Origin of the sequence: Clostridium sp. 7_2_43FAA (assembly GCF_000158375.2) — a bacterium.
GTDB lineage: Bacteria > Bacillota > Clostridia > Clostridiales > Clostridiaceae > Clostridium > Clostridium tertium.
This window is the reverse complement of record NZ_JH815222.1, coordinates 1,605,945-1,715,633: the sequence shown is the minus strand read 5'-3', so window position 1 is coordinate 1,715,633 and position 109,689 is coordinate 1,605,945. Positions and strand designations below refer to the sequence as shown.

General features: G+C 25.9%; 128 protein-coding genes, 1 pseudogene and 1 riboswitch. Of the genes and pseudogenes, 110 read left to right on the top strand and 19 right to left on the bottom strand.

Going from position 1 to position 109,689, the window contains the following annotated elements; genetic code table 11:
• Positions 1–634 precede the first annotated feature (634 nt).
• From CSBG_RS17740 to CSBG_RS09630, 4 genes are all read left to right on the top strand, one after another.
• A complete protein-coding gene (locus CSBG_RS17740) occupies positions 635–1,216 on the top strand; it encodes a hypothetical protein (RefSeq protein ID WP_008679069.1) in 582 nt (193 codons plus the stop codon).
• Positions 1,217–1,256: 40 nt separating this feature from the next.
• Positions 1,257–1,439: a hypothetical protein gene (locus tag CSBG_RS09640; RefSeq protein WP_008679067.1), complete on the top strand. Its 183-nt coding sequence runs from the start codon at positions 1,257–1,259 to the stop codon at positions 1,437–1,439.
• Between the two features lie 15 nt (positions 1,440–1,454).
• Positions 1,455–1,988 (top strand): hypothetical protein, encoded by a 534-nt coding sequence (locus tag CSBG_RS09635; protein WP_008679065.1) that lies wholly within the window; start codon positions 1,455–1,457, stop codon positions 1,986–1,988.
• A 78-nt stretch (positions 1,989–2,066) separates the two neighbouring features.
• On the top strand, positions 2,067–2,264 hold the full coding sequence (locus tag CSBG_RS09630; protein WP_008679063.1) for a hypothetical protein: 198 nt from the start codon (positions 2,067–2,069) through the stop codon (positions 2,262–2,264).
• Positions 2,265–2,293: 29 nt separating this feature from the next.
• Here the strand turns inward: CSBG_RS09630 and CSBG_RS09625 are convergent, their stop codons facing one another.
• Entirely contained in the window at positions 2,294–2,773 is a 480-nt protein-coding gene (locus CSBG_RS09625; RefSeq protein WP_008679061.1) for a hypothetical protein, read from the bottom strand.
• Positions 2,774–3,115: 342 nt separating this feature from the next.
• A complete protein-coding gene (locus CSBG_RS09620; RefSeq protein WP_008679059.1) occupies positions 3,116–3,505 on the bottom strand; it encodes a PadR family transcriptional regulator in 390 nt (129 codons plus the stop codon).
• Positions 3,506–3,665: 160 nt separating this feature from the next.
• On the opposite strand from CSBG_RS09620, the gene CSBG_RS17975 reads away from it, so the two are divergent.
• The 9 genes from CSBG_RS17975 to CSBG_RS18295 all read left to right on the top strand — a co-directional run bounded on the left by CSBG_RS17975 (position 3,666) and on the right by CSBG_RS18295 (position 11,537).
• Positions 3,666–3,860: a hypothetical protein gene (locus tag CSBG_RS17975; protein ID WP_008679058.1), complete on the top strand. Its 195-nt coding sequence runs from the start codon at positions 3,666–3,668 to the stop codon at positions 3,858–3,860.
• A gap of 145 nt (positions 3,861–4,005) precedes the next feature.
• A complete protein-coding gene (locus CSBG_RS09615; RefSeq protein ID WP_008679056.1) occupies positions 4,006–4,902 on the top strand; it encodes an HD domain-containing protein in 897 nt (298 codons plus the stop codon).
• 128 nt (positions 4,903–5,030) lie between these two features.
• Positions 5,031–5,363 (top strand): hypothetical protein, encoded by a 333-nt coding sequence (locus CSBG_RS09610; RefSeq protein WP_008679054.1) that lies wholly within the window; start codon positions 5,031–5,033, stop codon positions 5,361–5,363.
• A gap of 76 nt (positions 5,364–5,439) precedes the next feature.
• The gene (locus CSBG_RS09605; RefSeq protein WP_008679053.1) at positions 5,440–6,372 is read left to right on the top strand and encodes a hypothetical protein; all 933 of its coding nucleotides are present in this window, start codon (positions 5,440–5,442) and stop codon (positions 6,370–6,372) included.
• A gap of 246 nt (positions 6,373–6,618) precedes the next feature.
• The gene (locus CSBG_RS09600; RefSeq protein WP_008679051.1) at positions 6,619–8,127 is read left to right on the top strand and encodes a DUF1846 domain-containing protein; all 1,509 of its coding nucleotides are present in this window, start codon (positions 6,619–6,621) and stop codon (positions 8,125–8,127) included.
• A 130-nt stretch (positions 8,128–8,257) separates the two neighbouring features.
• The gene (locus CSBG_RS09595) at positions 8,258–9,922 is read left to right on the top strand and encodes a ribonuclease J (RefSeq protein ID WP_008679050.1); all 1,665 of its coding nucleotides are present in this window, start codon (positions 8,258–8,260) and stop codon (positions 9,920–9,922) included.
• 47 nt (positions 9,923–9,969) lie between these two features.
• On the top strand, positions 9,970–10,698 hold the full coding sequence (locus CSBG_RS09590) for an HAD-IB family hydrolase (RefSeq protein ID WP_008679048.1): 729 nt from the start codon (positions 9,970–9,972) through the stop codon (positions 10,696–10,698).
• 104 nt (positions 10,699–10,802) lie between these two features.
• A complete protein-coding gene (locus CSBG_RS09585) occupies positions 10,803–11,315 on the top strand; it encodes a hypothetical protein (RefSeq protein WP_008679046.1) in 513 nt (170 codons plus the stop codon).
• 69 nt (positions 11,316–11,384) lie between these two features.
• Positions 11,385–11,537 carry a hypothetical protein gene (locus CSBG_RS18295; RefSeq protein ID WP_008679043.1) on the top strand — a complete coding sequence of 51 codons (153 nt, stop codon included), beginning with the start codon at positions 11,385–11,387 and terminating at the stop codon, positions 11,535–11,537.
• An 88-nt stretch (positions 11,538–11,625) separates the two neighbouring features.
• Here the strand turns inward: CSBG_RS18295 and ilvA are convergent, their stop codons facing one another.
• On the bottom strand, positions 11,626–12,825 hold the full coding sequence (gene ilvA / locus CSBG_RS09580; RefSeq protein WP_008679041.1) for a threonine ammonia-lyase: 1,200 nt from the start codon (positions 12,823–12,825) through the stop codon (positions 11,626–11,628).
• A 147-nt stretch (positions 12,826–12,972) separates the two neighbouring features.
• Between ilvA and CSBG_RS18555 the strand changes: the two genes are divergently transcribed.
• The 3 genes from CSBG_RS18555 to CSBG_RS17735 all read left to right on the top strand — a co-directional run bounded on the left by CSBG_RS18555 (position 12,973) and on the right by CSBG_RS17735 (position 16,625).
• Positions 12,973–13,137, top strand: coding sequence for a hypothetical protein (locus CSBG_RS18555; RefSeq protein WP_008679039.1), 165 nt, complete (start codon positions 12,973–12,975; stop codon positions 13,135–13,137).
• Positions 13,130–13,996, top strand: coding sequence for an SDR family oxidoreductase (locus tag CSBG_RS09575; protein WP_008679036.1), 867 nt, complete (start codon positions 13,130–13,132; stop codon positions 13,994–13,996). The genes CSBG_RS18555 and CSBG_RS09575 overlap by 8 nt, the downstream gene beginning before the upstream one ends.
• 601 nt (positions 13,997–14,597) lie before the next feature.
• On the top strand, positions 14,598–16,625 hold the full coding sequence (locus tag CSBG_RS17735; protein WP_167507305.1) for a PAS domain-containing sensor histidine kinase: 2,028 nt from the start codon (positions 14,598–14,600) through the stop codon (positions 16,623–16,625).
• A 29-nt stretch (positions 16,626–16,654) separates the two neighbouring features.
• Here CSBG_RS17735 and CSBG_RS09565 read toward each other — a convergent pair whose 3' ends face one another.
• Both CSBG_RS09565 and CSBG_RS09560 read right to left on the bottom strand, forming a co-directional pair.
• On the bottom strand, positions 16,655–17,428 hold the full coding sequence (locus CSBG_RS09565; RefSeq protein WP_008679031.1) for an acyl-CoA dehydratase activase: 774 nt from the start codon (positions 17,426–17,428) through the stop codon (positions 16,655–16,657).
• Positions 17,429–17,437: 9 nt separating this feature from the next.
• Entirely contained in the window at positions 17,438–18,589 is a 1,152-nt protein-coding gene (locus CSBG_RS09560) for a double-cubane-cluster-containing anaerobic reductase (RefSeq protein WP_008679029.1), read from the bottom strand.
• A 367-nt stretch (positions 18,590–18,956) separates the two neighbouring features.
• On the opposite strand from CSBG_RS09560, the gene ybaK reads away from it, so the two are divergent.
• A complete protein-coding gene (gene ybaK / locus CSBG_RS09555; RefSeq protein WP_008679027.1) occupies positions 18,957–19,424 on the top strand; it encodes a Cys-tRNA(Pro) deacylase in 468 nt (155 codons plus the stop codon).
• Positions 19,425–19,617: 193 nt separating this feature from the next.
• Here ybaK and CSBG_RS09550 read toward each other — a convergent pair whose 3' ends face one another.
• A complete protein-coding gene (locus CSBG_RS09550; protein WP_008679025.1) occupies positions 19,618–20,511 on the bottom strand; it encodes a DUF1002 domain-containing protein in 894 nt (297 codons plus the stop codon).
• 235 nt (positions 20,512–20,746) lie between these two features.
• Positions 20,747–22,429 carry a DUF2207 domain-containing protein gene (locus tag CSBG_RS09545; protein WP_008679024.1) on the bottom strand — a complete coding sequence of 561 codons (1,683 nt, stop codon included), beginning with the start codon at positions 22,427–22,429 and terminating at the stop codon, positions 20,747–20,749.
• 163 nt (positions 22,430–22,592) lie between these two features.
• On the opposite strand from CSBG_RS09545, the gene CSBG_RS09540 reads away from it, so the two are divergent.
• Both CSBG_RS09540 and hydA read left to right on the top strand, forming a co-directional pair.
• Positions 22,593–23,534: a hypothetical protein gene (locus CSBG_RS09540; protein ID WP_008679022.1), complete on the top strand. Its 942-nt coding sequence runs from the start codon at positions 22,593–22,595 to the stop codon at positions 23,532–23,534.
• 310 nt (positions 23,535–23,844) lie between these two features.
• Positions 23,845–25,230, top strand: a complete 1,386-nt coding sequence (gene hydA, locus CSBG_RS09535; RefSeq protein ID WP_008679019.1) for a dihydropyrimidinase — start codon at positions 23,845–23,847, stop codon at positions 25,228–25,230.
• A 65-nt stretch (positions 25,231–25,295) separates the two neighbouring features.
• On the opposite strand, the gene def is transcribed toward hydA, so the two are convergent.
• A complete protein-coding gene (gene def, locus CSBG_RS09530) occupies positions 25,296–25,748 on the bottom strand; it encodes a peptide deformylase (protein WP_008679018.1) in 453 nt (150 codons plus the stop codon).
• The gene (locus tag CSBG_RS09525) at positions 25,749–25,985 is read right to left on the bottom strand and encodes a helix-turn-helix transcriptional regulator (RefSeq protein ID WP_008679015.1); all 237 of its coding nucleotides are present in this window, start codon (positions 25,983–25,985) and stop codon (positions 25,749–25,751) included.
• A gap of 351 nt (positions 25,986–26,336) precedes the next feature.
• Here CSBG_RS09525 and CSBG_RS09520 point away from each other — a divergent pair, with 351 nt between their 5' ends.
• The 11 genes from CSBG_RS09520 (at position 26,337) to CSBG_RS09475 (ending at position 38,700) form a co-directional block, all read left to right on the top strand.
• Entirely contained in the window at positions 26,337–26,657 is a 321-nt protein-coding gene (locus CSBG_RS09520; protein ID WP_008679013.1) for a hypothetical protein, read from the top strand.
• Between the two features lie 288 nt (positions 26,658–26,945).
• Positions 26,946–27,233 carry a phosphoglycerate mutase family protein gene (locus CSBG_RS09515; protein WP_008679011.1) on the top strand — a complete coding sequence of 96 codons (288 nt, stop codon included), beginning with the start codon at positions 26,946–26,948 and terminating at the stop codon, positions 27,231–27,233.
• Positions 27,234–28,260: 1,027 nt separating this feature from the next.
• Positions 28,261–28,692 (top strand): MarR family transcriptional regulator, encoded by a 432-nt coding sequence (locus CSBG_RS09510; protein ID WP_008679007.1) that lies wholly within the window; start codon positions 28,261–28,263, stop codon positions 28,690–28,692.
• A gap of 174 nt (positions 28,693–28,866) precedes the next feature.
• Positions 28,867–30,606, top strand: coding sequence for an ABC transporter ATP-binding protein (locus tag CSBG_RS09505; RefSeq protein WP_008679005.1), 1,740 nt, complete (start codon positions 28,867–28,869; stop codon positions 30,604–30,606).
• Between the two features lie 43 nt (positions 30,607–30,649).
• Positions 30,650–32,527, top strand: coding sequence for an ABC transporter ATP-binding protein (locus tag CSBG_RS09500; RefSeq protein ID WP_242825290.1), 1,878 nt, complete (start codon positions 30,650–30,652; stop codon positions 32,525–32,527).
• A 641-nt stretch (positions 32,528–33,168) separates the two neighbouring features.
• Positions 33,169–36,126 carry an exo-beta-N-acetylmuramidase NamZ domain-containing protein gene (locus CSBG_RS17730; RefSeq protein WP_008679001.1) on the top strand — a complete coding sequence of 986 codons (2,958 nt, stop codon included), beginning with the start codon at positions 33,169–33,171 and terminating at the stop codon, positions 36,124–36,126.
• Positions 36,127–36,378: 252 nt separating this feature from the next.
• On the top strand, positions 36,379–36,693 hold the full coding sequence (mtnN, locus tag CSBG_RS18965) for a 5'-methylthioadenosine/S-adenosylhomocysteine nucleosidase (RefSeq protein ID WP_250454887.1): 315 nt from the start codon (positions 36,379–36,381) through the stop codon (positions 36,691–36,693).
• Between the two features lie 17 nt (positions 36,694–36,710).
• Positions 36,711–37,061 (top strand): 5'-methylthioadenosine/S-adenosylhomocysteine nucleosidase, encoded by a 351-nt coding sequence (locus CSBG_RS18960; protein ID WP_250454885.1) that lies wholly within the window; start codon positions 36,711–36,713, stop codon positions 37,059–37,061.
• Between the two features lie 504 nt (positions 37,062–37,565).
• Positions 37,566–37,736: a hypothetical protein gene (locus tag CSBG_RS18290; protein ID WP_008678999.1), complete on the top strand. Its 171-nt coding sequence runs from the start codon at positions 37,566–37,568 to the stop codon at positions 37,734–37,736.
• A gap of 25 nt (positions 37,737–37,761) precedes the next feature.
• Positions 37,762–38,355 carry a GNAT family N-acetyltransferase gene (locus CSBG_RS09480; RefSeq protein ID WP_008678997.1) on the top strand — a complete coding sequence of 198 codons (594 nt, stop codon included), beginning with the start codon at positions 37,762–37,764 and terminating at the stop codon, positions 38,353–38,355.
• Between the two features lie 117 nt (positions 38,356–38,472).
• Positions 38,473–38,700 carry an aminoglycoside 6-adenylyltransferase gene (locus CSBG_RS09475; protein WP_008678995.1) on the top strand — a complete coding sequence of 76 codons (228 nt, stop codon included), beginning with the start codon at positions 38,473–38,475 and terminating at the stop codon, positions 38,698–38,700.
• 139 nt (positions 38,701–38,839) lie between these two features.
• On the opposite strand, the gene CSBG_RS09470 is transcribed toward CSBG_RS09475, so the two are convergent.
• Positions 38,840–39,604, bottom strand: a complete 765-nt coding sequence (locus tag CSBG_RS09470; RefSeq protein ID WP_008678994.1) for a stage II sporulation protein P — start codon at positions 39,602–39,604, stop codon at positions 38,840–38,842.
• A 232-nt stretch (positions 39,605–39,836) separates the two neighbouring features.
• On the opposite strand from CSBG_RS09470, the gene CSBG_RS09465 reads away from it, so the two are divergent.
• The 4 genes from CSBG_RS09465 to CSBG_RS09450 all read left to right on the top strand — a co-directional run bounded on the left by CSBG_RS09465 (position 39,837) and on the right by CSBG_RS09450 (position 41,741).
• A complete protein-coding gene (locus CSBG_RS09465) occupies positions 39,837–40,022 on the top strand; it encodes a DUF6440 family protein (protein WP_008678993.1) in 186 nt (61 codons plus the stop codon).
• A 90-nt stretch (positions 40,023–40,112) separates the two neighbouring features.
• A complete protein-coding gene (locus CSBG_RS09460; protein ID WP_008678992.1) occupies positions 40,113–40,685 on the top strand; it encodes an NUDIX hydrolase in 573 nt (190 codons plus the stop codon).
• Positions 40,686–40,727: 42 nt separating this feature from the next.
• The gene (locus CSBG_RS09455) at positions 40,728–41,066 is read left to right on the top strand and encodes a pyridoxamine 5'-phosphate oxidase family protein (protein ID WP_008678991.1); all 339 of its coding nucleotides are present in this window, start codon (positions 40,728–40,730) and stop codon (positions 41,064–41,066) included.
• Positions 41,067–41,309: 243 nt separating this feature from the next.
• Entirely contained in the window at positions 41,310–41,741 is a 432-nt protein-coding gene (locus CSBG_RS09450; RefSeq protein ID WP_008678990.1) for a hypothetical protein, read from the top strand.
• Between the two features lie 133 nt (positions 41,742–41,874).
• On the opposite strand, the gene CSBG_RS09445 is transcribed toward CSBG_RS09450, so the two are convergent.
• Positions 41,875–42,171 carry a YciI family protein gene (locus CSBG_RS09445; protein ID WP_008678989.1) on the bottom strand — a complete coding sequence of 99 codons (297 nt, stop codon included), beginning with the start codon at positions 42,169–42,171 and terminating at the stop codon, positions 41,875–41,877.
• A gap of 165 nt (positions 42,172–42,336) precedes the next feature.
• On the opposite strand from CSBG_RS09445, the gene CSBG_RS17725 reads away from it, so the two are divergent.
• The 17 genes and pseudogenes from CSBG_RS17725 to CSBG_RS18285 all read left to right on the top strand — a co-directional run bounded on the left by CSBG_RS17725 (position 42,337) and on the right by CSBG_RS18285 (position 53,761).
• Positions 42,337–42,837, top strand: a complete 501-nt coding sequence (locus tag CSBG_RS17725; RefSeq protein WP_008678988.1) for a hypothetical protein — start codon at positions 42,337–42,339, stop codon at positions 42,835–42,837.
• A 524-nt stretch (positions 42,838–43,361) separates the two neighbouring features.
• Positions 43,362–44,123 carry a polysaccharide deacetylase family protein gene (locus CSBG_RS09435; RefSeq protein ID WP_083854760.1) on the top strand — a complete coding sequence of 254 codons (762 nt, stop codon included), beginning with the start codon at positions 43,362–43,364 and terminating at the stop codon, positions 44,121–44,123.
• A gap of 231 nt (positions 44,124–44,354) precedes the next feature.
• Positions 44,355–44,846, top strand: a pseudogene (locus CSBG_RS09430) (flavodoxin domain-containing protein); the annotation flags it as partial.
• Positions 44,847–45,004: 158 nt separating this feature from the next.
• The gene (locus CSBG_RS18765; RefSeq protein ID WP_035285267.1) at positions 45,005–45,196 is read left to right on the top strand and encodes a nucleotidyltransferase domain-containing protein; all 192 of its coding nucleotides are present in this window, start codon (positions 45,005–45,007) and stop codon (positions 45,194–45,196) included.
• The gene (locus CSBG_RS17970) at positions 45,162–45,497 is read left to right on the top strand and encodes a hypothetical protein (protein WP_242825278.1); all 336 of its coding nucleotides are present in this window, start codon (positions 45,162–45,164) and stop codon (positions 45,495–45,497) included. The genes CSBG_RS18765 and CSBG_RS17970 overlap by 35 nt, the downstream gene beginning before the upstream one ends.
• 293 nt (positions 45,498–45,790) lie before the next feature.
• Complete coding sequence (locus tag CSBG_RS09415; protein WP_008678980.1) at positions 45,791–46,702, top strand: hypothetical protein; 912 nt, start codon at positions 45,791–45,793, stop codon at positions 46,700–46,702.
• Positions 46,703–47,077: 375 nt separating this feature from the next.
• Entirely contained in the window at positions 47,078–47,329 is a 252-nt protein-coding gene (locus CSBG_RS18760) for a hypothetical protein (RefSeq protein ID WP_235840821.1), read from the top strand.
• A complete protein-coding gene (locus tag CSBG_RS18755; protein ID WP_235840820.1) occupies positions 47,307–47,711 on the top strand; it encodes an EcsC family protein in 405 nt (134 codons plus the stop codon). Before CSBG_RS18760 ends, CSBG_RS18755 begins: the two co-directional genes overlap by 23 nt.
• Positions 47,712–48,233: 522 nt before the next feature.
• Positions 48,234–49,160 (top strand): serine hydrolase, encoded by a 927-nt coding sequence (locus CSBG_RS09405; protein WP_008678977.1) that lies wholly within the window; start codon positions 48,234–48,236, stop codon positions 49,158–49,160.
• A 95-nt stretch (positions 49,161–49,255) separates the two neighbouring features.
• Positions 49,256–49,687 (top strand): VOC family protein, encoded by a 432-nt coding sequence (locus CSBG_RS09400; protein ID WP_008678974.1) that lies wholly within the window; start codon positions 49,256–49,258, stop codon positions 49,685–49,687.
• 29 nt (positions 49,688–49,716) lie between these two features.
• Positions 49,717–49,908 (top strand): hypothetical protein, encoded by a 192-nt coding sequence (locus tag CSBG_RS09395; protein ID WP_008678972.1) that lies wholly within the window; start codon positions 49,717–49,719, stop codon positions 49,906–49,908.
• A 304-nt stretch (positions 49,909–50,212) separates the two neighbouring features.
• Positions 50,213–50,683 carry a hypothetical protein gene (locus CSBG_RS09390; protein WP_008678971.1) on the top strand — a complete coding sequence of 157 codons (471 nt, stop codon included), beginning with the start codon at positions 50,213–50,215 and terminating at the stop codon, positions 50,681–50,683.
• Positions 50,684–51,225: 542 nt separating this feature from the next.
• The gene (locus tag CSBG_RS09380) at positions 51,226–51,477 is read left to right on the top strand and encodes a hypothetical protein (protein ID WP_008678969.1); all 252 of its coding nucleotides are present in this window, start codon (positions 51,226–51,228) and stop codon (positions 51,475–51,477) included.
• Positions 51,478–51,798: 321 nt separating this feature from the next.
• A complete protein-coding gene (locus CSBG_RS09375; RefSeq protein WP_008678968.1) occupies positions 51,799–52,338 on the top strand; it encodes a GNAT family N-acetyltransferase in 540 nt (179 codons plus the stop codon).
• Between the two features lie 49 nt (positions 52,339–52,387).
• Positions 52,388–52,561: a hypothetical protein gene (locus tag CSBG_RS18550; protein ID WP_008678967.1), complete on the top strand. Its 174-nt coding sequence runs from the start codon at positions 52,388–52,390 to the stop codon at positions 52,559–52,561.
• 112 nt (positions 52,562–52,673) lie between these two features.
• Positions 52,674–53,162: a GNAT family protein gene (locus tag CSBG_RS09370; protein WP_008678966.1), complete on the top strand. Its 489-nt coding sequence runs from the start codon at positions 52,674–52,676 to the stop codon at positions 53,160–53,162.
• Between the two features lie 365 nt (positions 53,163–53,527).
• Positions 53,528–53,761: a GNAT family N-acetyltransferase gene (locus CSBG_RS18285; RefSeq protein ID WP_051005284.1), complete on the top strand. Its 234-nt coding sequence runs from the start codon at positions 53,528–53,530 to the stop codon at positions 53,759–53,761.
• 63 nt (positions 53,762–53,824) lie between these two features.
• On the opposite strand, the gene CSBG_RS09360 is transcribed toward CSBG_RS18285, so the two are convergent.
• Positions 53,825–54,805, bottom strand: coding sequence for a biotin--[acetyl-CoA-carboxylase] ligase (locus CSBG_RS09360; RefSeq protein WP_008678964.1), 981 nt, complete (start codon positions 54,803–54,805; stop codon positions 53,825–53,827).
• 119 nt (positions 54,806–54,924) lie between these two features.
• Between CSBG_RS09360 and CSBG_RS18955 the strand changes: the two genes are divergently transcribed.
• From CSBG_RS18955 to CSBG_RS09340, 5 genes are all read left to right on the top strand, one after another.
• A complete protein-coding gene (locus CSBG_RS18955; protein WP_268875688.1) occupies positions 54,925–55,059 on the top strand; it encodes a hypothetical protein in 135 nt (44 codons plus the stop codon).
• On the top strand, positions 55,056–55,589 hold the full coding sequence (locus CSBG_RS09355; RefSeq protein WP_008678963.1) for a biotin transporter BioY: 534 nt from the start codon (positions 55,056–55,058) through the stop codon (positions 55,587–55,589). Before CSBG_RS18955 ends, CSBG_RS09355 begins: the two co-directional genes overlap by 4 nt.
• Before the next feature lie 308 nt (positions 55,590–55,897).
• On the top strand, positions 55,898–56,239 hold the full coding sequence (locus CSBG_RS09350) for a hypothetical protein (protein WP_008678962.1): 342 nt from the start codon (positions 55,898–55,900) through the stop codon (positions 56,237–56,239).
• A 242-nt stretch (positions 56,240–56,481) separates the two neighbouring features.
• Positions 56,482–56,955: a DUF4829 domain-containing protein gene (locus CSBG_RS09345; protein ID WP_008678961.1), complete on the top strand. Its 474-nt coding sequence runs from the start codon at positions 56,482–56,484 to the stop codon at positions 56,953–56,955.
• A 59-nt stretch (positions 56,956–57,014) separates the two neighbouring features.
• Complete coding sequence (locus CSBG_RS09340; RefSeq protein ID WP_008678959.1) at positions 57,015–57,488, top strand: hypothetical protein; 474 nt, start codon at positions 57,015–57,017, stop codon at positions 57,486–57,488.
• A gap of 129 nt (positions 57,489–57,617) precedes the next feature.
• Here the strand turns inward: CSBG_RS09340 and CSBG_RS09335 are convergent, their stop codons facing one another.
• Together CSBG_RS09335 and CSBG_RS09330 are read right to left on the bottom strand one after the other, a co-directional pair.
• The gene (locus CSBG_RS09335; protein ID WP_008678957.1) at positions 57,618–57,818 is read right to left on the bottom strand and encodes a PF20097 family protein; all 201 of its coding nucleotides are present in this window, start codon (positions 57,816–57,818) and stop codon (positions 57,618–57,620) included.
• Positions 57,819–58,351: 533 nt separating this feature from the next.
• A complete protein-coding gene (locus CSBG_RS09330; protein WP_008678955.1) occupies positions 58,352–59,113 on the bottom strand; it encodes a MurR/RpiR family transcriptional regulator in 762 nt (253 codons plus the stop codon).
• Positions 59,114–59,260: 147 nt separating this feature from the next.
• On the opposite strand from CSBG_RS09330, the gene CSBG_RS09325 reads away from it, so the two are divergent.
• From CSBG_RS09325 to CSBG_RS09275, 12 genes are all read left to right on the top strand, one after another.
• Positions 59,261–59,557, top strand: coding sequence for a PTS sugar transporter subunit IIB (locus tag CSBG_RS09325; RefSeq protein WP_008678953.1), 297 nt, complete (start codon positions 59,261–59,263; stop codon positions 59,555–59,557).
• Between the two features lie 62 nt (positions 59,558–59,619).
• Entirely contained in the window at positions 59,620–60,900 is a 1,281-nt protein-coding gene (locus CSBG_RS09320; protein ID WP_008678951.1) for a PTS transporter subunit EIIC, read from the top strand.
• Positions 60,887–61,828, top strand: a complete 942-nt coding sequence (locus CSBG_RS09315; protein ID WP_008678949.1) for a GNAT family N-acetyltransferase — start codon at positions 60,887–60,889, stop codon at positions 61,826–61,828. Before CSBG_RS09320 ends, CSBG_RS09315 begins: the two co-directional genes overlap by 14 nt.
• A gap of 111 nt (positions 61,829–61,939) precedes the next feature.
• Positions 61,940–62,614: a PIG-L family deacetylase gene (locus tag CSBG_RS09310; protein ID WP_008678947.1), complete on the top strand. Its 675-nt coding sequence runs from the start codon at positions 61,940–61,942 to the stop codon at positions 62,612–62,614.
• Positions 62,615–62,966: 352 nt separating this feature from the next.
• Entirely contained in the window at positions 62,967–63,323 is a 357-nt protein-coding gene (locus tag CSBG_RS09305; RefSeq protein WP_008678946.1) for a helix-turn-helix domain-containing protein, read from the top strand.
• Between the two features lie 116 nt (positions 63,324–63,439).
• The gene (locus CSBG_RS09300; protein ID WP_008678944.1) at positions 63,440–63,829 is read left to right on the top strand and encodes a hypothetical protein; all 390 of its coding nucleotides are present in this window, start codon (positions 63,440–63,442) and stop codon (positions 63,827–63,829) included.
• A 226-nt stretch (positions 63,830–64,055) separates the two neighbouring features.
• On the top strand, positions 64,056–64,361 hold the full coding sequence (locus CSBG_RS09295; RefSeq protein WP_008678943.1) for a hypothetical protein: 306 nt from the start codon (positions 64,056–64,058) through the stop codon (positions 64,359–64,361).
• A 75-nt stretch (positions 64,362–64,436) separates the two neighbouring features.
• Positions 64,437–65,186 carry an aminoglycoside adenylyltransferase domain-containing protein gene (locus tag CSBG_RS09290; RefSeq protein WP_008678941.1) on the top strand — a complete coding sequence of 250 codons (750 nt, stop codon included), beginning with the start codon at positions 64,437–64,439 and terminating at the stop codon, positions 65,184–65,186.
• Between the two features lie 138 nt (positions 65,187–65,324).
• Positions 65,325–66,146: a pentapeptide repeat-containing protein gene (locus CSBG_RS09285; protein WP_008678939.1), complete on the top strand. Its 822-nt coding sequence runs from the start codon at positions 65,325–65,327 to the stop codon at positions 66,144–66,146.
• Between the two features lie 446 nt (positions 66,147–66,592).
• Positions 66,593–67,498 carry a GNAT family N-acetyltransferase gene (locus CSBG_RS09280; RefSeq protein ID WP_008678937.1) on the top strand — a complete coding sequence of 302 codons (906 nt, stop codon included), beginning with the start codon at positions 66,593–66,595 and terminating at the stop codon, positions 67,496–67,498.
• A 70-nt stretch (positions 67,499–67,568) separates the two neighbouring features.
• Positions 67,569–67,706, top strand: a complete 138-nt coding sequence (locus tag CSBG_RS18280) for a hypothetical protein (protein ID WP_156804380.1) — start codon at positions 67,569–67,571, stop codon at positions 67,704–67,706.
• A 299-nt stretch (positions 67,707–68,005) separates the two neighbouring features.
• Entirely contained in the window at positions 68,006–68,494 is a 489-nt protein-coding gene (locus tag CSBG_RS09275; protein WP_008678935.1) for a CarD family transcriptional regulator, read from the top strand.
• A 286-nt stretch (positions 68,495–68,780) separates the two neighbouring features.
• On the opposite strand, the gene CSBG_RS18750 is transcribed toward CSBG_RS09275, so the two are convergent.
• From CSBG_RS18750 to CSBG_RS09265, 3 genes are all read right to left on the bottom strand, one after another.
• Positions 68,781–68,990: a hypothetical protein gene (locus CSBG_RS18750; protein ID WP_242825277.1), complete on the bottom strand. Its 210-nt coding sequence runs from the start codon at positions 68,988–68,990 to the stop codon at positions 68,781–68,783.
• A 162-nt stretch (positions 68,991–69,152) separates the two neighbouring features.
• Positions 69,153–69,473 carry an ATP-binding cassette domain-containing protein gene (locus tag CSBG_RS18745; RefSeq protein ID WP_242825276.1) on the bottom strand — a complete coding sequence of 107 codons (321 nt, stop codon included), beginning with the start codon at positions 69,471–69,473 and terminating at the stop codon, positions 69,153–69,155.
• Entirely contained in the window at positions 69,473–70,600 is a 1,128-nt protein-coding gene (locus CSBG_RS09265; RefSeq protein WP_008678934.1) for an ABC transporter permease, read from the bottom strand. The genes CSBG_RS18745 and CSBG_RS09265 overlap by 1 nt, the downstream gene beginning before the upstream one ends.
• 148 nt (positions 70,601–70,748) lie before the next feature.
• On the opposite strand from CSBG_RS09265, the gene CSBG_RS09260 reads away from it, so the two are divergent.
• The 25 genes from CSBG_RS09260 (at position 70,749) to CSBG_RS09145 (ending at position 95,217) form a co-directional block, all read left to right on the top strand.
• Complete coding sequence (locus CSBG_RS09260; protein ID WP_008678933.1) at positions 70,749–71,246, top strand: GNAT family N-acetyltransferase; 498 nt, start codon at positions 70,749–70,751, stop codon at positions 71,244–71,246.
• A gap of 129 nt (positions 71,247–71,375) precedes the next feature.
• Complete coding sequence (locus CSBG_RS09255; protein ID WP_008678932.1) at positions 71,376–72,287, top strand: ABC transporter ATP-binding protein; 912 nt, start codon at positions 71,376–71,378, stop codon at positions 72,285–72,287.
• Between the two features lie 2 nt (positions 72,288–72,289).
• Positions 72,290–73,036 carry an ABC transporter permease gene (locus CSBG_RS09250; RefSeq protein WP_008678931.1) on the top strand — a complete coding sequence of 249 codons (747 nt, stop codon included), beginning with the start codon at positions 72,290–72,292 and terminating at the stop codon, positions 73,034–73,036.
• A 14-nt stretch (positions 73,037–73,050) separates the two neighbouring features.
• Complete coding sequence (locus CSBG_RS09245; RefSeq protein ID WP_008678930.1) at positions 73,051–73,764, top strand: ABC transporter permease; 714 nt, start codon at positions 73,051–73,053, stop codon at positions 73,762–73,764.
• Positions 73,765–74,022: 258 nt separating this feature from the next.
• The gene (locus tag CSBG_RS09240; protein ID WP_008678929.1) at positions 74,023–74,727 is read left to right on the top strand and encodes a response regulator transcription factor; all 705 of its coding nucleotides are present in this window, start codon (positions 74,023–74,025) and stop codon (positions 74,725–74,727) included.
• Between the two features lies 1 nt (position 74,728).
• Complete coding sequence (locus tag CSBG_RS09235) at positions 74,729–76,129, top strand: HAMP domain-containing sensor histidine kinase (RefSeq protein ID WP_008678928.1); 1,401 nt, start codon at positions 74,729–74,731, stop codon at positions 76,127–76,129.
• Positions 76,130–76,433: 304 nt separating this feature from the next.
• Positions 76,434–76,937: a flavodoxin family protein gene (locus tag CSBG_RS09230; protein WP_035285258.1), complete on the top strand. Its 504-nt coding sequence runs from the start codon at positions 76,434–76,436 to the stop codon at positions 76,935–76,937.
• The gene (locus CSBG_RS09225) at positions 76,934–77,410 is read left to right on the top strand and encodes a hypothetical protein (protein ID WP_008678926.1); all 477 of its coding nucleotides are present in this window, start codon (positions 76,934–76,936) and stop codon (positions 77,408–77,410) included. Before CSBG_RS09230 ends, CSBG_RS09225 begins: the two co-directional genes overlap by 4 nt.
• Before the next feature lie 116 nt (positions 77,411–77,526).
• Positions 77,527–78,597, top strand: coding sequence for a hypothetical protein (locus tag CSBG_RS09220; protein WP_008678925.1), 1,071 nt, complete (start codon positions 77,527–77,529; stop codon positions 78,595–78,597).
• An 8-nt stretch (positions 78,598–78,605) separates the two neighbouring features.
• Positions 78,606–79,829 carry an amidohydrolase family protein gene (locus tag CSBG_RS09215; protein ID WP_008678923.1) on the top strand — a complete coding sequence of 408 codons (1,224 nt, stop codon included), beginning with the start codon at positions 78,606–78,608 and terminating at the stop codon, positions 79,827–79,829.
• Between the two features lie 146 nt (positions 79,830–79,975).
• Positions 79,976–80,146 carry a hypothetical protein gene (locus tag CSBG_RS18275; protein WP_156804379.1) on the top strand — a complete coding sequence of 57 codons (171 nt, stop codon included), beginning with the start codon at positions 79,976–79,978 and terminating at the stop codon, positions 80,144–80,146.
• 99 nt (positions 80,147–80,245) lie between these two features.
• Positions 80,246–80,461: a hypothetical protein gene (locus CSBG_RS09210; protein ID WP_008678921.1), complete on the top strand. Its 216-nt coding sequence runs from the start codon at positions 80,246–80,248 to the stop codon at positions 80,459–80,461.
• Between the two features lie 3 nt (positions 80,462–80,464).
• A complete protein-coding gene (locus CSBG_RS09205) occupies positions 80,465–80,767 on the top strand; it encodes a spore coat protein (protein ID WP_008678919.1) in 303 nt (100 codons plus the stop codon).
• Between the two features lie 203 nt (positions 80,768–80,970).
• Positions 80,971–81,180 (top strand): alpha/beta-type small acid-soluble spore protein, encoded by a 210-nt coding sequence (locus CSBG_RS09200; protein ID WP_008678918.1) that lies wholly within the window; start codon positions 80,971–80,973, stop codon positions 81,178–81,180.
• Positions 81,181–81,797: 617 nt separating this feature from the next.
• Positions 81,798–83,513 (top strand): methyl-accepting chemotaxis protein, encoded by a 1,716-nt coding sequence (locus tag CSBG_RS09195; protein WP_008678917.1) that lies wholly within the window; start codon positions 81,798–81,800, stop codon positions 83,511–83,513.
• Positions 83,514–83,664: 151 nt separating this feature from the next.
• Complete coding sequence (locus tag CSBG_RS09190; protein WP_008678916.1) at positions 83,665–84,282, top strand: nuclease-related domain-containing protein; 618 nt, start codon at positions 83,665–83,667, stop codon at positions 84,280–84,282.
• Positions 84,283–84,642: 360 nt separating this feature from the next.
• The gene (locus tag CSBG_RS09185; protein WP_008678915.1) at positions 84,643–86,580 is read left to right on the top strand and encodes a KUP/HAK/KT family potassium transporter; all 1,938 of its coding nucleotides are present in this window, start codon (positions 84,643–84,645) and stop codon (positions 86,578–86,580) included.
• 329 nt (positions 86,581–86,909) lie between these two features.
• Positions 86,910–87,464, top strand: coding sequence for a PadR family transcriptional regulator (locus CSBG_RS09180; RefSeq protein WP_198007866.1), 555 nt, complete (start codon positions 86,910–86,912; stop codon positions 87,462–87,464).
• Position 87,465: 1 nt separating this feature from the next.
• Complete coding sequence (locus CSBG_RS09175) at positions 87,466–87,834, top strand: DUF4180 domain-containing protein (protein WP_035285253.1); 369 nt, start codon at positions 87,466–87,468, stop codon at positions 87,832–87,834.
• 412 nt (positions 87,835–88,246) lie between these two features.
• Entirely contained in the window at positions 88,247–89,722 is a 1,476-nt protein-coding gene (locus CSBG_RS09170; protein WP_008678914.1) for a protein adenylyltransferase SelO, read from the top strand.
• Between the two features lie 72 nt (positions 89,723–89,794).
• Entirely contained in the window at positions 89,795–90,400 is a 606-nt protein-coding gene (locus CSBG_RS09165) for an L-dopachrome tautomerase-related protein (RefSeq protein ID WP_142418792.1), read from the top strand.
• Positions 90,401–90,534: 134 nt separating this feature from the next.
• A riboswitch (purine riboswitch) is annotated at positions 90,535–90,636 on the top strand.
• 36 nt (positions 90,637–90,672) lie between these two features.
• Positions 90,673–91,725, top strand: a complete 1,053-nt coding sequence (locus CSBG_RS09160) for a guanine permease (protein WP_008678912.1) — start codon at positions 90,673–90,675, stop codon at positions 91,723–91,725.
• A 14-nt stretch (positions 91,726–91,739) separates the two neighbouring features.
• Complete coding sequence (locus CSBG_RS09155; RefSeq protein ID WP_008678911.1) at positions 91,740–92,306, top strand: phosphoribosyltransferase family protein; 567 nt, start codon at positions 91,740–91,742, stop codon at positions 92,304–92,306.
• A 435-nt stretch (positions 92,307–92,741) separates the two neighbouring features.
• On the top strand, positions 92,742–93,929 hold the full coding sequence (locus tag CSBG_RS09150; RefSeq protein ID WP_008678910.1) for a M20 family metallopeptidase: 1,188 nt from the start codon (positions 92,742–92,744) through the stop codon (positions 93,927–93,929).
• A gap of 316 nt (positions 93,930–94,245) precedes the next feature.
• Positions 94,246–95,217 carry a Gfo/Idh/MocA family oxidoreductase gene (locus tag CSBG_RS09145; RefSeq protein WP_008678908.1) on the top strand — a complete coding sequence of 324 codons (972 nt, stop codon included), beginning with the start codon at positions 94,246–94,248 and terminating at the stop codon, positions 95,215–95,217.
• A gap of 201 nt (positions 95,218–95,418) precedes the next feature.
• On the opposite strand, the gene CSBG_RS09140 is transcribed toward CSBG_RS09145, so the two are convergent.
• Positions 95,419–95,652: a hypothetical protein gene (locus tag CSBG_RS09140; protein ID WP_008678906.1), complete on the bottom strand. Its 234-nt coding sequence runs from the start codon at positions 95,650–95,652 to the stop codon at positions 95,419–95,421.
• Positions 95,653–96,284: 632 nt separating this feature from the next.
• Between CSBG_RS09140 and CSBG_RS09135 the strand changes: the two genes are divergently transcribed.
• The 14 genes from CSBG_RS09135 (at position 96,285) to CSBG_RS18660 (ending at position 107,251) form a co-directional block, all read left to right on the top strand.
• Positions 96,285–96,620 carry a hypothetical protein gene (locus CSBG_RS09135; RefSeq protein ID WP_008678904.1) on the top strand — a complete coding sequence of 112 codons (336 nt, stop codon included), beginning with the start codon at positions 96,285–96,287 and terminating at the stop codon, positions 96,618–96,620.
• A 612-nt stretch (positions 96,621–97,232) separates the two neighbouring features.
• Complete coding sequence (locus CSBG_RS09130; protein WP_008678902.1) at positions 97,233–98,750, top strand: hypothetical protein; 1,518 nt, start codon at positions 97,233–97,235, stop codon at positions 98,748–98,750.
• 326 nt (positions 98,751–99,076) lie between these two features.
• Positions 99,077–100,432, top strand: coding sequence for a methyl-accepting chemotaxis protein (locus CSBG_RS09125; RefSeq protein ID WP_008678900.1), 1,356 nt, complete (start codon positions 99,077–99,079; stop codon positions 100,430–100,432).
• Between the two features lie 403 nt (positions 100,433–100,835).
• Positions 100,836–101,183 carry a PepSY domain-containing protein gene (locus CSBG_RS09120; RefSeq protein WP_008678899.1) on the top strand — a complete coding sequence of 116 codons (348 nt, stop codon included), beginning with the start codon at positions 100,836–100,838 and terminating at the stop codon, positions 101,181–101,183.
• Between the two features lie 125 nt (positions 101,184–101,308).
• The gene (locus CSBG_RS09115) at positions 101,309–101,890 is read left to right on the top strand and encodes a response regulator transcription factor (protein WP_338079935.1); all 582 of its coding nucleotides are present in this window, start codon (positions 101,309–101,311) and stop codon (positions 101,888–101,890) included.
• 2 nt (positions 101,891–101,892) lie between these two features.
• The gene (locus CSBG_RS17720; RefSeq protein ID WP_008678898.1) at positions 101,893–102,771 is read left to right on the top strand and encodes a histidine kinase dimerization/phospho-acceptor domain-containing protein; all 879 of its coding nucleotides are present in this window, start codon (positions 101,893–101,895) and stop codon (positions 102,769–102,771) included.
• Complete coding sequence (locus tag CSBG_RS17715) at positions 102,740–103,249, top strand: ATP-binding protein (protein WP_008678896.1); 510 nt, start codon at positions 102,740–102,742, stop codon at positions 103,247–103,249. The genes CSBG_RS17720 and CSBG_RS17715 overlap by 32 nt, the downstream gene beginning before the upstream one ends.
• Positions 103,250–103,283: 34 nt before the next feature.
• Positions 103,284–103,859: a PepSY domain-containing protein gene (locus tag CSBG_RS09105; RefSeq protein ID WP_008678894.1), complete on the top strand. Its 576-nt coding sequence runs from the start codon at positions 103,284–103,286 to the stop codon at positions 103,857–103,859.
• 291 nt (positions 103,860–104,150) lie between these two features.
• On the top strand, positions 104,151–104,333 hold the full coding sequence (locus tag CSBG_RS09100; RefSeq protein WP_008678892.1) for a hypothetical protein: 183 nt from the start codon (positions 104,151–104,153) through the stop codon (positions 104,331–104,333).
• 59 nt (positions 104,334–104,392) lie between these two features.
• On the top strand, positions 104,393–104,554 hold the full coding sequence (locus CSBG_RS18270) for a winged helix-turn-helix domain-containing protein (protein WP_008678890.1): 162 nt from the start codon (positions 104,393–104,395) through the stop codon (positions 104,552–104,554).
• 137 nt (positions 104,555–104,691) lie between these two features.
• The gene (locus CSBG_RS18545; RefSeq protein WP_008678888.1) at positions 104,692–104,883 is read left to right on the top strand and encodes a restriction endonuclease; all 192 of its coding nucleotides are present in this window, start codon (positions 104,692–104,694) and stop codon (positions 104,881–104,883) included.
• Positions 104,884–104,960: 77 nt separating this feature from the next.
• On the top strand, positions 104,961–105,440 hold the full coding sequence (locus CSBG_RS09090) for a hypothetical protein (protein WP_008678887.1): 480 nt from the start codon (positions 104,961–104,963) through the stop codon (positions 105,438–105,440).
• Between the two features lie 715 nt (positions 105,441–106,155).
• A complete protein-coding gene (locus CSBG_RS09085; protein WP_008678885.1) occupies positions 106,156–107,013 on the top strand; it encodes an AraC family transcriptional regulator in 858 nt (285 codons plus the stop codon).
• 76 nt (positions 107,014–107,089) lie between these two features.
• Complete coding sequence (locus CSBG_RS18660; RefSeq protein ID WP_207635934.1) at positions 107,090–107,251, top strand: hypothetical protein; 162 nt, start codon at positions 107,090–107,092, stop codon at positions 107,249–107,251.
• Positions 107,252–107,315: 64 nt separating this feature from the next.
• Here CSBG_RS18660 and CSBG_RS09080 read toward each other — a convergent pair whose 3' ends face one another.
• Positions 107,316–107,870, bottom strand: coding sequence for a class I SAM-dependent methyltransferase (locus CSBG_RS09080; RefSeq protein WP_008678883.1), 555 nt, complete (start codon positions 107,868–107,870; stop codon positions 107,316–107,318).
• 184 nt (positions 107,871–108,054) lie between these two features.
• Between CSBG_RS09080 and CSBG_RS18265 the strand changes: the two genes are divergently transcribed.
• The 3 genes from CSBG_RS18265 to CSBG_RS18540 form a co-directional block, all read left to right on the top strand.
• Positions 108,055–108,210: a DUF6132 family protein gene (locus CSBG_RS18265; RefSeq protein ID WP_008678881.1), complete on the top strand. Its 156-nt coding sequence runs from the start codon at positions 108,055–108,057 to the stop codon at positions 108,208–108,210.
• A 329-nt stretch (positions 108,211–108,539) separates the two neighbouring features.
• Complete coding sequence (locus CSBG_RS09075; RefSeq protein ID WP_008678880.1) at positions 108,540–109,274, top strand: glucose 1-dehydrogenase; 735 nt, start codon at positions 108,540–108,542, stop codon at positions 109,272–109,274.
• Between the two features lie 186 nt (positions 109,275–109,460).
• Positions 109,461–109,689: helix-turn-helix domain-containing protein (locus CSBG_RS18540; protein ID WP_008678879.1), on the top strand; the 229-nt coding region annotated here is incomplete at its 3' end.

Genomic DNA, 109,689 nt, shown 5'->3' with positions numbered 1-109,689 from the left:
AATTAGCTTAGAAGCTTGTACTTTTTATAAATTATATGCATACTATTTGATTTTTTTGAAATACTAAAAAAGGTAATAAGAAACATTATTAGTATTTCTTAAATATAAAAAAATATTACTGGAAATGAAAATTTCCAGTAATATTAAAACAATAAAAATAATAATTACACAGAATTATCTATTCTCTCTTTGTAATAAATTAGAGCATAGGATGGCTATTATCTTTTATAAGAAATAGCCTCTTTGCTTTTTATCATTTAGTGATTTTTTATATTATTCATTTATATGTTACCATAGAAGAGCTATTTCTTATATTGTAAAATCTATTTTCATTTTTTATATGTTTTAGCTTTGATTTTAGTTTGAGAATTTATTATTGTGTTTAGAGCATATTATAATTTAATAAGAAGGGCTAAATAAAGATAGCAATGTAGAAACTTATATAAAAATAAATAATATATTGCACCTTAGTTTCAATTTAGTTTATTGAATTCGTTATTCTATATTAATAGCAATATGGTAGATTATTGATTAGAACATATATATTAATAATGAACTTTAAATTTATATTAGGTGGTATAATCTGAATATAAATGATAGAATACTATATATAAATTTAGGGTAAGGAGTTAAGATGTTAGACTTTGATTTAATGAATATATTTAGTGGATTTATAAGAAATTATGTTAATTTCGGTTTAAATAAGAATAGTAGTAAATTTGAAGTAGTAAAAAAAGAAATTAAATATTTTATAATGCTTGGACAACTTTTAGGCTATTCAGTAATACACAAAGGACTTAATAATAATGAAGAAGCCTTTTTAAATAATATTGAAGTATCGTGGAAAGAGTATGATTTTAATACAGTATCCTCAAGTTCTATAAAATTACAGCTTTTTAGAGAAAATGATTTAGTTAATGATTTACAAGTAATACAAAACTTATTTTATAAATTAAAAGAAGATCCAAATAAAATATATATACAAATATTAGAAACTTCATCAAATACACGTATAGATTATCTTAACAATATAATTAATACGTCAAATTTAGAAATGAAAAAAGATGTGTTAGTAATTTATATAATTAGGGATATACTAAATGATAAGAGTTACTATAATGGATATTTATTTGAAAAAGGTAAAATTACTAAGCAAAAGATAGGTATTTGCTATAGTGATGCTGTTGGAGAGAAAAAAGCTGTTTTTAAGGTTTAATATTATCCTTTAATATTTATTATATAAAGGGAGAATTGTTATGGAAATAGAAAAAGGAAAAATACAAGAGGTTTGGAATTATGATCATAATAAGATAGTAAAATATAAACAGGTAATTAAAAATAATACTTTAAATGAAGTTACAGAAATTGAAACAGAGAATTTAAATGAATTAATAAGTGAAGTTAGAAAGCAACTTTATGAATGGAATAAAATTGTATAAGAATTAGGGGGAAATATGGGGATTAAAGCCATAAGTAAAGCAGATTTTGATAAAATAATAAAAATAAAGTTTGATAATATTTTAGAAGGATTTGATAAATTTAATTATGTTGAGCTTTATTCTAGAAAAGATAAAGAAAAGATAGAAATCGAAGAGGATTTTATTAAAACATTAGAAAGCTTTTTTTATTTAAATTATGATGAAAATAAAATAATAGTAGATTTTTATAAAAACAAGCTAGATAAAGATAGCATTGAATTTATTGAAAATAATCTTGATTTAGAAGAAATAAAAATATTTAATGAAATTTTAAATTCAGGAACTATAAATGATATGTTTTTTGAAATAAGTGATAAAAAGTATATAAAATTACTAACTAAGTTATGTACTAGAGAGTTATTTTTTATAACATTTTATTTTACTAAAGGACCAGTTACAATATGGGGAAATTATAATTTAAAGTTTCCATTATTTTATGATAAAGATAATATATATGAAGGTAATATAAAAAACTATTTTAATATTGCAAAATCTAATAATTTATTATGAATTTTTTTTAAAAGTACATAAATTATACTTAGTTATCATAATAATTAGTGTTAATTATTATATAAGTGGGTGTTATTTATGAACCAGTTAAGAAGTTTTATAGAAAAATTTAATAATGAGGATTTAGAAGAAGAAATAGCAAATGAATTAACTGTAGAATGTAAATATTGTAGTATAAATATTTACATTAAAGATGCATACATAGATAAAGAAGATTTGAATATTTATTGTTCTAAAAAGTGCTTTATAGAAAATTTAAATTGTAAGTATTTTTAAAGGGTATCCTTAAGCAGGTACCCTTATTTTTATGATGAAATATTTTCTTCAATATTATTGTAATTTGGAAATAAGGCAATTGCAGATAATCTAAACTCTCCATTTTCTAATAATCTTAAAAACCATTTAATATGTTTATTAGATGAATTACCAATTACTGAATAGTTTTGAGCTTTATTCTTATATTTAGGATAAATCATTGTTGATGAGTTATTAACTTCATTAATTATAATAATACTATACTCATAATCAGTACAAAAATATTTTAAATTACTTAAGTCAATATTTAAGTTATTATTGTTTATAAATGAAGAGCATTTAAATATTTCGCGTGTTTTAATATTTTTTAAAAATACTGATATCTTGTTTGAAAGTAAATAGTTGATATCATCAAAATTTAGGGATAATGTATCATCTTTCAATTCAAAAGAAATTATATCTTTTTCTAAAATATTAAAGTTATTAAGATGTAGTTTAAAAAAATTATCAATATTTTTAGTTTCCTTCATAATATTCCTCCTTAGAAATATTATATAAGCTGTATTAATATTGCTTAAGTGAATATAAATACAACTTATATAAAAATTAAAACTATTTTATTAGGTAATCAAATAAATAGAAATGTATTTATAATATATTTTTATAATATTATAAAAATGCTAAAGATTTCTATTTAAAATATATGTTTTAATATATGTTGCAATTAATCCTAATAGTATTAAATTTAGTATATTAATTTAGATAAAATAGAAGCTTGCAAGCATATATATTAACTATAATATTTCTAAGGTCAAGAAAAGTTACAAGTTATTTTATAAAATAAGTTATATTAATAAAATAAAAAATGCTGATTATTTCATCAGCATATCTATCATTATATCTAAGGTAGCTTTAGTTTTATTTAGGTTACTAATATAATCTGCAATATGATTTTTATAATATTCGACTCCACTGTCAGTTATAGAATATACTTTTTTACTTCTTTTATTTAAAAACTCATCACCAGTCCAGGAACTTTTAACATATCCTTTTAATTCTAAATCATAAAGAGTTTCATATATTGTACTAGATGAAACAGGAAATGGGAGAGAAGTTTCTGAAAATCTATTTCTAAATTCTTCAAGAACTCTATTTCCAAATATAACATTTCCTTTTGATAATTCTTTTAATATATAAAAGCTATAAAGCATTTTTGTATTTACAACATTTCTAGGTGCAACTAATCTATTTCTTTTTTCCATAGTCCATACCTCCTTTTTTTATAGTTTAGCATATAAATTAATAAAAGTACATTTAAATAATATACTCGTAAATGATAATAAAAATAAAAGAAATATTACTGAACACAAACAATATGTAATGAATACAATGTACTATACAAAAGAATAGGAGTTGATTAACATGTCAAGAAGATCAAGATGTAACAGGTGCTGTTGTAGAAATAACTGTTGTTGTGGCGGAGGAGGCTGTAATAACTGTTGTGGCGGTGGATTCGGAGGCTGCGGCGGTTTCGGCGGCGGTTTTGGTAATTGCGGATTCGGTTGTGGAGGATTCTTCCCAATATTATGGTTATTATTACTAGGCGGCTGTTGGTAGTAAAATAATAAAAGGGTGCATTAGCATCCTTTTATTATTAAAATCCCAATTTAAAAGCTAATGTCAAATATAGATTTATGTAAGAATTTTTTTTCTATATAGGCTAATAATAATTTATAAGAATAAGATAAATAAGGTGGTACATATGAAAAAGTTATATTTAAAAGAAGCAAAAATGAATGAAATTATTGAAAGTACCTTTATGGTGATAAAAATATTATCTTATGATAAAAATGACTTTATTGCAGTTATTGGAGATAATTCAGGAGAAATAAAGGCTTATATAAAAAATATAAATACAGTTATAAATATAGGAGATGTTATATTAGTTAAAGGAAAGTTAGCATCAAAATTTAAAGTTAATTTTATAAAGAAGATTTCAGAAATAGATATATTAGATTATTTACCTTCAGTTAAAAAATCAATAAATGAAATTATGATTGGATTAAATGATATAAGTAAATCTGAATTTAAAAGTTTAGAGGCTAAATCAATAGATGATTATTTTTTTAATAATGAAGAGTTCTTAAATAAATTTAAAAAGGCAATAGGAGGAGTATTTAATCACCATAATTATATTGGGGGCTTAGCTGAGCATACTTTAGCAGTAACAAGTTTAGCTCGTGATTTAGCTTATAGATATGATTGCAAACATAAAGAAATAGCTATATTAGGAGCAAAATTGCATGATATAGGAAAAATAAGAGAAATGGTTTATGATGGACCATTTTCTTATACTTTAGAAGGAGAACTTCAAGGACATATTATTATTGGATTAAATATGTTAGAAGAAGCGTTTAATAGTAATAGGGAAATTTACTCTAGTAATTTTATAAACAGATTAAAGGCTGTAATTATTCAGCATCATGGTAAACCTGAATTTGGATCTCCAAAAGAACCAAATTCAATGGAAGCTTATATAGTTCATTATGCTGATTATGTGGATGCAACATTAAACAAGATAAGTATAATATCAAATGGTTTAGAAAGCGGTGAGTGGACAAATTTTGATAAAAGAATAAATGGAAGAATATATATATAGCAAGAAATATAAATAGTTAATAATTTTTAAGTGAAGATAATATTTTATTATTATAGTACAAATATTATCATAAAAAATGGTAAAGTGTATGATACAATATATTAGTAAAATATATTAGAGGTGAAGTTATGCAACAAAGTAGATGTTTTTGTGAAAAATGTAATAAGATTCAAGATATAGAAGTTAATAGTTGCAAAGAAAGTAAAGAGTTTAATATAGGGAAAATTACTTATGATAAGCTATATGGAAAATGCTTAGTTTGTGGCAATGAAGTATACTCCTTTGAATTATCTAAAAAAAATAAAAGTGAAATAAATAAAAAGATAAAAGAGCTAGAAGATGAAGTAACAATATTAAGAATAATAGAAGGGAGCAAGAAGGGGAATCTTATTTTAGAAAATGGAGATGAAGAACTTTTAAATGAAATTGAAAGTATCTTATTAAATAAAAATAAAAAATAGTTTCTAAAGTTATTAAATAAGATTTAGTCTAATATAATATGGTGTAAAAGTATATTATTGCTTTAGGAGGACACTAATGTTGGACTTATTAATATATTTAGATGAAGTATTAATTAAAAATTTAAATTCAGTAGCATTAAATGGCTATATTGATATAAGAACATATAGGAGAATCAAGGACAGAACTTTTGGAGGAAATGTAAAAATAGGTGATAGAGAATCTAATGGATCAGATTTCAGAGATCATAGAGATAAAATAGAAGGCTATAAAACTAAACATAAAACGTGTGAAGACCATTATCAAAATGGAAGAGATAGAAGTTTAGGGTTTGAAGGAAGAGATTTTGATAGAAATGAGCAAGAAATTAAAAAGATTAGTACTATATTTACTCTTCATAATGATTTATTAAATAAGATGTATACTAGTAAAAATGTTAAGAAAGTAGATGGTAATTCTATTGAAAATGGAGATATAAAAGAAGGAGATTACATTCAAATAACTGGATGTGTACAAGAAACCTCACTTCCACTTTATATAGATACATTAATTGATACTATTAATTGTTATGGAGTAGATTTTTTAAATACCTTATTAGAAAAGAAAGATTTAAAAACATTAAATTTTACCATAATTTGCAAACTTTTAGAAGGTTTAAGGAAATCTATAACTGCAAATGGAACTCATGACTTACTTATACAAAATGATAAGGCATCATTAGTTCTTACAATAAGTGAAAATAACTTTTTAAATAATCATTCTCATATGTTTGACTTAGTTCATTGCTCTTGTAAGATTTTTGGTAAGGTTATGATGATAAAGGAAGACACTGATAAGTGTATAAGTTTATTAAGGAAATCATCTCAAGAGGAATATTACCAACAAGTAATTGATTCTATAGATCCATATTTAGAAGTTTTGAAAGAAAACAATATAATTCTTCCTAAAAAACCAGAATGTAATGTAAAAGGGAAGATGATAATGATTTTACCTATAAGTATATGCTTATAAATTATAATAAGCATATACTTTTTTAGTAAAAGAAAATATGAGATTTAGATTTTAAAAATTGTTATTATATAAAATTTTATTATATAAATACCTAAAAAATAGAACTAATTTATATTTATTTCTTCAAGTTATTAAATAAATTTTATATACATACTCTTATAAGTTAGTGTGGAAAGAAGAAATTTTTTGATGTATAATTAATATTTAATGAGTAACATAAAGAATAAAAGGAAAAGAGGCATTAAGATGAAAGTAGGATTTGATCATAAAAAATATTTAGAAGAACAGTCTAAATATATATTAGAGAGAGTAAATGATTACGATAAATTATATTTAGAATTTGGTGGAAAACTTATGTTTGATTTACATGCAAAAAGAGTTTTACCAGGATTCGACGAAAATGCTAAAATAAAGCTTTTACAAAAACTAAAAGAAAAAGTTGAAGTTGTTATTTGTGTTTATGCAGGAGATATAGAAAGAAATAAAATAAGAGGCGATTTTGGTATTACATATGATTTAGAAGTCTTAAGATTAATAGATGATTTAAGAGCCTATGAACTTGATGTAAATAGTGTTGTTATAACAAGATATAATGGACAACCAGCTACAACTGTCTTTATAAATAAGTTAGAGCGTAGAGGAATAAAGGTTTATAAGCATGAAGCTACAAAGGGCTATCCAACAGATGTTGATACTATAGTAAGCGATGAAGGGTATGGAAAAAATCCTTATATAGAAACTACTAAGCCTATAGTAGTAGTTACTGCACCAGGTCCAGGAAGTGGTAAACTTGCAACATGTTTAAGTCAACTATATCATGAAAATAAAAGGGGAAATGTCGCAGGATATTCTAAATTTGAAACTTTCCCAGTTTGGAATGTTCCATTAAAGCATCCTTTAAATATAGCATATGAAGCAGCAACTGTAGATTTAAAAGATGTGAATATGATAGATTCATTTCACTTTGATGCTTATAATAAGGTAGCTGTAAATTATAACAGAGACATAGAAAGTTTCCCAGTATTAAAAAGAATTATAGAAAAGATTACTGGGGAAGAATCAGTTTATAAATCGCCAACAGATATGGGTGTAAATAGAGTTGGTTATGGAATAGTTGATGATGAAGTAGTTAAAGAGGCCTCAAAGCAAGAAGTAATAAGAAGATATTTTAAAACTATTTGTGAATATAAAAAGGGTTATGTAGATAAAGAAACAGCTGATAGAGCTAAGTTAATCATGGAAGAACTAAGCTTAAAGGAAACTGATAGAAATGTTGTTATTCCATCAAGAGAATATTTATTAAAACAAAGAAGTTTAGCAAATAAAAATGATATATGCTCAGCAGTGGCATTAGAACTTGAAGATGGATGCATAATAACAGGTAAAAGATCAGAAATTATGGATGCATCAGCAGCTGTTATATTAAATTCTATTAAGCATCTTGCTAATATATCAGATGATATACATCTTTTATCACCTGTAATATTAGAACCAATTAAAAGCTTAAAGCTAAAGACATTAGGAATAAATAATACAGTTTTAAATTGTGAAGAAATATTAATAGCATTAAGTATATGTGCTGCTACTAATCCAACAGCACAAGTAGCTTTAGATAAATTAAAAATGCTAAAAGGATGTCAAGCTCATTCAACAACTATTATAACTACAAATGACGAGCAAACATTTAGAAGGCTTGGAATAGATATAACTTGTGATCCAGAATATCAAAGTGAAAGCTTATATTATAATAACTAGTAAATTAAAACTATCTTTAGAGAGTTCTAAAGATTAGTTTTTTTATAAAGAAATAAAATTTCTATTTATACTATAATTTTAAATCAATATTTAGGAAATACTATTCTTAATAGAATAGGAGGTTTTTTCAATGAATAGTGATTTATCAGTTAAAATTATTCCTTTAGGTGGAGTAGGAGAAATAGGAAAGAATATTACAGCTATAGAAGTTAGCGATGAAATAATAGTAGTAGATTGTGGAATTGCTTTTCCAGATGAAGAAATGTATGGAGTAGATTTAATAATTCCAGATATAACATATTTAATACAAAACAAAGATAAAGTAAAAGGTTTTTTTATTACACATGGTCATGAAGATCATATTGGAGCCATTCCATATATATTGAAACAATTAGATGTACCGATATATGGAACAAAATTAGCATTAGCTATTATTGAAAATAAATTAAGAGAACATGATTTAATAGAAACTAGCAATTTAATTAGTGTGGATCCAGGATCAAAGATTGATTTAGAAAATATAAGTGTAGAATTTATACAAAGTACACACAGTATAGCAGAATCATGCTGTTTAGCTATAAAAACTCCTCTTGGGGTTATATTCCATACAGGCGATTTTAAAATAGATTTAACACCTATAGACGATAAAGTTATAGATATAGATAGAATATCAACTATAGGAAAAGAAGGAGTCATTTTATTAATGGCTGATAGTACCAATGTTGAAAGATCTGGTTACACAATGTCTGAAAAATCAATAGGTAATACATTTAATAGGATATTTAGAGGGGCAAAGGGGAGGATAATCATAGCAACCTTTGCATCAAATATACATAGAATGCAGCAAATAATAAATGCTTCTATAGAAAATAAGAGAAGGGTAGCTTTTTCAGGAAGAAGCATGGAAAGCATATCAAAGGTAGCTTTTGAGCTTAGCTATCTTCACATACCAGAAGGAATGCTAATAGAAATTGATGATATAAATAATTATTCAAATGAAAATGTAACTATTATAACAACAGGCAGCCAAGGTGAGCCAATGGCTGCACTAGCAAGAATAGCCTTTGGAAATCATAGAAAAATAAAAATTGAAAGAGATGACTTATTTATAATTTCTGCATCACCAATACCAGGAAATGATAAATTAATTTCAAAAGTTATAAATCAATTATTTAAAAAAGGTGCAGATGTTATTTATGAAGATTTAGAAGAGGTACACGTATCAGGTCATGCATATAGAGAAGAATTAAAATTAATGCATAGATTAATAAAACCTAAATATTTTATGCCTGTTCATGGTGAATATAGACATTTAAAACATCATAAAGATTTAGCAATTAGTCTAGGAATGGATTCTAAGGATGTATTTATTGCAGAACGTGGAGAAGTATTAGAAATAAGTGATAAAGGGGCTAGAATATCTGGAAAAGTAACTACAGGAACAGTTTTAGTTGATGGATTAGGTGTAGGAGATGTAGGAACATTAGTATTAAGAGATAGGAAGCACTTGGCACAAGATGGATTAGTTAATATAGTAGTTACAATAGAAAAAGAAAGCTATAGTATAATAGCAGGTCCAGATATAATTACAAGAGGTTTTGTATATGTAAAAGAATCTGAAGATTTAATAAAGGAATTAAAGCAAATTGCAACTGATGAGCTTCAAAATTGTTTGGATGATAAAATTTTAGAATGGTATTTAATAAAAACGAATGTAAAGAAAGCTTTAGAGAGATATATTTACGATAAAACAAAAAGAAGACCTACAATTATACCAATAATTATGGAAATTTAAAAAATTTCATATATAATATATAGTAAAAAGTAAATAGGAGGGGTTTTATGAAAAACGTAGCAGCATTTTTTGATATTGATGGGACTATATACAGAGAAGGATTAATTACAGAAGTATTTAAAAAAATAATAAAATATGAACTAGTTAGTGAAAATAAATGGTATAAAGACGTAAGACCTTCATATATCAAATGGGATAAAAGACAAGGAGACTATGATACTTATTTATTAAAGATGGTAGATATTTATGTTGAAGCAATAAAAGGAATAGATAAATATCACATAGATTATATAGCTAAAAAAGTTATAGAACAAAAGGGTGATAGAGTATATACATTCAGTAGAGAAAGAATAAAGTGGCATAAGGAGCAAGGTCATATAGTTATTGCAATATCTGGATCTCCAAGTGAATTAGTAAAAGAAATGTCTAAGAAATATAACATGGATGATTATAGAGGAACAATTTATAAATTAGATGGTGATAATAAGTATAGTGGTGAAGTAATTCCTATGTGGGATCATGAAAGTAAATTAAATGCTATTAATGAGCTTCAAAAGAAATATAATATTGATTTAAGCAAAAGCTATGCATATGGAGATACATCGGGAGATATAACTATGTTTAAGTCTGTAGGAATACCGTATGCAATAAATCCTACAAAAGAACTTCTGGATAAAGTTATGAAAGATAAAGAAATAAGAGAAAAGATAAAAGTTATTGTAGAGCGTAAAGATGTAACTTATAACTTAGATATAAATTGTATAAATGTTTTATAAAAGTTAATATAATGAAGTTAATAATACAATAGACAATAAACTCCTTAGGTTATATAATAATTAATGGATTACAAAGGAAAAGTCATTTATTTAAGGAGAATGCTATGTTAACTATTAATAATAAAATGTTAGAAGAAAAAATAAAACAGCTTAGAAAAGCTATTGAAATAGTGGGAGGAAAAGAATTTTTAGAAACTATAAAAAGTGATAATGAATTAGCACTTCTTATATTACAAAGTTCTTTTCAAAATGAATATGCATATATAGAAGTTTTAGAAAGAAAATATTCTATTTCAGAGTTGCTTAAATTAAAGTTAGAATATGAAAAAAATTATATAAAAACTAAAAAGAAATATGTTCAAAAAATAATTTACAAGATAAAGGAATATAATACTTATTTAGATTCTTTAATTAGAAAATATAGAAAAGATGGTGGAATTGAAGAATTTAGAAGTATTAAAAATGAAATAGAAATTAGATACTCTATGGACATAAATAATTTTATATTATCTAGTATAATTGAGATCAATGCTGATTTAAACAATGATTATTATGGTGAGTATTTAAATTCCAAAAAGGAAGATTTTATAAATACTATAATAACTACTATAGTTTAATTTCTATAATAAAATTTACTCTTAAGGGGAAACTATAAATGTAAAGTACAACCTTAGGAGGGATTAAACATGAGTAAACTAATGAGAAAAGTTAAGAGAAACTTTAAAAGAAAGAAGATGAAAAGTAACTTATTATTCGAAATGGCTGATGACTTTATGGATATAGTTCATAACGCCAAATTATATAAAAAAATAAATAAAGCCAAAAGAAAAATGAAATAAAGATAAAAAAATAATATCTAATATTATATTAGATATTATTTTTTTATTTAAAACTGATATATATTTTAAATAAAAGCATTAATTATTTTTAATACATTTGATTTATTTTGAAGCCCATGTTTATAAAAGTATCTTTGATTAAATTTATATGTTCAATACCATTAGTTTCGATAGTTACTTCTAATAAAACATTTTTTAACCTATTAGAAGCTTTAAATTGATTATGTTCAAGTTGAACAATATTTGCATTTAATTCTGAAAGTATTCTAGAGATTTCTTGAAGCTGTCCAGGTATATCTGGAAGTTCAAGAGTAAAGCAAAATAATCTACCTCTTTCAACTAAACCATCATTTATTAAAGATGAAATAGTAATCATATCTATATTACCACCACTAATTACACATGCTATCTTTTTATCTGTATAATTTAATTTTTTTAATGCAGCAAGAGATGCAGCACCTGAAGCTTCAGCAAGTAATTTATGCTTTTCACATAATATTAAAAATGCTTCAGCTATTTCTTGATCAGAAACTGTAACAATATCATCAACATATTCTTTGATTATCTTGTATGTTAAATCACCAGGAGATTTAACAGCAATACCATCAGCAATAGTATTAACAGAATTTAAAGATATTAAATTACCATTTTTAAAGCTTTGCTCCATGGCATTTGCACCTTCAGCTTGTACACCTATAATCTTTATAGAAGGATTAATTTCTTTTGCAGCTAAAGAGATTCCACTGATTAAACCGCCACCACCAATTGGGCAAAGGATTATATCAATGTCACTTATTTCTTCTAGTATTTCTAAAGCAATAGTTCCTTGTCCATAAATTACATTAATATCATTAAAAGGATGTATGAATACTGAATTATTATTTTCTTCAATACTTTTAGCTTTTAAAAATGCATCATCATAGCAGTTTCCATGAAGAACTACATTACCACCAAAGTCTTTAGTAGATTGTATTTTTAGATAAGGGGTAGTTTTAGGCATAACTATTGTAGATTCAACTCTTAAAAGACTTGAGGCATAAGCAACACCTTGTGCATGATTACCTGCAGAGGAACAAACAACCCCTTTACTTTTTTCCTCATCACTTAAAGAACGAATCTTATTAAGTGCACCTCTTATTTTATAAGCCCCTGTAAGTTGGAGATTCTCACACTTCATATATACAGAACAATTTGTCATTTTTGAAAAAATAGGACTATACAAAATTGGAGTTTTGTTAATAACATCTTTAATTTTTTCTCGGGTTTTCTTAATTTCATTTAAATGCATAAACTTCCACCTCTAGCAAATTTTATGTGATAAAAATATTATATCACTGCTGTGTAAATATATGAAGAATATAAATTTAAGAAAAGTATATTTTTTTGATAAATTATAAAAAATATAAATATTAAGATAAAGAAAGGAGAAGTTATTATGAGTGAAGAATATAGTGATCTAATAAATATAGGGAATTTCACTAGAAATGCTGTAAAAAGCTTCGAAAAGAATATAGTAAATAAGACTAATTACTTAGAAAGTGTAGAAGCTAATACAAATTTTAAAAATAATTATAGTATTAAGGAGAAATCAAATGAATAATAATTATCCTACTCAGTTTCCAGCACAACATCAAAATGTACAGCCTGGAATAGAAGAAAATATGAATCCAAAGCCAATTTTTAAGTCAGAGACATGTAAAGAAGGAAGTAATAAGTTAAAAGATAAAGTAGCAATTATTACAGGTGGAGATAGTGGAATTGGTAGAGCTGTAGCTTTAGCATATGCTAAAGAAGGAGCAAAAATAGCAATAATTTATTTAAATGAACATCAAGATGCCGAAATAACTAAAAAGCTTATAGAAGATATGAATGGAGAATGTATTTTAATAAGTGGAGATATCGGCGATGAAAACTTCTGTATATCTGCAGTTAATTCAGTAATAAGTAAGTTTAATAAAATTAATATATTAGTTAATAATTCCGCTGAACAACATGTATGCAACACATTAACAGATATAACTAAAGAACAGTTTGAGAGAACATTTAAAACTAATGTATTTGGAGCATTTTTTATAACAAAAGAAGTTTTAAAACACTTAAATATAGGAGATTGTATTATTAATACTACTTCAATTACTGCTTATCATGGACATAAAACTTTAATAGATTATTCAATGACTAAAGGTGCATTAACTTCATTTACAAGATCTTTAGCATTAAATTTAGCTGACAAAGGAATCAGGGTTAATGCTGTGGCCCCAGGACCAGTATGGACACCATTAATTCCAGCATCATTTGCTGAAAGTGACGTAGCTAGCTTTGGTACAACTAGTCCAATGAAGAGAGCAGCTCAACCAGTTGAACTTGGAGAAAGTTATGTTTTCTTAGCAAGTGAGGGCGCATCATACATAACAGGAGAAACTATTCATGTTAATGGAGGAGAAATTGTAAACTCATAGAATTAAATATAGAGGAGTTATATTACTAAATACAAAACTAAAAATTAATTTAAAAGTATACTTATTTATGAACTTCTCCCATTATAAAACAGTTTTATTATTTTAACGGCCTATTATAATGGGAGCATATCATTATCTAAGTGTACTTTTATTAATTTATTACTAAAAATAAAGGGAATTTACATAATAAAATAGTTAAAATATATATGATTTATTAGAGTTATATTTTTCTTTAATATAATTTTAATACTGGAGAAAAAATGGCTTACTGCTACTCAAAATATACTAAAATTATAGATAGAACAGAAGAAAAAACAGAATTATAATGTTCTAATATTAAAAAATCTGAAAGTATAATTAAATATATAAATAAGAAAAAAATAGGTTAAAAAACGATTATAAAGATTATTTTTGAAGATTATTTTCGAATCGTGTCGAAGTATAAAGCTGTAATATAGAGATAACTTACATTTATTAGGTGAAATGTGGTAATAATTTATAAAATATGGTATTATATATATTGTTTATTAAATAATAGATTTTATTTTATATTTTATGTGGGATTAGGGTGAAAAGAATGGGTAATTTAGTTAATTTTTGTATGAAAGATTCTAAATTAGAACGAGATTGTTTAGACGAGGTAGTTCCATTAGATGACTTATTGAACAAAGATAAGTCAGGGATGGGGGTTTATAGTTTCCCTAATTTAGAGCTAATTAAATCAAATAAATTTTATAAAGATATATTAGAAAATATAAGTATTAAAAGAGCAGGATACTTAAAGATGTCACTTCAAGAAATTATGAATGTAAAGGAAGAAGATATTATATTAACTCTAATAAAAGGTGCTATAAAAAGCGGAAAAACACAGATATCTGAAGAGTTTATTTATAAAAATAAGAATGGTTATACAGATTATTTAAAGTGTGTAGTTACTCCTGTAAAGGAAGAAAACTCACTAATTTTTTTGATAATAACACTTTTCAATGTAACAGAAAGTGCTGTTGAAAAAGAGAATTTAAAAAAAGAAATTTTAAAATTAAAGGAGGAGAATTCAAAATTAAAGGAAGAAAATATAAAACTAAGTGAAGAGTTTTTTAAATATAAAAACGTAGTTGAAAATATGACTGATGGTTTAATTTTTCTTGATAAAGAAGGGAAAGTTGAATTTTTAAATGGAGCTGCTGAAGAATTTTTCTATGAACCAGATAAGTTAGACGTCTTAGGGCAAACCCTTGATAACACTAGGTATTACGATTTAAATGGAAATACATTAGAAATCAATGAACTACCATCTTCAAGGGCTTTAAAGGGAGAAAATATAACTAGCATGAGGGTTGTATCTGAAAGACCAGATAAAACTATCAAAACAGATATAAGTTGTAATCCTTTGTATGATCAGAATAATGAGATAGTTGGAGCAATAACAAGTATTAGATGTTTAAATGATTCATTGAGAGTTGAAAATTGCTTGAAAAAGCAAAGAGACAATTTTTATAATATTATAAATAACTTAGATTTACTTATATGTAGATTTTCATATCCAGATTTTAAAGTAATACATTATAATAAAAAAGTAAAAGAAGAAATAATATATTCAAATGAAAATACTTACTCAAAGTTTTTACAAATTCCATGTAATGATAGAGAAACATTAGATAAAGAGCAAAAAAATAATGCTATGATTAGTGGAAGTAATATTAAAGTGGTACTAAGTGGAAAAGAGAGATATATAGAAACTTTTTATCAATATATTTTTGATGTTGACGGAGAAATTAAGGAAGTTATAAAAGTTGGAATAGATATAACTGATAAGGTAAGCCATCAACAAGAGTTAGAAGAAATATTAAAAACACAAGAGGAATTTTTTTCATTTATTGCTCATGAGTTTAGAACTCCATTAACAGTTATGAGTTCAACAACTCAATTGTTAAATTTAGTTTATAGAAAAGATTTACCTGAAAAAGTTGTAGGTTATATTGATAAAATAAATTTAAGTACACTACAACAGTTAAGACTTGTAAATAATCTTTTAGATATAACAAGAGCTGATGCTGGTTATTTAAATGTAAATTTACGTAATTATGATATTGTAAGTATGTCTAAAGCAATTACTGAATCTGTTAGAAGTTTTGCTGTGCGAAAGGATATTAATCTTGAGTTTACTTGTAATATTGATAAAAAAATCATAGCTGTTGATGATGAAAAATATGAAAGAATATTGCTTAATTTATTATCAAATGCAATTAAATTCACTAAAAATGGTAAGACTGTAAAGGTAGAATTAGATTCTAATGATAGATTTACTAATATTAATGTTAAAGATGAGGGCGTAGGTATTCCAAAAGAAAAGCAGGATGTTATTTTTAACAGGTTTGGACAAGTAAATAATGATTTAACAAGAAAGTCAGAAGGAACAGGAATAGGATTATGCCTAGTTCGGCTTCTTATAAATTCTATGGGTGGAAGAATAGAACTAACAAGTCAATTAGGAAAAGGCAGTACTTTTACTATCATACTTCCTAATAAAGTTATTTCAACTGATACTAAAGTAGTAGATATGAATCTTATGGACAATAGATTAGTTCAAACTATGGATATGGAATTTTCTAACATATATCTCGAATAAATAAAAATAGCCAAAATTTTTGGCTATTTTCATTTAGTACATAATTTTTTATATTTTTTGTAACCTATAACAGATGCACCGATTGCTCCTGCATATTGACTTAATTCATCAGTTATAACTTTAAAATCTAAATACTCACTTAATATTTCTTTAAATGAATTTGAATTAGCAAGACCACCTGTAAAAAACACATCATTTTCTAATTTTAATCTTCTAGCAAAATTTGAAGTTCTTTTAGCAATTGAATGAATAACTCCTAAGGCTATATCACCTCTATCAACATCTTGAGATAAAAGACTGATGATTTCACTTTCAGCAAAAACTGTACACATACTGGAAATGTTTACTTTATTCTTATTCTTAACAAATTCATCTATGTTTTTGATATCTTCTTCAAGAATACGCATCATTACTTCTATAAATCGTCCAGTACCTGCAGCACACTTATCATTCATAATAAAATCTATAACGTTTAATGAATTATCAAGCTTTATTACTTTACAATCTTGTCCACCTAAATCTATAATGATTCTAGTTTTTTCATTTAAAAAAGCTGCTCCTTGTGCATGACAAGTTATTTCTGTGACCTTTTTATCAGCTTCTTTTAATAAATCTCTTCCATAGCCAGTAGTAATAGTATATTTAACATTTTCATTAAAAAGATTATTATAGACTAAATAAATACTTTCCTTTGGCTTAGCAGAAGTTCTTATTTTATAGGTTTTAATTATTTTTTCACCATCAAATAAAGCTCCTTTTGTATATGTTGAACCGGAGTCAATTCCTAAAGTGTAAATACTCATAAATGTTACCTATAACATTTCAATAAATGCTGCCATTCTTGTATTTAATTGTCCAATATCGCTATTAGAAAAATCAGTTTCTACGCCCATATAAGGAATGTCTTTTTTTGTGTTTACAAATCTCTTAATTGATAATGTTTCAACATTATAAGTATGGCAGGCAGTTAAAATTACATCAACTACAGCATCCACTTTATATTCATCTATCATTTTATCAAGAAGTTTAATACGATTTGGGTTAGGAGTCATACAAGAACAACCAATAGATAAATATTTCTTTGCTAATGCATCGTATATATTTGGATTATCTTCATCAACTAAATCTTCAACAGCTTTTGCACCGCTACAATTTTCAAAAGCAACTACATAAGCGCCATTATCTTCTATGGCTTTAATAACTTTTTCTGTTGCTGTTCCAAGAGGGCAACCAGTTATTAAAATTCTAGGTTTAGATTCATATTTTTTTGTATTTTTATATTCAGTTTTAATTTTATCAACTAATTCATTTAATTGTTTTGGGATTGCTTCTTTATCAAAAGCAAAGGTTGTCCCATTTAAAACCTTAAAAATATCTGTTCCAGTTACAGGTACAGGATCTAGCTTTCCTAGTTCATAAAATTCTTTAAGAGCTTTTCTTTCATTATTCTTTATTCTTATAGCTTTTTTTATATTTTCTTCAGATATACTAACGTTAAATTGTTTTTCTAAAGTATTTTTTAGCTTTATAATTTCATTTTTCCAAAGCTTAAATCCATCCTCACTTTGAGAATTTGGAAGCTCCATAACATGAACAGGTTTAAATTCAGAAAGATATTCATACATCTTTTTCTTACCATCACAAGTTGTTTCTCCAACTACTAAATCAGAGAAATAGAAGAAAGGACATTTATCTGTTTTACCAAATCCATAACTAGATTTTATTAATGGACATAAATTACGTGGTAAGTCTTGCTCAGCGTCTGGTATAGTTTCATCTGAAGATGCACATAAAGATACTGTTGAAGCACCCATTGCTAAAGCTATTTCTTGTGGAAAATAGGTACAAAATACTCCTATAAGAGGTATATCCTTTTCTTTTTGTTCCTTTGCCGTAATAAATGAATTCCTTCTAATTTCCCCAAAGGTTTCAAAAATTTCTGGCAGTTCTTTTTGTAGTTTCATAAATCTCAATCTCCTTTTATAAGGTTAATAAATATTAAGTAAACAAGTAAAATGTGTTTACAATATATTTTTTATAGAATTTAAAAATGAGAAATTATATCTTTAATATATTGTATATTAATATTTTAACACGGAAGTATATTACAGAAAACGATTTAATAAAGTTTTATTTATTGCAACATGAATTTTGAATAATTTACATGAAAGGGTTTTGATATAAGAATCTAATGTTAAGTAATGTGAGATTCTATAGGTGTACTATATTAATAGAATAGTTTTATGATAACAGATAGATTAAATTATGATATGTTATAAATGGAAATATTTTTATAAAATGATATAATTGTATTGTTTGGAGGGATACTAAATGGATGAAAAAACAAATGTAATGCGAATTTTAGATAAGAAGAAAATTAAATATAATAGTTATTCTTATGTAGATACTGATGCCATAAGTGGAGTAGAGGTTGCAAAAGTATTAGGGCAAGATCCAAAACAGGTTTTTAAAACCCTAGTAACAGTAGGGAAATCAAAAAACTATTATGTATTTGTAATACCTGTAGAAAAAGAATTGAATTTAAAAAAAGCAGCAAAAAGTGTTGGAGAAAAATCTATTGAAATGATAAAGTCAAAAGAATTATTACCATTAACAGGTTATATTCATGGGGGATGCTCACCTATCGGAATGAAAAAATCTTTTGTTACTACAATTGATATATCAGTTGAAAAACTTGAAACTTTTATTTTTAGTGCTGGTAAAATAGGATACCAAGTAGAGTTAAGTTTAGATGAACTTAAAAAAGTTATTAGGTTTCAGTTAGCTGATGTAGTGTAAATAGTTTTACTATCAGACTTAACATAAATTAATTATATTATCTTTGATAATATATAGAAAACTATATATTAGATAAATACAATATAAGAAATATTATAAAACTCCAACCAAATTTTAATTAATTGGATGGAGTTTTAGATATTATACTATAAAATTTTAATTTCTTGTAATATCAGAATAAAATAGAAAGTTTTTAATTATTACCTAATCCTTTGATCCAATCAAAAAATTGAGAAAAAAAGTTTCCTATTGCATCAAAAAGGCCTTGGAAGAATCCGCTATCTTGAATATCTTTACCAGAGTTTTTAAGGGCTTCTGAAATTTGATTACTTATGTTTTTTAAAGTTTCCTTAACATTATCATAATCAATATCTAAATTATTTATATTAACCATTAAAGCTTTTATTTGTTCTTTTTGTTCATCTGATATTTCAACTGTATAATTATTTGTAACATTTTCAACTATTTTTGAAATCTCCTCACTATTTTTGGGAGCTTCTTTTATAACTTTTGTTTTAACATCATTAATAACTTTAGCAGCTTCATCATATCCAATTTCTTCACCTAGATCTGAAGTAGTTTCTATTTCCTCTTGAGCTGTCTTTTTATTTTTTAATGACAATTCTTCACCTTTAGCACTTTCAAAACCTTTTAATATTCCTGACAATGCAGAAGTTCCTGTAACGTGAAAAGGTGAGCTTGCTTTTACCTCAGCATTAGTTACTCCAGATGTAACTAGAGCATTTGAAAGCATAAGTGGAGTAACTTCTGTTAAATTTTTAGCTGTTACTTGTATTCCACCAGAATTAGTAAGCTTAACATATGAAGAAGAATAACAGCCACCTTGATAATTAGATTGATCATTAGGATCAAGACCTAATTGCTTTATGATATCATCATTAGTTATTCTATCTACGCTGACTTCATTTTCTTTTACTCCAAATTCTTTTAACATTTGAGCTTCTTGTGCATCTGTTAAGTCGATACCTAAAGTTACTCTTTCATTATTTTGTGCTTGTACAGTAAAGCTAAATAATGAAAATGTAACAGTGCATGCTGTAATTAGCTTTAGTATATTTTTTTTCATAATAAAACTCCTTTATTTATATATAATTCCTTTACATTAATATTATTAAAGAAAGCAAAAAAATAGAAGGCTTTTAAGATTTATTTAAGAATTTACTAACGAAAAATTAAAATATAAGAAAGATATTAAATTAGTGATTATAGTACATATAGATCACAGCTATAATATTATATTTAAATAAAATTGTCGTATTAATATAAAAAAGAAGCCTAATTTAATTAGACTTCCTTTAACTTTAAAAGGCACCAGAATCTCCGCCACCACCACCGGAAAAGCCTCCTCCAGATGAAAAATCATTAAAACTATTGTTTCCAAAATCCATATTATTATTGAAATTTGAATCACTATTATGATTATTATTTGTTAAGTTGTGTATTTCATTAAATAAAAATACATTAGCCATATAAGAATTATAAAAAGTATGATTAAAATCATTATAATTAAGTGAATTTCCATTAAGGCTCGCTGGATTAATCTCCAAATCATAGTGGCTTATTCTAAGTGCAGGAGCGTATATTATAGATTCTTTTATATTATCTATACTTTTACTTTGTATAAGTGATAATAAATATTTTTTATATGCAGACCATTTAAGATATTCATTATAAGCATCATTATTTAATACTTCTTTATCTTTAATATTTATATAGTAATTATGAGCTCTTCCGTTAAGTCTAATTTCATTTATAAAATCTAAGTAGGAATTATTAAATTTTTTAGTTGCTTTTTGGCTATTTTCAATTTTATTTTTTATGGATTCAAAAGTAAATTCATTATTACTATCTTCGTATTCCTTGAACCAATCCATTAATATTTTCAAATGTGAATATTCACACTCTGAGCTATCTTTTATTCTTTTAAACTTAACATTAATAAGTTCATCTTCATCAGATATATTACTATCTAGCATATAAAAACTTCTATTTGCAAGATACATTAATGTAGAGGGAACTATAGCCCAATCAATGTTATTTTTATCATATAAATATGCAACTAAAGTAGGACTTATATTAGAAGGTGGATATGGAAGTATATCTTCATGAACAAAAACAAAGTTTGATCTATATTCATTTAAAGCTTCATTGAAAATTCTTTTTGAACGTTTGTGTGAAAGATAAAATATTATAGCAATTAATAAAATCAATGAAGATGGAATTAAAATAGGTAATACCATATCAGAAGAATCTTTTTTGACATATCCATTTATATTATTATCTATAATATTCGAATTGTTATTATTTTCAATTGGTGAACTTGTAATTGGAGTTGTAAGAAAATCAGATTGAAATTTTAAATCAATACCTAAATCAGAAGTTAAGTTTTCACCAGTAATTTTAATTATATCTGCTGAAGTTTCCGTATCAAAAGTCCCATCACCATAAACAGTGTAATATAAATTATTTGCATTGAAATTTGTTGAATTTAATTTTAGGTTTAGTTCAACATTATTAACTGGATTTTCTATTGAAGCTGTATAAAAGCTCCAATTTAAAGAACTAAAATCCTCATATTTTTTTGCAGCAGAGCTTACTAAATAACTAACTTTAAATTTCTTTTCTTCATTTATACTTTTAGAATAAATTTTTACTTGAACCTTATCATTAGTATTTATAATTTCATAACTGTTATTTGATTTATCACTCTTGTTTTCTAAATTATGTGATCCAGTAGAATCTTCAATAGCTACATTATTAATAGAATATCCATTAGATCCATTTAAATTTAGATTTAAGTAAATACCATTAAAATCTCCATTAAAACTATAAGTAAATTCATCATTTACTAAAACATCTCCATTATTTTGTATTTCGGCATTTATAAGTAGTTTATCAATTGAATAATACTTATTATCTGCAGAAACAGAAATTGGAATTGTTAATGAAAATAATAAGCTTAAAAAGAAAATTAGTTTTTTCATTATTTATACCTCCTTGTAAATATTAGAATAGCATATTATATGTATTTTCTCCATATTACTAAATAGTATTAAGATAAAATTAAAGTTCATATTGATTAACGTTTTCAATTGAATAAAAATATTATATAATGTATACATAATAACTATAAAGGAGAATATGTTTATGAAAAGAATATTTGAATTAACAACAAGTGATATTGAAGGTTTAAATAAAAATACTCTTAAGGAGATAATTAAGACTTCAGAAGGTAGAACTGTTATGTCAGAGACTATCGTTAGCTATACTCCATTTATAAGAGAAGTATCTAATTTAGAGCTTGCTGCAAGCTTTGGAGCAGATATGATAACTTTAAATACATTTAATTTTGAAAAACCTTTTATTTTTGGTATAGATGGTGGAACTAACTTACTTTCAATAGATAACTTGGATAAAATAGGAGATCAAATTAAAGATAACTTAAATAATAAAGATTATATAAAGAATATTAAGAAGTTAGTTGGAAGAATGATAGGAGTAAACTTAGAGCCTGTACCAGAAGGAAGTACTTATGAAAGAGGATATACATTAAATAAAGAAAATCTTGAGAAGGTTAAAGAATATGGCTTTGATTATATAGTATTAACAGGAAATCCTAATACAGGTGTTACTGAAAAAACTATTTGTGAAGGAATAAAGCTAGCTAAGGAAATATTAGGGGATAGCACTTTGATAATAGCAGGAAAAATGCATGGAGCAGGTAGTGGAAATATATATGATGAAAATGCTATAAAAAGCTTTATAGATTGTGGGGCAGATGTTGTGTTAATACCAGCTCCAGGAACAGTTCCAGGATATGATTTAGAATTAGCAAAGAAAATAATTACTCTTATTCATGAAAATGATGCACTTGCAATGACTACTATTGGTACATCACAAGAGGGTGCAAGCAAAAGTATAATAGAACAAATAGCTTTAAATTCTAAAATGGCAGGAGCAGATATTCAACATATTGGAGATTGTGGAACTTTTGGGATAGCATTACCTGAAAATATAATGGCACTTTCAGTTACAATAAGAGGAATTAGACATACTTATAGAAGAATGTCTCAATCAATATTAAGATAATATAAATATTAAATAAATAAGACATCTCATAATATTAAAATGATGAGATGTCTTATTTTTTATAAGATGATGTTGCAGAATAACTCTAATGTTAAATATAGATATATAATTTAAAAGTGCGTGAAGGTTTTTTGTTAACATAGTATAAATAGTTATCAAAATGATAACAAGTTCTCAAATTGATATTAAATTATACCGAAAAAACTGTTATTACTATTAAATATAATTTGGCATATACATTGCTTATATATAATAATTAATGTAAAGAAAAGTTATATTATTTTAAATATAAGAAAGTGAAGTGAAGCTAATGTCATTACTAATAAAGAATGGAACAATTGTAACAGCAAGTGAAACATATATAGGTGATATATATATTGAAAATGGCATTATAAAAGAAATTAGTACTTGTATAAATAAAGAAGCAAATGAAGTAATTGATGTTAAGGGAAAATATGTAATACCAGGTGGGGTAGATGTTCATACTCATTTAAATTTAGATGTTGGAATTGCTGTAGCTAATGATGATTTTTATACAGGGACTGTTGCAGCTGCGTGTGGAGGAACAACTACAATAGTTGACCATATGGGCTTTGGTCCTAAAGGATGTAATTTAAAGCATCAAGTAGATGTATATCATGGATATGCAGATAATAATGCAGTAATAGATTATAGTTTTCATGGAGTAATTCAACATGTAAATGAAGAAATACTTAATGAAATGGAAAGCATAGTAAGGAATGAAGGGATACCAAGCTTTAAAGTTTATTTAACATATGATTATATGGTAAATGATGAGGAAGTATTAAAAGTACTAAATAGATTAAAAGAACTTAATGGAGTTACAACTGTTCATTGTGAAAATCATGGTAGTATAAAGGTATTGAAAGATTATTATGTGAAAAATGGGTTAAAAGCTCCTAAATATCATCCTTTAAGTAGGCCTGTAGAAGCAGAAGGTGAGGCTGTAAACAGAATGATAAATTTATCATCAATGGCAGGTGATGCACCTTTATATATAGTTCATTTATCTTCAAATTTAGGATTAAGCTATATAAAAATGGCAAGAGATAGAGGACAAAACATATATGCAGAAACATGTCCTCAATATTTAGTTTTGGAAGATAGTAAATATGACTTGAATAATAATGAAGGATTAAAATATATTATGAGTCCTCCTTTAAGAAAAGAAGAGGATATAAATGCTTTATGGAAGGGAATTAAGGATGGATATATACAAACTGTAGCAACAGATCATTGTCCTTTTGCTTTTAATAAAGATAAACAACTTGGAAAAGATGATTTTACAAAATGTCCAAATGGAGCACCAGGAATTGAAGAAAGAATACCTTTGATTTTTTCAGAAGGAGTAATGAAAGGAAAAATCAACATTAACAAGTTTGTTGAAGTATGTTGTACAAATCCAGCTAAAATTTTTGGATTGTATCCTAAAAAAGGTTCAATACAAGTTGGTGCAGATGGCGACATAGTTATAATTGATCCAACCATAGAAAAAGAATTAACTATTAAAGATTTACATTCAAATGTTGATTATACTGCTTATGAGGGAATAAAAGTAAAGGGGTATCCTATTTATACTATCTTGAGGGGAAATATTATAGTTAAGGATAATAACTTTATTGGAGAAAAAGGTAATGGTAGATTTATAAAAAGAGAAATTAAAGAGAAGTTATAATAAAAAATAGGAGATGTATTTAAAGCGTAGTATATAAAAATTATACTTTAAATATAACTCCTTTTTTATTTTATATATTCAGTAACAAAATCAGTAAAAAGAATACCATCTAAATGATCTATTTCATGGCAAAAACATTTAGCTAAATCTCCTGTACCTGTTAAAATAATTTTTTTGCCATATTCATTTAATGCTTGAATTGTTACCTTTGCAGGTCTTTTAAGCTTTCCCCATCTATTTGGATAATTTAAGCAACCTTCAATAACTTCTTGAATTCCTTCTTTTTTAATTATTCTTGGATTTACAAGCTTTATAAGGCCTTGACCCATATCTATTACAACTAATCTTTTTAATATGCCAACTTGTGGAGCAGCTAACCCTCCACCATTTTCTGTATTATACATAGTATCAGCCATATCATTTAATATTTGTCTTATTTTATCATCGACAACTAGAACTTCTTTACTTCTTTTTCTTAATATTTCACCACCAAACAATCTGATTTGCCTTAATGCCATTTAAATAACACCTCTACTTTGTTCAGATCTTGATTTTCTCTCACTTTCTTCAAAAAGGAAAACTTCTTCTATATTACTACGAAATACTTTAGCAATCTCATAAGCTAACCAAATATAGGGCTCAAATTTTTCAGTTTCAATAGCATTAATTGCTTGCCTTGAAACGCCTACAAGTTTTCCTAATTGCTCTTGTGTTAATCCTAAAATTTCACGAAATTGTTGTAATTTATTTTTCATTAAATATCACTCCTGTAATGTTTACATTACATTTATAATTAAACATTTCTTTGGTTGTGTATCAAGCTAACCTTACATAAAATGTGTAAAAAGTAATTAGGATTTCTATTAAAAGTAGATTATTTTTCTATTATATAATTTCAAGAAGCGGAAAATTAAAATATGATTTATTAATATAAAGAAAATATCTTATAAATAAACTATTATGAAGGAATTTAGAAATAGAATATCAGTAGCTATGTAATATTTTTTATTTTATGGAATTATAGTCCATAATCAATATATAATAAAAATATACATTATTGAACAATTGTATTATATTGTTCCTAATATAAAAAGGGGAGAAGTTTTATGGATTTATTATTTATTACGGGTTGTACTGTCGCAACAATATTCATTATTTACAATGTAATATGTTACAAAAATAAAAAAACTATCTACATGATAAATGATAAATATATTATTTTAAATACTAAATACTATATTATACAATTTATTTTTGGATTAAGCAACTCATTTTCATTACTTATTTTTTACTTAGCGTGGAATAAAATTAGTAAAAATCCATCAATTTTTATTGTACTAACATCAACGATTTTTTGGGGATTAAACTATATATTAACATTTTATGCTAGAAAGAAAGGTTATATAGGTACTAAAGAGCAATCTTAATATATTACTATTTAGCAGTAAAAATGGACAAATTGACTTAGCTACTTTAACACATTTTCTTATCAATATTAGTTAAAACAGAATCCTAGAATTATATAAAATCATCAAATGGAGGAACAACTTATGAAGGTTATATTCATCAGTATAGAGATAGTTCTTAATTTTATTATTTGAAGTATATGGACTAAATTTCTATATATTTAAACAGATTTTCATAAAATATAAATCAAGGAATTTTTCTATAAATAATTTATAAGTTACTTATAAAATTTTAAAGGATAAATTATAATGATTACTAATATATTCTTGGTAAAACATGCACATTCTATATATGGTTCTGATGAATTAAATAGACCTTTATCTGAAGAAGGAATTAATGAATCAAAGAAAGTATTAGATTTATTAATAGATGAAAATATTACTAATATAATATCAAGCCCATATAAAAGAGCTATTCAAACAGTTGAGAAAGTAGGAGATTATTTCAAAATAAATATAATAATAAATGATAAATTTAGAGAAAGAAGTATTTCTAATGGATATGTAGGTGACTTCAATAAAGTTATTTCAAAATGATGGGAAGATTTCGAGTTTGCTTTAGATGGTGGAGAACTATGACAAAAAATATAATTATATTTTTAGAAAAATTTAAGTATGCCAGATATTTATAAATTGACTTTTCAATATGAAAAGCTCTCGAGTGTTGATCATATTTGGCATTAAATTATAAAATACAATGGAAGTACTTGCTTGATTAATGATGATAAAATATAAATTTAATTTTTCTAATAAATAGATTTATCTTAATATTATAAAGGGGGTCGCGTCACGCGACGTCCTTTATTTTATGGGAATTATAAAAAATATATTAAAAATTTTTACCAAGCTATTATTTTATAAAGTATTTAGAAAATAAGTTATATTGCCAGTTTAGGCTATAAATTATATAAAGCTTTTTTTATTTAAGTAAAGCTGGTAAAAAGTTTGAAGAGTGAGATGTTTACAAAGGTTTTATAGGCATGTATAATTTAAGAAAGGCTTAAAATCAATGGATTAACATTAACATGAGATGTATTTAAATACCGAAAAGTTTATAATATCTTTTGCTGACAAATATGATTAACATTAACATGAGATGTATTTAAATAAATCTTTAAGAACTACATCAAAAACAACATAGCCGATTAACATTAACATGAGATGTATTTAAATAATACACATCAAACATTAGAAGAAGCAATTAGTCGATTAACATTAACATGAGATGTATTTAAATAAATACATCTGTATTAACAAGGATAGTTGGTAATAAGATCAACATTAATTAAATTTGTAGTTACTATACAGAATATCAATAGCAACTATAATTAAATTAGGGCTATATATTTGAATTGATAAATATAAAAATACAAGTGTATAACGAAACGAGATACCATTAAAATTATAAATAAATTACATTATTTTCCAGGTAATATTTTTATAATTATTTAGAAAAATATTTAAAATAATTAAAAATTTATTGTAATCGAACCCAATAGATTGACAAGAATGCTAAATAGTTTTATAATTAGTTAGAAGTCTAACAAAAGCGTGGGTGTAATTAATGAGTGAAATAAAACACATTGGAAGAAAAATTAATATTCTGTCTCATAAAATTAAGAGAAGAATAGGTAAAGTATCATTAGAATATGGGATAAGCAGTATGCAAGCAAAAATTCTAGGGTATATATTTCATCAAGCACCTAAGAGAGACATATTTCAAAAAACAATTGAAGAAGAATTTGACATTAGACGTTCTTCTGTTACAAGCGTTCTTTCTTTAATGGAAAAGAATGGCTTAATTGAAAGGGTTAGTGTCTGTGAAGATGCTAGACTTAAAAAGATTATCTTAACTGATAAGGGAATTGAAGTTCATAAATCTGTATATAAAGAAATCGAAATTGTAGAATCTATAATTTATGATTCTTTAAGTAAAGAAGAACTTGAATTGTTTAGTGAAATATTAGAAAGATTAAGTAAGAAGATTGCAGATTAATGCAATTTTTTTTAATTAATTAGTTAGAAGCCTAACAAATTAAGTGTTTAAACAAAATTGTTTATGAATGTTTAAGAAATACATATTATATTTTGTTGTTATGGTTGTAAAACTAATAAAAATAGAGTGATTTTTTAATTCTAAAGTTAGAAGTCTAACAAAAGGAGGAATAGTATGATTAAAAAATTAGCTAGTTATATTAGGGAGTATAAAAAAGATTCAATTTTAACTCCTGTTTTTATTGCTTTTGAAGTAATACTTGAAGTAATTATACCTGTATTAATGGCTATGATTATTGATAATGGGGTAGAAAAAGGGAATATGAAGTATGTAACTATACTTGGAGTAATCATGTTAGTTATGGCATTTATATCTCTAAACTTTGGGGCTTTAGCTGGTAAAACTGGTGCTAAGGCATCTACAGGATTTGCTAAAAATTTAAGAAAAGGAATGTTTTATAAAATACAAGATTATTCTTTTTCAAATATAGATAAGTACTCAACAGCAGGACTTGTAACAAGATTAACTACAGATGTAACAAATGTTCAAAATGCATATTTAATGATTATTAGAACATTAGTAAGAGCACCATTTATGCTTATAGCGGCTATGGTAATGAGTTTTTATATTAATTCTAAGATGTCTTTAATATTCTTAGGTGCAATTATATTTCTTGGTGTTTCTTTATATTTTGTAATTTCAAATGCTCATCCTATTTTTAAGAAGGTATTTAGAAAATATGATGATTTAAATGCTAGTGTACAAGAAAATTTAACAGGTGTTCGTGTAGTAAAAGCTTATGTAAGAGAAAATCATGAAATTAGTAAGTTCCATAAGGCTTCTCAAAACTTATATAACATGTTTATGAAGGCAGAAAAAATAATAATTTTAAATGCACCTATAATGCAATTTACTATGTACACAATTATCTTATTATTCTCTTGGTTTGGTGCAAAGATGATAGTATCAAATAGCATGACAACTGGAGAACTTATGAGTTTATTCACATATGCTGGTAATATTTTAATGAGTCTTATGATGATGTCAATGGTATTTGTTATGGTAACAATGGCAAAATCATCAGCAGAAAGAATTGTTGAAGTATTAGAAGAAGAAAGTGATTTGAAAAATCCTGAAAATCCTATATACGAAGTTAAAGATGGTTCTATAGATTTTAATAATGTTAACTTTAGTTATAGTAAAAAAGAAGATAATTTAAATTTAGAAAATATAAACTTAAATATAAACTCAGGAGAAACTGTTGGAATTATAGGTGGAACAGGAAGTGCAAAATCAACATTTGTACAACTTATTCCAAGACTTTATGATGTAACAAGTGGTTCATTAAAGATTGGTGGAGTAGATGTTAGAGATTATGATATTGAAACATTAAGAAATGAAGTTTCTATGGTTCTTCAAAAGAATGTACTTTTCTCAGGAACTATAAAAGAAAACCTAAGATGGGGTAATAAAAATGCTACTGATGAAGAAATTATAGAAGCATGTAATGCAGCACAAGCTAGTGAGTTTATAGAAAATTTCCCTGATAAATATGATACTTATATAGAACAAGGTGGTACAAATGTATCAGGAGGACAAAAGCAAAGATTATGTATTGCAAGAGCATTGCTTAAAAAACCCAAAATATTAATTTTAGATGATTCAACAAGTGCAGTAGATACAAAAACAGATGCATTAATTAGAAAATCATTTAAAGAATCAATTCCAGATACTACAAAGATAATTATTGCTCAACGTATTTCTTCAGTTGAGGATGCAGATAAGATAATAGTATTAAATGATGGTAAAATTGATGGAATTGGAACTCATGAAGAATTATTAAAAACAAATGAAATATACAAAGAAGTATATGAATGTCAAGTGAAAGGAGCTGGTGAAGATGAAGCCAAATAATGGACAAAGAGTAAAAGGCCATGGCCCAGGAGCACCAGGAAAAATGCTAGTTGGAAGAAAAAGCAAAAATCCAATGAAGACATTAAAAAGACTTTTAGGCTATGTATTTAAGGAATATAAATTTCAATTTTTATTTGTTGTAATTTGTATATTAATTAGTTCACTTGCAACAGTTGCAAGTACATTATTCCTTAAAACTTTAATAGATGATTATATAACACCATTTTTAGGTCAATCAAATCCTAACTTTGGACCTTTATTAAAAACAATTGGAATGATGGCTATAATATATTATATAGGAACATTTTCAACTTATTTATATAATAGAATTATGATAGTTGTTGCTCAAGGAAGTCTTAAAAAAATAAGAGATGATATGTTTGAGCATATGGAAGGTTTACCAATAAAGTATTTTGATACTCACTCTCATGGAGAAATAATGAGTTTATATACTAATGATACAGATACATTAAGACAAATGATAAGTCAAAGCTTACCGCAATTAGTATCATCTGTAATAACAGTAGTTAGCGTATTTATATCAATGATAGTTTTAAGTCTACCTCTTACTTTAGTAGCTGTAGTAATGATATTTGTAATGTTTAGAGTTATAAAAGTAATTGGTGGGAAAAGTTCTCTTTACTTTGGAAAGCAACAAAAAGATTTAGGAAAAGTTAATGGATTTATCGAAGAAATGATGGAAGGACAAAAGGTTGTTAAGGTCTTTTGTCATGAAGATGAGTCAAAAATTGATTTTGATAAATTAAATGATGATTTATGTGATAGTGCTTATAAAGCTAATACTTTTGCAAATATCTTAATGCCTATTATGGGTAACTTAGGTTATATAAATTATGTTCTTACAGCAATTGTTGGTGGTATTTTAGCTATAGGGAGTGTTGGTGGATTTACATTAGGTGCACTTGCATCATTCTTACAACTTACAAGAAACTTAAATCAACCAATATCACAAATGTCACAACAATTTAATGCAGTTATTATGGCATTAGCTGGAGCAGAAAGAATCTTTGAACTTTTAGATGAAAAACATGAAACTGATGATGGATATGTAACATTAGTTAATGCTAAAGTAAAAGAAAATGGAGAATTAGAAGAAGTAAAAGAACGTACTGGTATATGGGCATGGAAACATCCTCATAGTGATGGTACAATAACTTATACAAGAATGCTTGGAGATATGGTATTTGATGATGTAGACTTTGGATATGATGATAAGAAGATAATTCTTCATAATATAAAATTATTTGCAAAACCAGGCCAAAAAGTAGCCTTTGTTGGAGCAACAGGTGCAGGTAAAACTACAATAACTAATTTAATTAATAGATTCTATGATATTCAAGATGGTAAAATCAGATATGATGGAATTAATATTAATAAAATTAAAAAAGATGATTTAAGAAGATCACTAGGAATAGTACTTCAAGATACTCATCTATTTACAGGAACAATAGCAGATAACATTAGATATGGTAAGTTAGATGCAACTGATGAAGAAGTATTTGCAGCTGCAAAACTAGCAAATGCAGATACATTTATAAAGCATTTACCACAAGGATACGATACAATGATAACAGGTGATGGAGCTAATTTATCACAAGGACAAAGACAACTATTAGCAATTGCTAGAGCTGCCATTGCAGATCCTCCAGTATTAATACTAGATGAAGCAACATCAAGTATAGATACAAGAACTGAAGCAATAGTTCAAGAAGGTATGGATAAACTTATGCATGGTAGAACAGTATTTGTCATTGCTCATAGACTTTCTACAGTTAAGAACTCAGATGTAATTATGGTTCTAGAACAAGGTAGAATAATAGAACGTGGAAATCACGATGATTTAATTGAGCAAAAAGGAAAATACTATCAACTTTATACAGGAGCTTTCGAGCTACAATAAATTAAAAATCTCAAGTATTTATTTACTTGGGATTTTTTGTTATATCTTTTAATTGATTATAAAGATAAAAATGATACTGATGTATAAGTTATGGTATTAATTTTATTTTTAATATTAAAAACTATAGAAGTAGTTTAATAAACTAATATTAAAATTTATATGCTTATAAAATAAATTATTTAATCTATCAATCTATTAAATTAAAAATAAATATAATAAAAAGTGAAATAAAATAAAATAAAATTTGTAAAAACTTGAAATAATATTTCTATAATGATATAATAATAACAAATTGTAAACGAAATCAAAATTAATACAATACTAATATAAACTATATTTATTTCTTAATAAATACGAATTTTATAATATTTTAAAGCAAAAATATTATAAATTATAATAACCAATAAAGGGGGGAGTTATGTGAAATAAAGATTTATAGTGAATTAAAATAAACAGACAAGATGAAAATATTAAATAAAGATACCTATGATAAAGTGTTTTGGTAGTTTAGACTACCTTTTTATATTATTATGCACAAAAGTTTATATTATACTATATGACTTCTTAAGGCTTGACATGAAAGATTATTATACATTTTTTTTTAAATACTAAGAAATGATATTAAATAGGGGGATAATTTCATGAATTTAAAGTTAAAAAGAAAACTTGGAATAATTACATGTGGATTTTTAATTTCATCAATATTATTTCAAGCTAAAGAGATAAAAACTGTAAATGCAAGTAGTACTGGACAAGTAAAATTAGGTATCGATAATTTAGATAAGAATTTAAGCATTTTTGAGGGAAAAAGGGTAGGGTTAATAACAAATCCATCTGGTATGGATAGTAATTTTAAAAGTTCTATAGATGTATTATATGAAAAGACAAATCTAACAACCTTATTTGCTGCTGAGCATGGAATTAGAGGAAATGCACAAGCAGGGGATAATGTGGGAAATGAAGTTGATGAAGTTACTGGACTTCCAGTTCATAGTTTATATGGATCAACTAAAAAGCCAACTTCAGAAATGCTAGAAAATGTTGATATAGTAGCTTATGATATGCAAGATGTAGGAGCTAGATTTTACACATATATAAATACACTAGCCTATGCAATGGAGGCATGTGCAGAAAATAATAAAACATTTGTTGTATTTGATAGACCTAATCCAATTGGTGGAGAAGTACAAGGTAATTTACTTAATCCCGATTTTAGCTCCTTTGTTGGGATGTATCCTATAGTTCAAAGGTATGGAATGACAGTTGGAGAATATGCTAAGTTTATAAATGAAGAATTTAATATAAATTGTAAACTTGAAGTTGTTGAAATGGAAGGCTGGACTCGTGATATGTATTATGATGAAACAGGGCTAAATACATGGGTAATGCCATCTCCAAATATGCCTACGCTTACTACTTCAATAGTTTATACTGGAACTTGTGTTTTTGAAGGAACAAATGTTTCAGAAGGAAGAGGAACAACAAGACCTTTTGAATTAATTGGTGCACCTTGGATTGAACCAATGGATCTTAGTAATAAATTAAATTCTTTAGGTTTACCAGGAGTAAAATTTAGAGCTGCATCATTTACTCCAACATTTTCAAAATATTCAGCATCAGATACTGCAAATTATCCAACAGGAAAGAATCAAGTGTGTGGTGGAGTTCAAGTATATGTAACTGATAGAGATAATTTTAATGCTGTTAAAACTGGATATGCAATGTTATATACAATTAGAGATATGTATCCAGATAAGTTCCAATACTTAAGTACTAATTTTATAGATAAGTTAACAGGTAACAGCTATGTAAGAGAGGGGAAATATACGTTAGAAGAACTATTTGCAATAGTAGATAAGGAGTCTAATGAATTTAAAGCTAAAACAGAAAAATATTATATTTACCAAGAGTCAAATAGTGGTGGAGAAAATGTAAGTAATATTAAACTTGGTATAGATAATATAGAAGAAAGCTTAGATATATTTAAAGATAAGAAAGTAGGACTTATAACAAATCCATCTGGTATGGATAGTAATTTTAAAAGTTCTATAGATGTATTATACGAAAAAACTAATTTGACAACATTATTTGCTGCTGAACATGGAATTAGAGGATATGCACAAGCTGGAGATAGTGTTGGAAATGAAGTAGATAATATTACTGGACTTCCAGTTCATAGTTTGTATGGATCAACTAAAAAACCAACTCCAGAAATGCTTGAAAACGTTGATATAGTAGCTTATGATATGCAAGATGTAGGAGCTAGATTCTACACATATATAAATACACTAGCTTATGCAATGGAGGCATGTGCAGAAAATAATAAAACATTTGTTGTATTTGATAGACCTAATCCTATATCAAGTGAAGTACAAGGAAATATACTTGATCCTGAATTTAGTTCATTTGTTGGAATGTATCCTATAGTTCAAAGATATGGATTAACTGTTGGTGAATATGCTCAATATATTAATGACAAATTTAATATTAATTGTGATTTAAAAGTAGTTAAAATGAGTGGATGGTCACAAGAAATGTATTATGATGAAACAGGATTAGATACATGGGTAATGCCTTCACCAAATATGCCAACTTTAGATACAGCAATAGTATATACAGCAACTTGTGTTTTTGAAGGAACAAATTTATCAGAAGGAAGAGGAACAACAAGACCATTCGAACTAATAGGTGCTCCATGGATAAATCCAATAAATTTAGCTAATGAACTTAACTCTCTAGGGTTACCAGGAGTAAAATTTAGAGCAGCTTCATTTACGCCACAGATATCAAAGTATTCAGCATCAGATACTGCAAATTATCCAACTGGGAAAAATCAAGTTTGTGGTGGAGTTCAAGTATATGTAACAGATAGGGATAGCTTTAATTCAGTTAAGACAGGCTATGCTATGTTATATACAGTTAGAGATATGTATCCAGATAAGTTCCAATATTTAAGCACTAATTTCATTGATAAGCTAACAGGAAATAGTTATGTAAGGGAGGGAAAATATACATTAGAAGAATTATTTGCAATAGTAGATAAAGAATCTAGTGAATTTAAGTCTGATATAGAAAAATATAGAATATACGTACCAGCATCAACTATTAATAATGTTCCTGTTATAACTGCAAATGATAAAACATTAAAATTAAATGAAAACTTTGATCCATTAAAAGATGTAACAGCTTATGATGAAGAGGATGGAGATTTAACATCATATATAAAAGTTGTAGAGAATACTGTAGATACTAGTAAGGCTGGAGAATATGTAGTGAACTACAGTGTTTCTGATAGTAATGGTGCTAGTACTTCTAAAAAAATAAATGTTACAGTTAAAGAAGATAATAGTACACCTAAACCAGATGATAACAATAATAAGCCAGAAGAACCATCAAAACCAGATGATAATAATAAGCCTGGAGAATCTCCTAAACCAAATGATAATAATAGTAAACCAAATAATAACTCAGGAAGTTTGCCTCAAACTGGTAGTACTGTAAATAGTTCATTATTATTAATAGTTATATCTTTATTTATGATATATATGGGAAAAGGATTTTTAGGAGATAAGTCTAAGAAAGCAGTAGATAAGAAATAGAGACATTAGCTTTATAAATGATTAAAAAATCTATAAAATAAAATATTAGATAATTTATAATAAATAAAAAGCCATAAACGGCAAATGAAATTTAATTCATTTAAGTTTATGGCTTTTTTATTTATTTCTCTATAACTAAATAGATAACAAGATAATATTAAACATAAGGAATATATTTACAATAATTATAAGTAATTGTATAGTTATAGAATAATTAACTAATTAATTATCAATTGAATTGGAGATAGATTTATGAAAATAGGAATTATAGGCCCTTCAGAAGATGAAATAGTGCCTTTTCTTGATGAACTTTCAACCGAAAAATTAGAAGAACATGCAATGCTAAAGTTTTATATTGGTAAATATGAGAATAGAGATATTGTTGCATTATATTGTGGTGTTTGTAAAGTTAATGCAGCAATTGCAGCTCAAATTTTAATAGACAAGTTTCAAGTGACTCATATTATTGTAATTGGCGTAGCAGGAGCAATAGATAAAAACTTAAATATTGGAGATACAGTTATTTCAACAGAAGTAGCATACCATGATGTTGCAGAAGGATTTTAACAGAGTATCATCCATGGATGAAGAGTATATATTTTAAAAGTGATAATAAGTTATTATCGTTATGCAGGACAATAGTGAATGAAAATACTTTTAGTCAAAATATACTATTTGGGAAAATGGTAACTGGTGAAACATTTATAGATAATAAAGGACGAAGTGAAATAATATCAAAATTTAATCCACTTTGTGTAGATATGGAAACAGCAAGTATTGCTCATGTTTGTTATGTAAATAAAATTCCTTTTATATCAATAAGGTCAATAACAGATACTGAAGATGAAAGAGGGGTAGAAGTTTTTGAATCTAATTGTTTAATGGCAGCAAAGAAGTCTATAGATTTTGTAAAAAAATTTTTATTAAGAATATAATATGTGTGAAAGAGCTATAGAATTGAAGAAATACAAGAGCAATCATTAAAGTCAATAACTACATAATTTAGTTCAGATAAACGAGTCATTAGATGTATTTAAATAAATTCTAAAGGAGGTCGCGAAACGCGACTCCCTTATTAACATTAACATGAGATGTATTTAAATTCAAATCAGCTCACATCATTTCTCAATCAGCAAAATAATTTTCATTGAAGAGTACCTTTATATAGTTTCAAATATTTCATTAAACTACCTATAGGTATTTACATAAATTTATCATATTTCTTTTAAGAGATTACTATATGGATTATTTAGAATTTATTTTGTAATAGAAATACTCGTAAATGATAATAAGATAATAAATAGAATAAATGCTATACATATTAAATTCTAAATTATGGTATAATTAGCAAAAGAGGTATTATATTAATAAAATTGTTAAATATAGACAAATTATTAGTGGCTTAAAAAGTATTCATAAATTAATAAGGGGTAGTGAGTATGGAACCTTTATATATTTTAGTTCTTTTACTTCAATTTGTAATACCAATAGCTTTAATAATATTTATAGTTAGAGTATTGATAATTCAAAAAAGACTTAAAAATGAAGTAGAAAAACTAAATATGCAATTAAAAGAAATAATTGATAAAAAAAGTGAGGAGCAAAAATAGAATATTAGACTGGTAGGAGGACAGAATGGATATAAAAATAAGAATGGCTAGTGAAAATGACGCAGAAGAAATATTAAGAATATATGCACCATATGTAAAGAATACAATAATAACTTTTGAATATGAAGTACCAACAGTCGATGAATTTAAAAAGCGTATTAGAAAAATATCTAAAGATTATCCTTATTTAGTTTGTACTTTAGATGACAAAATAATTGGATATGCTTATTCTTATAGACATAAAGAAAGAGCTGCTTATCAATGGAATGTTGAATTATCTGTTTATATTGATAATGCATATCTACGCTATGGACTTGGAAAAGCTTTTTATACAGCTTTAATTGAAATATCTAAACTTCAAAATATAAAAAATATTTATGGTGTAGTTACTTCTAATAATATGAATATTGAAAAGTTACATGAGTATTTTGGATTTAAGAAGCTAGGAATTTATCATAATACAGGATATAAATTTGGCAAGTGGCATGATGTTACTTGGTTTGAAAAGAGCATTAATGAAGAGTATTGTGAACCAAAGCCTTTAAAATCAATTAAAGATGTTGACAATGGTTTAGTTAATGAGATTATAGATAAGTGCTACAATTTTATAAAGTTATAAAGACATCTTAAATATACTAAAAGAAAGTTTATTTACTAGTAGTTTAATATTATTTATTAATAATAAATAAGAGTATTTTCAAATTTTAATGTTAGTGTTGGAAAGTCAGGAAAATACATGTATAAGTGCTTAGATCAAGAGGAGTGGAATACATTTTTTAAAACATATCTTTCTGGAAAAGTAAAAGAAATTTGGGAATCAGTATTTACTATGTGTAATTTGTTTGATGATATTGCTAATGAGATAGCACCTAAAAAAATAAATGTTACATATAATCAGTTAGAAGAAAATAATAGTTTGGAAGTTTTTAAAAGATGTAAACTTATTACCAAGAGATGCAAATGAAATATATTAGCAAATTATAATATGTGGGGGTATGAGAGGGTTTATGGAGGATAAAGGATTTAAGTAGGTATATTTTAAATTACAAATTAGGGCTTACTACATATAAGAAAGCAGTAAGCCTATAATTATAATAATTAAATTAAGTGCTTTTAATATTTTTTAACGAGCTTACAAGAACATCCACACATTCTTGAATGTAATTGTCATCGGATTTATCAGTGCCTATTTCTACTTGTAATGAGTTGTTAGATAATTCTTGATTAAGCTTTAAATATTCAGAAGTAACATCATAATAATATATTGATGCTTTAACTTTATCAGATTTTAAAATTTCATTTATTAATTGTTCTGCAAATTTATTATTTTCTTCAAAATGTTGATTATCTTTTGCAAGGACAAAAGTAATCATTTCAGGATTAGATTCAAAAGAACCACTATTACTTCTATGAATATCTAAAAGGATTGCATTTTCATATCCAGAAACATTTTGTGTTATAGATTCATTTGAAATTTTATAAGAATTTAAATATTCTATATTTGATCGGGAGCTAATAAAACTACTGTTTAAGCCTTCAGTATTAAGTTTATGATTTATTAAAGCACCTAAATCAGTTACTTTAACGCCAAATTCATATTCTTCATCTGGATGACTATTATATATAACTATATCAGATGAAAGAGGAATAGTAGAATTTGAATTATCTATAGTTATATCTTTAATAGTATCTAATAGAGATATGTTTGATGAATCATTAATTGTATCAGTTGATTTAGTTGTTTCTGAGTTGTCTATTTTATTCGAATCTAATAACTTATTTTGTTTTCTTAAATATACATAGCCTAATGCTATAGATATAGTTAGAAATATAATTGATATAATAATATTTTTATGGAGTTTCTTCAAAAAAATACACCTCCTTTCTTTAAATGTATATTAAATAAATATTTATATTATGAAAGTAAATCGAAATCAATTAATTGTCTTACTAATTTTTATGATGTATTAACAAATAAGTTAAATAATGTCATGAAATATAAAATATAAGTTAGCAAATTTTAAACAAGTATAAAAAATGAAAAATAAAGACTATTTATATATTATAAAAATAAAAAATTATTTGATGGAGGGATTTTATATGTTTGGAAAAGATAAAAAAGAAAAGAGATTCGTTATTAAAGAAGAGCAATCATTAGGATTTGGAGCAATATATATTGTTGTCGATAATCATACAGGGGTTAATTATTTAATGACTGTTGGAACAGGGCAAAATGGAGTTACACCACTATTGGATTCTGATGGTAAGGTGATAGTTGATAGATAAATTCCAATTTATTAAAGAAAAATTGATAAAGAAGGTGAGGTTAAAAAATGGATAATAAGTTATTAGAATGGGATATCGAATTACAAAGTATTGCACAAGGCGGGTTTATACTATTGTAAAGATAAGTTTGATATAGAGCGCTTTGAAAGAATTAGAGAAATTTCAGCAGAAATGATAAGTTTACAATCAGATAGACCTTTAGAAAAAGTAAAGGACTTGTTTTGTAATGAAATTGGATATCAAACACCAAAGTTAGATACAAGAGCAGCAATATTTAAAAATAATAAAATTTTATTGGTACAAGAAAGCAATGGTACTTGGTCATTGCCAGGTGATTGGGTAGATGTAGACTTATCAATAAAAGAAAACACAATAAAAGAAGTAAAAGAAGAGGCAGGGTTAAATGTTACAGCAGATATGATAATTGCTGTTCAAGATAGAGAAAAGCATAATTGGCCTGTATATGCTTATAAAGTGTGTAAAGTTTTTGTTCTATGTTCTTTAATAGATGGAGAATTTCAAAAAAATATAGAAACAATAAAAAGTGATTATTTTTCATTAGATAATTTACCACTATTAGCAACAGAAAAAAATAATGAAGAGCAAATTAAAATGTGCTTTGAAGCATATAGAAGCTCAAATTGGAAAACATTATTTGACTAGATTTTATTTATGAAAATTAAATTTAGTTATGGAGGAATAAATATGTTTAAAGAAATAAGAAGAAAAGATAGAAAAGTTGAACCTTCAGAAGCAATAGACATATTAAAAAAATGCGACTATGGAATTTTATCTACAGTAAATGAAAATAGATATCCATATGGAATTCCTTTAAGTTATGTTTATTCAAATGATTCAATATATTTTCATAATGCAGTTGGAGGATATAAGTTAGAAAATATAAAGAACAATGATAAAGTATCATTTTGTGTAGTTGGACAAACTGATGTATTACCCGATAAGTTTAGCACCAAATATGAAAGTGTAATAATATTTGGAAGAGCAAAAGAAGTATTTGAAGATGAAAAGAAGAAAACTCATTAATAAAATGTGATTATAGACCAATGGATGAGGAGAATGAATTTGAGTTAACTCACTTGAAATTAAAGAGGAAACACATTGGTATATTACTTGGGCTATAAAATTTAAGAATGGGGATCTAGGATATTTGATTTCTAGAGAAAGTACTATTGGAACATTAGAATATATTTATAATAATAATATTTATCCTATTTTTAATGAGCAGTAATAAATTGATATAAATTTAATATTTAAGGGGTAAGTGATATGGGAAAGAATTTAAGAAGAGATTTTTATATAGTAGTAATATGTTGCTTAATATCATATTTGTTTATAAGCAATTTATCACAACCAAAGATAAAAGGAAGATGGTATTTATATACTGATAGTGATATAAATTCAGAACTAAATATAGTAGAAAAACTAAATTCAAAAGACTATATGGATATTTCAGAAACATCAATTAAGGAATATAGAAGTAATGGAAAAGATGGAGCTTCTTCTTATAAAATAAAAGGAGATAAAATATATTCTGGTGATGCAATTTTGACATTTAAAATATCTAATATTGGAGATGAAAGAGTCATGCATTTAACTTTGATAGGATATAATTTTGGACATGGCGAAGATGAATATATTGAAGATGGAGAGACATATACTTATGTATTTGATAAAAATATAGATATTTATGATGTATAATAACGATGAATATTTAATGAGTTAATTTAAAATATATGAAAATTATGAACATTTTTAAGGAAACTTATAAATTTCCTTAAAAATGTACTAATATTATAGTATTACTAGTTGCTTATTTAAATTTCTTTGTAAATTATCTATCAAACCATTCATTAGTTTGTGGATGAGTATAATGAGGTGTAAATTCCATAATACGATATTCTTGGGAACCAGCAATCTTGAGTGGATCAGAATTTAAATAAGCTTCTACGTCCTCAAATGAATTTGCTTTCATAATTAAAATACCACCACTCATATCTTCTTTAAGTCCTGATATTAGTGTAACACCTTTTTCTATTGCTTTTTGAGAATGAGCTATATGTTCGTTCATAATACTTTCATCTATTTCAACAGAACTGTTTAATTTACCTTCAATAATAAAATATTTCATTTTTATTATCCTCCTTCTTTATATAAAATATATTATGTATATTATATCATATTAATAATTAATAAAGAATTATTATTTATTAAAAAGTAAATTTTTGTCTTAGAATAAATATATAAAAAGACCATTTATAAATGATTCTTTAAAATTAAAAAAGAGGTGGTCATATTGAATTTAAAAAGTAGAAAGTTTTTAGTAAAATTATTTATTTGTACATTTGTAGTATGTATAATATCTAGCTATGCTTATTCAAAAATGACAAGTGATATTCCTATGAGAAAACCATCTGTAGCTATAAAATACAATGGAAAAATAGTTCCTACAATTATTGGAGAACATACCTGGTATGGAAGTTTACCAAAGGGACAAAAAGCAGGGAGTAGTTATTTAGTAGGACCATCATATGATGCCGGAATGGAAGTTTCAGGATTTTCTGCAAAACCTAATAGCGAAGTTGAAGTAACTTTTAATTCAGCTCCTCCAGAAATAATTCTAAGATTATGGTCAGTAGGTGATTCAGTTAATGACACAACTATAAAATTTGATTCTTCAAAAAAAGTAAATAATATAACATTACCAGATAAAAAAGGAGAATATATTTATGAAATGAATGGATATTGGAGCGAAGGGAATTATACTTCAACTATATTTAGGATAATAATAGAATAGGTTTATCATATTAATATAAAAGTATTATTTATATAGAAACTTTTTTGAAAAATAATCTATAATAAACAATATTTTTCGAAATAGTATTTATTAGTAGCAATAGTATTATAGACAATAAGATTATTATTTTTATTAGAAATTTGCCAAGAATAAAAGGTGAGTTAAGCAAAAGTAATTATCAATGATATAAAGAATAATCAAAACTACATAAAATAATTGCAGTAGTGAGTGATTATTTTATTATCATCCCTTTAATTTGGAAATATTAAACCTTTTAAAACGAAAATAGTTATACCGTATTATTCAAAAATGAATATACGGTATTTTTTATTTCACAATTTAATTATATTACGAGTGGATTATATAAGTGATGTACTCAGTATAAAAGTAATTCTTTGAAAATTTTCAAGGTTGAGTAACTACTGATATTACTTGAAATTACCATAAATAAAAAGACTAAAATAGTAAAGTATAAAAGGTAATGAGTTTTATAACAGATTAATGAATAAGTCTATAAGGAGAGCATGAAGATGAGACATAAAGTAGAAGTTTTTTTAGCTATCTTAGTAAGTGTAGTTATTTTTAATTTTATATTTAAAATAGATATGAGAAGTATCTCTGTAGATTCATTAATAGAAGAAAGTGAAGTTAATGAGAATGATGTTAGCGATAAAAAGAAGGTTATATATTTAACCTTTGATGATGGACCGAGCTATAAAGTTACAGGTAAAATTTTAGATATATTAGAAGAAAAGGAAGTAAAAGCAACATTTTTTGTGATTGGTAATCAAATTGAAGATAAGGAAGATGTATTAAAAAGAATGAATGAAGAGGGACATAGTATAGGATTGCATACATTTACTCATAAATATAAATGTATTTATTGTCACGAAGATTGCTTTATAAGAGAAATGATTGAATGTCGTGACGAGATAAATAGAGTAGTAGGAATTTCACCTAATATAATTAGATTTCCAGGAGGAAGTTATAAACATTTAAATAAAGAATTTTTAAATAGATTGCATGAAAATAATCTTAAGGTTTATGATTGGAATTTAGATAACTCTGATGGATTAAATCCAAAACAATCTAAAGATGTTCTATATAAGAATGCTATAAAAGGAAGTAAAGATTTGAAAACTATAAATTTACTTATGCATTGCACAGATATGAATAAAAATACTAGTGAAGCACTAACTAAAATAATAGATTATTATAAAAATCAAGGATATGAATTTAAGACTATTGAAGAAGATACACCAGAAATGTATTTTAGAATATCATGATATATAAACATATTAGTAAATCGACATAATACCGTATCATTCAAAAAAAAGAATATACGGTTTTTTTATTTTATAATTCAAAAAAATTTCATTGTTTAATTATTTTTCCTAGCAATTTATAACTATTAAGGGTTAAACAATAGAATTTGTTTTTTGAAAGGTTACTAATATACAATTAACAAAATATGGTATGATTAATTCGTAAAATGTATCAATTAAACTTTAGGGTATGCAGAATGGATTGCAGAAGAACTTAAATGTGATATTTTAGATTATAAAAATTTATCAAGGTTGTCTATTGCAGAATATGATTTTGTTATTTATGGAAGCCGTGTTCATGCAGGGAAAATCGATGGAATAAAAAAGATAAAAGCATTATTTTCAGATAATGAAATGTCTAAGCTAATCATATTTGCAACAGGGGTAACACCTTTAGAAGTAGAAGATGTTATTAATACAATTTGGAAATCAAATTTTTCAAATGAAGAATTAAAAATAATTTCTCATTTTTATATTCAAGGTGGATTTAATTATGAAAAAATGGGTATCTTAGATCGTATGATTATGAAAACACTTTCTAAAATTTTGAGTAGAAAAAAGGATAAAAGTTCAGATGAAGCTGGATTTGAGCAAGCTATTGGAAGTTCTTATGATATTTCGTCTAGAGAGTATATTGCACCACTGATTCAGTTTGTAAAAGTACAAGCAAAGGTAGTTGAATAAAATTAACAAAGTATGAAGCTAAGATGTATTTATGATGCTAATTATGAAATATTAAGAATGAATATTTTAAAGAAATCAATCTTTTATATAAGAAGGAAGAAGTATAGCTAACTCAGTGGTAATATTAAAAGTTTTAAAATAAGAGAGGGAAAGAGAATATGATTATTGAAAATATTTTAAATGATATAACCGTTGAACTTAAAAATATTCATGGTGTTATAGGAGTAGTTATAGGAGGTTCAAGAGCGAGGGGGACTAATCACCAAGATTCTGATATTGATATTGGCATATATTATGATGAATCAGAAGGCTTCAATGTTACTGATGTTGATAAGATGGTATATGTTTGAAGCATCTTTTTCTTTAATGTTTGCTAAATCAAGTATAGATAAAGATGATATTTCTTATGTTTGTGGACATTGTTTTAGAAGCATTTCATCCTTAAATCAAGTTTTATTTGCATTAAACAATGAGTATTGTATTAATGAGAAAAAAGCTGTAAAAATGATAGATACTTTTAAAATTAAACCACAAAATTATAAGAAAAGAATAGATGATGTTATTACTTCAATTTCTTCTAATGAAAGTGATACAAGAAGAGGAGTAGGAATACTTGAGGAACTTGTTAATGAAACTAAAGATTTATGTTAGATTAAGAGGATAAAAGAATAGTATTACTGTATTTACAAAAGTAGAAAACTGTAAAAATGCTAAATTATAAATATAAAATAACAACAACAAATGATGGAGTTTCTATATGAAGAATGTAGATATATATGGGCTAATTATAATTACATTATTTATAAGGAGGACTATTAACTTTTAAGAATCCTAGAATAGGGTTCTTTTTATTATAATTTTAATTATTATGATGGTAAGTAAAATCCATTTTGTAAAAAGTATAAATATTTAATATATAGATAGACTACTATGGAGGTGATTAGATGGAAGAAACTGATTTAAGTAAAATAATAGATTTAGCAGGTGGTAATATCCAGGAAAAGGTTGCTTCAGAAATTATATCACAGATATTCAAAGATAAAAATGACTTTGGTGAGATAGTTTCTGAAGCCGTAGAAGAAGTATGCAAAAGAATAATTAAGGCAATTGATAATGCATTTATGAAAGAATACATAGCAGGCACCAATAGCGTAGCTACTTTGCTTTGGGCATATAACGAAACTAAAGATAAAAATACACGTGAAGTTAATATCAATAAGTTAAGTGATTTACATAGTGAGTCTACCCATTTAATGGATAATCTAAAGCGATTTGATGAACTTGAAGGTATTTTTGCATGTTTTTATATAAGTAATTTAAATATTATTTGTATAAAAGCTCTTTCTGAGTATAATTCTGATTATAATAAAGTTCTTGTAAGGATAGGGAAGGAGTATGCGGAATGGGCCGAGAAAGCAAGTAAACGGATTATTGAATTAACTGAAGAAAGCGTTGGAGGTATTTATTCCTTTTCATTAAATAGCACGACGAATCCACCGGATATAGGTAATGTGTATTCTGGATATTTTATAAAGAAGATAGATATTTTAAATATAGTCATACTACAGTTTTATACCTGTTATGAGGATAAGTGGGAAGTTTCTAAGAATTTTGAGAAAAGACATAAGTTTATATTATCTGAGGAAATTAAATTAGATGTTCTACATTATTATGAAGACTTTAGAAATTTATATTTAACTAAAATTGGCGAAGATTCACTTAAAGAAAAGTACATCAATTTTTTTGAGCAAGCTAAAGATTATAGAAATGAATTTTTGCAGTCTAGATTATCATATATAAATTCACTGAATCTGACAATTTCAAAGTCCTGTTATTCATGGAGACTAATTAATTAAAAATTATATATTGAAAAAGAGTTTCAAGAGAGGCTCTTTTTTTATGAATTACATTACAATATAAAAGATTTAAAGAATATAGTGAAAGATAGATCTATACAACTAATTTTAAGTAAATATTAAAAATTATGGACAAGAAGTATGGGAATATGAGGTTATTATTGTCATCAGAAGTATAAATAAAATTCAAAAGATATTTGTAAAAACATAATATTATGCAACTTTTATAGGGTTATATGATACTATTGCGAACTAGTTAAGAAAATTTTATTTAAGAAAATTGAACAGCGAGGTATTTACAAAATATGTTATAATAAAATTATAATTGAAATATGCTATGAGATAGATAAATTAGAATTTATGGAGAAGTATTATATGGAGTTAATTAAATTACCGTCAAAAGAAGAATTGCAAAAAGGATTTGAAACTGTTATGGATTATTTATTATCTACAGATTATATTGCTATAGAAGCTTATGTAGATAAATTACGTGAACAAAATAATAATATTAGCTGTGATGAATTAGCTAAAAAAATATTACATCGAAAATCTATAAAAAAATGGACTTATTGGAGCGATTACAGGTGTAGGTGGATTAATTACGTTGCCTGTATCTATTCCGTCTGATTTAATTTGTTCATGGAGAATTCAGGCTTCAATGGCTTTTGCTATTGCGTATGTCTATGGACATACAAAAGATACAACTGATCTAAAAACAGATTTATATCTGATTTTAGCTGGAGATTCTGCTAAAGAGGCACTAAAAAGGATCGGCATTGAAATGTCAAAAAGTGTTACAAAAAAAGCAGTTCAAAAATATATTACTAGAGATGTTATGGTTAAAATATGGAAAGTGATTGGACAGAATATTATCACTAAAGCTGGGGAAAAATCTTTAACAAGCTTTATGAAAATGGTTCCATTAGTAGGCGCTCCTGTAGGGTTTACCTTTGATTGGGTTGCAACGCAAGCTGTAGGTAAGTTTGCGATATCATATTATAAAGGATAATTGAAAAATAATTTATAACTTTATATTAATAGTACAAATTCCAATTTAACGAATAGTTTTAAATTATTACGAAAATAAAAGTAAATATAAAAATAAAAATGCCGTATTATTCAAATAAATTACGGTATTTTTTAAACCGTAATTCAGAAAAAATACATAAATAAACTATACTTCTAAATAATTAATAAAATGTTGTTTGAAATATCAATGGAATAATTTTGGAAATATATGTTATAAGGATTTATAATAGAATTTATAAAAGGAGATATAGTTATTAGTATAAGAACTATTATGATTTTCCCAGAATTTAAAAATAGAAAATTCAAATACATGATCTAGAACAAGTGAGATATTTTTGTAGTATAACTTTCAAGATAGTATGAAGGAAAAAGACTATTTTCATAATTAAAGTAATATAAGTAAAAGAATATAGATAATTAATACCTTGCTAATGAAGCGCACGACTTATGTTAGATTGATATATAACCAATAAAAAATATATTATGAATGGAGAAACTTTAAATGGATAATGAAATATTAAAAGATTTAATATTATCAGTAAAAGATCAAAATCTTCATGTACTAAATGTTGTGGTTAGGCAAAATGGCAATATAATTGCAAAATATGATTTTGAACAAGAAAAACCGACGCTTTTATATTCTGTAAGTAAAACATTTACATCAATGGCAGTAGGGATTGCAATTAATGAAGGATATTTTAAACTTACTGATTATGTTATAGATTTTTTCCCTGATATAAAAGATATGGCTATGAATGAATATTTAAAAGAAATTACTATTCATGATTTGCTTTGTATGGGAAGTGGTCATGCAGAGTGTCCTGTAATGAAGGCTGATTGGAGTAGTGGCAAGGAATGGGATATCTCTCAACTATTTTTTGATGAACTTAGTATTTTTAAACCTGGTACTCATTTTACATATGATAATTCAGCAACTTATATGCTTTCAAAGATTATAAGTCTTACAACAGGAAGTAACTTAGATGAATACTTAAATGAAAAGGTATTTAAATATTTAGAAATACCAAGACCTAAATGGGATACATGCCCAAAGGGAATTCCACAAGGGTTTTCTGGGTTGCATTTAACAGCTGATGAGTTGTCCAGATTTGGGCAATTAATACTTGATAAAGGGGATTGGAATGGGAAGCAACTTATTCCTTCAAGTTATATAAAAAAGGCAACATCTGTTCAAATTGAGACAGATGATTTTAATGAAAAGTTTGCTACTGCAGATCATCATCAAGGATATGGCTATCAAATGTGGATGAATTCATATAATGGTTCATATCGTATGGATGGGTTATATGGTAATTATGTAGTGATTTTGCCAGATAAGAATGCAGTTGTAACTTATGTTTCAAATGAGACCAAGAATATGACAGGGATTCTAGAACTTACATGGAATACTTTAATAGATAAATTATAATTATTTTTAGATTTAAAAGTTGTTATGTAAGTTTAGTTTTAATAAACTTGTAATAAAGTAAAATTATAAATAAAATTGTATAAAGGAGATTGAGGATGAATAAAATTACATGTATTTGTTTAGGGGTAAGAAGTATGGAAAGAGCGATAAAGTTCTATAGAGATGGACTTGGATTTAAAACTGATGAAAAAGAAAACAATCCCAAAGTAGTGTTCTTTGATACAGCAGGAACAAAATTTGAGCTTTATCCTTTAGATTTATTAGTTGAGGATATAAATGAAGAAAATCCTCCTAAAATAAATAGTGGATTTGCAGGTGTTACATTAGCATATAATGTAGAATTTAAAGAAGATGTTGATAAAGTTATTGAGCTAGCTAGAAGTGCTGGAGCGACTATAGCTAAAGAACCTCAAGATGTATTCTGGGGTGGATATCATGCGTATTTTGCTGATCTTGATGGCTATTATTGGGAAGTTGCATGGGGACATAATTTTAAGTACGATGAAAATGGATTACTTATTTTATAGAATTTAAAATAAGTGTGATTGGAGAACATATGAAAATATTAATTTTTGGTATAGTTGCAAGTGGAAAAACAATACTTTCAAGGGGACTATCATTAAAATACAATATTCCATGTTATGAAGGAGATAGTATAGAATGGGGAGGAGAAGGTGAAGAGAGATATAGACGTTCAGATTATGAGCAATTAAATAGAATTTTAGAAATTGACAAAAAAGGTCATTGAATAATTGAAGGAACTTATAGAGAAAGCCAATAAAGAAAATAGATGTAAAGATAGATTGATTATTTTGTAATTAAGTGGGATTTTTAATGAATACTATTTTAAAAGGAATAGGAGATGGTGTATTATTCTATATATTTATCATGTTTATAATGCAAATATTACTTGATAAAAATAGCTATTATGATTAATACATTTAGACGTACTCATAAATAATTTTAGATACTAGCATAATAATATATGATAGCATTTCCAAAATATGTTATGATTAAATTGAATATATAAGTTGAATTTTGGAGGAAATTCTATGTTAGGACATTTAGGATTTTCATATATAGGATTAATTTATTTGTTGATGTTATTTATTCCTAATATTATATGGACAAAGCATCAGCCGGAATATTATGATTATAGCAATGAAAATAAACTATTGTTGTTATTTGAACGTATAGGACAAGTAGCTGTAACTTGTTGTGCTTTAATTTTTGCAGATTTCAATATTACTACTTTTTCTCTGAGGAGTATCTGGTTGATTGTATCATTTATTTTAATGATTCTATACGAGATATATTGGGTTAGGTATTTTACAGGAGAACATACTTTAAAAAATTTCTATCGTAGTTTTTGTGGCATCCCGGTTCCAGGAGCAACTCTTCCTGTTATGGCATTTTTGCTATTAGGAATATATGGGAAGGTAATTTGGATGGTTATATCTATAGTAATTCTTGGGATTGGTCATATAGGGATACATTTTCAGCACTTAAAGGAGATAGAATAAAATTATTAAATTTTAGTTCATTATTCGATTTAAGATTATACCTAGAATTAAATAATAAAGTTAGCTTTTTATTGAATATATCTGTGTTGGGAAAATATTTTACAATTCATATTCAATAGAATTGTAAAATTTAAATTAGGAGAGGTTTATGAGTAAATTATTTAATAAATTTAAAAAATATAAAATTACAATATTAGCCTTAGTACTTGCTATTTTTCTACTATATATAATTCATTTCTATATGGAGCATAGTATATTGAAATTTATAGTATGGGTATTAGTAATAATAATCGAAGTAACTCTAATCCAATATGAAAAAAAGATTAAATGAAAAATAAGTAGTATGATTTAAATTATTCAATGTAACTAGTTTATTCATTGAAATTATCTTTATAGGTTAATTAATAAATATAGTATTGATACTCTTTTAAGTGTATATATTTTGAAAAAATATGTTATAATTTATCCATAATATGATAAGGTGAAAATTTTTACCTATCTAATATATAAATTGAAATTGAAGTTTAAAAGGAGAATAAATTATGCTTGAATATAAATTTGATACCCAATTATTAATTGAAGGTCATGATCTTTCAGAAGATGCAATTAATGAGTATATAACTAAAAATATCGAAGGTGATTGCTTACTAGCAGTTGGTGATGAAGACTTGATAAAGGTTCATTTTCATACAAATACTCCATGGAAACTACTAGAATATTGTGATTCTTTAGGAGATATATATGATGTTGTTATTGAAAATATGGAACGTCAAGAAAATGGATTACAAGGTTAGAGGGTAAAAATACTAATTATATAATTAAAAATATACAGATTTATACAATTGATTGTATGAACTAAGAAGTAAATTAGAAAATTATTTTATTAAATGCCGTATTATTCAAACGTGAATATACGGTATTTTTTATTTGAAATAAAAATTTGAATATTATATAAAAAATCTATTGAATATAAGAAGAGTAATTTAAAGTTAGTTCTAGATAATTATTCAAATATTTTATTGAAAATTTAATATATAGATACTAGGAATTGTATGTAATTATATGGATAATTAGTTTATAATTGTATTAATTGATTTGTAAAAGGGGAATATTGAATGGAAGAATTGATAACCAATAGATTGATATTAAGACAATGGCAGGAAAGTGATAGTGCGGATTTATATGAATATGCTAAAAGTAATTTAGTAGGGCCAAGTGCTGGATGGCCACCGCATAAAGATGAAAATGAAAGTAAGGAAAAAATAAAAATCTTCATACGTAATAGTGATACTTATGCTATAGTTTTAAAATTTGAAAACAAAGTTATTGGTGGTATTGGGCTTCATAGGAGAAAACCTGATATAAATTTAGCTAATTTAGCTCAAAGGGAAATAGGATATGTTTTGAATCCTAAATACTGGGGAAACAGCTATGTTCCTGAAGCTGTGAATTGCTTGGTTGATTATGGCTTTAATAAATTAAATTTAGATATAATTTGGTGTGGTCACTATGATTTTAATAATAATTCCAAAAGGGTAAATGAAAAGTGTGGGTTTAAATATAGGTTTACCAGAAAAGAAAGATTGAAATTATTAGATAATAAAGAGATTAACATACTTTATTATAGTATTTTAAAATCAGAGTATTTTTCTTAAAGTTATTAAGTATAATTTTTATAGATATATAAATTTGAGAGATTGTATTATGAATAATATGAAAGAAATTATATTTAAATTACAAAATGAATTGTTAAAATCTGAAATTAGAAAAGATAAGCAGAAAATAAAGAAATTACTATCAGAAGACTTTTTCGAGTTTTGTAGTAATGGGTACTGGAAGATGGTTTTTCATCAAGGTACTCTAGTAGTTACTAAATAATTATTTAAAGTAACTACAGTTTTGATTGAATTGTGAGAAAAATAATGGAGCTATAGGACTTGTTTGACGAGCAAAGAAAACATTAAATAAAATTCTTAAGTGGGGATTATATATGAATATAATAATAAAGCAAGTTACTAATAATGAAGCAAAAATGATTTCTAAGTGGATTTATAAGGAGCCTTATTCTATTTATAGCTTAGATGGGAGTAATGGATGTATAAAGGAACTTCTTAATGGAGATTATTATTCAGCTTTAGATAGTAAAGGTAATATAGTTGGATTCTATTGCTTTGGTAGATCTGCTCAAGTTCCAATTGCACATAAATATGATGTTTACGATAATAAAAATATTATGGATATAGGATTAGGAATAAATCCAGATTTTTGTGGACAAGGACTTGGAGAAGAATTTTTAAAAAAAGGATTGGATTTTGCTAGAAAGGAATTTCACGCTAAAGAATTTCGTTTAACTGTAGCAAATTTTAATAAACGTGCAATAAAAGTATATCAAATAGTAGGATTTAGAAGAATCTATTCTTTTAAGAGAATTTCTCATACTAGTATGATAGAGTTTGATGTAATGATTTTAAATGAGTGATAAATATAGTGATTAAGTTTTAATTATTTTTATAGTAAAAGTGAAATTTATTTTTTATAAGTCCTTATAATAGAGCAATAACAAACGATAGCAAAGTAATATAAAAGATTAGTTAAGAAGATATTTTATAATATTGGCTTTAGTAATAGAAAATTTAACTAAAATTAGCTTTTTAGAATTTATCAAAGAAAATATTTTAGAAGTCCTCGATATGAAGGATTTGGGTTATTTTCCTCTTTATTTTACCTGGATACATAAATTGAAGTTACATGTTTATCAAATAAAGAATTTGGATCTTATGATATATCGATGTGTGTAGAATTAATTATTGATAAGGAACAAACAAAAAAGGTTATGATAATACATTGGAAGTTCAAAGAATTTATGTTCTGGGGAAAAATATAGGTAAAATATTAATGCAAAAATCCATAGAAATTGGAAGAAATAGTGGCCTAAATTATATTTGGTTAGGGGTATGGGAAAATAACATAAGTGCTATAAAATTTTATGAAAGGCAAGGATTTATAAAGTTTGATATACATGTTTTCAAATTGAGTGATGATGAACAAACAGATAATTTAATGAAACTAGCATTATAAATCTTATTAAGAAAATTAGATGTGTAATTGAGGAATTATAAAAAGCCTAGATATTCTAGGCTTTTACATTCTAATACTTACTTCACCAGAGGACAATAATCTAATAGATCCATCTTCCATTTGAACTTTAAGTCTGCAGTCATTATCAATTTCAAGAACTGTAGCTTTTTCCGAAGATTTGCTAGAAAGTATATTTACTTCTTTATTAATTAATATAGATCTACTTTTATAAGATTCTAAGAAAGATTTATCTTCAATATGTTTATAGTAGTGCCAAAATCGTCTTAAAATTTCAGCTATAAGTTTACTTCTAATATCAGTAGAAGTAGAAGTTTCATATTCAAAAATACCGGTTGCTACATCTTTAATTTCTTCTGCAAACCCTTCTTTAGGTATTCTTACATTAATACCAATACCTAAAACAGCATAATCAATTATACCGCTTTCAAAATCAAAAGACGCTTCTGTTAATATCCCACATACTTTTTTATTGTCACAATATATATCATTAACCCATTTTATTTTAGCTTCCTTATCAGAAACTGCTTCTATAGCTTCAGCAACAGCAACAGCAGTAGCAGCAGTAATAAGAAATGCCTTTGAAGCATGCATTTGAGGTCGTAAAAGAATGCTCATATAAATTCCTGTACCTTTAGGAGAATGAAATTTTCTACCAAATCTTCCTCGGCCTTCAGTTTGTTCCTCTGAAATAATTACTGTGCCTTCTTTTTCTTCATTAATTGCAAGTTCCTTTATTGCACTATTAGTTGAATTAATTGTTTTATAAAATTTAATATTAAAATTATTATCTTTTTTATTCAAGTATTTAGAAATACTTTGTGATGATAAAATATCTGTATCAGTAGAAAGGCAATAGCCTTTGTTAGTTACAGCATAAATATTATAACCTTCATTTTGTAATGATTTAATTGCTTTCCAAATGGCATTTCTACTAACTGAAAGCTCTTTAGCAAGATCAGCACCAGATATATAATTTCCTTTATTATTTTCAAGTACACTTAAAGTCTTATCTTTTACACTCATGTTTTCACCTATTTTATTTTCAGTATTGTTATTTTATAAGTATATTATAACATAATTATTGTCACCCTTAAATATAAAATGGGTTGACTATTATGAAAATAAAAAGTATTATATAGAATATGTTAGATTATCTTATAAAAGATTTTGCAAAATCATTAACTAAAATAAACTATGAAAGAAATAAAGATTTAAACAATATATTATGTTTCGAATGTGATTTTATGGAAGCAATAAAGATTGGGGGATTAAAATGAAAATAAAAGAATTAACAAAAATGTCAATTTGCATAGCAATAATTTGTATATCATCATATATTTCTTTTCCATTACCATTTACACCTACAATGATTACTGCACAAACAATTGCAATTAATTTAGTAGCATTAATACTTACACCTAAGCAATCATTTCTAGTTGTTTTATTATATATTTTTTTAGGAGTCTTTGGATTACCTGTTTTTTCAGGAGGAACAAGTGGATTTGGAAGATTATTTGGACCAACAGGTGGATTTATATTAGGATTTTTAGTTATAGCACCATTGATGAGCTGCTTAAAAGGTAAGAACAATAGCTTTAAAAGATATTTATTTGTAACAGTATTTATTGGAATGATTGTGCTATATTGTTTTGGAGCAATATATATGAGCATAATACAAAAAATAAGTATTATATCTGCATTATCATTAGCAGTATTTCCATTTGTAGTTGGAGATATATTTAAGTGTATTTTAAGTTCATATCTAGCAGTAAAATTAAAAAAAAGTCTTAAATTTGATATAAATTAATAAAGTGAATGAGATAATTACAAAGTTATCTCATTTACTTTTGTTATATAAAATCTTGGGCTAAATACTTGCAAAATATTATTATTCTTAGGTAGACATATTCCATATATTCTATTTATTATTCCTACTTATATTTATAGAACTATAAACATAAATTATATGTATTAAATTCGAAGTTTGATATTATTACGAAGTAATTAAGAAAATTTGGTCTTTGAAAATTGAATATTACGGTATTGGAAAAATGTGTTATAATTGATTCGTAATAGTATTATATTACGAAAATAATATTGAAAGGAAAATTTAAAATGCTTGAGAAATTAAATGAATTAAAAAAAGAATTTTTTCCAAAGTGTGAAATGATAATAGATTTTAATGGAATAGTTAGTACTTCAGATGATATTAAAAATATATTAATTGAATATTGTAATAAAGAGAAAAAGAATTTAGTTATATTAAAAGATGACATGACGCCTATTGTTAAAATTGATGGTGAAGTTTATATAATCAGAGCTGACAAATTCGTTGGTTTAATTGGTGGAGGACGTAAACTTAATAGTCCATATCCACTAACTTATCTGGGACGTGGTGCAACTCAAAGACTATATGTATATCCTTATGAATACAATGAAGATGAACTTAATTCATAATATTATTATATTACGAACATAAAATTAAATATTAATTAATGAAAATACCGTATTATTCAAAAGAATATGCGGTATTTTTTAGTACGCAATTCAGAAATAGTACGTAATTTTAATTTATTTCGGAACAATTAAGAAAATTTGTTCTTTGAAAATTGAATAGTATGGTATTTACAAAATATGTTATAATAAATCTATAGTTGTAAATGAGTATGAAATGGATAAGATTTGAGTGGAGGGCTATAATGAAAGAAAAACTTAAAATTATTATAATAGTTATTATAACTTTCATTACTATAGCTGGTTTTTCAAAAGAAAGTAATAGTACAATTGATATTGAAAATGATTCTGCTAAAACTGTATTAGAAAATCATTTTAAATATAAAAATGAGAAAAATAATGAAAATTTATTAACTACTTTAACAGAGCGTTTTAATGATCCAAATGTATTTTGGGGATTTGAAAATTTGGATAGTACAAAGATAATAAGAATTGAAGAGGAGAATAATGAAAAACTTAAGGAAGGTTATTTAATTAACGGAAGAGGTAAAATAAATGGAGCAACCCAAAATAACCTTAAGATTTATAAAGTTAAGTTTGAAGTAAACTACAAAAAAGATGGAGTAGGTCCTCGAGATAGTGGAATATATGATTATTGGTATTTTCTTATAAGAAAAGATGAAACCTCACCATGGCTTATAGACGACATGGGTGTGTAGTTTATTTACAATAGTAATGAAATGTGTAATAGAGTATCTATTTTGCGAGGAGATATAAAATGAATAAAAAGCTATTTTTGAAATTAGGATTATTGTTATTATCTCTGTCACTTGTCGCATGTGGACAGAAAAATAATTCAGTAGGAGAAAATAATTATTCTGAATTAAGTACAAGCCAATTTGTTACCAGCACTCAAAGCTCGGTAAAAGAAAGTGAAAAAACTACATCTCTCTCTGTTGAAAATGCAGTGGAAAGCAAAAAAGAGGATGAGGATGTACAAAAAAATATACAACAAGACACGAAACCAGATACACAACCAGAAGCAACTGAAAAAGAATACTATGACTTAATAAAAGAAGCTTGGCAGAAACAAAAGGATTACATTGATTCTATTGATGATCCTAAAGTAAAACAATCAGTACAAACTACGAACTCTGCAGCTATTTTAAAGTCAAATGAATTACTTTTGGCACATCCTGAAGATTCTGAGGCTATAAATGCAAGTCTACAGAAGGTTCTATCTGGCGAATAATTTTAAAGCTTTGATAAGGTAAAGTTGATTGATTAAATATGGGATTTTTTAGTCTGTAATTCAGAAATAACATAAAAAGATTATTTAATAGCCAATGAGATTTTCATTGGCTATTCTTATATATTAAATTTACTTAACATCAATTACAATTTTGTGGCAGGCATCACAGTAATAAGCTACTAAATCACTATCCAATACACGTTTTAAATTAATTCTTTCAGGGAAAAAATAAGATTGGTTTCTAGCTTCATCTGAAATAAAATCAAAGCTGTTTTTCGGAGAAGTAATAATACCCTTTTTCATTTCTTTATTACAATATGGACAATTCATTTATACCACCTCAATAAAATATCAATTCAATACATTAATTATATCATATAGAATATAGATAATGACTATTTAAAATAATAATCAAATAGATGAATGTACTAAACTTAGAAATATAGTAATTACAGCAGCTGGACCATTTATTTCTTTTATAGTTTGTTTATTATCAAGCATAGTTTTATATAAATTTTCTTATAGCCTAAATTATGCATATAAAATAATATTAAGAAGTCTTTCATTTTATAGTCTTATACAATTTCTAATAACAGCAATTCCAATTAAGTATAATTTTTATCCGTATAAAAATTTGACAAGTGATGGATATAAAATTGTAGAAACAATTTTTGGTAGAGTAGAATCTAAATCAGTAGATAATATAGAAGATAAAAGTAGATGACGTTAAATAAAATGAAAATATTAAGGCTACAGATATAGTTTTACTTTAAATTAATTATTTAAGTAATACTATTCTGTAGCTTTTTTATGTATATTTAGTTAGATTAGAATGAATTAAGATTTGAGTAAATATTTAAAAGCTATAGAAGTTTAGATAATTTATTGATTAATAATTCGATAAATACAAAATTTAGAGCTTGGCTATCAATAAAAAAACTATCCTTAGCTAATGAAAATGATGGTAAAAATATTATATTTGGTATTTGCTTAGAAAACTTTGTTTTATTGTTTTGAGTAATTAATGCAATATTGCTATTATTACTAATAGAATTTTTTATTGATTCAACAATTATAGAAGTTAAAGCAGATAGTGAAAAATATATATTTAAATCATTTTGTGATGAAAATAATGCTTTTTCTGCAATTAAGCTACTATCTGTAATGCTTTCTGAATCTATCCCAATTGTTGTTAATCTATATTGAAGATGTCTAGCAGCAAGTCCTGTTTCGTGAACCCCATAAATTTTAATTTTGTTTGATTTTAATATATCTTCTGATAAAGCTTCAAGTTGATTATCTAAGTTGCTTTCTTTTAATAATGTAAGCTTTTCTATAAAAAGATTAATAATTTCTTGAGATGAATCATTGATTATTTTTTCATTGGACAAATTCCCAGAGTGAAGATATCGTGATAATTCATATTTAAATTCTGAAAAGCCTTTATATCCGCACTTTTGACAAAATCTCAATAATGCAGATTTAGATACATTCATTTTATATGCAGCTGTTACCAATGGAAAACAAGCTATTATATCAGGATTTGTAAGAATTATATTTTTAATTTTAATTTCAGATTGAGTAAATTCATCATTATGTAAAAGTATATTATCTATTGGATTCATTAGTGTATCCTCCTTATATTTAATAGTTATATTATACCATATAAAATTGGTTTGGTAAATTTCTCAAAAATTTTGGGAAAAAGTATTTATTTTTAAATCAAAGCATGTTATGATTGGGTTGTAAATAAATTACAGGAGGGTTTTGAGATGAAAAAAATTGTATTACTTTGTGCAGCAGGTATGTCCACTAGTTTATTAGTTACTAAAATGGTATTAGCAGCTGAAAAGCATAATTTGGATTATGACATAAGTGCTTATTCTATAAGCAATGCAAAAGAAAGTATTGAAGGAGCTGATTTAGTGCTTCTTGGGCCACAAGTAAGGTATAAGCTAAAAGAAATGCAAAAAGTGGCAGGAGATATTCCAGTTCAAGTGATTGATATGGTGCATTATGGAATGATTGATGGTGAAGCAATTGTAAAACAAATTTCAACTTTGCTATAGAGATAAAATTTTATAGCTTAAGTAAACGTTTTAATAAATAAGAATTAAAGGAGAATGGATTAATGGAAAAGATAACTAGTTTTATAGAGGAGCGTCTTGCACCACCTCTTATTAAAATATCAGAGATGAGATACTTACAAGTTATACAAAAAACATTTATGACCACAATGCCAATTCTAATTTTTAGTTCGTTATTAATATTAATTGCTGCACTACCTATTCCAGGATGGAGTAATATAGTAGCTCCATTTTCAGGAAAGTTATGGGCTGGAGTTAATTCATCTTTAGGTCTTTTAGCTGTATGTATTGCAATTGTTTCAGGATACTTTTTGGGAGAATATTACAAAGATAGGGGTTCAAAAATAAAGCCTATAGTAACTGCATTAATAGGATTTTTAAGTTTTATGATGTTCTTTCCAATGTTTAATACAGAGGATGGAAAGTTAGTTATAGAAACTACCAATTTTGGAAGTTCAGGAATGTTTGCAGCAATATTTATATCAATTATAGCAGTTGAAATATATAAGTTTCTTATAAATAAAAACTTTACAATTAAGTTGCCGGCAGGAGTTCCACCAATGGTGTTAGATGCTTTTACAGCATTAATCCCATCAATGGTTGTGTTACTAATGTCATGGGTAATGTCACATGTATTAAAGTGGAATATACCAGAACTAACAAATGTTATTTTTGAGCCGCTAGTTGCTGCAGGAAAAGGTCCAATACCACAGTTTTTATCATTCTTTTTAGATAGAGTATTATGGTTTACTGGAATACATGGTTCAAACGTTGTAGGAAGTGTTATGTCTCCAATTTGGACAAGTATGATAACGGAAAATATGGAAGCTTATAAAGCAGGAGCAGAAGTTATACCTAATTTATTTACTACAGAGTGGTGTGGATATTTCGTTCGTATATCAGTATTACCAATAGCTGTGTTAGCAGCAATTTCTAAAGTAAAAAGATATAGTACTTTAGGAAAATTAGCATTACCAGCAACTATATTTAACATTGCAGAGCCTGTAATGTTTGGGTTACCTATTGTATTAAATCCATTATTATTTATACCTTGGGTATTTGGTTTTTCATTTTTATGGATTTGGTCATATATATTCACATCAATAATTCCAATGATACCTCCAATTATAACTCAAGTTACTTGGACAGTACCAGCACCTATAGCAGCATATTTAGGAACTGGAGGAAGCATTTTTGCATTCTTCTTTAGCTTAGCTAACTACTTTATTATAGGTTTAATATTTTATCCATTTTTTAAGGCTTTGGAAAGAAAAGAAATGGAAAGTCAAATAGAGGGGACTGAGGGAAAATATGAAAATAATTAATTACTCACAAGAGTATGAAAATTTAATAGTGAAACTATGGAATGAATGTCTTATAGCCGATACTATTTCATGTGAACAATTAAGAAAACAAGTTTTGTTTGATGAAAATTTTAATAGAAAACTTGCGCTCATTGCAATTGAGGATAAAGAAGTTGTTGGCTTTATATTAGCAACAAAAAGGCAAGTGCCATATTTAGATAGAGGCCTTGAACCAGAAAGAGGTTGGATAAATCTTTTATTTGTAAGAGAAGATTATAGAAAGAAAAATATTGGCAGTCAAATGATAAAAGAGGTAGAAGAAAGGTTAAAAGAATTTGGAGTTAAGAATATAACTGTGGCAGCGTATAGTCCTAATTATTTTTTCCCAGGAATAGATCAAGAAAATTATAAGGAAAGTATAGATTTCTTTGAAAAATTAAATTATGTAAGAACTGGCGAAGCTGTAAGTATGCAAAGGAATTTATGGAGTTACAATATACCTTTAAAAGTAAATGAAAGAAAAAGGCAACTAGAGGATCAAGGATATAGCTTTAGAAAATTTGATTATAAGTATTCAATGGATTTGTTAGAATTCTTAGGTGAAAACTTTGGCGGTGGATGGAAAAGAAATGCATTAATGGCTATGCAAAATAATGAAGCTGAAAAACTTATATGGATAAGTTTAGATACGAATGACAAAGTAGTAGGTTTTTGTATGAGGAAAATGGATGGGAATGAATGTAGGTTTGGTCCATTTGGAGTGAGGGAAGATTTAAGAAGTAGTGGTATAGGTGGAGTCTTATTTAATTTAATGATGGATGATATGAAGCAAAATAAACTTTACTATTTATATTTCTTATGGACTCATGGAGCAGGTATGAGGTTTTATCAAAAACATGGTGTAGAAGTATATAGAAGTTACTATTTGTATAGTAAAAAAATCGCTTAAAGTTAGATAAAGTTGAAAATGGATTTAATTCCAAATAACTTATTTAGAAGTAAAAAAAGTTTAGCCTTATAAATTATATAGAATATTAATTAAAGAGTGGAGGATAAATAGATGAATAACATTAAGAGAGTTATTAGTATAGGAGGACATCCATTAGATGCAGAATTAATGGGAGGTCCAATAATTATAAAATATGCAGCATTAGGGGCAAAATGTACTTTTGTCAATGTAGTACAAGGAAGATTAGAAGGGCCTAATGTTACAAAGGAAGAGAACGATAGATATGTTGAGAATTTAATTCAGGAAAATATAAATGTTGCAAAAGCAATGAATTCAGATTGCAAGTCATTTGGTTATAATTCTAAAGAGATTCCAACAGAAAATGAATTCATTGATATCTTAGTAAAATATTTTACTGATGAAAAAGTGGATTTAGTTATAACTCACTTTAGTGGAACATTGCATCCAAGGCATTATTATACACACTATACAGTTAAAGAGGCAGTTAAGATATGTAGAAATAATGGCATGGATATAAAACTTTTATATGGAGAAAACTGTGAAGATTTAGTTGGATTTGTGCCACAAGCATATTATGAGCTAAGTGAAAGTGAAGTTGATACATGGTTCAATGCATTAAGAAAATATGAAATCTTTAATGGAAAAGTAAATAGTGTTCCTTATTATGATTATTATAAAACTATGGGAAAAGTTAGAAGTATGGAATGTGGAAGCAGAAAGTTTACAAAAGCATATATGTATGCTTCATATATAGAAAACTTATAAAATTATTTTAATTAAATTAATTAGCTTTCTTATAGATTATATAACACAATAAAAAATTTATTAAAAAGGATTTATGTGATTGAATTTTACATAGATCCTTTTTATATGTTTATAAGTATATAGAATAAAAATAAATAGTAGTAAACTAAGTATTAAAACTTTAATAAGAATGAGAGAATGTATAGTTAATAACTATACAACAAATATCAAATGTGTTTTATGAAAATATACTATATAAATAAAATACTTATATGGTATTATTTACATATAAGATAAAGAATGGTATGAGTTACTTTTAGTAAAGTCTTTATTAAGAACTTGAAATGGGAATTTAATTTAAGGGGGAATAAAAGTGTTAAAAGAAAAATTATTACCAATTTCAATTTTTAGCTTAGCTATTTCACTTATTATTAGTGCTTCAATAATAGCTAATAGTATGGAAAATAATGGACGATTCATTGGAGATGGGATAAGTCAAGGAATATTTAATATTACTAATACAATTAATCAAGAAAATAATAATAACTTAGATTCAAAAGATATTTTATCATTGGATGAAGCAGCGCGATATTTGGGTATAAGTCAGGAAAGATTAACTCAAGTAATTATTAAAGATGATTCAATACCATGCGTACAAATATCTGGAGAATTTATATTTAGTAAAAATGCATTGGAAGAATGGGTAAAGACGTCAAAATTTAAGATGTAATATATTGATTTATTTAGTGTGTGCTAAAGATATTAGAATAAAATTCTTGCGTATGTAATAGTGTAATTTAAATATACAAAGAAGTATATTATAAGACTATTTTAAAGGAGTCAAAGATGAAAAATTTTACAATTACTTTTATGGTATTAATCTTTAGTATTTTTACAATGGGATGTGAAAGAAAATCTGTAGATCAATTATTATTTCAAGGATCTAGTCAAAATTGGGAAGCAACTATAAATTACGATAGAAATAACAAGTATAAAGTTAACATAAAATATATTGGACTAGAAAGACTTCCTATGGATGTAAAATTTACTATTGAAGATTTATCAGGCAATTCTAGTGGTGGATATATGGAATATGGAGAAGTATTAAATAAAGTATGTGGATTTTCTTTAGAAAAAGAATATGATTATAAGTTATTAAAGTATGAAGATAAAGATAAGTTGACTATTGTTATGGAATGGAATAAGCAAGAAGAGATTGTTGAATTAAATCTATAGAGGATAATTAGAATAAGATGATTACGTATAAAACAACAAGAATAGGTTTTATATATAGCCCTTTATTATGGCGGTGGTTAGTTTTTAAATAATAAATTATTATTGGGCTGAGTATTGTGAACACTAAAATAAGTCATTTCATTAGATTAAGTGGTGTGCTTTTAGCAATTTTATAACACTTGTTATCTTTTTTGCTTTAGCACCATTTGTATTTAATTTGGATGGGATGATATTTTTAAAAGTATGTATTGAGTTATTACCATATATATTTATGGTAAGGTTTATTATATTAATATGTTATATTCAAAAAAAGCCAATATTTCAAACAGTAGGATTTTCAAAAGATAGGATAGGAAAGCAATTTTTAAATTGTATTATCATTTTTATGATAACATCTGCTACATTAGTTTTAAATGAAACTTTTGGAATTGAAAAGGTTAAATTTGAAGGTGATATAGGAGATATCTTATATGGTATTGATACTAGTAATATAATTGAGTTAAATATGGATTTAATTAAAGAAAATAATTAAGTAGCAATATATTCTATTTAATATATTGCTAGATAAAATATCTATTTTACAAAGAATTATTAGAAGGTAAAAAGCATGAATTATGAAGAGGTTTTAAAAAGTGTTTCTATAGAGTATAAAAATATATTAGGAGATAATTTAGTTGGTATTTATGTACATGGATCAATTGCACTAGGTTGCTTTAACTTTGATAAAAGTGATATTGACTATATAGTTGTAGTTAATAAGCCATTAACAGAAGAGATAAAGCTAAAACTTATGAATGTTACAATTGAATTAAATAAAAAAGCTCCATCAAAAGGTTTAGAAATGAGTATAGTTTTAAAGAAATATTGTACTAATTTTATATATCCAACCCCATTTGAATTACATTTTTCTAATATGCATCTTGGTTGGTACAATAGTGATTCAAAAGATTATTGTAAAAATATGAATGGATTTGATAAAGATTTAGCTGCACATTTTACTATAATAAAGAATTCAGGAATAGTTTTATATGGATTGCCTATAAATGAAGTGTTTGCTGAAGTTTCAAAAGAAGATTATTTAGATAGTATTAAAAATGATATATCTGAAGCTAAATCAGAAATTTGTGAGAATCCTATGTATATCATTCTAAATTTATGTAGAGTATTAGCTTATGTTAGAAATAACTTAATCCTTTCAAAAGAGAAAGGTGGAGAATGGGGATTATATAATTTAGATAAATGCTATCATAAAATTATAAATGATGCTTTATATAGTTATAAGACAAATGAAATAATGAAAGTAGATGAAGAAGAAGCTAAAAGGTTTTGTGATTATATGCTGAAATATATAAATTAGCATGGTTCTTAATAAAAATAAATTAGTAAGATATAAGATGGATTTTGGGATTTAATTTGAAATATCGCCAAAATTGAATGATAATGTGCATATGATATAATTTATATAATATATTTTATGAATGTGAGATGGGTAAAAATGAATTATAAAGAACTACAGCCTGATTGTGAAAAATGCTTTGGATTATGTTGTGTTGCACTATATTTTTCATCTATTAATGGATTTCCCATTAACAAGGATGTAGGTAAAACTTGTATTAATTTAGCAGGTGATTTTAAATGCAAAGTTCACGAAAATCTTAATGAGAAGGGTCTAAAAGGTTACATAGTATATGATTGCATTGGTGCAGGGCAAAAGGTAGCTCAAGTTACTTATTCAGGACATGATTGGAAAGAAAAATCTGGGCATTCAAAAGAAATGTTTAATGTTTTTATTAATATGAAGCAACTCCACGAAATGCTTTGGTATCTTAATGAATCTATTAGGCTACAAGATAATAATATCAATAAAGACAAGCTGATTAAAAAAATAAATGAAATAGAAAGTTTAACATATTTAGAACCAAAATCAATCATAAATTTAGATTTAACATCAATTAGAACAGGAGTTAATACTTTGCTTTTACAAACTAGTGAATTCTTAAGGAGAAAAGTTAATAACGGAAAAAATTCTTTAAAAGGTAAAAAAGCATTAGGTGGAGCTCTAAATCTTATGGGTGCTAATCTTAGAAAGAAGGATTTAAGAGGAATAAATTTAAGTGGAGCTTTTCTAATTGCAGCAAATTTAAGAGGATTAGATTTAAGCTTTACAGATTTGATTGGCTCAGACTTAAGAGATGCAGATTTAAGCGAAGCTAATTTAAGCAATAGCATTTTCATAACTCAAGCTCAAATTAATAGTGCTAAAGGTGATGCAAATACAAGATTACCTAAATCTATTACTAGACAAAGGCATTGGTAAGTATTAAAGTTAAGAAATATAATTTATTAATAACTAAGAAAAAACTAATATAATACTCTTTTCTTACTTAAGTTTTCAAGACGTTGTCCAAAACAAGTAGATGCAGAAGAACTATTCAGATTAAGAATTAAAATAGATTGCGAAACAGAAAATCTTGATAGAGAACCAGGGGAAGGATTATTAAGTTCAGAAGATTTAAAAGAATAATTTATGAAGATTCAATATCTAGAACGAGTCTATTTTTAATAGCGGAAGTAAATGGTAAAATAGTAGGATTTACACGTTGCGAAGGAAATAAACTAAGTAGATTCAAGCATAATTCAGAATTTGGTTTATGTATATTAATGGTAATTATTATAATACGGTCATTATGGGGAAATTTTTAGATAGTTAAATAATTAATAAAATTGATTTTGTAATAAGAAAGATAGGGCGGTGAAAAATAAATGGTTAATACAAGTAATGAAATATTGGATAAATATATTATCTTAAAAAAATATATAAACGATAAAGAACATAAAAAGATAAAAGAGTTAGAGGATATTTGTATAAATGAAGATAAAGTAAATTTAAAACTAGAATTAGAATATAGAACACAAATTAATAAGGACTATAAAAAAGATTCAAATGACATAAATGAATTTTTATATTATATCAATGATAAGTTAGTTGGATATTTGGGAATTTCATGTTTTGGTGGAAATATTGCCGAAATTAATGGAATGGTTCATCCTGACTTTAGAAGAAGAAAGATCTTTACTAAGCTTGTAGAAATGGCTATTGAGGAATGTAAAAGAAGAAACTTTAATAAGGTTCTATTACTTGGTGATGACAAGTCAAATTCTGCAATAGAATTCATAAAGAACACAAAATCTAGCTATTCATTTTCAGAGTGTAGAATGGAATGCATTAATTGGATTGTATATGAAAACAATAAAGATATTTGTTTAAGTAATGCAAAAAATAAGGATATATATCAAATAGATAATTTAAATGAAGTTTTCTTTGGAGAAGGTTGTAATGAGATGATATTACCAGAAGATGACGAAAAGAATAACATTATTACTTATTTAATTCAAGTAGATGATAAAGTAATTGGTAAGATAAAAGTTAGTAAAGAGTTAAATTCAGCATTTATTAGTGGATTTGGAATAATCCCTGAATATAGGAATAAGGGATATGGAAGAGCGGCTTTGATGCAAGTCTTAAATTATTTAAGGAATGATGGAATAAATAAAACTGCCTTAGATGTTGAGATAAAAAATAAAAATGCATTGCATTTATATAAAGCTTGTGGATTTAAAGAAAAATCAACTATGAATTATTATGAGGTAAAAGGTGTAGTCCTATAAATTAATATAATAAAAGAATATTTTTGAAGAATGAATTTCTTTATTTTTACAGATTATTTATAACAATCATTTGGTTCAAATAAATGATTGGTCTGCTCTTATGGATACGACTGATGCATTAGTATTCGTATCAGCAGTTTTGATTGTAGTTACTATAATTTTAAATACAGTAACCACATTTATATATTACAAAAAATTAGAAAATTAATATATAGTCGATTTTAAGTTGCTATGAAAGTATTAGTAAGCTTACTGAAGATGAAGTTAAAGGTATAAAGTATAATTTAATATATTAAATATATTAAATTTATATAAATTTATATTTTAAGTAGATAATTAATTGAATTCTTATAAGAAAATACTTAAATATCCTTATTATTTAGAAAGATTTGAAGAAATATTAGTATATTTGTGGTATAATTAATATACAACAGGTAGTTCCTAAAAGTTTTTAGCTGTAGGAGCTACTTTTTTCATTACAAATAACACACATAAGGGGGTAATTTTATGTTTAAAATAAATGATTATGTTGTATATGGTTCAAATGGAGTTTGTAAGGTTACAGATATAGAGCAGGTAACTTTAAGAAATGAAGAGTTAGAATATTATATTTTATCTCCAGTTTATAATGAAAAGATGACTATTAAAACACCTGTAAATAATCAAAAAATATTAATGAGAGAGCTTATGACAAAAGCTGAAATAGTGAATTTATTGAAAGAAATTTCAAAAAATGAGACTGTTGAAATAGAAGACTCAAGAAGAAGAGTTGAAGAATATAAGGCTATAATAAGAAGAGGTAATGCTGAGGAACTTATAAAGGTTATAAATTCGATAAAATTAGAAAAAGATGAAAAAATTTCAATAGGGAAAAAGCTTAATAAAACAGATGAAGATATTATGATTAGTGCGAGTAAGCAATTATATCAAGAAATGGCAATAGTCTTAGACATTGATGTAGATGAAGTTCAAGATTATATTAAAAATAATATTTAAAATAGATATAAGGTTAATTTTAATATAATATGTATCTTTAAATTATTATTTATATTTATATAAATATAGGTCTAGAAAAAAGTATATTTTACGCTTAAATCTTTTATAAGAAATAAACCTATTTTATTTAATCTATATATGAGTTTGTATATTTAAGATTTAAATAGTGTTTATGAAATTTAATGTTTGTTAAATTATATTATAAATCATTTTATAAATTACATAAGTTAAAGTTCTAGACTTAAAATGACTGTTACACAATTGTTGTGGAACAGCCATTTTAAAGTTAAAAAATCTTTTCTATAGTTATATTACCATTTTCAATTCTATATATTGTATCTACTAAATCAAGAACACGCTCATCATGAGTTACCATTAAAGCAGCTTTATTATATTTTTTTATCTCATCTTTAATCATAGTAACAACTTCACGACCACGCTTGCCATCCAAACTTGCTGTTGGTTCATCTGCTAAAATTATATCTGGATGATTCATTAAAGCTCTTGCAATTGCAACTCTTTATTTTTCACCACCAGATAATTTGGAAGGATAGTGATTAAGTCTATGTTCAAGTCCAAAATCTTTTAAAAGCTTATTAGCATAGTCATTAACTTCTTTTTTATTTTTATTTTTAGAAAGCTGTGGTATTAATTTTAGTTAATCAATAACTTTTAAATAAGGTATTAGTTGATTTGATTGAAAAACAAATCCTATTTGATTTCTTCTTATATCAGCTAATTCCTTTTTATCTTTCTCACTTAAATTTGTATCTCCAATTATTATTTCACCGCTACTTGCTGAAAGTAATGCTCCAGCAATGGATAAAAATGTACTTTTACCAGAGCCAGAAGGACCAACAATAGCAACAAATTCACCTGGTTTAACATTAATTGAAATGTTATTTAACACTGTATTTTCACTATCTCCATCTTTGTATGTTTTACTTATATTCTTTAATTGAAGTGCGTATTTTCTCATTAATAATTACCTCCTATTGCAGAAATAGCATCTACCTTTCTTATTTTTCTGATAGAAAATAAACTACTTAATAGTACTATTGCTATAAATAATAGTGAAACTAAAGCTCCGTCTTTATAACTCAATACAAAAGGCATGCTTGCTGGTAATATACTGGCTAAAGAAAATGTTAATACATTTCCTATAAGCATACTTATTACAGAAAGCATAAATACTTGAGTAGTTATAGATATTGCTAAAGTTGACATTTTAGCTCCTAAAGCTTTTAAAACTCCAAATTCAGGTAACTTTTGCATAGTTGTTATATAGAAGAATACACCAACTATAAATGAAGATATTATTAATAAAAATACTAACATCATAAGAATAGTAGCTTGTTCTTGTGAATGTCCAGGAACATTTGAAATTATATCACTTTTAGTCAATAAATCTTTTTTATCTAAATTATCATTAACAAGGTTAGTAAGTAAATCTAGGTTTTCTGAAGACTTGTCCATATTAATTGCTAATGCTTGAAAATTATTACAATCCCTACCAGTAGCAGAAGTCATTATTTCCTTATATGTATCTAGAGATATTACCCCTACAGAAATATGTGCATACATTTGATTTTTAGTAAATCCTACTACAGTTAATTCTAAATTAGAAGATGTATCTTTGATTTTATCTCCAATTTCTATACCATTTTCTTTAAATGAGTTTTTTAAAACTATTTCTCTATTATTATTTAAGGTATTTCCTTCAATAACTTCAGGCATAAGAAAGGTTGATGGATCAATAGCTAAGTAAACTAAATTGATTTTCTTATCTAAGGAGTCCATAGTGAAATTACTTGTATGTAAATTAATAGGAGTAGTATTTTCATTTAAATCTATTAATCCATTAAGGTTATTTAATTCCTTTAGCTCATCATTCTCAATAACTGAACGAGTAATTAATTTATCTGCAGAATCATCTAGAATATAATAATTTGCTTTAGAATTTTCAATTAGAGATCCAGTAGCTGCAGATAACCCTTTTGCAATACCTGATAAAAATAGTACTAGAAATATAATAAGAGTTAAGATTCCGATTATTAAACCAAATCTAGCCTTATTGTGCTTTAGTTCTTTTAATGCTAAAAACATAATTTAATTCTCCTTCTTTTGATTAATACTTATTAAAGTGCATATTATAAGCATGCATTAATTATGAACTATATTCAATAAAAAATATATTAATAAATATGCTTTATGCTAGAATAAGGAAAATGATTTATATAGGGGGAATAATGTAATGAATATTCGTAAAATAAAGGTTGAAGATGCAGATAATTTATTAAAAATGTTATTAGAACTTGATAAAGAAACAAAATTTATGTTACTTGAGCCGGGGGAAAGGTCAAATGATATTAACAAGATTAATTTACTTATAAAGCAATGTATTGATGGCAGTAATTTGCTTTTAGTTGGAACTGATGATACTGAAAATATTGTAGGTTTTCTTTCGGCACAAAGGGGAATACCAAAAAGAATAAAACATACAGCTTATATTGTAGTTGGTATTCGTGAATCTTTTAGGAGCATTGGTATTGGTAAAAAATTATTTTCAGAATTAGATATATGGGCAAGAGAAAACAATATTACAAGATTAGAATTAACTGTAGTTTGCCATAATACTGTTGCAAAACATTTATATGAGCAAAATGGATTTGTCATAGAAGGAAATAAAAAGAATTCAATGATAATTGATGGAAAATATGTGGATGAGTATTATATGGCAAAGTTGTATTGATATGTGATTTTAGGGCTCCAGGGGGAAATTCTTCTGGGGCCAAAATTAAGGTGAAATTAAGGTCAGCTAAAAATAGCATTAAGATTGGAAATATATAATTGGTTCATAAAGTTTAAGAGGAGAGTAAAGATGAGCCAATATATTGTTAAAACAGAAAATTTAATTAAAAAATTTAATAATGTAAATAGTGTAGATAAAGTAAATTTAAAAGTTAGAGAAGGAGAAGTTTATGGATTCTTAGGTCCAAATGGAGCAGGAAAATCTACAACTATCAAAATGATATTAGGATTAATAAGACCTAATAGTGGAGAAATAAGTGTTTTTGGAAAATCAATTAAAGATAATAGAGAAGAAATACTAAAAGATATAGGTGCTTTAGTTGAAAGTCCTTCGTATTATGGACATTTAACAGCTTATGAAAATTTAGAGATTTTAAGAAGAGTATTAAAGGTAAGTAAAAATGAAATAGAAGAAAAATTGAAGTTAGTGAATTTATGGGATGCTAAAAATAAAAAGGTTAGAGAATTCTCATTAGGTATGAAGCAAAGACTAGGAATAGCACAAGCTCTTATGGGAAATCCAAAGCTTTTAATTTTAGATGAACCAACTAATGGATTAGATCCAGCAGGAATTATAGAAATAAGGAACTTAATAAAATATCTAGCTAAGGAAAAAAATATTACAATAATAATTTCAAGTCATATATTAAGTGAAATTGAGTTAGTTGCTACAGAAGTTGCTGTAATAAATAAAGGAAAGTTATTATATCAAGGATCACTAGATAATTTAAAGAAAAATTCAACTAACGAAGTATTAATAGGTTTAGAAAAGCAAGAAGATAAGGATTCAGTATTTAAGTTACTTACTTCTAGGAAATATAGAGTTCAAGAGGAAAATGGAAAACTAAAAGTTAAAGGAAATAATGCTTCTGCATCTACACTTTGTAGAGACCTTGTTATGTCAGGCTATGATATTAACTATTTATCACAAGAAAAAAGCTCCTTAGAGGAAATATTCTTAGGATTAACTAAGGAGGTTTAATTATGTTAATGACTTTAATAAAAAATGAATTTATAAAAGAAAAAAGAAATTTAGTAATTTTATTTATATTAGCTATTCCGCTAGGTGTGGCAGCACTTTTATGTGTAGATTTTTTAATAAGATATGAAAGTTGGCTCTTGCCTCAAGCTATGGAAAAAGGCTTAACATCATGGCAGGTTTTAATAAAAGAACAAAGGATATTATATTTCAATGATTTTATGCCTATGTTTGCAGCATTAATTTTAGCTACATTATTTGAAAGTGAATATAAAAATAATTCATGGACATTTTTATTAACACAGCCAATAAAAAGAAGTAGCATTTTAATATCAAAATATATAGTAGCAAGTTTTTATTGTATATTAATGCTACTATTAAATGTTATTTCTTTAATAATAGTAGGAATAATATTTAAGTTTAAAGAACCAATACCTTGGAAGTTTTTTATAGTTATGTTTGCAATACAATTAATATCATCATTAGTAATTATGGTTATACATTTATTTATAAACCTAAGAAATAAAAATTTGCTTATATCTTTAGGAACAGCAGCAGTATTAAGTATGATTTCTTCAAATATTTATTATAATGATTCGTTCATTAAAAATATTAATCCATATGGATTTTCTTTATTTTCAATAACTCAAGGTAAAAATGAAATAACCTTGGTTCTAGTTATATCTATATTTGTATTATTAATAGGTTCTTTATTAATTAAAGCTTATTTTAATAACAAGAAAATTTATTAGGTGGAGGGATAGAAATGGAATTATTAAAAATAGAATTATTAAAAGTTAAAAAGAGCTCTTTATTACTTTTAGCTTTAATTATCCCAATACCAGTAGTACTAATAGTTATGAAAAGAATACAAGTCATGGGAAGTATGAATGGGATAAGTCTTAATGAAGAAATATTTATATTTTCGGCAATTGCTTATTTATCATTACTTTTACCACTACAAAACATATATACAGCATGTGTAATAACAAAGGTAGAAAATGATAATTGTGGTTGGAAACAATTGATGCTTTTACCCATTAAGAAAAGTAGTATTTATTTTTCTAAGTATAAAGTAATGATTGTTACTTTAATTACTTCAATCCTATCATATTTTACTTGCATAGTTTTATCTGAATTTTATTTAAGTAAGAGTTTAAGCTTTAATTTTCAATTGTTATCATATGCTTTGCAAATTTTTATAACAACATTACCTATATTAATTTTACTATTTATAATTGGTAGAAATTTTTCAAGTATAATACCATTGATTTCAATTGGAGTTATTATGTTAATTACAAATATATTTATAGCACAAAGTAGATTTTGGGTGTATGCTCCTTGGACATATTCCATGATGATAGTTGGAGGAAATATAAGTAGCTTTGAAAGATATATAACACTTGTGGTATCTATATTGTTATCTATTGCAATGTTTTCTCTAGATTTTATAAGGTTTACCAAATCAGATATAAAGTAAAAGATAATTATGGTAAAATGTAACTAATGGGATGTAATGGAATAGATAACAATTACATCTGAGTTTTGAATACATTTCATATATGTAGTTTCTTAAAATATTTGAAACTAGAGGATATTATTATACTAGAGGATATTATTATAAAAGAATTTTTGATATGCAGTGTTTTAAGCTAAATGTATTGCAAGTATGATGTAAAGTGGATATCGGTATTATAATTAGATAACTTGGAGAATTTAACAAAAAGGAGTTGGCATCATGGTTATGGATGAAATATTAAATAAAAAGATAATGTTAGTAGATGACGAAAGAGAGCTACTATCATTATTAAAAGAAGTATTTATAAAAGAAGGATTTAAAGAAATATATGCAGTTGATAATGGGATAGATGCAATATTACAGGTTAAAGAAAAAAATCCGGATATGATAATTTTAGATGTTAATTTGCCAGATATAGATGGGTATAAAGTTTGTGATAGAATTAGAAAATTTTCTACATGTCCAATTATATTTTTAACTGCAATGGGTGAAGATGAAGAAAAAATTAAAGGATTAGAAGCTGGTGGAGATGATTATGTAACTAAGCCTTTTAACATAAAAGAAGTTGTTCTTAGGGTTAAATCTCAACTAAGGAGAGGAAGTATAGTAAGTGAAGTGAAAACTAATTTATATACTTTTGGTAATATATCTATTAATGAAGAAACAGGAGAAGTGAAAAAAGGTAAAGAAAACATATTGCTAACAGCTAAAGAATACTCATTAATCTTATTTCTTGTTAAAAATATTAATAAGGTATTTAGTAAAAGCTCATTATGCGAGGCAATTTGGGGATATGAATATGATGGGTATGACAATACAATTATGGTTCATATAAGGCATTTAAGAGAAAAGCTAGAAGATAATCCAAGTGATCCAAAACATATAAAAACTTTGAAGGGGATTGGCTATAAGCTAGTTAATTAATATGAAAGTAAAATTAACCATTAAATTAATAATATCTATGATATTAGTTTTTTATATAACAATGATAGTTTATGGGATGTTAAATTTAGTAATATATAATAGTAATATAACCTTTGGAGAAGAATTATTTAGTGTATCATTTAAAGTTTCAGAGTTTATGGAACCATATATAGAAGATTTAGAAAAAGGAAATGATTTTAAGTTAGATGATAATAATACAAATAAATTAATTGAAAATAACATATGGATACAGGTTTTAGATAAAGAAAATAATGAAGTATATGAAGTAAATAAGCCTGCAAATGTACCAAGTAATTATCTTACGGCAGATTTAATAGATTTTATACAAGATCCATGGGGAAGTAAGGCACCTACTACTATTTCTATAAATAATATAGCTAAAGGAAATGAAAATTATACATTATTAGTTGGTTTTCCAATAGATAAAATTTTTAGATTTAAAATGATATTTACAGAAGAAAGTTTTAAATATCATATTTCAATTATTATTTTTGTATTAATTTTAATGACTATTGTAGCTTATATATTTAGTCGAAGTTTAGTTAAGCCAATGGTATCAGTTGTTGAAGATATAGATGATTTAAAAAATGGAATATATGAAAATAAGAAAAATAAGCAAGGGATATTTAAAGAGGTAAGCAAAAATATTAATAACTTATCTATTATTTTAAAGGAAAATGAAATAGAGAGAAAAGAAGCAGATAAAGCAAAAGAAGAATGGATAGCTAATATTAGCCATGATTTAAAAACTCCATTAAGCTCAATTAAAGGATATGCACAACTTTTAAATGGAGATCAATATGAGATAAATATTGACGAAGCCAAAAGATATGGTAATGCTATTTTAGATAACAGCAATTATATTCAAGATTTAGTTAATGATTTATCTTTAGTTTATAAATTGAAAAATAAAGTGCTTCCTATTAATTTTAAGGAAGAAAATTTAATTAATTTAGTACAAGAAAGTATAATAGACTTATTAAATAATATTAAATATAGTGATAGAGAAATAAATTTTAATTATCATGATGAAAATATAAGATTAAACTGTGATAAAAAATATTTAAAAAGAGCAATAAATAATCTTATAATAAATTCTTTAGAGCATAATTCTAAAGATACTATCGTTGATGTTTTTGTATTAAAGAAAGAAAATAATATAAATATAATTGTAGAAGATAATGGGCAAGGAATAAGAAAAGAAGATCTAAAAAATATCTTTAATAGGTATTATAAAGGCGTAAATACAAGTTCAGCATCTAATGGATCAGGCCTTGGAATGGCAATAGCTAAAGAAGTAATAGAATCTCATAATGGAAGTATTAATATAGAAAGTGAAGTTGGAGTAGGTACTAAAATAATTATAGCTATAAAGTATTAAGTACAATACTTATAATTAAAAAAGCAGTAAATAGGTTTGTGGAAAATAAATCTATTTACTGTTTTTTTATAACTTAATATATATAGATATTAATATATCATATTAATATCATATTGCTTTTAGTGCCATAATAGAATTTAATAGGATTAAAATGTAAATAAAATAAAGTTTTGGGATAAAGTGTCTATATTTTAAGTTTATTATTGCATAATTATAATATAGAGCTATTTAATAATAATGAGATAGTATAAAATAGGTAAAATAATAAAAGGGGAATATTAAAAGTAAAATATGGGGTGATATGATGAGATTAATAATACATGATTTAAAAAGTGAAGAATTTGAAAAATTGTTTCCTAATGGATTAGAAGATACAAGTGTAATTTCAGATGATGGTAGTATTCATAATTGTATTGGATGTTTCGGTTGTTGGCTAAAAACACCTGGAGCTTGCGTTATAAGAGATAAATATGTTGATATGGGAGAATACTTATCAAAATGTGATGAAGTTATTATAATAAGTGAATGTGCTTATGGAGGGTTTAGTCCATTTGTAAAAAATGTTTTAGATAGGAGTATTTCTTATGTATTACCTTTCTTTAAAATAAATAATGGGGAAATGCATCATCAAAGAAGATATGATAATAAAGTTGATATGAAGGTTTGGTTTTATGAAAATAAAATAACAGAGAAAGAAAAGCAAACTGCAAGAAGAATAGTAAAAGCCAATTGTATAAATCTATACTGGGAGATATCAAATGTTTCATTTGTTAATGATATTAAGGAAATGGAGGGGCTGATACTATGAAAATAACATTGATAAACGGAAGTCCTAAAGTGAAAGGTAGTGCTTCAGGACTTATATTAAATGAATTAAAAATTTTCTTGAATAATAGTGAGGATGAAGCAGAGAGAAACATAAGTATTTCTGAATATAATTTTAGAAAATTTTATGAAGGAGAACAAAATAAGTTAGCAATTGAAATAATTGAAAATTGGTCTGAAAAATGTGAACTTAAATGGGGACAGGGGATTGGTATTGGTGCTGGTCCACTTTTACACTCAGTTAAAGATGTTCCAGAAGGCCATGGACCTAAGAAAAATTTAGGAAGTGCATTAACTACTATTTCAAAAAATATATTAAATGCTTCAAGTGACGATAATATCTTCATTTCTGCAAATTTCCCGAGATTTGCATATAAGTTTGCTGCAGAGATAGGATGGAAGCAAGCTATTAAAGCTAATAAATTGAAGGTAAGAGACTTATATATAAGAAAATAAAAAAGATAAAATCTGGGTAATAGTGAAGTTCACTTAGAACCCAGATTTTGCATTTTGTAAACTTTTCCAGAATGGCATAATAGTATATATTACACAGAAATATTAGGAGAATATAAATGGAATTAGACAAAAATTCAAGAAAAAAGTGGAGAGGAATTGAAATAGTAGGTCTAGCTTTAGTTATTATTTCGTTTATAACGCTTTTAGTATCACCAGAATCAATATCAGGTTTGTTTGATAGTATTACAAAACAAGTATTCCCTATAGTAGTTGATGTATTTCTATTAAGTGAAGTTGGAGTAGCTATTATAATAAGTGTAATAGTAGGGAGAATTTTAGAAAGATTAGGTTTTACAGATGCACTAATTAGGATTTTTATTCCTATAATGAAAATATTTAAGGTAAATCCTTCTGTAATTATCCCAAGTGTATACAATGTATTAGGTGATATTAATGCAGCAGGGGCTATATCAGGGCCTGTTTTAAAAAAGGCAAGAGCTACAAAAGCGGAGCAAAAAATTGCTATAGCAACTATGATACAATCTCCTCAATCTTTTGCAACGCTTGTTATTGGGATAGTAGCTTTAACTAAGTTTGGAATATCAGCATTACCTTTAGTATTAATTAGTGTCTTTTTACCTATAGTACTGGTTCCAATTATTTTATCTAAAACCGTATATAGGGATACTAAAGCAGTAGAATTAGAAGAATTACCAAGGTTTACTCCAGAAACTAAATTATTAGACACAATATTTAGTTCTGCAAAAGAAGGAGCATATCTTTTATTTTTAGTGATTATTCCGGCAGTGGCGGCAGTATTTACTATAATTGGTATTTTAGATTTCTTTGGAATTTGGACAGTTATACAAAGTGGAATGACAACAGTTCTTCAATGGTTAAGTATAGAGCCAGTAACAGGTATTGTATCTGTATTAGCTAGCCCAACTCTAGCAATGGCTCAGTTAAATGAAATGAGTAATATTGCACCTGCACTTGTAGTTGGTGGGTTTGTACTTGCAAATTCAGGTTTACCGTTATCAGTTTTATTTGGACAAATACCAGTAACTTGGAAAGAAAATTCAGATTTAAATGAAAAAGAAGCATTATTAGCAGGGTTATTGGGTACTGCAATTAAATTTCTAAGTTGCTTAATAATAGGGTTACTTTTAACACCATTAATTATATAGAGGTTGATATGAATAATAAATATATTGTAACATCAAATAAGATAATCACAGTAAGTGACATTAAAACTTTAAGCAAAGGGGCCTTTGTAGTAAGTGATGGAATAATAAGTGATATAGGTGATTATAATGATATTAAATCCAAGTATAAAGATTTAGAAGTTATAGATTTTAAGGATTTAGTAATTACACCATCACTTATAGATTGTCATACGCATTTATTTGAATATGCTCCATCAACAGTTTATCCAGTCACAGAAGAAACTTATGAAATAGCACAAGATACTTTAATTTTAAATGGATTAATGTCTGGAGTAACAGCTTTTGGTGAACAAGTTTGTGGATCACCAATGTATGAAATGAATTTAAATAAGATCAAAGAAAAAGTGAAAACATTGCCTTTAGATATAGTATTTTCAACTAACAGCATAACAATAGGATTTGAAAATTTAGTTAATTTAACAGCTGTTACAGGAAAAAGTTCAGTTGATAAAGAAACACTTATAAATGAAGAAATATTAGAAAAGATAATTGATGAAAGTGAGTATCCAGGAGAAAATGTATTTATAAATGCCACTCCTGCTAATTTAAAAGAAGAATTAGTTCCAAAGGCAGGAGAAATAATTTATACACAAGAAGAATTAAATAAAATATCAAAAATGTTTCATAATAAAGGAAAGAAGATAGGATGCCATGTTGCTGGAGAAGAAGGAATAAAAATGGCCATAGAAGCTAAAATAGATATTATACATCATGGACATGGAATAACAAATGAATTAATTAAAAAAGCAAAAGAAGAAAATATAATAATTGTTGCAACACCATTAGGTGGGACACACTTAAAACCAAATTCACCAGAAGAAATTGAAGCATTAGTTAAAGAGGGAATAATTATAGCAATAGCAACAGATTCATATCTACCTCCAGATATAAACCTGCCATGGTTAAACTTTGAAGATGATAGCCCAAGAGGACCAGAAGTATTAATGAAAATATCAAATCAAGGTATGCTTAAGTTAAAAGATGTGGGATTAGATGAAAATGAAATTTTATCATTAATAACTTTAAATGGAGCTAAGGTATTAGGATTAGAAGAAAAAATAGGAGCATTAAAAGTTGGAATGAAAGCAAATTTTATAGCAAGCAAAGGAATACCTGGATTAGAAATTACTGATATTAAGGATATTATTAAAGTATTTTATGAAGGAAAGTGTGTAATTGATAAGAAAAGATAATAATAATAAAAATGAATGAATAATATTAGAAAAAGTGAATATGTAGTTATAAAATCAGCATATACTTAAGTTTTGATGTATATGCTGATTTATTTTTAAGTTTATAATAAATTGTAAAGAAATTTATTGAAGTTTTTATAGAAAATATGAAATTTAATCTAATTAATAAGTGTAAGGATCATAAAGTAAGAATAATTGGAGAGCAAACATGGGAAAACTTCTATATAAGAAATGATGTTGAAAATGAATATTATAAGAAAGTTTCATTTTACAAAAAGAGTATCAACAATAAAATTGATATTCTTTTTAATATATAAATAATGTCTTAAAATAGTAATACAAACATTACCAAGATTAATATTCAATATAAATACACATAATATGGATTGGAAAATACATTATAGGTGGTGATGAAAATGAGAACACTTTCAGAAATTGAAAAATTATCTTTGGCAGCCGTGCTAAAAATGGAAAATGACGGACTAATTATGCAAAGAGCAATATCTGCATTAATATCTGATGAAGATTTAAAAAGACAGACAGATGCGAGTATTTTAGCAGCAGAGGGAAGAATTAAAGGAATACAACAATTTATAAAAGAAAATAAAATTCTAATTGTAAAGGAGGATTAATATATGAAGAATATGATTGGCAACTTAATTAAAAATAATATTGATATAAATGATGAAATCATAGCTTTAAGCATGCTTTCCTCGGCTAAAGAAGCTGCAGATTTGTATCTTAATTCTACATTAACAAGTAGTACGCCTGAATTGAGAGCGATATATTCAGCTTCATTAGGACAAATGGTAGAAGGTCATACAGCTCTTACAGAGTTAAGTATTACTAAGGGGTGGATTAAACCTTATAGTCCTTCAGTTGATCAGTTGACTTGTGCATATAATGAATCAAAAAGTGTTATTAATGAAAATAAATAAAAAATACTTATTAAAATTTAAGAATTCTAATTACTATTGAGAATATTTCAAAATGAAAAGATAATATAAGTGAAACTTATTGGGGTGATTATCCAATTAAGGATTTGAATTCTAAAATATCTAATATTTTTATAGATTATTAATTTTCAGACTGGTTAATATAATAGTGTCAACAAAAATAATATGAAAAGGAGATGTAAGATATGGCATCAAATAATAATGGAAGTAACAGAAATTTAGTACCAGAAGCAAAAGCAGGATTAAACAGATTAAAAAATGAAGTTGCAACAGAAGTTGGATTAAGCAACTATGAAAGTGCAGATAAGGGAAACCTTACTTCAAGACAAAATGGAAGTGTTGGCGGAGAAATGGTTAAGAGAATGGTTGAACAATACGAAAACCAAATTAAATAATCAATAAAACCAAAAACATAGTATAAATAATACTAATATGAAAAAGGATTAATGATAACAAAATATTCATTAATCCTTTTATTATTTTGTTTAATTATAGTAAAAAATAAATATACTTTTTACCTTAAAAGATTTATAAATGCATATATAATATAAAGAAGGAAATACAAAAAAATAATCTTAACTAATATACTCGTAAATGATGATAAAAGAAATAAAAAATAAAACATACTAATAATAAAATAAATATAAATAAGATTAAAGTGTATAATACTTAAAAAATAAAAAAGTTTCTAGATAAAATATTTATAATTAAAAAATATAAAATAAAAGCATTAAAAATCTTTAAAACTGTAGAAAAGAAGAAAGTGTATTAAATAGAGTAATAATATTATAAGTAAAAAATCAAAAGTATAATATAGTCTTATTAATATGATAAAAGTAAAGGATTTAAATATAAATAATATTATAAGTTTTAACTAAATTATATCTTTATAATAAATTTAAAATTTTTATGATAATACTTTAAAATATGCTTTAAATCATACGAAAATATAAAGTGAAGTAATAATTATAATTAAATAACAAATAATTACAAAAGAAAGGATAAAATAAAAATGAAGTTTTTTATTAATTTAAAAGTAAAAAATAAACTTATATCAATATTTTCAGTAATATGTATTCTAATGTTATTGATTGGTGCTACAGGGCTCTTTAGCTCGTGGTCAATTAACAAAAATGCAAATAATATGTATAGTACTAATTTAGTATCTATTAAAAATTTACAATCTCTGAAATCAAATTTAAATTATGATTATATTAATATAATAAAAATGATTTCTGATAAAAATAAAGATAAGTTAGATGAAGAAATAAGATTAATTGATGGTATAGTTTCTCAAAATGAAGAATTAATGAAGGAATATGAAGACCTAGATATTACAGAAGAGGAAAAAAGTTTGTTTTTAGACTTTAAAGAGGATTTATTTAAATATAGGGAATTAAAATTAAAAGTATTTGATTTATTAAAATCAAATAAATATGATGAAGCAGAAACTATTAATAATTCAGAGATAGAAAAAATAATAGATTCTATGTTTAATAAGTTGATAAAGGCAATTGAAATAAATGAAAACTTAGCTCAAAATACTAATTTAAAAAACATAAATGAATTCAATAAATTTTCGTACATAGTTTTAATTTCTACAGCAATAACATTTTGTATTATAATCTTTATGGCTTATATATTAAGTAAAAATATTATAGATCCGCTAAATAAAATAAAAAATCTAGCTTATAGATTATCTAGTTACGATTTCTCTATTCCAATTAGTATAACTAGAAAAGATGAATTTGGACAAACAGCTATAGCTTTAAATTCAGCTCAAGAAAATGTAAATGACTTAATAAAAATGATTATGGAAAACTCAGAAGATATAAGTGCTTCATCAGAGGAGCTTTCAGCAACTGTAGAGGAATTATTATCAAAAGTAGAAATTATTGATGAAGCAGTTAATAATATTGCTGCAGGAATGGAAGAATCAAGTGCTGCATCTGAAGAAATAAGTGCTTCTGTTCAAGAAGTAGATGCAAGTATAAATGTATTATCTGCTACTGCAATGGATGGAAGTAATAATGCAAATAAATCAAAATCTAGAGCATCTGAAGTTAAAAATAATAGTGAAAAAGCAATTGAAGAGACAATAAAGATATATGATGAAAAACAAAATAAGATGAAAAAAGCAATTGAAGATGGAAAAATAGTAGAAACTATTAAAGTAATGGCAGATACAATAGGAAGTATAGCAGAACAAACAAATTTACTTGCATTAAATGCAGCTATTGAAGCAGCAAGAGCAGGGGAACAAGGTAAAGGATTTGCTGTTGTAGCAGATGAAGTAAGGAAACTTGCAGAAGAATCAAAGGAGTCAGCATTTACTATTCAAGAAACAATTAAAAATGTTCAAGCTGCTTTTAAGAGTAGTAATGAAACAGGTAATGAAATATTAGAATTTATAAATAAAGATGTAAATGCACAATTTCAAGCATATAAAGAAACAGGAAATCAATACTATAATGATTCAGATCTTGTAAGTAAAATGTCTGATGAAATTGCAGCTATGTCAGAAGAAATTACAGCTACAATCGGACAAGTTAGTGAAGCAGTCCAAAATATGGCGGAATCTTCACAAAAGTCAAGTGAAGATTCAGTTATAATCAAGGAAAGCATGGATGAAACTACAAGAGCTATAGAGCAAGTTGCTCTAACAGCACAAAGTCAAGCTGAGCTTGCACAAAATCTTAATGAAATGGTATTAAAATTTAAAATTTAGGTATTAAGTTTATAAAAAGCTAGACAAATTAGGATTGTCTAGCTTTTTAATGTATCGTTACACTTTTTATTTGAAATTGATTTATAAAGTTGTTATAATATAGCAAAATATTTATTATATATGATACAAAAGAGAAAATTAGGAGAAAGAGATGAATACACAAAAGATAATAATAGTAATTTTATTAGCACTAGTTATAGCAGTAATTTTAATTAGAAAGGCTAAATCAAAGCATGAATTAAATTTAGGGGAAAAGGAAGTAAATCAAGTCCTTAGTAAATTAAAAGGATATAAACTATTGAGTGACATACTAATAAAAAGGGAAAATGGTTCGAGCCAAATTGACCATATATTAATAGGCAAAAAGGGAATATTTGTAATAGAAACAAAGGATTATAGTGGTTCAATATATGGAGAACAATATTCAAAATATTGGATACAAATTATAAATAGAAATAAAAATGAATTTTATAATCCTATTAGACAAAACTATGGACATATAAAAGCTTTAGAAGAATATATAGGCAGAAAAGGAGTATTTATATCAGTAATAGTTTTTACAAACAAATCAAAATTAAAGAAAGTAAAAACGGAGACTCCAGTAATTCAACTTAAAAAACTAAAGAAATTTATAAGAAAATATTCTTCCGATATAAGACTCTCAAAGGAAGAAATTGAATGTATTTATAATTCAATAAAGAAGGGGAACGTACATAGTAATAGAGCTAGAAAAAAACATGTTAAAAGGATTAATAGAAATATTTCATAGGAAAAGCTTTGTTAAGTTATAAATTTAAATTAAATTTATAACTAATTATAACTAATTATAACTAAGTTTATATCAGGATAAAATTTAATTTATACAGAAATATTAATAAAATTTATATTATTAAAATCAGGAATAATTTAGTATATATATTCCTGATTTTTATTTTTGAGTATTTTAAAGTATTTTTGAGTATTTTGAAGAATTATAATAATGAATAAAGATTTCTATAAATATATATAACTATATTAAAAAATAAAGTCTAAATATCTAATATAAGTGACGTGGACATTAAAAGAAGTCGGGATTATAATGAGTAAGTTAGATTTTTAATTTGTTAACATAGGAAGGAAAAGTAAGAAAATGAATAAAAAGGTTAGCATAGCGTCTCTTTTAGTAGCATTAGGAATTGTATATGGAGATATAGGTACATCACCTCTCTATGTTATGAAATCAATGCTAGGAGTGGACAATGGATACATATCGAGTCAGCTTATTTTGGGAGGAGTATCTCTTGTTTTTTGGACTTTAACGCTTCAAACAACAATAAAATATGTGATGATAACTTTAGAAGCAGATAATAAAGGTGAGGGAGGTATATTTTCTTTATATACCCTTGTTAGAAAAAAGGCCAAGTGGCTAATTATACCTGCAGTTATAGGTGGAGCAACATTACTTGCAGATGGAATGATCACGCCACCAGTAACAGTAACATCTGCAATAGAAGGTTTAACTTTAGTTTTTCCAATAGAAACTAAAGGAATAATTATAATTGTTATAAGTATAATAACAGCATTATTTTTACTTCAAAGATTTGGAACTGATGTAATAGGAAAAGTATTTGGACCAATGATGGTTATATGGTTTTTTATGCTTTTTGCTTTAGGATTTAGTCAAGTAATGCAGTATCCTCAAATAATAAAAGCCTTGAATCCTTATTATGGAATTAATTTATTAATTACAAATCCTAGAAGTGTTTATATTTTAGGTGCTGTTTTTCTTTGCACTACTGGAGCAGAAGCACTTTATTCAGATCTTGGACATTGTGGAAAGAAAAATATTCACTACACATGGGTGTTTGTAAAAATATGTTTAGTTGTAAATTATTTAGGTCAAGGTGCATGGTTAATGTTAAGAGAGGGAAGTGTAATTACTGAAAATCCATTCTTTTTAATTATGCCAAGTTGGTTTGTTATACCAGGAACTATAATATCTACAATTGCAGCAATTATTGCTAGTCAAGCGTTAATTACAGGATCATTTACTTTAGTTTCTGAAGCAATTAAATTAAATATGTTCCCAAAACTTCAAGTAAGATATCCTAATGATGATAAGGGGAAAATTTATATACCAGCTGTTAACTATTTATTATATATTGGTTGTGTGTCATTAGTTTTAAAATTTCAAAAATCAGAAAATATGGAAGCTGCATATGGTTTGGCAATTACTATAACAATGCTTATGACAACTATTTTATTATCTCAATATTTGAGATTTAATAGAAAGAAAAAGATTATGTCTGTAATAGTATTTGCAACATTTATGGTTATAGAAACTGCATTCCTATATGCTAATTTATTTAAATTTATACATGGTGGATATGTTACTATTATAATTGCAGGTGCTCTTATATTCCCAATGTATATTTGGATTTACGGTACGATAATTAGAAAAAGATTTAGTGAATATGTCGATATACTAGCTTATAAAAAACACTTTAAATCATTGCAAGAAGATAAAGAAATACCTTTATATGCAACTAATCTTGTTTATTTGACAGAATCACAAGATAATAAGAAAATAGAAAGTAAGATAATATTTTCTATTTTTAATAAACAACCTAAACGTGCAAAATTCTATTGGTTTATAAATGTTAGAGTAACAGATGAACCATATACTACAGAATATAGTGTAAAAACAATTGTTCCAAATGAAGCATTTAGTATTCAATTTAATCTAGGTTTCCGTATAGACCAAAAGATAAATGTGTTTTTACATCAAATAATTCAAGATTTAGTTAAAAGTGGTGAAATTAAATATACTCCAAAGGATTATACTATTAATCAAAATGGAAAATTTGTTGTTGGAGATTTTAAATTTGTATTATTAGAAGAAGTACTTTCTAATGAACATGAGCTTTCTAGGTGGGATAACTTTATAACTAGTATAAAATTATTAATTAAAAAATGGACTGTTTCACCAGCTAAATGGTTTGGGATAGATACTAGTATTGTTAAAATAGAGAAAGTTCCAATTATAATAGGTTGTAAAGAGGTATTAACTTTGACAAGGATAAATTAAAAATATTAATATAGTAATAAAAATGCATTAAAGAATAATTAATATAGGGAAATGCTGAATTACGATAAGTTAATATATTAAAAATAAATAGAATGAATTAATAAAATTATAAAGGTAGGCTTTTAATTGATATGGCCCTGTTAAGTACAAAGGGGACAGTTCAAATAAGTCTATCTTATTTTTTATAGTTTAATAATTAAGATATAGTTTATAAGAATAAATTGAAATTTTATGGAATGAAAATGTGTATATTATATATTGACTATAAAATATACATATGATATTGTATACCTATGTTAATATTAACATAGATTAGAGGAGGAATAATAATGACAATAGATTATGCAATTTTAGGAATGTTAAGTTGGCAACCATTGACTGGATATGATATAAAAAAAATTATTCAAGAGTCTCCATTTTTTTACTGGTCAGGTAATAATAATCAGATATATAAATCACTAGTTCAATTACTGGAAAAGAATTTAGTAGTGAATGAAGTGAAGCATCAAGAAAGTGCCCCTTCTAAAAAAATATATTCCATTACAGAATTAGGATTAAAAGAATTAGAAAATTGGATTATTAATACTAATGTTGAAGTACCTGAATTTAAAAAGCAATTTTTAATACAACTTGCGTGGTCAGGGCGTTTAGATATTAATGAGGTTGAGTTATTACTATTAAAATATGAAGCAGAAGTTAAAAAATATATATCTATGTATAAAGAGGAACAAAGAAGAGAAAAGCATTTTAAAGATCGTACTAATCAAGAATATTTTATTTGGAAAATGCTTTATGAAAATATGATTATGTCATATGAAAATGAATTGAAATGGATTGAAAAAGTAAAAGAAGGTTTATTAAATAATTTAAATAAGGGGAATTAAAATGAAAATTACAAAGGTAAGTAATAAAGGAATAGAAATTGCTATTATAGAAAGTAAAGATGTAATATTAACGGATGTACAATCAGCATTAGATTTAATGGCTACAATATCATATGAAACTGGTTGCTATAGAATTGCTATTAATAAAGAAGCTGTAATAGAAGATTTCTTTAAGTTAAGTACAGGAATTGCAGGTGATATTTTACAACGCTTTATCAATTACAAAACTAAATTTGCTATTTGGGGAGATTTTTCTGTGTATACAAGTAAAGCATTAAAAGATTTCATTTATGAAAGTAATAGAGGCAATAGTATATATTTTACTTCTACTCAAGAAGAAGCAATTAATAAGTTGGCTAATACAAAATAAAAAAGATTATGGAGAAAATAAAAAACTCCATAATCTTTTTTTATGGTAAAACTTAGTTGAATCATACTTTTATGCTATAATTAAAATAAATAATAATTTTTATTTAATAATATTTATTTTAATTGAATGAGCTTTAAGATTTATTAGTAATATTAATAGATATTTATATAATAAGGAGATTTTAGAGGATATAAAAATTTAATTTAAATCTAATTAGTATAATAACTAGTTAGAGGTAAAAACTAAATAAGATTAAATTTTTATGAAATAAAACATGATTTTAATTATAATGTTTTATTTAGTTAGACAAATTAATTTTAAAATATGATGATTAAGTTAGTTAGCTTGTCTATTAATAATTAATTATAGAGTTATTAATTAAAATATATAATGAGGAGGAAAAGAAGAAAATATGACAGAAAAAGAAGTAGTAAAAAATACTAAGTTTAATTTAGATAATAGTTATTTAAAGCTTTCAGATATATTTTTCACTATACAGAATCCAAGCAGTGTTCCATCACCTAAACTAGTTGCCTTAAATTATTCATTAATAAATTCTTTAGGGTTAGATTCTAAATTCCTGCAAAGTAATGATGGAGTAGAAATCCTTGCAGGTAATAAACTTCCAGAAGGAGCAATACCATTTGCACAAGCATATGCGGGACATCAATTTGGACATTTTACTATGCTTGGAGATGGTAGAGCAGTATTAATTGGAGAGCATATAACTCCTATTGGTGAACGGTTAGATATTCAACTTAAAGGTTCTGGGAGAACTCCATATTCAAGAGGTGGAGATGGAAAAGCTGCTTTAGGACCAATGTTAAGGGAATATATCATAAGTGAATCAATGGCTGCACTAGGAATTCCTACAACTCGTAGTTTAGCAGTAGTTACTACTGGTGAAAAAATAATACGTGAAGATTATTTACCTGGAGCAATATTAACACGTGTTGCATCAAGCCATATACGTGTAGGTACTTTCCAATATGCTTCAAGATTCGGAAATATTCATGAGCTTAAGGAATTATCTGATTACACTATAAATAGACATTATCCTTATATTGCTGATGAAGAAAATAAATATTTAGCTTTCTTAAAAGAAGTAATAAAAAAGCAAGCAGAGCTTATAGCAAAATGGCAATTGGTAGGGTTTATTCATGGAGTTATGAATACAGATAATATGACAATTAGTGGAGAAACAATTGATTATGGACCTTGTGCATTTATGGATGTATATAATCCAGAAACAGTATTTAGCTCTATTGATGTTCAAGGAAGATATGCATATGGCAATCAACCTAAACTTGCAGCTTGGGACCTTGCAAGATTTGCAGAAACATTAATACCATTAATTCATACTAATCAAGATGAAGCTGTTGATTTAGCACAAAATGCAATTTCAGAATTTGCAAATATATATGAAGAAAATTGGTTATCTGGAATGCGCTCAAAACTTGGAATATTTAATGAAGAAGATGAAGATAAATCATTAATTGAGAATCTTTTAAGCATGATGCATAAATATGGTGCAGATTATACAAATACATTTGCCGCATTAACTATTGATAAAAAAGATGGCATTGCAATGTTTAGCACATCTGAATTTAGTAAATGGAATGAACTATGGCAAGAAAGACTAACAAAGCAATCAGAAACAAAAGAATCAATTAAACAATTAATGCAAAGCTCTAATCCTTATATAATACCACGTAATCATAGAGTGGAAGAAGCATTAGATGCTGCAGTAAAAAATGAAGACTATGGAGTTATGGATAGGCTTTTAGATGCTCTTTCAAAACCATTTGCATATTCCAAAGAGCAAGATGAGTATTCAACATTACCAGAACCTTCAAATCGTCCATATAGAACATTTTGTGGAACTTAATATGAAACTTAAACAAAGGACTTACTCAGTTTTAGTAAGTCCTTTAATAATTTTTAGTTAAATGATTAATAAATTAAACGAGCAATTATTGTGCTTAATTTAAAGACAGGTAAAGCATTCAGAAGATTAAATGGTGATAAATCAACAGTACCTGATCCAAATTTCATACCAAAAGTTGAAGGAGAAGTATTACTTAAAAGGAAAGAGGATGGGCCAACAGAACCAATTAATTTTTCAGTAGATGGTATTGCTATATCTCCTGATGGAAAGATACTATATTATTGTCCATTGTCAAGCAGAAATTTATATTCAATTGAAACAGAACATTTAAGGGATAGGTCAATTCCAGATGAAGTATTATCATCTTACGTTAAAAATCTAGGGGAAAAAGGTGCTTCTGATGGATTAATGTCTGATGTTAAAGGAACAGTATATGCAGGTGATTATGAAAATAATAGTATTAGGACTATTTTACTAGATGGCACAATGAAAACTATAGCTCATGATCCAAGAATTTTATGGCCAGATACACTTTCTATAGGGCCTGATAAATATTTATATTTTATTGCAAATCAACTAAATAGACAAGCTGATTATCATTATGGAAAAGATTTAAGAGAAAAGCCATATAGCTTATTTAGAATTAAAATAGATGAGCTTCCTGCACCTACCAAATAAGATAATCAAAAAACAGGTATTAATTAATTACCTGTTTTTTTCTTTACATAAATAAATAACAGAATTTTTTAGAACATAATACGAATAATTATTTTAAAATAGTTGAAAATATTCGACAAGAATGTTATTATAGTTATGGAAAAAAATACTGTCTTCATATATTTTTGGTAATATGGTCCAAAAGTCTCTACCAGAACTCCGTAAAGGTTCTGACTATGATGATTTATTTATTACTATGAAATAGGTAGGCAACTCAAAGGGGGAAAACAACTATGTCAGACTTTGTTACTGACTTTCTTGCAATCATAGGTGTTGTTCTAAATGGACTTCCACAAGGTTTATTAGCATTAACATTTGGGTTTGCATCAATACCAACAGCTTTCGCTTTTTTAGTAGGTGCTATTGGTAATTTAATAACAGGTTCAGTTGCACCAATATCATTCCAGGCGGAAACTATAACATATGCAGGTACTGCTGGTAAAGATATGAAAGAGAGATTATCAATGATATTCTTTGGAGCTGCTATAATGACACTTATAGGAATGTTCGGATTTTTAAGCAGGATAATAGATTTTGTGGGGCCGACTATTACCTCAGGAATGATGGCCGGTGTTGGCATAATGCTTGCTAAAGTATCTATGGATATGCTTAAAAGTGATAATAAAGTAAGTGCTGTATCATTAGTAAGTGCAGTTATTGTTTATTTCGCTACAAATGATTTAGTTTTAACTATTACTATTTCAGTAGCTCTTTCAAGTATCGTTGCTAATATGCTTAATAAGGAAATGAGAAATGTTAAAATTCCTAAGGAAAAAATAGAAAAGAAAAAGTTTATATTTAACTTAAGAATCTTAAGAGGGGCATTGGGGATGGTGTGCTTAAACATTGGATCTAATATTGCATTTGGACAAATAACTGGAAGTATGGCTAATACAAATGTAAATATAGATCATCTTTCTGTTATAAGTAGCATTGCAGATATGGGTTCAGCATTATTTGGTGGCGCACCAGTTGAATCTATAATCTCTGCAACAGGAAGTGCACCACATCCATTGGCAGCAGGAGTAATTATGATGTTGATTATGGCAGCAATTTTATTCTTTGGATTATTACCTAAGATAGGTAAATATGTGCCATCTCAATCAATTAGTGGATTTTTATTTGTATTAGGTATATTAGTTACATTACCTGGAAATGCAGCTAGTGCTTTAGCTGGATCAGATAGTTTAGTTGGGGGAGTGACTATGGGAGTTACAGCAATAACAGATCCATTCCTTGGAATGCTAGCAGGTATTATAACAAGATTTGCACAAGTATTATTTTAAGGGGGAAATTTAATATGAGTTCATATAATCTAGAATTACTTTCATTAAAAAGAGAATTACCTATAATAAAAATAAAAGAAGATTTAGCAATTGCAAGCTTTGTAATACTAGGTGATGCAGAGTTAGTTCAAACAGTTGCTCCTGCAATAGCAGAAAAGTTAAAAGATATAGATATAATTGTTACAGCTGAAGCAAAAGGAATTCCTCTAGCTTATGAAATATCTAAAATTTTAGGAATGAAAGAATTTATAGTGGCAAGAAAAAGTATTAAATCTTATATGGATTCACCAATAACTGAAGAAGTGAATTCAATTACTACTAAAAAACAACAGTTTCTATGTTTAGATAAAGTTGATTCAGAAAAGATTAATGGGAAAAAAGTTGCTATAATAGATGATGTAATTTCAACAGGTGAATCTTTAAGAAGTGTTGAAAACTTAGTTGAAAAAGTTGGAGGAATAGTAAAAGCTAAAGCTGCAATTTTAGCTGAAGGAGATGCATCCAATAGAGATGATATTATATTTTTAAAAAGACTTCCACTATTTAAAGTAGATGAAAATGAAAATTTTATAGAAGTGTAAAAGATGTATAGCCAAAAAGTCCACAAGTTAATGGTGGACTTTTCTTATTTTATTGACGCATATTTATGGAAATAACGAAAAAAAGCAGTATTTACATAGATTTAAAAGCCTCCATATAGAACGCTTTTTAGAACTTAAATAAGAATAGCAAATTTATAATTTCAGTAAATATAAAATTTAATATGATAAATTTATTTAAGGTTGAGAATAAGAAAATTTATTCATGTAAATGTTTATATATATAAATAATTACATCCAAATAAAGATAAGCATAGAAAAGTGTACTGTAACTTAATGATAATTTTTGATATTATATAATATATTCCAACTAACATTTGGTAATATGAATGCTAAATATTAGTTGGAATGATAACAATTAAAACAATTAAGTATGAGTCAATAGAATTATGTAAATACTGTACACGAGGTGATATTATGAAAGAAATTTTAGAAAGTGCTAAGCTACTAAAAAACGAAATAATAAGGTTTAGAAGAACAATTCATGAAAATCCCGAAGTTGGTGATCATCTTCCTGAAACTACAAAATTTGTAATGGGAAAACTTAGGGAATTTGGATATGACCCAAAGGAAATATGTGATAGTGGAATTGTTGCTACTATAAAAGGAGAAAAACCTGGCAAAACATTTCTTTTAAGAGCAGATATGGATTCTCTTCCTGTAAGTGAAGAAAGTAGTTGTGAATTTAAATCACATAATGGTAACATGCATGCATGTGGTCATGATCTTCATACTGCCATGCTCCTAGGTGCTGCTAAGCTACTTAAGCAATATGAAGATCAAATAGAGGGAACAATTAAATTAGTTTTTCAACCAGATGAAGAAGGATTTACGGGCGCGAAAAAAATGCTTGATGCTGGAGTTCTAGAAAATCCTAAAGTAGATGCAGCAATGGCAATGCATGTCCATTCTGGAAGCCCATCTAACATGGTTTTATATTCAACAGGACCAAGTATGGCAGGTTGCATAAGATTCAGAATTACTGTAAATGGGGTTGGATGTCATGGAGCTATGCCTGAAACTGGAGTAGATCCTATTAATATTGCAGCTCATGTATATCTATCCCTACAAGAAATTATAAGTAGAGAAATTGCTCCAGCTGAGCCAGCAGTTCTAACTATAGGTAAGTTTTCAGGTGGAGATGCACCTAATATAATACCTGATAAGGTTATAATGGAAGGAACAATACGTAATGTATCAAAAGAAGTAGGAGAATTTATATTCAAGAGACTAAATGAAGTAGCAACTATGACTGCAAAAATGTTTAGAGGTGAAGCTAAAGTAGAAGAATTATCCTCTGTACCTCCATTAAATAATGATAAGGAATTAGCCGATGAAATTGCATCTTATATTAAAGATCTTCTAGGAGAAAAAGCAGTATATTGCTTTGAAGGCGGAAAAGGTATGGGGTCAGAAGATTTTGCATCTTATTCTTATGAGGTACCAAGCATGTACTTTATGTTAGGAGCAGGAACTAAAGAAGAAAACCCTGAGTATGGATATCCTATGCATCATCCAAAGGTTACATTTAACGAAGATATATTAGTTACTGGAGCAGCTATACATACATATAGTGCAATTATGTGGCTAAAGAATAATAAATAAATTATTACTAAATATAATTGTATAAAAATATTTTAAATATTCTCAAGTAATAAAAAGCTATATGGGTTATTAATAACTTATATGGCCTTTTATTGTTTTATCAAGCATAAAAAATTATATAGCTTGTTTAGAATTAGAGATGAGTTATCGGCGATAAAAGTATAAGAGTAAGTTTCATTTTTAAGTGGAATGTATAAGTTCAGATTAATATTTAGTAAGGTTACTAAATAAGCATGCTTATATATACATTTTTTATTTGATATTCTTAGAATAAGTCTTATATAATTATGGTAATAAAAGAAAGGAGTATCAATTTATGATAAAGTGGGGAATTATAGCACCTGGTACAATAGCCAATGCTTTTGCAAAAGAAGTTAATAATACTAAAGAAGGAATTCTTTCTTCTGTTTATGGAAGAAACGAGTATAGAACAAAAGAATTTGCGAAGAAGTATAATATAGAAAAGTACTATACTAATATAGATGACTTTTTAAGTGATGATAATATAGACGCGGTTTATATAGCAACACCTCACAATTACCATATGAATTATGCTAAGAAATGTATAGAAGCTAAAAAACATATACTATGTGAAAAACCATTTTCATATAATTTTAAAACTGGACAAGAAGTTTTAGAGCTTGCAAAAGAAAATAATATATTTATAATGGAGGCACTTTGGACTTTATTTTTACCAGCAGTAAATCAAGCCAAAAAATGGATTAAAGAAGGTAAAATAGGAAAAGTTAAATTAATTACAGCAAACTTTGGATTTAAGAGTGAGTATAATGTAAATTCAAGATTATATAATCCTAATTTAGCTGGAGGAGCATTATTAGATGTTGGTATTTACCCAATTTTATTTTCTAACTATATATCAAATGGTTTTCCAAAAGAAATAAAGGCAAGTGCTGAATATACAAATACTAATGTAGATGAAAGTGATATTATTAATTTAAAGTATGAAGATGGAATATTGGCTTCTTTAACATGCTCAATAGCAGTTGATACAGATAATACAGCAGTTATATATGGAGAAAAAGGAAAAATAGTTATACCAACTTTTTGGATGTCAAAAGAAGCATATTTATATAATGAAGATGCTAATGAAAAGTATATAGATAAATATGAAGAAGCTGGATACAAGTATGAAATTGAAGAAGCAAATAGGTGTATTATAAACAAATCTTTAGAAAGTAATGTGGCATCTCATGATTTTACATTAGGGCTAGCTAAAATTATGGATGAAGTAAGAAATCAAATAGGTTTAGTTTATCCATTTGAATAAATTGCATATAAATTAAGAAGTGGATGTATCAAAACTATAAATTACTAAATGATTTTGATATTTATAAGTAAAGAACACCCAACAAGATGTAATTTCTTATTGGGTGCCTTTATCATGTACTATCCTTTTTTTATATAAAATATTATATTATTCTATAACTATGTATTAAGAAATAGCATATGATTAATATTCTAAAGTATCTTATTTATTTAGATTTTGAGCAAATTGTTGCATAATCGCTTTAACTTCTTCAACCTTTTCTGGCTTTAATAAAGCAATCATTTTAGGGATAAACTCTATAATATATTCATGTGAAAAAGTACCTTCCGATTGTTTTTTAAAGCTTTCAGCAAGTAAGGATTTTGCTTCATCAACTTTACCTTCTTGAACTCTTTCTAAAATAAAACCTAAAAATTTTTCTTGGCCTTGATGCATAACTTTTTCCTCCTATTTGTAAATTGTATTTAGTTTTATTAGTAAAACAACGTTTTAATTATTTAAGATAAAAACTTGCATAGTAAATTACAATTTTTATGTCTATTTGAAAATACTATTCAAATGCAATAATAGCAATAATAGTCCATGTTTTATATAAATGATACTATAACAATGAGATTATATTATATGTTTTGATTTAATGTCAAACAGTATATATAAATATAATAATCAATAGGTAATTTAGATTTTGAAATATGGACGAGTAACAATGAAGAATATTTATAATAAGTAATATTAGATAGCAATATTACTTTTAATTTATTATGTTGTCAATTATTAAGCTATTTAAAGTGAATTTTGTAGTTACTTAATTTATAAATAAAGTAACTACATCCTCTTATAATAGATACAGTTTGACTTTTTACTTACCATAAGAAGAATGTCTCTTGAAAACCAAAATTCTTAGATTCAATATAAAGTTTTGAAAGAATAATGACAATATATACTTTCTTTAATATAGTTAGTCTACTTTTTTCTAAAGGACGAACTAAATTAATATTAAAAATCAACATTATAAGCATAAAATTTTTTTTTTATCAAAAACTAAAAGAAAACAAAGGAGAATACAAATGATGATAAAAAAAATATTTTTAGCACTAATAATAATTATATCATTAAATAACAGTATTAGTGCAAGTGCAACATCTAGTTATGCTGAACCTGTACCAACTGTTTCAAAAACCTATACAGAGGGTTTTTATAAATTTGATAATACAACTAATGTTAATATAGGTGTAACACTACTCACTAACGTTCCTACTAAAATGATGATTCTTGATGAAGAAATGAATATTGAATTTATTAGCGCAATACCATATAACACTAAATTTTATCTAAATTATATTGAACCAAAAAGAATAATAGCAATAGTTGGTGATGGTGAAGTAGCATTATCGTTTGAATAAATTAGATAGACTATAAAAATACTGTATTATTAAGAAATTAATATGCAGTATTTTTTATTTCTCAATAAAATCAAATGATTTACCAAGGCACTAAACTAAGTTATAATTATATACAATAATTGTAAATTGATTTATATTAGTGTAATTGATTAGCCAAAAAATTAGCTCAAAAAATTAGCTATAGAGAATTTAGTGAGGAGATAAAAATGGTTTTACTAATGTAAGATAAAAGAAGATCAAGACTTTTACATGAATTATCTAATTTAAATTTGAAAATAAAAAATGTAGTTACTTTATTTATAAATAAGGTAACTACATTTTTTATAATATGTATAGTTTGAATTTTTACTTATATAAGAAGAATCTTATGGTGAGTAAATGAGATTGCTTCAAATAAAAGATTAATTGATTATTTAGGGCTTATTTAAAACATATTAAATAAATTAATCCTGTAGTCATTTATCATAGTAGTTATTTAGATAGTAAACAACATGAGGATTTGCTTATTATAGAATGGAGAGTTTAATATGCATTTTATGAGTTTAATATTATGTTAATAAATGTAATTTATGCTATAATTGGCATAAAGAGTGTTATTAAAGGGGGAGGATTATGACTAAGATTTCTTTGTTTTTTGGAGCTGGTGCGGAATGTTCATATGGGCTACCGTCAGGTGGAAAGTTTGCACTTGATATTTTTAGAATGAATACTAGTGATGATAAGATAAATTTAAAAGAACAATTAAATAATGTTGATAAGCAATCAAATTATGCAAGGTGGTTACCGGAAGGCTTTGATAATAAAAAACTAACTGCTTTTACAAAGACACAATATGAATCAATAGTAAAAGGTAGTTTAGAAAACAAAAGAAACAATATTTTAGATTACTTAAATAACTTTGATGAAAAGGTTAACTTAATATCACAAAAGTTATATGATAATGGACTTGATATTGATAAAGTATTTTTAGATATAACGGTTTTAGAATTAGGATCCTACAATTATTCTCATATAATAAAGTTAAATCCGTTACTAGGAGGTAATAACTCACTTTTTGGAAGTAACTATTTTTCAGCATTTTTAAAACTTTTAGAAATAGAAAAAGTAAGTTATCAATTTAAGTTAAATATAAGAAATATAACAAGGGCAATACTTGAATTATTAATAGGATCATTAGGTGAAGATTTAATACATAGGTTAAATGATGGGATTTTTTATGATAGTCCAGAAAGCATAGATTTATTTGATGATCTTGGAGCAATATTTACATTAGATTATACAAACACAGGTATGAAGGGCTTAGAACTATTAATAGAAAATGAGGACTTAGATATTAAAGAACACTACAATAATGAAGAGAAAATAACTAAATTTGGATTGCAGATATTAGAAGATATATATTCAAGATCATTAGATTATCAAACATTAATTGATTCTAATTGGAGATACATTTATAGTCCCAAAACAGATTGGGGTAAATTCAATAAAATAGTTATATTTTTATATACAGTAAAAAGATATATAGAATCAATAGCTAAAAGTAATACAGAAAAAATTAAAGAAGGTAATGGATACTATCATGATGTTTTATATCTAAAAGAATTTGTACATATAAATGCAATAGGAACAACAAACTATAATTCATTTATAGAAGATATAACTAAGGAAGAGGTGTATTACCTAAATGGATGTATAAATGATTACTATGATCCATATTTAAATAAAATAATATCCTTTGATGAAAACAAGGAGAAAAATCATATAATAGTCCCTTTCTTATTTACCCAAAGTGGTATAAAACCATTAACTTCTGTTAAGATGTCTAAAAGATACGTAGATATGTTTAATAAGTTTAAAGAATCAGATATTATTTGCGTATGCGGATTTGCCTTCAATTGTGATGATGGACATATAAATGGATTATTTAGAGAATTAATAGAAGATTATAATAAAACTTTATGCATACTTCATTATGTAGATGGAAGCCACTTCAACTCAAGAACAGTAATAAATGAATATAAAGAAAAGTTGAGACTAGATAATACATCAAACTTAAGAATTGTAGCGGTAGATAGGAGTAGGAATGAAATTGGTAGTGGGGAGAAGTGGTTTGAGGTTGTGGTTAAGTAAGAGAAGATTTAGAATAACTTACGTTGAAGCGTATCATAAATAAGTGAGGATTTTACTAAAATTGTATAATTGATTTAGAGAGGAATTATATATTATTAAAATAATATATAATATTTTTACATGAAGAGGTATCTATAACTACTAGACTTTAATTTTTACAATAACACATACATGAATAATATAATAGTTTAAATCTACAATTATTTTTTGTTTAAATATTGTTAATATTTTGTTAATAATATTTAAATTATTGTTTTTTTAAAGCTAATATTTAGTATAATATTAATTATTTTATACTAAGTCTATATAGTTATGGGAGGTAATATATGAACTTTTTCAGGAGGAATATTGATAAAGAAAAAAATAATACAATTTTAGATAGATTAAACAACTCTATTGTTAATGCAATTAATGAGCGAAGATTTCTAAAAGAAACAAATGACATTAATTCAGATTTAATTAATACACTAAACATTTTACTAAATAAATATTATGATAATGCTTCTGTATTAAAAGTTAATAATATTAATAAAAATATCATACAAGTAGATTCTATAGATACTATGTTAAGAACTGCGTATAATCAGAGCGAAATAATTCAATGTATGGTTTCAAATAGTGAAGAACTAGCATCAACATCTGATACTCTATCAGACACAATACAAAAAATAAGTGAACATTCTAATAATAGTAAAGATAAGGCTCAGGAATTAGTCAGTAGTATACATAATAATAGTAAATTTATCATAAATTCATTCTCTAATGTCAATATAATATATGAAGATATACAATCGCTCGTAAATAAAGTTAGTGAAATAAAAAATATAGTAGATATCATACAAAAAATAGCAGATCAAACTTCCCTTCTTTCATTAAATGCTTCAATTGAAGCCGCAAGAGCTGGAGAAGCTGGAAAAGGATTTAATATTGTTGCTCATGAAATAAAAAAGTTAGCTGAATATACAAAATCATCATTAACAACTATACATAATAATATTCATGATTTAGCAGAAAAGACACAATTAACATTAAAATGTACTAATGATGTTATTTGTGATTTAAAGTTAGCAAAAGATAAAGTGGAAAATATACCTAATGATATAGATATTATAGTTAACAATATTAAAGAAATTGATTGCGAGCTAGAACAAATTACAGCCACATCCCAAGAACAGACTGCAACAACGAATATACTTGCAGAAGAACTAACTAAAATATCAAAATCAGAAATGGAATTGGAAAAAATGTGTAAAGATGTAGGTAGTAAAATTTATGATATAAGTAATTATATAGATAATATTAGAAAGGATTTAATCAATAACTCTAATTTAACTTTAAAAGAAATGATTGAAATATATGAAACTGACCACTTATTATGGATATGGAAAGTATACAATATGATTTTAGGATTAGATACTGTAGATAAAAATATTGCAAAAAACTATAAAGAATGTAGACTTGGTAAATGGTATTATACTGAAAAAAATATTGATATCACAAAAAACGAATATTACAAATCAATAGAACCTATACATATAGAGCTACATACTGAAGCTCAAAAAGCCGTTGAATGTTATAATTCAGGTGATATAAGTAAATGTTATGTACATCTAAATAATATGAAAGAAAAATCTTCAATAATTATAGATATATTAGAAAATTTAAAAAATAGTATAGATTAAAAAATGTATTAAGAAGCTAGTAAGTATAAATTTATCTACCTACTAGCTTTCATATATAAGTACAGAGCACATATTAATGTGATGCTAAAGTTGATGCAGAATATAATTATTATTCTACTAATTTAATTCATTAACAAGATGGTTATAATTAAAATTCTAGAAAAATATAAAGTTATCTAAAATATTTTATATGACTTCAGATTTGTCTATAGTCTTGAACTCTTACTTGTATTAAATATACAGGTAAGAGTTTATTATTTTTAGAAGGATGAGATATATGAAAGTTTTAAATTATTGCTAATAAATAAAAAAGATTAAATTTTTTTAATTTTACTCTCATTTTGCCTTCATGAAAAATAAGAACTCATGTTATATAATTATATTAAATCAAGGAGGCGTTAAAATGAGTAAATATTTAAAAAATATAAAGAAAATAATAAATAATAACAAAAAGAAATTAGTATTAGGAATTTCAGTATTTGTAGTTTCTGTTTTTGCATTAGGTGTAGCAGGAGGTATATTTGTATATAGTAAGGCTAAATCTAATATTAATTATTTAGTTGAGGAAGCCAAGGAAATAGCTCTTAAAGTAGTTCAAGGAGATGTAGTAAGAATTAATAAAAGTATAGAACCAGAGAGTTTAAGTTTTGAATATGAGTTTAAAATAAAGGATTCTAACAATATTCTTAGAGAAGTTACTGTAGATTCAAATTTAGGTGTTATTACAGAACTAGATAATTACTATGATTAAATATTAGAATTACTATATATTTAGTAGTAAATTATAGAGGAGTGAATATAGGTGAAAAACATATTAATTGTTGAGGATGAATCTAGTATTTATGATTTTATTAAGGGAGAATTAGAGTATGAAGTATTGAAGAAGATGGTAGGGCAGGATTAGAAGAAGCTTTAGAAAATGAATATGACCTTGTAATATTAGATGTTATGCTTCCTTCAATGAATGGATTTGAAATATGCAGAAGATTAAAGAGAGGAAAAAACACTCCAGTAATAATGCTTAGTGCAAAGGATAGTGTAATGGATAAAGTGAATGGTCTTCAAATAGGAGCAGATGATTACATACCAAAACCTTTTGCAATAGAAGAGTTACTTGCACGTATTGAAGTTGTTTTTAGAAGACAAGATAATTTAAATGATTCTATAGTTAAATTTAAAGATATTTTAATTAATAGAAGGTCAAGGATTGTTAAAAGAAACAATGAAGAGATTAATTTAACTAATAAAGAGTATGAGTTATTAATGATATTAATAGATAATAAGGATAGAATAGTTACAAGGGAAGAACTACTAGAAAAAATATGGGGATATGGATATGAACCAGAAACTAATGTTACAGACGTATATATTAGATATTTAAGATCAAAGTTAAATAATAAAAATAAAGAAGAATATATTCAAACAATTAGGTCAGTTGGCTATATTATGAGGAGTTAGGAATGAAAACTAGAAAATTACCTATATTCTTAGAAATTATGAAAAGTTCTTTTTACGTAATTATTTTAATTTTGATTACATATACAATTAGTCAGTTGATTACATTTTGGATATTTACGAATGAATATGAAAGAGATTTATTAAAAGATAGATATAAAGAGGTAATTAGCTTATCTAAAAATGTTAATTCAGGAATTTCGGAAAATGCTTTTAATGAATATCTACAAAAGTTATCTAAAGGTGAAAATGATGAATACATTAGAATTTACTCATTAGATAGAATATTTTATGAATCTCAGTCAGAAATATGGGAAGATATTGGGACTAATTATGTAAATCAAGATGTTGAGATAAAATCTAAATTTTTGAATTTTAATCTATACATAGTGCTAATAGCACCACTAGAGATAGATAATTATCAATATACGGTACAAATAATTAGAGAAAGTGATATGCTTAATGAATTTATTGAAAGTTCTTTGCCAACTTTAATATTTACATTAATTTTAGGTTTAGTTTTAAGTGCTATAGGAGCTATGTATGTATCTAAGAAGTTTATAAATAAACTTAGAAGGCTTATAGCAACAATGAATGAAATAAAGGAAAACGGAATTAATAAGAGAGCCGAAATTTCAGAATTTAAAGATGAAGTAGATGAAGTAAATATTGTTTTTAATTCAATGATGGATGAGCTAGAAGAGGCTTTTGATGAACAAAGTAGGTTTGTAGCAGACGCTTCTCATGAGTTTAAAACACCTTTAACGGCACTTCATGGACATTTAAGTATGATTAAAAGATGGGGAAAAAATGATAAAGATCGTTTAGAGAAATCATTAGATATATGCTTAAATGAAGTTGAAAGATATGCTACTATTGTCTAAGGCCGAAAAGGAAGAAGTAGATTTAAATAAACTAGATGAAATTTATCCTAAAATGGTTGTTTATGAAGTAATAGAGCAATACAGAGTTTTAAATCCAAATGTAAAATATATTGTTAATATCGAAGAAAATATAAAAATGAAGATTGCTCCAAATGATTTAAAACAATTGTTAATAATATTTATTGATAATTCTATTAAATATAATGATAAGGAAAATATAGAAATTGAAATATCATTATTAAAAGAGAATAGTAAAATAAGATTAGAAGTTAAGGATAATGGAATTGGAATACCTAAAGATGAAATTAAGAATGTTATGAAAAGATTATATAAGGTTGATAAATATAGAGTAAACAATAATTCTTTTGGGATTGGATTATCTATTGCCAATAAAGTAGTTAATAATTATAAAGCTAATATTAATATACAAAGTGAAATAAATAAGTATACAAAGATAATGATATCTTTTCCAGGTTAATAGGTATAAAGATATTATTAAGAAGGAGGATAAAATGAAAAAATTATTACCAATAATTATGATTAGTATTGCTATGAGTATATCAGGTTGTAATAATAAAGATATAAATGATAATATAAATAAATCTGATACTAGAAAAGTTACATTAGAACAAGCAAAAGAAATAGCCTTAAAACATGCAAACTTAATAAATGATCAAGTTTCTTTTATTAGGGCAGAAACTGATTTAGATAATGGTATAGAAAAATACGATATAGAATTTTATCATGAGAATATAGAATATGATTATGAAATAAATGTAGCTAATGGAGAAATTATAGAATATGATCATGATGTAGAGAATTATAATATTAATAATAAACAAACACCAATTAGAAATATAGGGGGAGCAACTGAAGAACAAGGTAAGATAATTTCAGTAGATCAAGCAAAAGAAATAGCCTTAAAACATGCGAATTTAACAAGTGATCAAGTTACTTTCGGAAAAAGTGAACTGGATTTTGATGATGGAATTCAAAAATATTATATAGAATTTTATTATAATAATAGGGAGCATAGTTTCGAAATAGATGCTAATACTGGAAAAGTATTAGCAAATGAAAAAGATTAAACTTATAAAATAGTAAAAATTAATATATAAATAGAACAATCTATTATTTTGCAAACTAAAGTTTTCAGTGGAAATTGAGTAATATGGTAATAATTATATATATTATTATTTTAGAAAGTATAAACTCTTACAAATAATAAAAAAGAAATAGACCTAAAGGAGTTACAACAGGAAGTGAATTATATTCAGTTTACATTGATAAAGGACTTCAATAAAGTTGTAGATCTATGCAATGGCACAGGATATGATAAGGAAACTACAAGTAGAGATCAATAGAAGAAGTTGCTACATATGATAATATCAGAAATAACTATAAATGAAGCAAGAGAGATTGACTCAATAAAATTGAAAATAAATGATAGTTTAGTAGACTATATAAGAAAAGAAGAAGGAGTATCTATAGAAGGTACTCCTTCTTCTTTTATGTTACGAAACATTGGAATAAATATATTAAATTTAGATATTGCAATATAAATATAATTGGTATAATTATGTTATAGGATTAAGACTAAGTAAATATAGGGAGAGAGTATATGTCAATACCCACGTATGAAAGAATAATGCTTCCACTATTAGAGGTGTTAAAAGATAATAAAACTTATACTAATAATGAATGTATTGATATATTAGCAAAGAAATTGAATATTACAGAAGAAGAGAAGAGAACCATAATGAAAATAATGGAGTATCATTAAATGAGAAAACGCCATAAGAAGAAATTGCAAATGATTTTGAAAAGTTAAAAACCTCCTTAGCAGATGAAATATTAGAGAAAATTAACTAATGTTCATTTGAGCTCTTTGAGAAATTAGTAGTAGAACTATTAGTAAAAATGGGGTATGGAGGTTCAAGAGAAGAAGCAGGAAGATCAACTAAGAAAACAGGTGATGAGGGGATAGAAGGAATAATTAATGAAGATAGACTTGGACTAGATAGTATATATATTCAAGCTAAGAGGTGGAAAGATACAGTAGTAGGCAGACCAGAAATTAATGTGAAATACTATATGAATTTAAAAAAATAGATACAGATTATTTTAGGGAAGAGTAATATTAAATTTTTAATTAGATAATTTATTAAGTAAATAAAGGGAGGATAAATATGAGAAATACTAATAGTAGCTTAAAATGGTTACATAAAAAAACAAATATTTTCCTTGATGAAAGAATTGAAGATACTAATCATCCTATTAGAGGTATTTATGGGATTTTCATAAAAGATGAAAATAAAAAAGATAAAAATGAAAGATGTGTATATGTAGGTCGCTCAAAGAGTATATATGGAAGGATGTTTGAGTCTAATAAAGGACATGTAGCTATGATGAGGGAAAAGAAACATTTTATTCCGGAATTAAATGAGGCAAGTGATGATGAAAATATAAAAGTATTTATAAAAATATTAGAAGAGGTTCGTTTGGAATTTGATAATTATTATAAAGATATGCAACGTTTAGCATCAGCAGAAATTTATTATATCAATAAATATCAAAGTATAAATCAGTGCTTAAACCAAGTTCCAGAAGGTACAAATACGACTAAAGAAGATTGGGAAAGCATGAAATATAAAAATTATAATCAATAAATTTTCAGTTTGTTTAATATAAAAAACCGCACCTACTACCGATACGGAGAACTATACCATAAAGAACATTTTATTTTAAAATAATGAGTCATTATGATATTGGCTCATTTTTATTTATGAAATAAGAATGAGGTTTTATGCACTATATTGAGATGATAAAATTTATATAGAAAAGAGACAGGAGAAACTGTTTATGACAAGAGATATTTTTAATGCATAGCAGAGGCTATCGCATTATTATAAAAATGGAATGAAATAGCCTTTGCAAATCCTAAAAGTTGAATTACTAGTAGGAGCAAAACGAACTATAAAAAATACCAATGGGAAATAGTTCCTGAGAATTTACCAATAGTAAAAAGAAATTGTTATAAACGTAATAAAAAATCACATTATATAATTTAGAGTAATAGATAACTTTCTACTGATTCTGGAAACTATCATAAATAAGTGAGAAAAGTAGTCTTAATCAAGAAAAATTAATGGTTAAGACTATTTTTATAATTAAAAACACCGTTATGTAGGCTAAAAAGATAAATTAATTAATAGATTTTAATTGGAAAAATTAATTCAATATTATATGAGATACCTGTTATAAAATAATTATCATATTCACTTTTGGTATAATAATTATAGGACAAATGAAAGCTTAAAAAGTCGGGATATCAATCTTTAATGATGATAAGATTAGATTAACGAATTGAAAGGGGTTAAAATTATGGAATGGATTGAAAGTATTAGAGAAGCTATTTCTTATATTGAAGAAAATATTACAGAGGATTTATCTATTAAAGAAATTGCAGATAAGGTAAATATTTCGCCTTTCTATTTTCAAAAGGGATTTGGAATGTTATGTGGCTATTCTGTAAGTGAATACATTAAGAGAAGAAGACTTGCACTTGCCGGCAGTGAAGTCTTATCTAGTAATGAAAAAATAATAGATATTGCAATAAAGTATGGATATGATTCTCCAGATAGCTTTACTAAAGCTTTTACACGATTTCATGGGGTTACACCATCTGCAGTTCGTAAAGAGGGTGCTATGATAAAGTTATTTGTTGCCCTTAAAATTAAATTTTCATTGGAAGGTGGATATATCATGGAGTATAAAATAGTTGAGAAGGATTCATTTAAGGTTATAGGAGCATCTAAGAAATTTAAATATGATACAGCATTTACAGAAGTACCTTTATTCTGGAATGAGCATATTTCACAAGGAAAGCTAAAGGATATATGCGGAATGTATGGTATTAACATTGATGAGGAAATGAGCGGTAATGAATTTGAGTACCTTATTGCAGAGGATTATTCTAAAGAGAAGGAAGGCTTGGAAGGGTATATAGTTAAAACAATTCCTAAGTTTACTTGGGCTATTTTCCCTTGTTATGGACAAGGAAAAACATCAATTCAAGAAACTAATAAGAAAATATTTTCAGAGTGGTTACCAAACTGTAGAGATTATGAGATTGCTGCAGGTTATAATGTAGAAATGTATAGTGATCCAAGTGAGTATGAAAAAGGGATTTCAGATGAAAATTACTATTGTGAAGTTTGGATTCCAGTAAAGAGAAAATAGTGTAATGGAATAATATACCATACAAATATAGGCGAAATTATTATGACCAATAGAATTGATATTAACTTTGATTACAATGAAGAAATTAAAAAATGTAAAACTTGAGCCACAGATCATAAAAAAATATGAAACTGTATGTACCAAATTAGATAAAAAAATATTACTGGAAATAAAAATTTCCAGTAATATAAAAAACAATAAAAATAAAAACTACACAAAATTATCTAGTCGCTCTTAAATTTACAAATAAAGCTATGGAAATAATATTTAAATACTATTTCCATAGATCTAATATAATAAAACTACTTAGTGGCAATTAAAGAAATTAATTTATTTGAGTTATTTAATTCTTTAATGTTTTTAAATCCTGACGAGTCCAAGTCTTCTAATATACTTTCCTTTGTTACAAAGTGTTTATGAACTCCCTCTTTCCAATCACAAATTAAAAGCTTACCATCATTTTTTAAAACTCTTTTTGCATCTTTTAATAAACTTACAGGATCTTTTAGTTCATGATGAACTGTGATCATAAAAACTAAGTCAGCAGTATTTTCAGCTAAAGGTATTTCATTTTCACTCATTATTGCTATGGATAGCCTTCCAGTTGAGGCATCCTTTCTATTTTCCTTTACCCATTTAATCATATCTTCAGAAATATCAAATCCTAATCCCTTAGAATTTGGTAATTTACTTAAAAAGGCTTCAGAAAATATACCAGTACCTATACCAATATCTACAATTGTACTATCTTTAGGTAATTGTAATTCTTCTATAATTTTATCTAAATCAATTAAACTTAATCTTTCAGGATTATTTAGTTTATTTAATTTTTTTATATCAAATTTATGATTATTCATTTATATTCTCCTTTACTAAATGAAATGCTATAGTTTATTTTTAGTAAAATAAATACATGCTTATTATATAAATTATAATAACTTAATTTAATATATATTTCAGTGACTAAGTTACATATAAAAATTTATTTTTACCTTAATATTAGATATAACAAATACTTTTATAATAAGGAGATTTTTAATTATGGGAAAATATATTATTGCTTCAATTATTGGTGCTTTATTAGGATATATATACTATAAAAAAATTGGATGTGCCAGTGGAACATGTCCAATAACTTCTAATAAATATGTATCTATTATATATGGTGCTCTTTTAGCAAATCTATTTGTTTCTTAAAAGTCTAAAAATAATTAGCATTTTATAATCTAAGATAGGCAAAGAAAGAATAAAAAACCTTAGGGGCGTTGTTCACATTTATGTGATTGACCAATCTACAGTTTATTCATCTTCTTTTATATTGGTGTTAGTTATAAGCCTATAGATACTTTAAGCTGAACTAACTAAATATTTGTTAGTAAAAAGAAAATATATATAATTACAGGATGATATTTATTAAAAAGCAATAATTATCCTGTAGGTTCAATTCAAAAATTGTAATATCTAAAATGGATATGAATTAATGAATATGATATAAATAAAAAAATTTAGTTAAGGAGAAATTATAAATGGAACGTTTAAGAAATAAAGTGGCAATTATTACTGGTGGAGCAAGAGGTATGGGAGCATCTCATGTACGTTTATTTGCAAGTGAAGGTGCAAAAGTTGTCTTTACTGACTTAAATGAAGAACAAGGTAGAATACTAGAGAAAGAAATAGGTGGTAATGTAAAATTTATAAAACAAGATGTTACAGATGCCGCTAGTTGGGAAAAGGTTGTAGAGGATACTGAAAAAATATTTGGACAAGTTAATATTTTAGTGAATAATGCTGGTATAAGTATAAATAAACCTTTATTAGAAATTACTGAAGATGAATATAGAAAAATTGTAGATATAAATCAAGTATCTGTTTTTCTTGGGACTAAGGCAGTAGCGGCTTCTATGAAGAAATCAGGAAATGGTTCAATAGTAAATATTTCATCTATGAATGGATTAGTAGGTGGGGCAATTGGTTATACAGATACAAAATTTGCAGTCCGTGGAATGACAAAGGCAGCAGCAATTCAATTGTCACCACTTGGAATTAGAGTAAATTCAGTACATCCAGGTGTAATAGAAACACCGATGGTTACTGAAGGAGATTCATATGAGGTGATTAAGAAACTTTCTAAACAAATTCCTATTAGAAGAATGGCTAAATCTGAAGAAGTTTCAAACCTAGTACTTTATCTTGCTTCAGATGAATCAAGTTATTCAACAGGATCAGAATTTGTTATCGATGGTGGATTAACTGCAATGTAGATTAAGAGTATGTTATAAAAATAGTAACTGCGAATTTATAGTCGGCGCTACATTTTTTATATTTTATATATTAATGTAATTGATAAACATTTTAAATAAATGAAAAAGTAGTATTAGGAATGATATGCTCCCATTATAGTAGACAGTTAAAATAATAAAACTGTTCTATAATGGGAGGATTTTTTTATGTCAAGAAAATCAAAAGTATCAACCGAGATAAAAGTCCAAGCTGTTGAAGATTATTTAAGAGGTATAAAAAGTTTATCTGAAATAAGTAATGAACTAAATATCTACAAAAGTGCTATTTCAGCTTGGGTCCGTAAATATAAAACCTTTGGGAAAGAAGGTTTATTAAACAAAGGATATAATACATCCTATTCTGCTCAACTTAAAACTCAAGCCGTTATTGATTATC

Coding starts and splice junctions, on each gene's coding strand:
- CSBG_RS09350 (WP_008678962.1), top strand. CDS start 55,898: ATGCTTGAGAAATTAAATGAATTAAAAAAAGAATTTTTTCCAAAGTGT.
- CSBG_RS09325 (WP_008678953.1), top strand. CDS start 59,261: ATGAAAAAAATTGTATTACTTTGTGCAGCAGGTATGTCCACTAGTTTA.
- CSBG_RS09520 (WP_008679013.1), top strand. CDS start 26,337: ATGGATTTATTATTTATTACGGGTTGTACTGTCGCAACAATATTCATT.
- def (WP_008679018.1), bottom strand. CDS start 25,748: ATGGCATTAAGGCAAATCAGATTGTTTGGTGGTGAAATATTAAGAAAA.
- CSBG_RS17730 (WP_008679001.1), top strand. CDS start 33,169: ATGAATTTAAAGTTAAAAAGAAAACTTGGAATAATTACATGTGGATTT.
- CSBG_RS09315 (WP_008678949.1), top strand. CDS start 60,887: ATGAAAATAATTAATTACTCACAAGAGTATGAAAATTTAATAGTGAAA.
- CSBG_RS09585 (WP_008679046.1), top strand. CDS start 10,803: ATGTTAACTATTAATAATAAAATGTTAGAAGAAAAAATAAAACAGCTT.
- CSBG_RS09280 (WP_008678937.1), top strand. CDS start 66,593: ATGGTTAATACAAGTAATGAAATATTGGATAAATATATTATCTTAAAA.
- CSBG_RS09625 (WP_008679061.1), bottom strand. CDS start 2,773: ATGAAGGAAACTAAAAATATTGATAATTTTTTTAAACTACATCTTAAT.
- ilvA (WP_008679041.1), bottom strand. CDS start 12,825: ATGCATTTAAATGAAATTAAGAAAACCCGAGAAAAAATTAAAGATGTT.
- CSBG_RS09135 (WP_008678904.1), top strand. CDS start 96,285: ATGATGATAAAAAAAATATTTTTAGCACTAATAATAATTATATCATTA.
- CSBG_RS09300 (WP_008678944.1), top strand. CDS start 63,440: ATGAAAAATTTTACAATTACTTTTATGGTATTAATCTTTAGTATTTTT.
- CSBG_RS18290 (WP_008678999.1), top strand. CDS start 37,566: ATGGAACCTTTATATATTTTAGTTCTTTTACTTCAATTTGTAATACCA.
- CSBG_RS18765 (WP_035285267.1), top strand. CDS start 45,005: ATGATTATTGAAAATATTTTAAATGATATAACCGTTGAACTTAAAAAT.
- CSBG_RS09500 (WP_242825290.1), top strand. CDS start 30,650: ATGCTAGTTGGAAGAAAAAGCAAAAATCCAATGAAGACATTAAAAAGA.
- CSBG_RS09375 (WP_008678968.1), top strand. CDS start 51,799: ATGGAAGAATTGATAACCAATAGATTGATATTAAGACAATGGCAGGAA.
- CSBG_RS09475 (WP_008678995.1), top strand. CDS start 38,473: ATGTATAAGTGCTTAGATCAAGAGGAGTGGAATACATTTTTTAAAACA.
- CSBG_RS09405 (WP_008678977.1), top strand. CDS start 48,234: ATGGATAATGAAATATTAAAAGATTTAATATTATCAGTAAAAGATCAA.
- CSBG_RS09205 (WP_008678919.1), top strand. CDS start 80,465: ATGAAGAATATGATTGGCAACTTAATTAAAAATAATATTGATATAAAT.
- CSBG_RS09590 (WP_008679048.1), top strand. CDS start 9,970: ATGAAAAACGTAGCAGCATTTTTTGATATTGATGGGACTATATACAGA.
- CSBG_RS09080 (WP_008678883.1), bottom strand. CDS start 107,870: ATGAATAATCATAAATTTGATATAAAAAAATTAAATAAACTAAATAAT.
- CSBG_RS18955 (WP_268875688.1), top strand. CDS start 54,925: ATGTTAGATTATCTTATAAAAGATTTTGCAAAATCATTAACTAAAATA.
- CSBG_RS09480 (WP_008678997.1), top strand. CDS start 37,762: ATGGATATAAAAATAAGAATGGCTAGTGAAAATGACGCAGAAGAAATA.
- CSBG_RS09505 (WP_008679005.1), top strand. CDS start 28,867: ATGATTAAAAAATTAGCTAGTTATATTAGGGAGTATAAAAAAGATTCA.
- CSBG_RS09360 (WP_008678964.1), bottom strand. CDS start 54,805: ATGAGTGTAAAAGATAAGACTTTAAGTGTACTTGAAAATAATAAAGGA.
- CSBG_RS09640 (WP_008679067.1), top strand. CDS start 1,257: ATGGAAATAGAAAAAGGAAAAATACAAGAGGTTTGGAATTATGATCAT.
- CSBG_RS09200 (WP_008678918.1), top strand. CDS start 80,971: ATGGCATCAAATAATAATGGAAGTAACAGAAATTTAGTACCAGAAGCA.
- CSBG_RS18745 (WP_242825276.1), bottom strand. CDS start 69,473: ATGAGAAAATACGCACTTCAATTAAAGAATATAAGTAAAACATACAAA.
- CSBG_RS09310 (WP_008678947.1), top strand. CDS start 61,940: ATGAATAACATTAAGAGAGTTATTAGTATAGGAGGACATCCATTAGAT.
- CSBG_RS09075 (WP_008678880.1), top strand. CDS start 108,540: ATGGAACGTTTAAGAAATAAAGTGGCAATTATTACTGGTGGAGCAAGA.
- CSBG_RS09615 (WP_008679056.1), top strand. CDS start 4,006: ATGAAAAAGTTATATTTAAAAGAAGCAAAAATGAATGAAATTATTGAA.
- CSBG_RS09415 (WP_008678980.1), top strand. CDS start 45,791: ATGGAAGAAACTGATTTAAGTAAAATAATAGATTTAGCAGGTGGTAAT.
- CSBG_RS17975 (WP_008679058.1), top strand. CDS start 3,666: ATGTCAAGAAGATCAAGATGTAACAGGTGCTGTTGTAGAAATAACTGT.
- CSBG_RS09260 (WP_008678933.1), top strand. CDS start 70,749: ATGAATATTCGTAAAATAAAGGTTGAAGATGCAGATAATTTATTAAAA.
- ybaK (WP_008679027.1), top strand. CDS start 18,957: ATGGATGAAAAAACAAATGTAATGCGAATTTTAGATAAGAAGAAAATT.
- CSBG_RS18265 (WP_008678881.1), top strand. CDS start 108,055: ATGGGAAAATATATTATTGCTTCAATTATTGGTGCTTTATTAGGATAT.
- CSBG_RS09085 (WP_008678885.1), top strand. CDS start 106,156: ATGGAATGGATTGAAAGTATTAGAGAAGCTATTTCTTATATTGAAGAA.
- CSBG_RS09290 (WP_008678941.1), top strand. CDS start 64,437: ATGAATTATGAAGAGGTTTTAAAAAGTGTTTCTATAGAGTATAAAAAT.
- CSBG_RS09210 (WP_008678921.1), top strand. CDS start 80,246: ATGAGAACACTTTCAGAAATTGAAAAATTATCTTTGGCAGCCGTGCTA.
- CSBG_RS09125 (WP_008678900.1), top strand. CDS start 99,077: ATGAACTTTTTCAGGAGGAATATTGATAAAGAAAAAAATAATACAATT.
- CSBG_RS17740 (WP_008679069.1), top strand. CDS start 635: ATGTTAGACTTTGATTTAATGAATATATTTAGTGGATTTATAAGAAAT.
- CSBG_RS09195 (WP_008678917.1), top strand. CDS start 81,798: ATGAAGTTTTTTATTAATTTAAAAGTAAAAAATAAACTTATATCAATA.
- CSBG_RS09180 (WP_198007866.1), top strand. CDS start 86,910: ATGACAATAGATTATGCAATTTTAGGAATGTTAAGTTGGCAACCATTG.
- CSBG_RS09255 (WP_008678932.1), top strand. CDS start 71,376: ATGAGCCAATATATTGTTAAAACAGAAAATTTAATTAAAAAATTTAAT.
- CSBG_RS09185 (WP_008678915.1), top strand. CDS start 84,643: ATGAATAAAAAGGTTAGCATAGCGTCTCTTTTAGTAGCATTAGGAATT.
- CSBG_RS18750 (WP_242825277.1), bottom strand. CDS start 68,990: ATGAATCATCCAGATATAATTTTAGCAGATGAACCAACAGCAAGTTTG.
- CSBG_RS09395 (WP_008678972.1), top strand. CDS start 49,717: ATGAAAATATTAATTTTTGGTATAGTTGCAAGTGGAAAAACAATACTT.
- CSBG_RS09620 (WP_008679059.1), bottom strand. CDS start 3,505: ATGGAAAAAAGAAATAGATTAGTTGCACCTAGAAATGTTGTAAATACA.
- CSBG_RS09160 (WP_008678912.1), top strand. CDS start 90,673: ATGTCAGACTTTGTTACTGACTTTCTTGCAATCATAGGTGTTGTTCTA.
- CSBG_RS09240 (WP_008678929.1), top strand. CDS start 74,023: ATGGTTATGGATGAAATATTAAATAAAAAGATAATGTTAGTAGATGAC.
- CSBG_RS09295 (WP_008678943.1), top strand. CDS start 64,056: ATGATATTTTTAAAAGTATGTATTGAGTTATTACCATATATATTTATG.
- CSBG_RS09090 (WP_008678887.1), top strand. CDS start 104,961: ATGAGAAATACTAATAGTAGCTTAAAATGGTTACATAAAAAAACAAAT.
- CSBG_RS09150 (WP_008678910.1), top strand. CDS start 92,742: ATGAAAGAAATTTTAGAAAGTGCTAAGCTACTAAAAAACGAAATAATA.
- CSBG_RS09565 (WP_008679031.1), bottom strand. CDS start 17,428: ATGAGTATTTACACTTTAGGAATTGACTCCGGTTCAACATATACAAAA.
- CSBG_RS09600 (WP_008679051.1), top strand. CDS start 6,619: ATGAAAGTAGGATTTGATCATAAAAAATATTTAGAAGAACAGTCTAAA.
- CSBG_RS17715 (WP_008678896.1), top strand. CDS start 102,740: ATGAAGTTGAAAGATATGCTACTATTGTCTAAGGCCGAAAAGGAAGAA.
- CSBG_RS09630 (WP_008679063.1), top strand. CDS start 2,067: ATGAACCAGTTAAGAAGTTTTATAGAAAAATTTAATAATGAGGATTTA.
- CSBG_RS09265 (WP_008678934.1), bottom strand. CDS start 70,600: ATGTTTTTAGCATTAAAAGAACTAAAGCACAATAAGGCTAGATTTGGT.
- CSBG_RS09275 (WP_008678935.1), top strand. CDS start 68,006: ATGTTTAAAATAAATGATTATGTTGTATATGGTTCAAATGGAGTTTGT.
- CSBG_RS18960 (WP_250454885.1), top strand. CDS start 36,711: ATGAAGAGTATATATTTTAAAAGTGATAATAAGTTATTATCGTTATGC.
- CSBG_RS17735 (WP_167507305.1), top strand. CDS start 14,598: ATGAAAGATTCTAAATTAGAACGAGATTGTTTAGACGAGGTAGTTCCA.
- CSBG_RS09355 (WP_008678963.1), top strand. CDS start 55,056: ATGAAAATAAAAGAATTAACAAAAATGTCAATTTGCATAGCAATAATT.
- CSBG_RS09550 (WP_008679025.1), bottom strand. CDS start 20,511: ATGAAAAAAAATATACTAAAGCTAATTACAGCATGCACTGTTACATTT.
- CSBG_RS18550 (WP_008678967.1), top strand. CDS start 52,388: ATGAATAATATGAAAGAAATTATATTTAAATTACAAAATGAATTGTTA.
- CSBG_RS09335 (WP_008678957.1), bottom strand. CDS start 57,818: ATGAATTGTCCATATTGTAATAAAGAAATGAAAAAGGGTATTATTACT.
- CSBG_RS09120 (WP_008678899.1), top strand. CDS start 100,836: ATGAGTAAATATTTAAAAAATATAAAGAAAATAATAAATAATAACAAA.
- CSBG_RS09560 (WP_008679029.1), bottom strand. CDS start 18,589: ATGAAACTACAAAAAGAACTGCCAGAAATTTTTGAAACCTTTGGGGAA.
- CSBG_RS09595 (WP_008679050.1), top strand. CDS start 8,258: ATGAATAGTGATTTATCAGTTAAAATTATTCCTTTAGGTGGAGTAGGA.
- CSBG_RS18545 (WP_008678888.1), top strand. CDS start 104,692: ATGGGGTATGGAGGTTCAAGAGAAGAAGCAGGAAGATCAACTAAGAAA.
- CSBG_RS09465 (WP_008678993.1), top strand. CDS start 39,837: ATGTTTGGAAAAGATAAAAAAGAAAAGAGATTCGTTATTAAAGAAGAG.
- CSBG_RS09525 (WP_008679015.1), bottom strand. CDS start 25,985: ATGAAAAATAAATTACAACAATTTCGTGAAATTTTAGGATTAACACAA.
- CSBG_RS09100 (WP_008678892.1), top strand. CDS start 104,151: ATGATAATATCAGAAATAACTATAAATGAAGCAAGAGAGATTGACTCA.
- CSBG_RS09605 (WP_008679053.1), top strand. CDS start 5,440: ATGTTGGACTTATTAATATATTTAGATGAAGTATTAATTAAAAATTTA.
- CSBG_RS09215 (WP_008678923.1), top strand. CDS start 78,606: ATGAATAATAAATATATTGTAACATCAAATAAGATAATCACAGTAAGT.
- CSBG_RS09320 (WP_008678951.1), top strand. CDS start 59,620: ATGGAAAAGATAACTAGTTTTATAGAGGAGCGTCTTGCACCACCTCTT.
- CSBG_RS09340 (WP_008678959.1), top strand. CDS start 57,015: ATGAATAAAAAGCTATTTTTGAAATTAGGATTATTGTTATTATCTCTG.
- CSBG_RS09445 (WP_008678989.1), bottom strand. CDS start 42,171: ATGAAATATTTTATTATTGAAGGTAAATTAAACAGTTCTGTTGAAATA.
- CSBG_RS09370 (WP_008678966.1), top strand. CDS start 52,674: ATGAATATAATAATAAAGCAAGTTACTAATAATGAAGCAAAAATGATT.
- CSBG_RS09130 (WP_008678902.1), top strand. CDS start 97,233: ATGACTAAGATTTCTTTGTTTTTTGGAGCTGGTGCGGAATGTTCATAT.
- CSBG_RS09220 (WP_008678925.1), top strand. CDS start 77,527: ATGGAATTAGACAAAAATTCAAGAAAAAAGTGGAGAGGAATTGAAATA.
- CSBG_RS18295 (WP_008679043.1), top strand. CDS start 11,385: ATGAGTAAACTAATGAGAAAAGTTAAGAGAAACTTTAAAAGAAAGAAG.
- CSBG_RS09190 (WP_008678916.1), top strand. CDS start 83,665: ATGAATACACAAAAGATAATAATAGTAATTTTATTAGCACTAGTTATA.
- CSBG_RS09575 (WP_008679036.1), top strand. CDS start 13,130: ATGAATAATAATTATCCTACTCAGTTTCCAGCACAACATCAAAATGTA.
- CSBG_RS09450 (WP_008678990.1), top strand. CDS start 41,310: ATGGGAAAGAATTTAAGAAGAGATTTTTATATAGTAGTAATATGTTGC.
- CSBG_RS09545 (WP_008679024.1), bottom strand. CDS start 22,429: ATGAAAAAACTAATTTTCTTTTTAAGCTTATTATTTTCATTAACAATT.
- CSBG_RS09105 (WP_008678894.1), top strand. CDS start 103,284: ATGAAAAAATTATTACCAATAATTATGATTAGTATTGCTATGAGTATA.
- CSBG_RS09515 (WP_008679011.1), top strand. CDS start 26,946: ATGATTACTAATATATTCTTGGTAAAACATGCACATTCTATATATGGT.
- CSBG_RS18275 (WP_156804379.1), top strand. CDS start 79,976: ATGAAATTTAATCTAATTAATAAGTGTAAGGATCATAAAGTAAGAATA.
- CSBG_RS09510 (WP_008679007.1), top strand. CDS start 28,261: ATGAGTGAAATAAAACACATTGGAAGAAAAATTAATATTCTGTCTCAT.
- CSBG_RS18660 (WP_207635934.1), top strand. CDS start 107,090: ATGAAGAAATTAAAAAATGTAAAACTTGAGCCACAGATCATAAAAAAA.
- CSBG_RS09145 (WP_008678908.1), top strand. CDS start 94,246: ATGATAAAGTGGGGAATTATAGCACCTGGTACAATAGCCAATGCTTTT.
- CSBG_RS17720 (WP_008678898.1), top strand. CDS start 101,893: ATGAAAACTAGAAAATTACCTATATTCTTAGAAATTATGAAAAGTTCT.
- CSBG_RS09235 (WP_008678928.1), top strand. CDS start 74,729: ATGAAAGTAAAATTAACCATTAAATTAATAATATCTATGATATTAGTT.
- mtnN (WP_250454887.1), top strand. CDS start 36,379: ATGAAAATAGGAATTATAGGCCCTTCAGAAGATGAAATAGTGCCTTTT.
- CSBG_RS09435 (WP_083854760.1), top strand. CDS start 43,362: ATGAAGATGAGACATAAAGTAGAAGTTTTTTTAGCTATCTTAGTAAGT.
- CSBG_RS09400 (WP_008678974.1), top strand. CDS start 49,256: ATGAATAAAATTACATGTATTTGTTTAGGGGTAAGAAGTATGGAAAGA.
- CSBG_RS09635 (WP_008679065.1), top strand. CDS start 1,455: ATGGGGATTAAAGCCATAAGTAAAGCAGATTTTGATAAAATAATAAAA.
- CSBG_RS09225 (WP_008678926.1), top strand. CDS start 76,934: ATGAAAATAACATTGATAAACGGAAGTCCTAAAGTGAAAGGTAGTGCT.
- CSBG_RS09390 (WP_008678971.1), top strand. CDS start 50,213: ATGTTAGGACATTTAGGATTTTCATATATAGGATTAATTTATTTGTTG.
- CSBG_RS09140 (WP_008678906.1), bottom strand. CDS start 95,652: ATGCATCAAGGCCAAGAAAAATTTTTAGGTTTTATTTTAGAAAGAGTT.
- CSBG_RS09285 (WP_008678939.1), top strand. CDS start 65,325: ATGAATTATAAAGAACTACAGCCTGATTGTGAAAAATGCTTTGGATTA.
- CSBG_RS09250 (WP_008678931.1), top strand. CDS start 72,290: ATGTTAATGACTTTAATAAAAAATGAATTTATAAAAGAAAAAAGAAAT.
- CSBG_RS18760 (WP_235840821.1), top strand. CDS start 47,078: ATGGAGTTAATTAAATTACCGTCAAAAGAAGAATTGCAAAAAGGATTT.
- CSBG_RS09540 (WP_008679022.1), top strand. CDS start 22,593: ATGAAAAGAATATTTGAATTAACAACAAGTGATATTGAAGGTTTAAAT.
- CSBG_RS18555 (WP_008679039.1), top strand. CDS start 12,973: ATGAGTGAAGAATATAGTGATCTAATAAATATAGGGAATTTCACTAGA.
- CSBG_RS09380 (WP_008678969.1), top strand. CDS start 51,226: ATGCTTGAATATAAATTTGATACCCAATTATTAATTGAAGGTCATGAT.
- CSBG_RS09610 (WP_008679054.1), top strand. CDS start 5,031: ATGCAACAAAGTAGATGTTTTTGTGAAAAATGTAATAAGATTCAAGAT.
- hydA (WP_008679019.1), top strand. CDS start 23,845: ATGTCATTACTAATAAAGAATGGAACAATTGTAACAGCAAGTGAAACA.
- CSBG_RS18270 (WP_008678890.1), top strand. CDS start 104,393: ATGTCAATACCCACGTATGAAAGAATAATGCTTCCACTATTAGAGGTG.
- CSBG_RS09245 (WP_008678930.1), top strand. CDS start 73,051: ATGGAATTATTAAAAATAGAATTATTAAAAGTTAAAAAGAGCTCTTTA.
- CSBG_RS09170 (WP_008678914.1), top strand. CDS start 88,247: ATGACAGAAAAAGAAGTAGTAAAAAATACTAAGTTTAATTTAGATAAT.
- CSBG_RS09330 (WP_008678955.1), bottom strand. CDS start 59,113: ATGAATCCAATAGATAATATACTTTTACATAATGATGAATTTACTCAA.
- CSBG_RS09155 (WP_008678911.1), top strand. CDS start 91,740: ATGAGTTCATATAATCTAGAATTACTTTCATTAAAAAGAGAATTACCT.
- CSBG_RS09230 (WP_035285258.1), top strand. CDS start 76,434: ATGAGATTAATAATACATGATTTAAAAAGTGAAGAATTTGAAAAATTG.
- CSBG_RS09345 (WP_008678961.1), top strand. CDS start 56,482: ATGAAAGAAAAACTTAAAATTATTATAATAGTTATTATAACTTTCATT.
- CSBG_RS09455 (WP_008678991.1), top strand. CDS start 40,728: ATGTTTAAAGAAATAAGAAGAAAAGATAGAAAAGTTGAACCTTCAGAA.
- CSBG_RS09175 (WP_035285253.1), top strand. CDS start 87,466: ATGAAAATTACAAAGGTAAGTAATAAAGGAATAGAAATTGCTATTATA.
- CSBG_RS17970 (WP_242825278.1), top strand. CDS start 45,162: ATGTTACTGATGTTGATAAGATGGTATATGTTTGAAGCATCTTTTTCT.